General features: G+C 52.2%; 106 protein-coding genes, 2 tRNA genes and 1 pseudogene (2 of these 109 only partly in view). 23 read left to right on the plus strand and 86 right to left on the minus strand.

Annotation, left to right across the window (positions count from 1 at the left end; genetic code table 11):
- Both AAC086_RS11840 and AAC086_RS11845 read right to left on the minus strand, forming a co-directional pair.
- Positions 1-990: the 5' portion of a malonyl-CoA synthase gene (locus AAC086_RS11840; protein ID WP_339778879.1), read on the minus strand. 522 nt of this gene lie to the left of the window's left edge; the window shows 990 of its 1,512 coding nt (coding positions 1-990); the start codon lies at positions 988-990; its stop codon lies beyond the left edge, outside the window.
- A 153-nt stretch (positions 991-1,143) separates the two neighbouring features.
- Entirely contained in the window at positions 1,144-2,310 is a 1,167-nt protein-coding gene (locus tag AAC086_RS11845) for a type III PLP-dependent enzyme (RefSeq protein ID WP_339778880.1), read from the minus strand.
- Positions 2,311-2,555: 245 nt separating this feature from the next.
- On the opposite strand from AAC086_RS11845, the gene AAC086_RS11850 reads away from it, so the two are divergent.
- Together AAC086_RS11850 and AAC086_RS11855 are read left to right on the plus strand one after the other, a co-directional pair.
- A complete protein-coding gene (locus AAC086_RS11850; RefSeq protein ID WP_339778881.1) occupies positions 2,556-4,043 on the plus strand; it encodes an aldehyde dehydrogenase family protein in 1,488 nt (495 codons plus the stop codon).
- 356 nt (positions 4,044-4,399) lie between these two features.
- Positions 4,400-5,623: pseudogene (locus AAC086_RS11855) on the plus strand (threonine ammonia-lyase); the annotation flags it as partial.
- A 95-nt stretch (positions 5,624-5,718) separates the two neighbouring features.
- Here AAC086_RS11855 and AAC086_RS11860 read toward each other — a convergent pair.
- Complete coding sequence (locus tag AAC086_RS11860; protein ID WP_339778882.1) at positions 5,719-6,204, minus strand: flavin reductase family protein; 486 nt, start codon at positions 6,202-6,204, stop codon at positions 5,719-5,721.
- Between the two features lie 248 nt (positions 6,205-6,452).
- Between AAC086_RS11860 and motA the strand changes: the two genes are divergently transcribed.
- The 4 genes from motA (at position 6,453) to AAC086_RS11880 (ending at position 10,672) form a co-directional block, all read left to right on the plus strand.
- Positions 6,453-7,307, plus strand: coding sequence for a flagellar motor stator protein MotA (gene motA / locus AAC086_RS11865; protein ID WP_339778883.1), 855 nt, complete (start codon positions 6,453-6,455; stop codon positions 7,305-7,307).
- 71 nt (positions 7,308-7,378) lie between these two features.
- On the plus strand, positions 7,379-8,398 hold the full coding sequence (locus tag AAC086_RS11870; RefSeq protein WP_339778884.1) for a flagellar motor protein MotB: 1,020 nt from the start codon (positions 7,379-7,381) through the stop codon (positions 8,396-8,398).
- Positions 8,399-8,591: 193 nt separating this feature from the next.
- Positions 8,592-9,326 (plus strand): arginyltransferase, encoded by a 735-nt coding sequence (locus AAC086_RS11875; RefSeq protein WP_339778885.1) that lies wholly within the window; start codon positions 8,592-8,594, stop codon positions 9,324-9,326.
- A 251-nt stretch (positions 9,327-9,577) separates the two neighbouring features.
- Complete coding sequence (locus tag AAC086_RS11880; RefSeq protein WP_339778886.1) at positions 9,578-10,672, plus strand: TRAP transporter substrate-binding protein; 1,095 nt, start codon at positions 9,578-9,580, stop codon at positions 10,670-10,672.
- Between the two features lie 149 nt (positions 10,673-10,821).
- Here AAC086_RS11880 and AAC086_RS11885 read toward each other — a convergent pair whose 3' ends face one another.
- The 15 genes from AAC086_RS11885 to folK form a co-directional block, all read right to left on the minus strand.
- Entirely contained in the window at positions 10,822-12,198 is a 1,377-nt protein-coding gene (locus AAC086_RS11885) for a TRAP transporter large permease subunit (protein WP_339778887.1), read from the minus strand.
- Positions 12,198-12,743, minus strand: a complete 546-nt coding sequence (locus tag AAC086_RS11890; RefSeq protein WP_339778888.1) for a TRAP transporter small permease subunit — start codon at positions 12,741-12,743, stop codon at positions 12,198-12,200. The genes AAC086_RS11885 and AAC086_RS11890 overlap by 1 nt, the downstream gene beginning before the upstream one ends.
- 338 nt (positions 12,744-13,081) lie before the next feature.
- Positions 13,082-15,328: a DNA topoisomerase IV subunit A gene (gene parC / locus AAC086_RS11895; protein ID WP_339778889.1), complete on the minus strand. Its 2,247-nt coding sequence runs from the start codon at positions 15,326-15,328 to the stop codon at positions 13,082-13,084.
- A gap of 233 nt (positions 15,329-15,561) precedes the next feature.
- Positions 15,562-16,314, minus strand: coding sequence for a DNA repair protein RecO (gene recO, locus AAC086_RS11900; RefSeq protein WP_339778890.1), 753 nt, complete (start codon positions 16,312-16,314; stop codon positions 15,562-15,564).
- Between the two features lie 15 nt (positions 16,315-16,329).
- Positions 16,330-16,500: a hypothetical protein gene (locus tag AAC086_RS11905; protein WP_339778891.1), complete on the minus strand. Its 171-nt coding sequence runs from the start codon at positions 16,498-16,500 to the stop codon at positions 16,330-16,332.
- 1 nt (position 16,501) lies between these two features.
- Positions 16,502-16,732, minus strand: a complete 231-nt coding sequence (locus AAC086_RS11910) for a hypothetical protein (protein ID WP_339778892.1) — start codon at positions 16,730-16,732, stop codon at positions 16,502-16,504.
- Between the two features lie 30 nt (positions 16,733-16,762).
- On the minus strand, positions 16,763-17,698 hold the full coding sequence (gene era / locus AAC086_RS11915; protein WP_339778893.1) for a GTPase Era: 936 nt from the start codon (positions 17,696-17,698) through the stop codon (positions 16,763-16,765).
- A complete protein-coding gene (gene rnc / locus AAC086_RS11920) occupies positions 17,691-18,374 on the minus strand; it encodes a ribonuclease III (RefSeq protein WP_339778894.1) in 684 nt (227 codons plus the stop codon). The genes era and rnc overlap by 8 nt, the downstream gene beginning before the upstream one ends.
- Positions 18,374-19,120, minus strand: coding sequence for a signal peptidase I (gene lepB / locus AAC086_RS11925; protein ID WP_339778895.1), 747 nt, complete (start codon positions 19,118-19,120; stop codon positions 18,374-18,376). Before lepB ends, rnc begins: the two co-directional genes overlap by 1 nt.
- 30 nt (positions 19,121-19,150) lie before the next feature.
- On the minus strand, positions 19,151-19,546 hold the full coding sequence (acpS, locus tag AAC086_RS11930; protein ID WP_339778896.1) for a holo-ACP synthase: 396 nt from the start codon (positions 19,544-19,546) through the stop codon (positions 19,151-19,153).
- The gene (locus tag AAC086_RS11935) at positions 19,543-20,292 is read right to left on the minus strand and encodes a pyridoxine 5'-phosphate synthase (protein WP_339778897.1); all 750 of its coding nucleotides are present in this window, start codon (positions 20,290-20,292) and stop codon (positions 19,543-19,545) included. Before AAC086_RS11935 ends, acpS begins: the two co-directional genes overlap by 4 nt.
- The gene (locus AAC086_RS11940; protein WP_339778898.1) at positions 20,289-20,990 is read right to left on the minus strand and encodes a DUF2062 domain-containing protein; all 702 of its coding nucleotides are present in this window, start codon (positions 20,988-20,990) and stop codon (positions 20,289-20,291) included. Before AAC086_RS11940 ends, AAC086_RS11935 begins: the two co-directional genes overlap by 4 nt.
- Before the next feature lie 115 nt (positions 20,991-21,105).
- A complete protein-coding gene (locus AAC086_RS11945; RefSeq protein ID WP_339778899.1) occupies positions 21,106-23,244 on the minus strand; it encodes a bifunctional (p)ppGpp synthetase/guanosine-3',5'-bis(diphosphate) 3'-pyrophosphohydrolase in 2,139 nt (712 codons plus the stop codon).
- 142 nt (positions 23,245-23,386) lie between these two features.
- Positions 23,387-23,725 (minus strand): DNA-directed RNA polymerase subunit omega, encoded by a 339-nt coding sequence (gene rpoZ / locus AAC086_RS11950; RefSeq protein WP_339778900.1) that lies wholly within the window; start codon positions 23,723-23,725, stop codon positions 23,387-23,389.
- Between the two features lie 152 nt (positions 23,726-23,877).
- Positions 23,878-24,426 (minus strand): 2-amino-4-hydroxy-6-hydroxymethyldihydropteridine diphosphokinase, encoded by a 549-nt coding sequence (folK, locus tag AAC086_RS11955; protein WP_339778901.1) that lies wholly within the window; start codon positions 24,424-24,426, stop codon positions 23,878-23,880.
- Positions 24,427-24,601: 175 nt separating this feature from the next.
- Between folK and AAC086_RS11960 the strand changes: the two genes are divergently transcribed.
- The 3 genes from AAC086_RS11960 (at position 24,602) to recQ (ending at position 27,770) form a co-directional block, all read left to right on the plus strand.
- The gene (locus AAC086_RS11960; RefSeq protein WP_339778902.1) at positions 24,602-25,219 is read left to right on the plus strand and encodes an NYN domain-containing protein; all 618 of its coding nucleotides are present in this window, start codon (positions 24,602-24,604) and stop codon (positions 25,217-25,219) included.
- 41 nt (positions 25,220-25,260) lie between these two features.
- Positions 25,261-25,902: a uracil-DNA glycosylase gene (locus tag AAC086_RS11965; RefSeq protein ID WP_339778903.1), complete on the plus strand. Its 642-nt coding sequence runs from the start codon at positions 25,261-25,263 to the stop codon at positions 25,900-25,902.
- A gap of 62 nt (positions 25,903-25,964) precedes the next feature.
- Complete coding sequence (gene recQ, locus AAC086_RS11970; RefSeq protein WP_339779112.1) at positions 25,965-27,770, plus strand: DNA helicase RecQ; 1,806 nt, start codon at positions 25,965-25,967, stop codon at positions 27,768-27,770.
- A gap of 40 nt (positions 27,771-27,810) precedes the next feature.
- On the opposite strand, the gene AAC086_RS11975 is transcribed toward recQ, so the two are convergent.
- The 4 genes from AAC086_RS11975 to dapA all read right to left on the minus strand — a co-directional run bounded on the left by AAC086_RS11975 (position 27,811) and on the right by dapA (position 30,594).
- Positions 27,811-28,293, minus strand: a complete 483-nt coding sequence (locus tag AAC086_RS11975; RefSeq protein ID WP_339778904.1) for a glutathione peroxidase — start codon at positions 28,291-28,293, stop codon at positions 27,811-27,813.
- A 108-nt stretch (positions 28,294-28,401) separates the two neighbouring features.
- Positions 28,402-29,061 carry a sulfite oxidase-like oxidoreductase gene (locus AAC086_RS11980; protein ID WP_339778905.1) on the minus strand — a complete coding sequence of 220 codons (660 nt, stop codon included), beginning with the start codon at positions 29,059-29,061 and terminating at the stop codon, positions 28,402-28,404.
- Positions 29,062-29,210: 149 nt separating this feature from the next.
- A complete protein-coding gene (gene smpB / locus AAC086_RS11985) occupies positions 29,211-29,684 on the minus strand; it encodes an SsrA-binding protein SmpB (RefSeq protein WP_339778906.1) in 474 nt (157 codons plus the stop codon).
- A gap of 31 nt (positions 29,685-29,715) precedes the next feature.
- Positions 29,716-30,594: a 4-hydroxy-tetrahydrodipicolinate synthase gene (gene dapA, locus AAC086_RS11990; protein WP_339778907.1), complete on the minus strand. Its 879-nt coding sequence runs from the start codon at positions 30,592-30,594 to the stop codon at positions 29,716-29,718.
- Between the two features lie 177 nt (positions 30,595-30,771).
- Between dapA and AAC086_RS11995 the strand changes: the two genes are divergently transcribed.
- Positions 30,772-32,838: a transglycosylase SLT domain-containing protein gene (locus AAC086_RS11995; protein WP_339778908.1), complete on the plus strand. Its 2,067-nt coding sequence runs from the start codon at positions 30,772-30,774 to the stop codon at positions 32,836-32,838.
- Positions 32,839-32,938: 100 nt separating this feature from the next.
- Positions 32,939-33,637, plus strand: a complete 699-nt coding sequence (locus AAC086_RS12000) for a haloacid dehalogenase type II (RefSeq protein WP_339778909.1) — start codon at positions 32,939-32,941, stop codon at positions 33,635-33,637.
- Between the two features lie 144 nt (positions 33,638-33,781).
- Here AAC086_RS12000 and AAC086_RS12005 read toward each other — a convergent pair whose 3' ends face one another.
- On the minus strand, positions 33,782-34,234 hold the full coding sequence (locus tag AAC086_RS12005) for a polymer-forming cytoskeletal protein (protein WP_339778910.1): 453 nt from the start codon (positions 34,232-34,234) through the stop codon (positions 33,782-33,784).
- Positions 34,194-35,567, minus strand: coding sequence for a peptidoglycan DD-metalloendopeptidase family protein (locus tag AAC086_RS12010; protein WP_339778911.1), 1,374 nt, complete (start codon positions 35,565-35,567; stop codon positions 34,194-34,196). The genes AAC086_RS12005 and AAC086_RS12010 overlap by 41 nt, the downstream gene beginning before the upstream one ends.
- Before the next feature lie 195 nt (positions 35,568-35,762).
- Here AAC086_RS12010 and AAC086_RS12015 point away from each other — a divergent pair, with 195 nt between their 5' ends.
- Positions 35,763-36,254: a phosphatidylglycerophosphatase A gene (locus tag AAC086_RS12015; RefSeq protein WP_339778912.1), complete on the plus strand. Its 492-nt coding sequence runs from the start codon at positions 35,763-35,765 to the stop codon at positions 36,252-36,254.
- On the plus strand, positions 36,251-36,760 hold the full coding sequence (locus AAC086_RS12020) for a CinA family protein (RefSeq protein ID WP_339778913.1): 510 nt from the start codon (positions 36,251-36,253) through the stop codon (positions 36,758-36,760). The genes AAC086_RS12015 and AAC086_RS12020 overlap by 4 nt, the downstream gene beginning before the upstream one ends.
- 138 nt (positions 36,761-36,898) lie before the next feature.
- Here AAC086_RS12020 and AAC086_RS12025 read toward each other — a convergent pair whose 3' ends face one another.
- The 12 genes from AAC086_RS12025 to tpiA form a co-directional block, all read right to left on the minus strand.
- Positions 36,899-37,357, minus strand: a complete 459-nt coding sequence (locus tag AAC086_RS12025; RefSeq protein WP_339778914.1) for a type II toxin-antitoxin system RatA family toxin — start codon at positions 37,355-37,357, stop codon at positions 36,899-36,901.
- Positions 37,358-37,407: 50 nt separating this feature from the next.
- Positions 37,408-38,382, minus strand: coding sequence for a lipoyl synthase (gene lipA, locus AAC086_RS12030; RefSeq protein WP_339778915.1), 975 nt, complete (start codon positions 38,380-38,382; stop codon positions 37,408-37,410).
- Positions 38,383-38,507: 125 nt separating this feature from the next.
- Positions 38,508-39,905, minus strand: a complete 1,398-nt coding sequence (gene lpdA, locus AAC086_RS12035) for a dihydrolipoyl dehydrogenase (RefSeq protein WP_339778916.1) — start codon at positions 39,903-39,905, stop codon at positions 38,508-38,510.
- Positions 39,906-39,996: 91 nt separating this feature from the next.
- Positions 39,997-41,307, minus strand: coding sequence for a pyruvate dehydrogenase complex dihydrolipoamide acetyltransferase (locus AAC086_RS12040; RefSeq protein WP_339778917.1), 1,311 nt, complete (start codon positions 41,305-41,307; stop codon positions 39,997-39,999).
- 65 nt (positions 41,308-41,372) lie between these two features.
- The gene (locus AAC086_RS12045) at positions 41,373-42,803 is read right to left on the minus strand and encodes a pyruvate dehydrogenase complex E1 component subunit beta (protein ID WP_339778918.1); all 1,431 of its coding nucleotides are present in this window, start codon (positions 42,801-42,803) and stop codon (positions 41,373-41,375) included.
- Positions 42,804-42,860: 57 nt separating this feature from the next.
- Positions 42,861-43,871, minus strand: coding sequence for a pyruvate dehydrogenase (acetyl-transferring) E1 component subunit alpha (gene pdhA / locus AAC086_RS12050; protein WP_339778919.1), 1,011 nt, complete (start codon positions 43,869-43,871; stop codon positions 42,861-42,863).
- A 390-nt stretch (positions 43,872-44,261) separates the two neighbouring features.
- Positions 44,262-44,591, minus strand: coding sequence for a septum formation initiator family protein (locus tag AAC086_RS12055; RefSeq protein ID WP_339778920.1), 330 nt, complete (start codon positions 44,589-44,591; stop codon positions 44,262-44,264).
- A gap of 289 nt (positions 44,592-44,880) precedes the next feature.
- The gene (gene eno, locus AAC086_RS12060; protein WP_339778921.1) at positions 44,881-46,155 is read right to left on the minus strand and encodes a phosphopyruvate hydratase; all 1,275 of its coding nucleotides are present in this window, start codon (positions 46,153-46,155) and stop codon (positions 44,881-44,883) included.
- Between the two features lie 105 nt (positions 46,156-46,260).
- Positions 46,261-47,118, minus strand: coding sequence for a 3-deoxy-8-phosphooctulonate synthase (gene kdsA / locus AAC086_RS12065; protein ID WP_339778922.1), 858 nt, complete (start codon positions 47,116-47,118; stop codon positions 46,261-46,263).
- Positions 47,119-47,147: 29 nt separating this feature from the next.
- Positions 47,148-48,776 (minus strand): CTP synthase, encoded by a 1,629-nt coding sequence (locus AAC086_RS12070; RefSeq protein WP_339778923.1) that lies wholly within the window; start codon positions 48,774-48,776, stop codon positions 47,148-47,150.
- 113 nt (positions 48,777-48,889) lie between these two features.
- The gene (gene secG / locus AAC086_RS12075) at positions 48,890-49,234 is read right to left on the minus strand and encodes a preprotein translocase subunit SecG (protein ID WP_339778924.1); all 345 of its coding nucleotides are present in this window, start codon (positions 49,232-49,234) and stop codon (positions 48,890-48,892) included.
- 436 nt (positions 49,235-49,670) lie between these two features.
- On the minus strand, positions 49,671-50,429 hold the full coding sequence (gene tpiA, locus AAC086_RS12080; protein WP_339778925.1) for a triose-phosphate isomerase: 759 nt from the start codon (positions 50,427-50,429) through the stop codon (positions 49,671-49,673).
- 326 nt (positions 50,430-50,755) lie between these two features.
- On the opposite strand from tpiA, the gene AAC086_RS12085 reads away from it, so the two are divergent.
- Entirely contained in the window at positions 50,756-52,651 is a 1,896-nt protein-coding gene (locus AAC086_RS12085; protein ID WP_339778926.1) for a SurA N-terminal domain-containing protein, read from the plus strand.
- A 91-nt stretch (positions 52,652-52,742) separates the two neighbouring features.
- On the plus strand, positions 52,743-54,239 hold the full coding sequence (gene trpE, locus AAC086_RS12090; protein WP_339778927.1) for an anthranilate synthase component I: 1,497 nt from the start codon (positions 52,743-52,745) through the stop codon (positions 54,237-54,239).
- Between the two features lie 94 nt (positions 54,240-54,333).
- Here the strand turns inward: trpE and AAC086_RS12095 are convergent, their stop codons facing one another.
- Positions 54,334-55,509, minus strand: a complete 1,176-nt coding sequence (locus AAC086_RS12095) for a divergent polysaccharide deacetylase family protein (protein WP_339778928.1) — start codon at positions 55,507-55,509, stop codon at positions 54,334-54,336.
- Positions 55,510-55,740: 231 nt separating this feature from the next.
- On the opposite strand from AAC086_RS12095, the gene AAC086_RS12100 reads away from it, so the two are divergent.
- The 5 genes from AAC086_RS12100 (at position 55,741) to lexA (ending at position 59,578) form a co-directional block, all read left to right on the plus strand.
- A complete protein-coding gene (locus tag AAC086_RS12100) occupies positions 55,741-56,313 on the plus strand; it encodes an aminodeoxychorismate/anthranilate synthase component II (protein WP_339778929.1) in 573 nt (190 codons plus the stop codon).
- A 34-nt stretch (positions 56,314-56,347) separates the two neighbouring features.
- Positions 56,348-57,382, plus strand: a complete 1,035-nt coding sequence (gene trpD, locus AAC086_RS12105) for an anthranilate phosphoribosyltransferase (protein ID WP_339778930.1) — start codon at positions 56,348-56,350, stop codon at positions 57,380-57,382.
- Positions 57,379-58,176, plus strand: coding sequence for an indole-3-glycerol phosphate synthase TrpC (gene trpC, locus AAC086_RS12110; protein WP_339778931.1), 798 nt, complete (start codon positions 57,379-57,381; stop codon positions 58,174-58,176). The genes trpD and trpC overlap by 4 nt, the downstream gene beginning before the upstream one ends.
- Positions 58,173-58,652, plus strand: coding sequence for a cyclic pyranopterin monophosphate synthase MoaC (moaC, locus tag AAC086_RS12115; protein WP_339778932.1), 480 nt, complete (start codon positions 58,173-58,175; stop codon positions 58,650-58,652). The genes trpC and moaC overlap by 4 nt, the downstream gene beginning before the upstream one ends.
- 212 nt (positions 58,653-58,864) lie before the next feature.
- On the plus strand, positions 58,865-59,578 hold the full coding sequence (gene lexA, locus AAC086_RS12120) for a transcriptional repressor LexA (protein WP_339778933.1): 714 nt from the start codon (positions 58,865-58,867) through the stop codon (positions 59,576-59,578).
- A 46-nt stretch (positions 59,579-59,624) separates the two neighbouring features.
- Here lexA and AAC086_RS12125 read toward each other — a convergent pair whose 3' ends face one another.
- A complete protein-coding gene (locus tag AAC086_RS12125; protein WP_339778934.1) occupies positions 59,625-61,622 on the minus strand; it encodes a ComEC/Rec2 family competence protein in 1,998 nt (665 codons plus the stop codon).
- A 247-nt stretch (positions 61,623-61,869) separates the two neighbouring features.
- Here AAC086_RS12125 and gltX point away from each other — a divergent pair, with 247 nt between their 5' ends.
- Both gltX and AAC086_RS12135 read left to right on the plus strand, forming a co-directional pair.
- Positions 61,870-63,279: a glutamate--tRNA ligase gene (gltX, locus tag AAC086_RS12130; protein WP_339778935.1), complete on the plus strand. Its 1,410-nt coding sequence runs from the start codon at positions 61,870-61,872 to the stop codon at positions 63,277-63,279.
- 111 nt (positions 63,280-63,390) lie between these two features.
- Positions 63,391-64,698: a citrate synthase gene (locus AAC086_RS12135; RefSeq protein ID WP_339778936.1), complete on the plus strand. Its 1,308-nt coding sequence runs from the start codon at positions 63,391-63,393 to the stop codon at positions 64,696-64,698.
- Between the two features lie 71 nt (positions 64,699-64,769).
- Here AAC086_RS12135 and AAC086_RS12140 read toward each other — a convergent pair whose 3' ends face one another.
- The 41 genes from AAC086_RS12140 to AAC086_RS12340 form a co-directional block, all read right to left on the minus strand.
- Positions 64,770-65,210 carry a VOC family protein gene (locus tag AAC086_RS12140; RefSeq protein WP_339778937.1) on the minus strand — a complete coding sequence of 147 codons (441 nt, stop codon included), beginning with the start codon at positions 65,208-65,210 and terminating at the stop codon, positions 64,770-64,772.
- Between the two features lie 118 nt (positions 65,211-65,328).
- Entirely contained in the window at positions 65,329-66,546 is a 1,218-nt protein-coding gene (lpxB, locus tag AAC086_RS12145) for a lipid-A-disaccharide synthase (protein WP_339778938.1), read from the minus strand.
- A complete protein-coding gene (gene lpxI, locus AAC086_RS12150) occupies positions 66,536-67,384 on the minus strand; it encodes a UDP-2,3-diacylglucosamine diphosphatase LpxI (protein WP_339778939.1) in 849 nt (282 codons plus the stop codon). Before lpxI ends, lpxB begins: the two co-directional genes overlap by 11 nt.
- Positions 67,365-68,168: an acyl-ACP--UDP-N-acetylglucosamine O-acyltransferase gene (gene lpxA, locus AAC086_RS12155; RefSeq protein WP_339779114.1), complete on the minus strand. Its 804-nt coding sequence runs from the start codon at positions 68,166-68,168 to the stop codon at positions 67,365-67,367. Before lpxA ends, lpxI begins: the two co-directional genes overlap by 20 nt.
- Positions 68,169-68,170: 2 nt before the next feature.
- The gene (fabZ, locus tag AAC086_RS12160) at positions 68,171-68,620 is read right to left on the minus strand and encodes a 3-hydroxyacyl-ACP dehydratase FabZ (RefSeq protein ID WP_339778940.1); all 450 of its coding nucleotides are present in this window, start codon (positions 68,618-68,620) and stop codon (positions 68,171-68,173) included.
- A gap of 13 nt (positions 68,621-68,633) precedes the next feature.
- On the minus strand, positions 68,634-69,653 hold the full coding sequence (lpxD, locus tag AAC086_RS12165; RefSeq protein ID WP_339778941.1) for a UDP-3-O-(3-hydroxymyristoyl)glucosamine N-acyltransferase: 1,020 nt from the start codon (positions 69,651-69,653) through the stop codon (positions 68,634-68,636).
- Positions 69,653-70,237 (minus strand): OmpH family outer membrane protein, encoded by a 585-nt coding sequence (locus AAC086_RS12170; protein ID WP_339778942.1) that lies wholly within the window; start codon positions 70,235-70,237, stop codon positions 69,653-69,655. The genes lpxD and AAC086_RS12170 overlap by 1 nt, the downstream gene beginning before the upstream one ends.
- Positions 70,237-72,531: an outer membrane protein assembly factor BamA gene (bamA, locus tag AAC086_RS12175; protein ID WP_339778943.1), complete on the minus strand. Its 2,295-nt coding sequence runs from the start codon at positions 72,529-72,531 to the stop codon at positions 70,237-70,239. Before bamA ends, AAC086_RS12170 begins: the two co-directional genes overlap by 1 nt.
- A gap of 23 nt (positions 72,532-72,554) precedes the next feature.
- Positions 72,555-73,661 carry an RIP metalloprotease RseP gene (rseP, locus tag AAC086_RS12180; protein WP_339778944.1) on the minus strand — a complete coding sequence of 369 codons (1,107 nt, stop codon included), beginning with the start codon at positions 73,659-73,661 and terminating at the stop codon, positions 72,555-72,557.
- 31 nt (positions 73,662-73,692) lie between these two features.
- Positions 73,693-74,859, minus strand: a complete 1,167-nt coding sequence (locus AAC086_RS12185) for a 1-deoxy-D-xylulose-5-phosphate reductoisomerase (protein WP_339778945.1) — start codon at positions 74,857-74,859, stop codon at positions 73,693-73,695.
- 37 nt (positions 74,860-74,896) lie between these two features.
- A complete protein-coding gene (locus AAC086_RS12190; protein ID WP_339778946.1) occupies positions 74,897-75,712 on the minus strand; it encodes a phosphatidate cytidylyltransferase in 816 nt (271 codons plus the stop codon).
- Entirely contained in the window at positions 75,696-76,436 is a 741-nt protein-coding gene (locus AAC086_RS12195; protein WP_339778947.1) for an isoprenyl transferase, read from the minus strand. Before AAC086_RS12195 ends, AAC086_RS12190 begins: the two co-directional genes overlap by 17 nt.
- Before the next feature lie 2 nt (positions 76,437-76,438).
- Complete coding sequence (frr, locus tag AAC086_RS12200; RefSeq protein ID WP_339779115.1) at positions 76,439-76,960, minus strand: ribosome recycling factor; 522 nt, start codon at positions 76,958-76,960, stop codon at positions 76,439-76,441.
- A 44-nt stretch (positions 76,961-77,004) separates the two neighbouring features.
- On the minus strand, positions 77,005-77,736 hold the full coding sequence (pyrH, locus tag AAC086_RS12205; protein WP_339778948.1) for a UMP kinase: 732 nt from the start codon (positions 77,734-77,736) through the stop codon (positions 77,005-77,007).
- A 161-nt stretch (positions 77,737-77,897) separates the two neighbouring features.
- Entirely contained in the window at positions 77,898-78,821 is a 924-nt protein-coding gene (gene tsf, locus AAC086_RS12210) for a translation elongation factor Ts (RefSeq protein WP_339778949.1), read from the minus strand.
- A gap of 89 nt (positions 78,822-78,910) precedes the next feature.
- Positions 78,911-79,693, minus strand: coding sequence for a 30S ribosomal protein S2 (gene rpsB / locus AAC086_RS12215; protein ID WP_339778950.1), 783 nt, complete (start codon positions 79,691-79,693; stop codon positions 78,911-78,913).
- Positions 79,694-79,891: 198 nt separating this feature from the next.
- Positions 79,892-83,377: a DNA polymerase III subunit alpha gene (dnaE, locus tag AAC086_RS12220; protein WP_339778951.1), complete on the minus strand. Its 3,486-nt coding sequence runs from the start codon at positions 83,375-83,377 to the stop codon at positions 79,892-79,894.
- 97 nt (positions 83,378-83,474) lie between these two features.
- Positions 83,475-84,209, minus strand: coding sequence for an ABC transporter ATP-binding protein (locus tag AAC086_RS12225; protein WP_339778952.1), 735 nt, complete (start codon positions 84,207-84,209; stop codon positions 83,475-83,477).
- Entirely contained in the window at positions 84,202-85,452 is a 1,251-nt protein-coding gene (locus AAC086_RS12230) for a lipoprotein-releasing ABC transporter permease subunit (RefSeq protein WP_339778953.1), read from the minus strand. The genes AAC086_RS12225 and AAC086_RS12230 overlap by 8 nt, the downstream gene beginning before the upstream one ends.
- A gap of 98 nt (positions 85,453-85,550) precedes the next feature.
- Entirely contained in the window at positions 85,551-86,870 is a 1,320-nt protein-coding gene (gene proS / locus AAC086_RS12235) for a proline--tRNA ligase (RefSeq protein ID WP_339778954.1), read from the minus strand.
- Positions 86,871-87,053: 183 nt separating this feature from the next.
- A complete protein-coding gene (locus tag AAC086_RS12240) occupies positions 87,054-87,542 on the minus strand; it encodes a hypothetical protein (RefSeq protein WP_339778955.1) in 489 nt (162 codons plus the stop codon).
- A gap of 413 nt (positions 87,543-87,955) precedes the next feature.
- Positions 87,956-88,207, minus strand: a complete 252-nt coding sequence (locus AAC086_RS12245) for a DUF1467 family protein (RefSeq protein ID WP_339778956.1) — start codon at positions 88,205-88,207, stop codon at positions 87,956-87,958.
- 93 nt (positions 88,208-88,300) lie between these two features.
- Entirely contained in the window at positions 88,301-88,705 is a 405-nt protein-coding gene (gene mce / locus AAC086_RS12250; RefSeq protein WP_339778957.1) for a methylmalonyl-CoA epimerase, read from the minus strand.
- A gap of 70 nt (positions 88,706-88,775) precedes the next feature.
- Entirely contained in the window at positions 88,776-90,449 is a 1,674-nt protein-coding gene (locus tag AAC086_RS12255; RefSeq protein ID WP_339778958.1) for a ribonuclease J, read from the minus strand.
- Between the two features lie 74 nt (positions 90,450-90,523).
- Entirely contained in the window at positions 90,524-91,321 is a 798-nt protein-coding gene (locus AAC086_RS12260; RefSeq protein WP_339778959.1) for a type III pantothenate kinase, read from the minus strand.
- A 78-nt stretch (positions 91,322-91,399) separates the two neighbouring features.
- Positions 91,400-92,158 carry a biotin--[acetyl-CoA-carboxylase] ligase gene (locus tag AAC086_RS12265; RefSeq protein WP_339778960.1) on the minus strand — a complete coding sequence of 253 codons (759 nt, stop codon included), beginning with the start codon at positions 92,156-92,158 and terminating at the stop codon, positions 91,400-91,402.
- Position 92,159: 1 nt separating this feature from the next.
- Positions 92,160-93,587, minus strand: a complete 1,428-nt coding sequence (gene nuoN, locus AAC086_RS12270; protein ID WP_339779116.1) for an NADH-quinone oxidoreductase subunit NuoN — start codon at positions 93,585-93,587, stop codon at positions 92,160-92,162.
- 23 nt (positions 93,588-93,610) lie between these two features.
- Positions 93,611-95,128 carry an NADH-quinone oxidoreductase subunit M gene (locus AAC086_RS12275; RefSeq protein ID WP_339778961.1) on the minus strand — a complete coding sequence of 506 codons (1,518 nt, stop codon included), beginning with the start codon at positions 95,126-95,128 and terminating at the stop codon, positions 93,611-93,613.
- Positions 95,129-95,134: 6 nt separating this feature from the next.
- Complete coding sequence (gene nuoL / locus AAC086_RS12280; RefSeq protein ID WP_339778962.1) at positions 95,135-97,129, minus strand: NADH-quinone oxidoreductase subunit L; 1,995 nt, start codon at positions 97,127-97,129, stop codon at positions 95,135-95,137.
- Positions 97,130-97,138: 9 nt separating this feature from the next.
- Positions 97,139-97,447: an NADH-quinone oxidoreductase subunit NuoK gene (gene nuoK, locus AAC086_RS12285; protein WP_022732390.1), complete on the minus strand. Its 309-nt coding sequence runs from the start codon at positions 97,445-97,447 to the stop codon at positions 97,139-97,141.
- Positions 97,447-98,055 carry an NADH-quinone oxidoreductase subunit J gene (locus AAC086_RS12290; protein ID WP_339778963.1) on the minus strand — a complete coding sequence of 203 codons (609 nt, stop codon included), beginning with the start codon at positions 98,053-98,055 and terminating at the stop codon, positions 97,447-97,449. Before AAC086_RS12290 ends, nuoK begins: the two co-directional genes overlap by 1 nt.
- Positions 98,056-98,135: 80 nt before the next feature.
- A complete protein-coding gene (nuoI, locus tag AAC086_RS12295; RefSeq protein WP_339778964.1) occupies positions 98,136-98,624 on the minus strand; it encodes an NADH-quinone oxidoreductase subunit NuoI in 489 nt (162 codons plus the stop codon).
- 31 nt (positions 98,625-98,655) lie between these two features.
- Entirely contained in the window at positions 98,656-99,669 is a 1,014-nt protein-coding gene (gene nuoH / locus AAC086_RS12300; RefSeq protein WP_339778965.1) for an NADH-quinone oxidoreductase subunit NuoH, read from the minus strand.
- A 90-nt stretch (positions 99,670-99,759) separates the two neighbouring features.
- Complete coding sequence (nuoG, locus tag AAC086_RS12305; protein ID WP_339778966.1) at positions 99,760-101,820, minus strand: NADH-quinone oxidoreductase subunit NuoG; 2,061 nt, start codon at positions 101,818-101,820, stop codon at positions 99,760-99,762.
- 27 nt (positions 101,821-101,847) lie between these two features.
- Positions 101,848-103,128 carry an NADH-quinone oxidoreductase subunit NuoF gene (gene nuoF, locus AAC086_RS12310; protein ID WP_339778967.1) on the minus strand — a complete coding sequence of 427 codons (1,281 nt, stop codon included), beginning with the start codon at positions 103,126-103,128 and terminating at the stop codon, positions 101,848-101,850.
- A 1-nt stretch (position 103,129) separates the two neighbouring features.
- Positions 103,130-103,792, minus strand: a complete 663-nt coding sequence (gene nuoE, locus AAC086_RS12315) for an NADH-quinone oxidoreductase subunit NuoE (RefSeq protein ID WP_339778968.1) — start codon at positions 103,790-103,792, stop codon at positions 103,130-103,132.
- Positions 103,789-104,967, minus strand: coding sequence for an NADH-quinone oxidoreductase subunit D (locus AAC086_RS12320; protein ID WP_339778969.1), 1,179 nt, complete (start codon positions 104,965-104,967; stop codon positions 103,789-103,791). Before AAC086_RS12320 ends, nuoE begins: the two co-directional genes overlap by 4 nt.
- The gene (locus AAC086_RS12325) at positions 104,967-105,596 is read right to left on the minus strand and encodes an NADH-quinone oxidoreductase subunit C (protein ID WP_339778970.1); all 630 of its coding nucleotides are present in this window, start codon (positions 105,594-105,596) and stop codon (positions 104,967-104,969) included. Before AAC086_RS12325 ends, AAC086_RS12320 begins: the two co-directional genes overlap by 1 nt.
- A 20-nt stretch (positions 105,597-105,616) precedes the next feature.
- Entirely contained in the window at positions 105,617-106,159 is a 543-nt protein-coding gene (locus tag AAC086_RS12330; protein WP_339778971.1) for an NADH-quinone oxidoreductase subunit B family protein, read from the minus strand.
- Positions 106,150-106,515 (minus strand): NADH-quinone oxidoreductase subunit A, encoded by a 366-nt coding sequence (locus AAC086_RS12335; protein ID WP_339778972.1) that lies wholly within the window; start codon positions 106,513-106,515, stop codon positions 106,150-106,152. The genes AAC086_RS12330 and AAC086_RS12335 overlap by 10 nt, the downstream gene beginning before the upstream one ends.
- A 277-nt stretch (positions 106,516-106,792) precedes the next feature.
- Positions 106,793-106,869: transfer RNA gene (locus AAC086_RS12340), tRNA-Asp, on the minus strand.
- 298 nt (positions 106,870-107,167) lie between these two features.
- On the opposite strand from AAC086_RS12340, the gene fliG reads away from it, so the two are divergent.
- On the plus strand, positions 107,168-108,187 hold the full coding sequence (fliG, locus tag AAC086_RS12345; protein ID WP_339778973.1) for a flagellar motor switch protein FliG: 1,020 nt from the start codon (positions 107,168-107,170) through the stop codon (positions 108,185-108,187).
- A gap of 186 nt (positions 108,188-108,373) precedes the next feature.
- Here fliG and AAC086_RS12350 read toward each other — a convergent pair whose 3' ends face one another.
- From AAC086_RS12350 to tig, 7 genes are all read right to left on the minus strand, one after another.
- On the minus strand, positions 108,374-109,111 hold the full coding sequence (locus AAC086_RS12350) for a hypothetical protein (RefSeq protein ID WP_339778974.1): 738 nt from the start codon (positions 109,109-109,111) through the stop codon (positions 108,374-108,376).
- Between the two features lie 135 nt (positions 109,112-109,246).
- Positions 109,247-109,323, minus strand: a tRNA-Val gene (locus AAC086_RS12355).
- Between the two features lie 108 nt (positions 109,324-109,431).
- A complete protein-coding gene (locus AAC086_RS12360) occupies positions 109,432-109,704 on the minus strand; it encodes an HU family DNA-binding protein (protein ID WP_230233664.1) in 273 nt (90 codons plus the stop codon).
- A 263-nt stretch (positions 109,705-109,967) separates the two neighbouring features.
- Positions 109,968-112,379, minus strand: coding sequence for an endopeptidase La (gene lon / locus AAC086_RS12365; RefSeq protein WP_339778975.1), 2,412 nt, complete (start codon positions 112,377-112,379; stop codon positions 109,968-109,970).
- 129 nt (positions 112,380-112,508) lie between these two features.
- Entirely contained in the window at positions 112,509-113,774 is a 1,266-nt protein-coding gene (gene clpX, locus AAC086_RS12370) for an ATP-dependent Clp protease ATP-binding subunit ClpX (RefSeq protein WP_339778976.1), read from the minus strand.
- Between the two features lie 303 nt (positions 113,775-114,077).
- Complete coding sequence (gene clpP, locus AAC086_RS12375) at positions 114,078-114,704, minus strand: ATP-dependent Clp endopeptidase proteolytic subunit ClpP (protein ID WP_339778977.1); 627 nt, start codon at positions 114,702-114,704, stop codon at positions 114,078-114,080.
- 44 nt (positions 114,705-114,748) lie between these two features.
- A protein-coding gene (tig, locus tag AAC086_RS12380; protein ID WP_339778978.1) for a trigger factor crosses the window boundary here: on the minus strand, positions 114,749-115,343 show its 3' portion. 830 nt of this gene lie beyond the right edge of the window; the window shows 595 of its 1,425 coding nt (coding positions 831-1,425); the start codon falls outside the window, past its right edge — the gene reads right to left on this strand; it ends in the stop codon at positions 114,749-114,751.

Genomic DNA, 115,343 nt, shown 5'->3' on the forward strand with positions numbered 1-115,343 from the left:
ATCGGGCAGTGCCGGGCCGACGGTGTGAATAATGCGTTCGCCATCCAGCGGGTTTGACGTGGCCATGCCCATTTCTGTCATGCCGTAACGTTCCAGCAAATAATGCCCGGTGCGCGCATGAAAGTTCGCAAAAGTTTCGGGCAGCAAGGGGGCGGACCCTGAAATAAACAGGCGCATATTCGAAACCAGGGCAGCATCAAAATCCTTGCCCGCCAGCAGACGGACATAAAAGGTGGGAACGCCCATCATGACGGTGGCGCGCGGCAAGGCTGCAATCACCTGCTCACGATCAAATTTGGGCAGAAAAATCATGCTCGCCCCGGAGATCATGACGCAATGGCACGCAATGAACAGGCCATGGGTATGAAAAATCGGCAAGGCATGCAGCAAGGTATCACCCGATGTGAAGCCCCATAAATCAACCAGGGTGCGCCCGTTTGACCACAGGTTCATCTGGGTCATCATGGCACCCTTGGGTTTGCCTGTGGTTCCTGATGTATAAAGAATGGCGGCCAGATCATCATCGGCGCACGGGACCGGCGCAAAATCGGTGCCATCTCTACTGGCGGCATCCTTTATGGTGCCCTGCCCGTCAGCCCCCAGCGAAAAGACCGTTGCCGCCACTGTGACACGGGCGATTTCGTCCATCTCGGCCTTTCGCTCCGGCTGGCAAACAATTACCACCGGCGATGCGTCTTCCAGGAAATAGGCAAGTTCTTGTGCCTGATAGGCCGTATTTAACGGCAAATAGACCAGCCCGGCACGAATGCAGCCCAAATATAAGAACAAGGCCGACGGGGATTTGTCGACCTGAACCGCCACCCGGTCTCCCTTGCGGGCACCTGCCGCATATAAGGCCGCCGCATAACGCGATGACCATTCATTGGCATCACGATAGCTAAACCGCACCCCGTCAGGCGTCTCAAGCAATGTCTTGTTCATATCGGCGGGAAAACAATCCCGGATGCGCATAAAAAGGCTGGTTGTCACTTTATTTCCCCCTGCATAACAGTGTTACGGACCACACCAAAGGTGCAGCCCGTTTTCACCAACTTAATACAGAGAAATTTTATTTGCAATTTGGTACCGCTTTACCACGTTTGACAAAGCACGATAAAACAACCCCTCGATCACCTGCTCAGACTAACCGACCTGGGGAAACTCCCCATCGATAAACGGAAATGTTTCGCCGACCGTTACCATCAATTCAGGGAAAAACCCGTTAAAATGCGTTGCCAGCGCATTGCTATACGCCCCGATGTGACCGAACTCAATCCAGTCGCCTTCCCGAATATCGGCAGGCAGGTTCACCGTTGCCGGTAGCACATCCATGTTATCGCAGGTTGGCCCATAGATGGTGAATTCCAGCGTTTCTTCCGGGTCAAAATCACCATCAATACGCATGGGTCGCACCGGAAAGCGCAAATTACCGGTCACAGCTTCTGAAAGACTGCCATACACACCATCATTGATAAAAAGCTGGTCTTCCTTACGCAACTGAATTTGCGTAACCAGCGACACACCACTTGAAACCAGGGCCCGGCCCGGCTCGCACATAAAGGTAAGATCGGGCATATCAAGCCAGCGAATACAGTCCTTGATTTCGTCCATAAACACATCAAGGCCCGGTCCACGCTGGTTCATATACTGGCCGGGAAAACCACCACCAACGTCAATGGAATGCACCTTAACCCCGGAAAAATCAATAACCTGTCGAATCAGTTCGATGGCAATACGATAGCCGTTCGGGCTGGTGCATTGCGACCCGACATGGAAGCACAAACCAGCCTTGTAGCCATAGCTGTCGACCTTTTTAATCAGCTCGGCGGCTGTCATTGGCCGGGCGCCGAACTTGGCCGATAAATTATAAGCCGCCCCCGCAGGCGGTGTTGCCAAACGTACATGGATCACCAGATCCGGGTCTTCGTCAGTTTCGGCGCGTATTTTATGAAGTTCGTCTTCGGTATCGATCACAAAATGGCGAATACCAAATACCCGGTGGGCACTGCGAATGGCATCGCGGCTTTTGACCGGGTGCATAAAATAGGCATCCATGCCTGGAAACTGCCGACGGACCAGAGAAATTTCGTCAAGCGATGCGGTATCAAAATACCGAACACCACCTTCATGCAAATAACGCATAATTTCGGGATGCGGATTACATTTCACCGCATACAGAACTTTGCCGGGAAACATGTCGACAAACCGTTTTGCGGCATCCCGCAAAATGTCCGGCCGCAAACAATAAACCGGATAAGACGGCTTAAGTTCCTTGACGACGTCATGGGTGGTATCAAAATGGCGTGGCATTGCAGGCTCCGAACATTCCAGAAAGTGAACATCTCATAAACGCCCCCACGGGCGGGCTGTTCCGGAAAAGGTTCCAGCGCACCCAACCCTAACAAGCAACGTTTTAAATGTCATGAACGATCACGCGCAAAGGGCTTGCAAAAGAACAGACGTCTCGTTAATTTGGTAAATCAATACCGAATAACCACTTAACCCGCTGCGCGGCGACTGCGCGCACAAGACGGGTAAAAATCCGGGAGGTTTCTGTGCCTGTTGAAATGGAACTTGATCCGTTCGTTCTGGCCAAATCATTGTCTGGCGTTCATTTGATTGATGGTGAATTTGTTGCCCCGATCAATGGTAAAACATTTGACGTTTTAAACCCGGCAACCAACAAATCCATTGGGCGCGCCGCCGAAGGTGATGCCGATGATGTTGAACATGCCGTTAAGGTTGCCAAAGCCGCCCAGAAAGACTGGGCCGAACGCCCGGCCCGCGAACGGGGCAAACTGGTTGCCGAATGTGGCCGTATTCTTAACCAGCATGTCGATGAACTGGGCAAACTGATTGCCCTTGAATCGGGCAAGGCCCTGCGCACCGAAAGCCGGGTTGAGGCGTCGGTTCTGGCCGACATGTTTGTATTTTTTGGGGGCCTGGCATCAGAACTTAAAGGCGAGACCATCCCCTTTAACCCCAACATGATGACCATGACCACGCGCGAACCAGTTGGTGTCGTTGGTGCGATCATTCCCTGGAACGTGCCATTACTGTTAATGGCGATCAAGGTGGCACCGGCCCTTGTTGCCGGTAACAGTGTCGTTGTGAAATCGGCCGAGGATACGCCGTTTACCGTCCTGCGCGTCTGCCAGATCATGCAGCAGATTTTGCCCAAAGGGGTTTTAAACATTCTTTCGGGTTTTGGTCCGGGTTGTGGTGGGCCGCTGGTTGCACATAAGGATGTGAAAAAAGTATCTTTTACCGGATCTGTTGAAACCGGGCGCATCGTTTATCGTGCTGCGGCCGAGAAACTGATCCCGGTCACGCTGGAACTGGGTGGCAAGTCCCCCATGATTGTGATGGGCGATGCCGATATTGAAAAGGCCGTTGCCGGTGCCATTGGTGGCATGCGCTTTACCCGCCAGGGACAAAGTTGCACGGCATCGTCGCGCATTCTGGTGCATGAAGACCTGCATGACGATTTTGTCGCGCGCCTGAAAGACAAGGTCAATAGCCTGAAAATGGGTAATCCGCTTGATGAGGCGACCGATATTGGCACCATCATCAACGCCAAACAACGCGCCAAAGTTTGCAATTATATTGAAATTGGCAGCAACGAAGGCGCGCAAAAACACGAATTAAGTGCGCTGCCCGACGACCCGGAACTGGCCGACGGGCAATTCGTTCGCCCGGTTATTTTTACCGATGTCAAACCCGACGCGCGCATTGCCCGCGAAGAAATTTTTGGTCCTGTCGCCTGCGTGTTCAAGTTTAAAACATTTGACGAAGCCATTGAACTTGCAAACGATAGTGATTTTGGCTTGGCGGCAACGGTCTGGACGACGGATCTGAAAACGGCCCTGGTTGCCACCAAACGCCTGGAAGCCGGGTTTGTGCAGGTGAACCAGAATTTGGTGGTTCAGCCCAACCTGTCTTATGGCGGGGTTAAACTTTCGGGGCTGGGACGTGAAGCATCGCTTGAAAGCATGCTGGAACATTTCACCCACAAAAAAACAATCATATTGAATATGGAATAAGGGAAGAACCGCCCGTTATTTTCCCACCGGGTTGCATTGCAAGATATGCAACCCGGCTTTTTCCTATGTTTGCTTGACCTCGACTGCCTGATCCGTAAAAGTGCCTGTGTCATCGGTTAAAGTTTCTGAAAGTATCTGGCACATGTCTGACGACACCGACACCTTTCTGTCGCCCTGTTTCCACTCCTGTTTTACAGGGGCGGCTGCCATGATGCGTATTATTACATGCCCCGTCTCTGTGCGGCGAATGTGAACCCTGTCATCTGCGGGTGACAGGCCTGTTTTATCCCCGATGAAATCCCCACATTCACACACGCGGTTCCTGCCTTGTCTGAAGGCAGAGCGCACAGGAGTCCGAGATGGCTGTTTCCTATCATGATATTGTTCGTGCATCCCGCCTGCTTGAGGGCATTGTCAGCAAAACACCCCTGGTAAAATCTCAAACCTTGTCAAAGATTTGCCAGGCCGATGTTTATCTGAAACTTGAAAACCTGCAATATACGGCATCGTTCAAGGAACGTGGTGCCTATATCAAACTGGCCAGTCTGACACCCGAAGAACGTGCTTGTGGTGTCATCGCCGTATCGGCGGGTAATCATGCCCAGGGCGTTGCCTATAACGCCAAACGTCTGGGTATTCCGGCAACTATTGTTATGCCCGAAAACACCCCCTACACCAAGGTTCGCCATACCCGCTCGCACGGCGCGGAAGTGGTGTTAAAGGGCTCTGTTCTTGCCGAATCCATGCAGGCCGCCCACGAATTGCAACAGGAACGCGGATTAACCTTTGTTCACCCGTTTGACGATGATCACATCATTGCCGGTCAGGGCACCGTCGGGTTGGAAATATTAAACGAAGGTGTCGATTTTGATACCATGATTGTGCCCATTGGTGGTGGTGGCCTGGCATCGGGTATCGCAACCGCCATCAAGGCGCGCCGCCCCGATATTGATGTTATCGGTGTTGAAACCAAACTTTATCCGTCAATGTATGAAGGCATTCATCAAAAGGAATTTACGGGCGGTGGTGTCACCATTGCGGAAGGTATTGCCGTTAAGCAGCCCGGTGGCAGAACACTCGATATCTGCAAGAAACTTCTCGATGATGTGGTGCTGGTTGAGGAATCGGCAATTGAACGTGCGATCCAGATGCTGATTGAAATCGAAAAAACGGTCGTCGAAGGGGCTGGTGCCGCCCCATTGGCTGCCTTGCTTGATCACCCGGAGCGCTTTGTCGGCAAAAAAGTTTGCCTGATCATTAGCGGTGGTAACATTGACAGCCGGTTATTGGCGCAGGTTTTGATGCGCGGCATGGCCCGCGAAGGGCGCCTGGTGCGTATTCGTATCGAAATCCCTGACATACCCGGCGCACTTGCCCGGATCAGCACCCTGATCGGCAACGCCGAAGCCAACATTATTGAAGTCTATCATCAACGCTATTTTTACGACATTCCGGCCAAACAAACCGATGTCGATATGGTACTTGAGGTGCGCGACACATCACACGCCCAGCAAGTAACCCAATATCTGAAAGAAAACGGATATGGTGGAAGATTACTTGGCAATACGTCGCTCGATTAACCCTGCCCCCAAAGAACAAGGCTGTCTGCAATCACGATAGGTTATTGCAGACAGCAACGGAGGGACCGAACCTGTTTTATGCGTCAGTCGCCTGATCACGCGCGAACCAGCCGTGCATATGCCCCCCCGTAATACAACAAGGGATCGCCCGTTTCGCCCGTTTCAACAGCAGTAACCTGACCGACAATAATACTGTGATCGCCGCCATCATGAACCGCATGCCGCACACAGGAAAATGTCGAAATATTGCCGATCAACACTGGCATGCTGTGGCCGTTATCTTTAAACCCGGTTTCTTCCCAACGATCTTCGATCGGAGAGGAAAACCGTTCCGCCAGGTATTTTTGGGAACTGCGCAGAACATTAATGCAAAAATGCGAAACATCGCCGACAAAAACATCGTGAGTCGCGGCATTTCGCGCAACCGAAAACAACACCAATGGCGGCTCAAGCGACACTGACGAAAACGAATTAATTGTAATCCCGACCTTCCGACCTTCCGTATCACGAGAGGTAACAACGGCCACACCAGTTGCAAACTGGCCTAGGCAATCCCGGAAATGACGTGACGAGAAGGACATGTTCAAATTACAGCTTTCATTGTTCTAAATGATCGGCGAAACCCACTCTGAGCCACAGGAACATGGCGATAAATTCAAAAACTGTCAAATCATGACATAAAATGATTTGTAAACATGATTTTAACAACAATTTGAACTAATTGTATCATCGCGAGTGGGACTTTTGTAAAAGAGCACCACATGACACATGGATGACAACTGCATCCATATCGACAAGTTGGCGCGTTTGCCAGCACAAGGGGTAATAAATGTTTCTGATCATTGGGTATGTTGTTGTGATCGGTGCGGTCCTGGGGGGCTATTTGCCACATGGTAAATTCAGCGTTCTGGTCCAGCCCTTTGAAGTCGTGATTATTTTTGGTGCAGCATTCGGTACGTTCCTGATCGCCAACCCGATCAGTGTCCTTAAGCGCAGCATTTCATTCACGATACGTGCCATGAAAGGTGCCAAAAAAAAATCTGCTTATCTGGAATTGCTTGTCTGTTTATACGCTGTTTTCCGGCTCGCGAAATCCAAAGGCGATCTTGCGCTTGAAAGCCACGTCGAAAATCCTGAGAGTTCGGCGCTGTTTAACAATTTCCCCGGTGTTACGGCCGATCATCATGCGCTGGAATTTTTATGCGACTATTTGCGCCTGCTGACTCTGGGCACAACAAACGCGTATGAACTTGAAGCAGTGATTGACCAGGAACTTGAAGCCCATCACGAAGAAGATGGTGCTGTTTCCGATGCCATTCAGACTGTTGGTGACGCCCTGCCTGGTCTTGGCATTGTGGCCGCCGTGCTCGGCATTATCAACACCATGGGGTCCGTCACAGAACCCCCTGAAATTCTTGGCGAAATGATCGGCGCGGCCCTTGTTGGTACGTTTTTGGGTATTCTGGCCTCCTATGGTTTTGTTGGCCCGACATCGGCCATCATCAAACGAACCGTTGAACTGGATTCGAAATTCTACGTCTGTATGAAGGCAGCCCTGATCGGCCATATGCAGGGTTATGCACCGCAGGTGTCAGTCGAGTTTGCCCGCAAGATTTTACCGCCAGAGATTCGTCCCAGTTTCAAGGAACTCGACGAAGCCATCCAAAACGCCCCGACGGTTTAAGAGACAGCAAATTGGAACAGTCGAGCGACGTTTTGACAGATGCGGTTTTTGCCAGGATATGACAGTCTGAAATGCCCGATATCATCATAAAAAAGGTCAAAAAAGGCGGACATGGCGGCCATCATGGCGGTTCATGGAAAGTAGCCTATGCCGACTTTGTGACCGCCATGATGGCATTTTTCCTGCTCTTGTGGCTTTTAAGCAGTTCAACAGATGAACAACTGCACGGCATTTCAAACTATTTTGCCCCAGAATCGATCTCGCAAAGCAACTCCGGTGCCGGTGGAATGTTGGCAGGCACAAAACTCGCCGATGCCGGCGCCATGCGCTCTGAAAACGGCGCGCCTGTCATCCAGATGGACATTCCCCCCAGCCCGGACGCAACCACGGTAGAAACGCAAAACAAAGCCCAAACCGCCGAACAAAAGGCTGAACAGGCCGCGAAAGCCCAGGAAAAGAAAGAGTTCGACAAAGTCGCAGAAGACCTGAAAGAAGCGATGGGGAAATCACCGGAACTGAAAGAACTGTCCAAGAACCTGCTGGTAGAACAGACAGATGAGGGATTACGTATTCAGATTATCGACAAGGATGACACATCCATGTTCCCCAGTGGCAGCGCGGATTTGCGTGATCAAACCAAATTGCTTCTAAAACAGGTCGCAATGGCAATAAAGAATATGCCGCAGAAAATAGCCATTGAAGGGCATACGGACTCAATCCCCTATTCCCATTCCAACGGAACCTACACCAACTGGGAGCTATCCGCTGACCGTGCCCTGGCGACACGTCGTGAATTGCAAGTTGATTCCTTGTCTTCTGATCGTTTTGGCAAGGTTTCCGGTGTTGCCGATACGGACCCCTTCATCAAAGACAATCCGAAGGACGAGCGCAACCGCCGTATCAGCATCACCTTGCTGCGCGGCACAGGTAAACAAGCACCTGCTGCGGACACCCCCAAGACAAATGACAGCACGGAACTAACCCCCAACCTGTTCGCGCCGCCATCCCGTCCGGATACAGATCCGAACGACAGGGTTAATCCCGACGCTCCCATTAGTCGTCCGACATTTTCTGTGCCATCGCGCAACTAAAGTAGCCTTTGAACCCACTGCCGGATGTTACGCGTACCTGACTGGCCTTATGCAGCTTTGGTCCTTCGATATGCTACCAAAGAAATTTGGGCTGCAAACAATGTGATCAAGCAACAGCCACTTTAAAGTTTGCGTCCCGATGCCTACACTAGTTAAATAAGATGAACTCCTCAGGCACGGATAACCATTAAACATGACGGTCAACCAACGTCGCCAGACACAGCACTACTTTCTCACCGCCCCCATGCCGTGCCCCTACTTGCCCGGCCGGTTCGAGCGTAAGCTGGTGACAGAACTGCGAGGGCCGGAAGCCAACAATATCCATGACCTTTTGTCACGAGCCGGATTTCGCCGTAGCCATTCAATCGCGTATCTTCCGGCCTGCGGAGAATGTGATGCATGTGTTCCAGTCAGGGTCTGCACGGCTGACTTCCAGGATAACCGGTCATTTCGCCGTAACCGTACCGCCAATGCCGATCTGCAACGCCAGATTTTTGCCCCGTCTGCAACCCAGGAACAATTCCGCCTGTTTTCCGACTATCAGGATGCCCGCCACGGCGATGGCGACATGGCACGGATGGATTCGCGCGACTATCGCGCCATGATGGAAGACACCACAGTTGAAACATCGATATTTGAATATCGGACAGCGGATGGCAAACTGATCGCGGTTGCGCTTGTTGATGCTCTTTCTGATGGTCTGTCAGCTGTTTACAGCTTCTTTGATCCCAAAGAAGATCGCCGGAGCCTTGGCACCTATATTGTCCTTGATCTGATTGCCGAGGCCGCCCGCATGAATCTTCCCTTCGTCTATCTGGGATACTGGGTGCGGGATTGCAGAAAAATGTCCTATAAAACGCGTTTTAAACCCATCGAAGCATTTCTTAAGGGCCAATGGACACGGTATGAGGCCGATGGTCAGGACTGATCTGCATCGAAAATAAAATCCCCGAGACTATTAAAGCACTATTCCTTTAATATATGCAATGCCCCAGGCATTGACAGGAACGCTGTTTGCACCTGCATAAACATACACACCAGAATTAGACAGAAGTTTAACCCTGGGTGTTCATAACCTGTTGCCACTTATCCTCAACGATTATAGTCTTTTTTCACGAAGCCGAGACAAGGCTTTGTCGAAAAATAATTTATCGACTGTTTGCTGGGAGGCTACAAACAATGAAACGTCGTCAATTCCTGAGTGGTGCTGCTTTGGCTGGTACCACTGCTGCCGTTGCATCCACATTTCCCAAACCCGCACTTGCCCAGAATGTTCGCGAATGGCGCATGGTAACAACCTGGCCAAAAAACTTTCCCGGCTTGGGCACCGGTGCCAACCTGCTGGCCGAATATATCAATAAGGCATCTGATGGCCGCATGAAAGTGTCGGTCTATGGTGCTGGCGAAATTGTTCCGGCATTTGAAGCAATTGATGCCGTGGGTAATGGCACCGTCGAAATGGGCCACGGCGCGCCTTATTACTGGAAAGGCAAGGTTGCTGCGGCCCAGTATCTTGCGGCTATGCCCTTTGGGCTAACCGCGCAGGAACAAAACGCCTGGTTCCAATATGGCGGCGGACAGGAAATTGCCGATAAGATTTATGCCAAGCTAAATTGCAAATTCTTCCCGTCTGGCAATACCGGTACCCAGATGGGCGGGTGGTTCAACAAGGAAATGAATAGCATTGATGATTTTAAAGGTCTGAAAATGCGCATTCCGGGCCTTGGTGGTGAAGTTATCCAGGCTGCTGGCGGCAATGTTGTCAACCTGCCTGGCGGCGAAATTCCGCCTGCGCTGCAATCTGGCGCCATTGATGCGACAGAATGGGTTGGCCCTTACAACGATCTGGCCTTTGGTCTCTATAAATCGGCAAAATATTACTATTATCCGGGCTGGCATGAACCGGCAACAACGCTGGAAAACTTCATCAATCTAAGCGCCTGGAACGACCTTCCCGACGACCTCAAAGCGATTGTCGAACAGGCAAACCGTGCAACCAACCAGATGGTGCTGTCTGAGTTTGTTGCACGTAACAATCAGGCACTGAAAACCCTGCGCGAAAAACACAATGTTGATGTTCGTCCGTTCTCCGACGAGATCCTGACCAATCTTGGTGCACTTTCCGGCAAGGTTCTGCGCGATCTTGTCGCGGCAGATCCGCTGTCCCAGGAAGTTTTCGATAGCCTGGTTTCTTTCCGGGAACAGTCCATCACCTGGGCGAAATATTCGGAAAGTGCCTTTATGCAAGCCCGTGTTCTGCCGTTTAAATACTGATCGGCAATCTGGCTTACCGACCCCATTCAATACCGAAGGGCTGGCATTTTTGCTGGCCCTTTTTTGTTACGAAATCTCTGGCCAGTCCAGCAAAAAGGGCCGGAAAAAACCGACCCTTTTCGTATCAATATACACTGCCGTGCCACGAATTAATTTAGCAGAACCGACGGCAACCATGTTGCCAGTTCCGGGAAAGCGGCCAGAAGAATCAGGGCAAATATCTGGATCAGAACAAACGGAATGATACCACGATAAATATCCCAGGTTTTCATCGAGGGCGGCGCAACCCCGCGCAGATAGAACAGCGCAAAACCAAAAGGTGGCGTCAGGAAGCTGGTCTGAAGATTGATCGCAATCATAATGCCGAGCCAGATCGGGCTGATATCCATTTTCAACAGGATCGGCCCCACAATCGGCACCACAACAAAGACGATTTCGATGAAATCCAGAAAGAACCCCATCACGAACATCAATGTCATGACAACCAGCATGGCCCCAAACAGACCACCGGGCATGTTATGCAGCAATTCTTCGACCAAGTGATCACCGCCAAGACCGCGGAACACCAGCGAAAAGATCGACGCCCCCAGCAGAATGATAAACACCATCGAGCTGATCTGAACCGTTTGGCTGGTAACATGGCGCAAAACAGCCAGATCCAAACGGCGATAACAAGCCGCAAGAACGGTGGCACCAACACTGCCAAATGCAGCAGATTCCGTCGGCGTCGCAATGCCGGTCAGGATCGAGCCCAGAACCGCAACGATCAGCAATGCAGGCGGTACAAGGGCGCGTAAAACATCGCCTAACAGACCTTCCGGGCGCTTGTCTTCAACCAGAGCCGGGGCGGATTTGGGATCGATGAAAGACTGAATGATCACCCAACCGATATAGAGCGCAACCAGCAACATGCCGGGAATAAAGGCCCCGACAAACAGATCAATGACCGAAACCGGTTCAGGTGCCCAGTTCCCCAAGGACCGTTGCGCTTCGGCATAGGCCCCTTGAAGGATGTCCCCCAACAGCACCAGAACAATTGACGGCGGAATGATCTGGCCCAACGTCCCGGATGCACAAATAACACCGGCGGAAAGGCGCGGGCTGTAACCGGCCTTTTGCATGGCTGGCAGGCTCAATAAACCCATGGTAACAACAGTTGCCCCGACAATGCCGGTTGAAGCCGCCAGCAACATACCAACGATCACGACCGAAATGCCAAGGCCGGCGCGATGCTTGCCAAACAGCATGCCCATGGTCATGAGCAATTTTTCGGCAATCCGTGCCCGTTCCAGCATCACGCCCATAAAAACGAACAATGGAATGGCGACATATAATTCGTTGCTCATCACGCCGAAATAACGTGACGGCAGCGAGCCGAGCAACGGCATGTCGAACACGCCCATCGAATGCCCCAAAAGGGCAAAAGCCAGACCGGTCCCCCCCAGTGAAAAGGCAACCGGAAACCCAAAAAGCAGCACCACACAGGCCACTGCAAACATGAGTAGACTTAATACTTCCCCCGACATCAGACGCCCTCGTGCTCTTCTTCATTGGTTTCGAATTCACGATGGCCTGCCAGTACCAGAATACTGCGTGCCGCCAGCGAAAGCCCCTGTAACCCCATCAGGACACAGAACACCAGAATTACTGATTTAAGCAGGAAAAGCCCGGGTAAACCGCCCGTTTCCTGCGATCCTTCAAGGCGCTTCCAACTGGTGATGACGTAAGGATAGCTGTAAATAAAAACCAGCGTCAGGACAGGCAGCAACAAAAACAAGGTGCCAAGCAGATCAACCCACGCCTTGTAGCGCGCCGATGCTGGACGATAAAAAACGTCAACCCGGACATGGCCGCCATGAAGCAGCGTATAGCCAGCCCCAACCATGAAAATAATGCCGTAAAGCCACATATAGCTTTCCTGCATTGATACCCAGCCAACCGAAAATCCGTATCGCAATATTGCCACCAAAAAGGTTACCAACACCAACGGAATGGTCAGCCACGCCACGCCACGTCCGATCGCGTCATTAAGACTGTCAATCAGCCGTACAAAACGTGCCAAAAAAAGCATTTTTCCTCCCACACCCGGAATTTTTGCCAGCTTCCAGTCTTGTTTGATCGCCAGCGGTGCAAAGTTACAAATATATGATCCAAAACACCATGTTTTTTGCGCTTTTGGCCGGTGCTATCTTTTTTAACGTGACGCCAAGAAAAACGCACAAAAAGCCAGCCCCCTCCTGAACACTAAAAACCAAGGCAATTTTCTGCCGTTTCAATTTGATGTTTATCTATCAAATACTCTGACAAGACATTGTTATTAAAATAAAACTATTCCATCCATTAAACAAAAAACCTGAAGCACCGCTCACCGGCGCTTCAGGTTTCAAGTCTCAGGCGATAAGGGTCACATTATTCGAAACGGTTTGAACGGGGAAAACCATTCGGGGGCAATCGCCCTGAACCGGCACGTTTCCCGATCCATTCGCCCAGTTCGGTGACGGTGCGTTTGCGCCCTTCACTGCCGCCCATGGTCCAGGTCAAACCATCTTCGATGTTAAACAAGGTTAAATCCGCAAGACCACCCTGTTTGTATTTCTGCAAAATCACACCCCGGCCGCGCGTCATTTCCGGAATTTCTTCCACCGGAAAAATCAGCAATTTGCGATTATCCCCCAAAACAGCCACATGGTTTTTATCAACCTGTTCAAAAATCAGGGCTGTTTCGCCTTTGCCCAAATTCAGAATTTGCTTGCCGTTTTTAGTTTGTGCAACCACATCACTTTCCGCAACCTGAAAGCCGCGCCCGGCAGACGATGCCACCAGCAACCGGCCATTTGGACGATGAATGGTCATGGAAACAATGTCATGTTCCTGGGGTAGGTCAATCGACAGACGAATAGGCTCGCCGTGCCCACGCCCGCCCGGCAGTTTGTCACAGCCCATTGTATAGCAACGCCCGGCGGAGCTCATAATAAGCAATTTATCCGTCGTGAAGGCCTTGATCGCAAAGCGGCTTTCATCACCGTCCTTGAATTTAAGGTCGGCGATTTCAGTGGTGTGCCCCTTGAGCGCGCGGATCCAGCCCATACGCGAGCAAATGACCATGATCGGTTCACGTTCAATCAAGGCCTCAAGCGGGACCTCAATTTCCTGCGGTGCATCGCCAATTTCAGTGCGACGTTTGCCAAGTTCGGTGTTTTTGCCAAACTTCTCGCGCGTTTGCTCAATCTCTTCACGAATACGGGTCCAACGCATTTCTTCGCTGGCCAGCAACGCTTCAAGTCCGGCTTTTTCTTCGCTGAGTTTGGAATGCTCGTTTTTGATTTCCATTTCTTCGAGTTTGCGCAAAGACCGCAAACGCATATTCAAAATGGCATCGGCCTGCACTTCGGTCAGATCGAAAACGCGCATCATCTCTTTGCGTGGTTCGTCTTCAAACCGGATAATGCGGATGACTTCGTCAAGGTTAAGATAGGCTATCAGGTAGCCTTCCAGCACTTCCAGCCGGTGGTTGATTTTTTCCAGCCGGTGCTGCGACCGCCGAACCAGAACAACCTGCCGGTGCGCCAAAAATGCACGCAGAACTTCGCGCAAATTCATGACGCGCGGGGTATTGTCGCCATCCAGAACGTTCATGTTCAACCCAAACCGGGTTTCAAGCTCGGTATTCTTGAACAGCATTTCCATCAGATGCTCGGGTTCAACCGCACGCGAACGAGGCTCAAACACCAAACGGATCAAATCCGTTGATTCATCTCGTACATCAGCAAGAAGCGGTAACTTCTTGGCAAACATCAAATCTGCGATGCGTTCAACCAGTTTGGCTTTCTGCACCTGATAGGGAATTTCGGTAATCACGATCTGATACAGACCGTGGGTCATCTTTTCGACTTCCCATTTTGCCCGCAGCCGGAACGACCCGCGACCGGTGGCATAGGATTCGAGAATATTCTCGCGCGGCTCAACCAGAACTCCGCCTGTCGGGAAATCCGGGCCAGGCACGCACCGGACCAGTTCGGCAATCGACGTTTCAGGATTATCGATCAGTTTGATCAGGCCCGTGCAAAGTTCGTCGGCATTGTGCGGCGGAATATTGGTCGCCATGCCCACGGCAATACCGGCAGCGCCATTTGCCAGCAAATTTGGAAATCCGGCAGGCATAACGATCGGCTCGTGGTCTTCGCCGTCATAGGTCGGGCGAAAATCAATGGCGTCTTCGTCCAACCCCTCCATCAACGAAGCGCCAACGGCGGTCATGCGGGCTTCGGTATAACGCATGGCAGCGGCATTATCGCCGTCGATATTGCCAAAGTTCCCCTGCCCGTCCACCAATGGATAGCGAACGGCAAAATCCTGTGCCAGCCGCACCAGGGCATCGTAAACCGACTGGTCGCCGTGCGGGTGATATTTACCAATCACGTCACCGACAACACGGGCGCACTTTTTAAAACCCTGTTCAGGATTTAGTTTCAATTGTCGCATTGCATAGAGCAACCGGCGATGAACCGGTTTAAGGCCGTCACGAACGTCAGGCAGCGAACGCGACATGATGGTCGACATTGCATAAGCCAGATACCGTTCACTCAGCGCGTCAGCAAGGCGGGTTTCCCGGATCTGCCCGGCGGCGGTACCCGGGTCGGAGGATTTCGTGCTCATGAACTGTTTTTCTTAATCCGGAACAGGTTGCATTAATAAAAAAGACGGTTGCCGGTCACCCCGACATCGTACCGTGCGGCACCATACTACTTTCAGGGCGGGTGCGGTCAACAGATGACAACAGCAAAATTGTGCATTTAATTTTTATCTTTCCCCCATCACGCCGTAATCTCTCCCAAAAATGGCGATACGGCACACCGATTGCGTGCATGAATATCCAACATTGCATCACTTCAGGCTCCCCCCTTGGCGTCCTGCCAAATCATCGAGGCCAGCCGGTCGCGTGCTGCAACAGGGCGAATGCCTTTGGAAACAAACAGGTCACGGTGAATAAAAAAACCTGCCAGTTTAACGGCCTGATTATACTGATTTTCCATCGGGGCTTCACGCGCCGCAGCCGAGGCTGCCGCCCCACTTAAAAACGCCGGTAACGGCAACAGCCGGTCAGCATAGGGTGTGCCTTCCGCCAGAGAAACCGCCCGCCCGCTTTTGGGCGATACAAAATGCAAATCCTGAGATTTACCCGTCACAGCGCAGCAAGATAAATCAAGACCATAGCCCAGTTCTTCCAGAAGGCCGATTTCCCAGCGCAGATATGCCGGTTTCCAAAACTCGGATTTCAATGCCTCAATCAGGCCCAGCGTACCCGTATAAAGCATTTTTTGCGGCACCCGTTCAGGCAAAGATACCTCAAGCAACGCGCAGGCAGAACTCAGTGCCAATAAAGGCCCAGGCAGCAATAAAAGATCAACCACATGGGAGCGCAACAATTCGCATTTAAACTGGCCCAAATGTTCCGATAACCGCGCGGACCAGCTTGTACGGATCAAGTTACCACATTCAAGCGTTCCACGAAGGGTTTTACCCGATGCACTGCGAACCATGCCGACATAACGACCATAATCACGCGTCAATACCGTCAGGCGGACGGAATTTTCACCCAGTTTCCGGGTAGACAGCACAATTGCATCATCTCGCCAATCCATGGCTGTCCCTGCTTTTTAGTAGCCAGAAGCCGTAAGAAGACGCATGACATGAACCGCCAAACCAAAAACCGTTGATCCCAAAACAATCACCGCCACCGTTAGCAGCAAATAGCGTCGCCAGCCCGTCAGTTCAGACAGGCTTTTTATCGGTTCGTCTTTGTCTGTATCGTGATTGGAATGCATCATGTCAGAATGGCCGTGTTGCGGGGTTGCGCCACAACAACCCCAAAATTAAGATCACAACGGCAATCACCAGCATCAACATGTTGAGCGGCTTTCTCAAAAACCGCTCTTCACGTTTCAGATCACTGCCATCATGGCGATAACGAAATGGTCGACGAGAGATCATAGCGACAATCAATGCCGTGGCGGCACCAACAACGATCAAGACCATGCCCCAGAACTGCCTGGTTTCCATATCGCGTTCCTATCTGGCCAGTTTCACAGATCAGGCGTTGTGGTCCAACCCCCAGATTGCCAGGCGATTGGGGTCGTCTCCCCAGTTTTCGCGCACTTTGACAAACAGGTACAAATGGACCCGACGTTCAAAAATCGCCTCAAGATCTTTACGGGCATCCGTACCCAGTGTTTTGATCCGCTTGCCACTTTTACCCAGAATGATTGCCTTTTGGCCTTCGCGCTCGACAAAAATGGTTTGTTCGAGCTTGACCGAACCATCCTTGCGTTCTTCCCACAATTCTGTTTCGACCGTTGCGGAATATGGCAATTCCTGCTGCAACTGATAATACAGCTTTTCGCGGGTAATTTCCGCCGCCAGCAGACGCAAGGGCATATCCGAAACGTCATCTTCGGGGAACATCCACGGTCCGTTTGGCATTTTCGCAGCCAGGAAATTGACAAAGTCCTGGGTTCCCGCACCTTTTCTGGCCGAAATCATAAAGACATCAGTGAAAATATCTTCGCCAAACAATTCCCCGGAAAGATGCAGCAATTTTTCCTTGTCGCGCACCTTGTCGATCTTGTTGAGCAAAAGGATCGCCTTACGTTGTTGCCTTTTGAGGTTGGCAACAATCATGCGAACATCATCGGTAATGCCCTGTAGCGCATCAATCACCAATACGATCAGATCGGCATCATCAGCGCCCCCCCAGGCGGCCTTGACCATTGCCCGGTCAAGACGGCGTTTGGGCTGAAAAATACCCGGGGTGTCAATAAAGACAATCTGTGCATCTTCGGCCATGACAATGCCACGAACACGCGCCCGCGTTGTTTGCACCTTGGGCGAAACAATCGATACTTTGGTGCCGACCAACTGATTAAGCAGCGTGGATTTACCCGCATTCGGGGCGCCGACAAGGGCGACAAATCCACAACGATGCTGCGGTTCAGACTGTTCAGGGATCGCGGCAGGAACCTCATTCATGGTTCAACTCATCCAACATTCGTTTTGCGGCAATCTGTTCGGCTTCGCGTTTGGATTTACCATCGGCGCGAACACAATGACCGTCGCTGGTTGTCAGCTCAATTGTAAAAACAGGCGCATGGGCAGGGCCTTCGCGGCCAACCATTTCATAAACAGGTAATGGCTTACCCTGCCCTTGCAAGGCTTCCTGCAACTGTGTCTTGGCATCCTGTGGTGGTTTGGGTGCTTCATCAAGCAACGGGCGCCATAATCTTTCGATAAAAATACGCGCTGGTTCCAACCCGCCATCAAGATAGAGTGCGGCAATCACCGCCTCTACGCAATCGGATAAAATAGCCGGGTTTGTATCGGCACCGGCCGCACGTTCCCCCTTGGCCATCGCAATATGGTTTCCAAGGTCAATATCAACGGCAATGCGGGCCAGAGTTTCGCGCCGGACCAGGGCAACAAACCGTTTCGCCATCGCCCCTTCGCGCTCACGACCGAACCGGGTATATAGCATTTCTGCAATAACCAGGCCCAAAACCCGGTCTCCCAGAAATTCCAGTCGTTCATTACCGCCACTTAGGGCGTCTTTGCCTTTGGCTGCACTGCGGTGCGTCAACGCAACCCGCAGCAGGTCCGGATTGGCAAATTCATGATCGATATGTCGCAACAATGGCGCCATGTCGGTCATCAGTTAACTCCCTTAAACAGTCTGTCGAAACGAATGCTGCCAAAATCATAAATCGGCTGGCTGCTGTCTTTCGAATAGAACAGGAATTCAGCCCGACCCACCAGGTTTTCAAACGGAACAAAGCGGAACCTTGGCGGAAAAGCCCGACTGTCAGCCGAATTATCGCGATTGTCGCCCATCATAAAATAATGGCCTGCTGGCACGGTAAAGGGATCCGTATTATCAGCCGGTCCCTGATCACCAAAGATTTCCAGGATACGATGAACTTTTCCGCCCGGCAATGTTTCAAGATATTGCGGCACGGCAATCGCCTGCCCCGTTCCGTCGGTCAAAATGTAATCTTCGATCCGCTCGCGTTCGACCATCTTGTTATTAATATAAAGACGACCCTGTTTGACTTGCACAGTATCGCCGGGCAAACCAATCACACGCTTGATGTAATCCTGGGTCGTATCTGCGGGCAGTTTGAACACAATAACATCGCCACGCTTGGGTTCGCTAGACAAAATACGCCCTGGAATTAACGGCAGGCTAAACGGCAGGCTGTGCTTGGAATATCCATAGGAATATTTGGAAACAAACAGGTAATCACCAACCAGCAAGGTCGGAATCATGGACCCGGACGGAATATTAAAAGGCTCATACGCAAAGGTTCGCACCAAAAGAGCAATCACAATCGCCCAGAAAACGGTTTTCAGGGTATCAAAAAGGCCACCCGGTTTCTTTTTTTGCACTAACTTTTCCATCCAGGGTTCAACCCTTTTTCAAATCAAAATTTAATCGGCAGAAATAACAACAACGGCATTTGCCATCGGATATTCATCTGTCAGGGTGACATGCACCGAGGCAAGTTTCCCTGCGGGTGTCAATTCATCAAGGCGACGTTTAGCCCCCTCAATCAGCATCATGTCCGGTTTGCCACTTGGCTGATGGGCCACCCCCATCGTCCTGTGGTACACGCCGCGCCGAAACCCCGTTCCCAATGCTTTGGAACAGGCTTCTTTCGCAGCAAAGGCCATTGCCAATGAAGACGCCATTCTTTCTGGCCGCCGCGCCGCCCGTGCTATCTCAATGTCTGTAAAGACACGGCGCACAAACCGGTCACCAAAACGGCCCAGAGTTTTCTCAATCCGCCGGATATCGCATAAATCCGTGCCGATGCCAATAATCATTGGCCTGCCCCGGAAATTGACCGTGCGACATTCATCAATCGCCGCATCTCGCGGATGCTGGCATCAAGGCCAATAAAAATGGCCTCGCCAATCAAAAAATGGCCGATATTAAGTTCGCGAATTTCGGGTAATTGTGCGATGGGCGACACCGTATCAAATGCCAGCCCATGCCCTGCGTGAATTTCAAGACCAAGTTCCGCCCCGTATTTAACCGCCTCGGTAATACGGGCCAGTTCATATGCACGCTGTTCACCAACTGCGTCGCAATAGGCCCCCGTGTGAATTTCAACAACCGGCGCGCCCAGCGATGCCGCAGCATCAAGCTGTTTTTTCGATGCTTCTATAAACAGGGAAACACGAATACCGGCATTGCCCAATTCTGAAACAAAGCGTTTTAAATGATTATGGCCCCCCGCGGCATCCAGCCCGCCTTCGGTGGTCCGTTCTTCGCGTTTTTCGGGCACAATACAGGCGGCGTGCGGTTTGGCATTTATGGCAATTGCCAGCATTTCGTCGGTCGCGGCCATTTCGAAATTCAACGGCAAATCAATTTCGGCACGCAACTGCGCAATATCGCGATCCGATATGTGCCGGCGATCTTCACGTAAATGAGCAGTAATGCCATCAGCCCCGGCAGCTGCGGCAATTTGTGCGGCGCGCAGCGGATCAGGATGCGCCCCACCCCGGGCATTACGGATGGTGGCAACATGATCAATATTCACACCCAAACGTAAATCAATGCTCATTTCAAATTATCCTGCTGCTGCGCATTATCGCTGCGCAAAGTACGTTTTGCCGTTTCTAAAACCGGCGTTAAAGCCCGTTTTTCATGAACTTTCATGCGACGTAGAATACGTTTATGACGATACATAACAACCGCACGATAGACAGGAAAGTAAAACAGCAACCAGACTGCAACGAATGTCGGGATGCAGCCAACAATCATCGGCCAGATAATATCAACGATGCTGGCCCATAGATGCGAAAGGTCGGCTTGCTTGGTCCCGTCCCAGATACCAAAAATCAAACCGCGACCGATATAGCTAATGCCTTCGACGGTGAAATCCCAAAGCACGGCCATATTGAAATGAACGCCCTGTATCGAGGGATCGCTGCCCAGAATCCACAGACCGCTATGATAAAGCCACAGCCATATAAACGGGAACGTCCAGGGATTGCCAACAATCGTGCCAAGCAGCGACGCCACAAGGTTGGCGCGCAGAATGAAACTGAGCAATGCCGACAGAACAAAGTGAAACCCGATAAACGGGGTAAACGACACAGCAGCCCCGATCGCGAAACCGGCAGCAATGCTGTAAGGCGTACCGGGCAGCCGGGCGACTCGATGGGCAAAATAGCGTGATGAACGGCGCCATCCGGCCCGCGGCCACAAAAAGCTGCGAATGCGTTCAAAAGAGCTTGGTTTTATGCGACGCTGGAACATACGGTGTCAGACAAACGACATGATAGGAGGGAACGGGAAAAATCCCGCGCCGCTATGGGTAAGTGCTGAAAGCCGCCTTGGCAAGAAAATAGCGTATTCACTCCATCATTTCTCATTATCCCCGTGCCCGCTCAACGGTATTGACCACAGGGGTTGCCCGCAAGGCGGCAATAATATTGGTCAGATGTTTGACATCCACCACATCAATATCAATCAGCATTTCGAAAAAATCCTGGGTTCGGCTGACAAAACGCAGATTGGTGATATTGCCATGATTCTTGGCAATAACACTGGTAATGGCCGAAAGTGCGCCCGATTCATGGGCAACCGTCAGGCCCAGACGGCCAACGAAATGTTCCGGTTCCCCGTCATTATCCCAGCCCACATCCAGCCAGCGTTCGGGCTGATCGGCAAACGTTTCCAGGGTATCGCAGTCAATCGTATGAATGGTCACCCCTTTGCCCGTGGTGACAATACCCACAATACGGTCGCCCGGTAACGGATGGCAACACCCGGCATAATGCACAGCCATGCCGGGAATAAGCCCTTTAAGCGGAATGGCATGGTCGCGCTTGCGATTGCTTTTGGCATCTGCAGGCACAAATTTGCGGGTCGTTTGATCGTCTTTGCTGCCCGGGAAGACCGCATTGGTTACCTCGCGCCCGGTAATGTGCCCGGCCCCGACCGCAGTAACCAGAGCCACTACCGTGGGCTGCTTGAATATCTTTAAGACCCCTTCCAGACCCTTTTCCGAATATTCATACCCGGCCTGACGGAAGGCCTTTTGCACGATGGCCTTGCCAAGGTCGCGATACTGGTCTTCCTGCTGCTGGCGAATGAAACGACGGATACGGGCCCGCGCCTTACCAGTAACAACAAACCGTTCCCATGTCGGGTTTGGGGTTTGTGCCTTGGAGGTCACAATCTCCACCTGGTCGCCATTGTTAAGCTGGGTCCGCAAGGGCACCATCGCCCCGTTGACCTTCGCCCCAACGCAGGTATCGCCAATGTGGGTATGGATCATATAAGCAAAATCGACCGGTGTTCCCCCCGCAGGAAGTGCAATCACGTCCCCCTTGGGCGAAAAGCAAAACACTTGGTCCTGGAACATGGCCAGCTTGGTATGCTCCAGGAATTCTTCAGGTTCTGTTGCATGTTCCATAATATCAAGAAGATCACGCAGCCAGCGATACTGCGTCCCTTCTTTTTCGCGTCCGCCACCCTGTTTGTAAGCCCAGTGCGCCGCAACACCGTTTTCGTTCACCTCGTGCATTTCGTGGGTCCGAATTTGCACTTCAATACGGTGGTTTTCCGGGCCGATTACTGTGGTATGGATAGACCGATAACCGTTGGGTTTTGGCGTGGAAATATAGTCCTTGAAGCGCCCCGGCACGACCTTGTATGCGGCATGCAGATAACCTAGCACCTCATAGCATTGCGGCATCGTATCAACCATGGCCCGAAACGCCATAATGTCAGACAGCTCGCCAAAGGTGATGTTTTTACGCTGCATTTTCTGCCAGATCGAATAAGGCCGCTTTTCACGACCATATATTTCAACGGCAGGGCCTTCCGTGCTGATAACTTTTTCAAGTTCCTTAACAATGCGCTCGACGACATTGTCGTCCTTTTTACGCAAAAATTCGAGCCGGGCGGTAATCGAATTGCGCGCATCCGGGTTAAGGTGTTGAAATGCCAGATCCTGCAATTCTTCCTTGATATCATGCATCCCGATGCGTTCTGCCAAAGGTGCATATATTTCAAGGGTTTCTGCTGCAATTCTTACCCGTTTTTCCGGCTTGGAAATATAATGCAGCGTGCGCATATTGTGCAAACGGTCGGCAAGCTTGACCAACAGAACACGGATATCTTCCGACATTGCCAACAGCAACTTGCGGAAGTTTTCGGCCTGCTTTGAATCTGCCGATTTAAGTTCAATCTGGGTTAACTTGGTAACGCCGTCCACCAGCTTTAAAATTTTGGGCCCGAACAACTTGTTGATTTCTTCGGGTGTGGCGTCGGTGTCTTCGATCGTGTCGTGCAACAGCGCGGTAATAATGGTGTCGCAATCGAGCTTATAGTTGGTCAGGATACCGGCAACTTCGATGGGATGCGAAAAATACGGGTCACCATTGGCCCGTTTTTGTGAACCATGTTTCTGGGTAGCATACACATAAGCCTTGTTGAGCAGTGCCTCGCGGGCATCTGCATCATAGGCCTTAACCCGTTCCACAAGTTCATATTGACGCATCATTCAGGAGCGGCTCCCATTCCAGCTTGCGATCTTTAAAAAGTACATAGATAGAAGATAGTACAAACGACACAAAAAAAAGCCACGGAATAAAAATCCGCAGCCCTTTTTTATTAATTCATTTTTATCAACACACTAGAGAAGATTATTCGTCTTCTTCAACAGGTGCAGTTGCCATAATCGGGGCAAATTCTTCAATTGCCTCTGCCATCAGCTTGGGACCGAATTCGTCTTCGATGTCATCGGGCTCTTCGGTTTCAACATGGCGTTGCAGGCCCTGAATCATACCGTTCCGAAGATCATCAAAATTAACGGTTACTTCGGCAATCTCACGCAGGGCAACGACGGGGTTTTTGTCATTGTCGCGGTCGATGGTCAATTCGGCCCCGGACGAAATGTTGCGTGCACGCTGAGCTGCCAGCATCACAAGCTCAAAGCGATTGGGAATCTTGTCAACGCAATCTTCGACGGTAACGCGCGCCATAAATTTCTCCAGCAAAAGAAGTAAGTATCCAGACCGATCACTATAAGGCTGTCATCGTTGCGTTGCAACACTTAACCGCGCGAATTTCGACGAAACTGCCGCAACTGCGGCTGTTGCAGCAAAAAAGCATTCCATCGCGGCGACCACCCGGATCAGGATGGCATTTGCCGAATCTCCTGCCCCTCTGGCAACGCGCCGACCAGGCTTGCAATCGATTGCTGCAGGACGGGATGAACCCAGTCACCTGCCACATCACGCACAGGCAGCAAGACAAATGCGCGTTCGTGCAAACGGGGATGTGGCACGATCAAGCCACTATCATCACCAAGGACTTGGCGGCCATAGGCAATAAGATCCAGGTCAAGAACCCGGGCTTCATTTCGCATCACCCGGACCCGGCCAAAATCGGCTTCAATTTCGTGAAGCCGCACCAGCAGGTCATGGGGTGAAAGCACTGTTTCCACCCGGATGACTGCATTCACATACCAGGGCTGGTCAGAAACAGGCACCGGGGCCGTTTCGTAAAAGGATGATATTTTTTCAACACAGATACCATCCGTGCCTGCCAAAACATCAATGGCGGCGCGCACCGTATCAGCGGGTGCGCCAAACCGCTCGGTCGGCAAATTCGCCCCAAGCGCAATCAAGATAGCATCATCGGATGCGGAACGATTATTTTCCAGGACAGATTGACACGTCACAGAGGGCAAACCTTCATATGCAAAACACAGCCACAAAGCAGGTGATATGTAAGGAAGGCTGTTCTGCCTGTCCATGACAATTTGGTTCTTTCTTTGCTGCCCCTTGCGATGTAAAACAGGCGATAGCATTTTTGCAAAGTACTAATTTTTAAACGCTATTTAAGGACATTTAAGAATGATTTTTTACCCGCAAGAACGTATCGGGTTGTTTATTGATGGCTCAAATCTGTACGCTGCGGCACGTGCTCTTGGTTTTGATATAGATTACAAACGGCTACTTGATCTTTTTGCACAAAAAGGTCAACTGATCCGGGCGTTTTATTACACAGCCCTGATTGAAGATCAGGAATACTCGCCTATACGCCCGCTTGTGGATTGGCTTGACTATAATGGCTATACCATGGTCACCAAACCGACCAAGGAATTTACCGACGCCGCCGGTCGCCGCAAAATTAAGGGCAACATGGATATCGAGCTGGCCATTGATGTCATGGAGATGGCCCAGCATCTTGATCATGTTGTGATTTTTTCCGGTGATGGCGATTTCCGCCGCCTGGTTGATGCCGTTCAGCGTAAAGGTGTGCGCGTTACTGTCGTCTCGACGGTAAAATCCAACCCGCCAATGGTCGCCGACGAATTGCGCCGCCAGGCAGATAATTTTATTGAACTCACCGAGCTTGAAGGCACCATTGCCCGCCGCGTCCAGCCACGCCGTGACGATGATCATCCCGATCTTGGTGATATCGACGATCACCCGGTTCACCCCAATCTCGACGAAATCGATTTCGATTAAGTTCCGCTGCGGCACAATCTTGATCCAATGTCAGGCCTGTTATGACCGAACTGATTGAACCGGCAAAAGATTGCCCGTTATGCCCCCGCCTTATGGAATTTCGCCAGGCAAACCAGGCGAAATTCCCCGCGTTTTACAATGGCCCTGTTCGCCCTTTTGGCCCGTTATCGGCCCGGCTTCTTATTGTTGGCCTGGCACCGGGGCTTAAGGGGGCGAATGCCACCGGTCGCCCCTTTACCGGTGATTATGCCGGTGATCTTCTTTACGCCACGCTGAAAAAATTCGGGTTGACAACCGGTACATATGATAAACGGCCTGATGACGGGCTGGAACTGGTTGATTGCCGCATTACCAACGCGGTCAAATGTGTTCCGCCCGAAAACAAGCCAACCGGGCCCGAAGCCAATACATGCCGCCCCTTCCTGATCAGTGAAATTGCCGCCATGAAAAACCTTAAGGGTATTTTGTGTCTTGGGCAGATCGCCCATCAGGCAATGCTGAAAACATTTGGCATGAAGCTGTCTGCCTATAAATTCGGGCATGGAGCACAACATCACCTGGAAAATGGTCTAACGCTGTTTGATAGTTATCACTGTTCGCGTTACAACACCCAGACTTACCGCCTGACGCCAGAGATGTTTGAAAACGTCTTTGCCGATATCTGCACATACCTGGAACGTTAAAATTGTCTGACCCTGTATTCTTTGCCGATAACGATCTTCTGACATCCTCCACGCCGCCTGCCATGCGCCCGCCGCTGGAGGTGCTAAAGGATGTGTTTGGCTATGACAGTTTCCGGGGGCCACAGGCAGAAATTATCGACCATGTCATTGCAGGCAAAGATGCCCTGGTATTGATGCCCACAGGGGGTGGCAAGTCGCTATGCTATCAAATTCCGGCGTTATGCCGGCCGGGAACGGCCATTGTTGTTTCGCCGCTGATTGCGCTTATGAAAGACCAGGTCGATGCTTTAACGCAACTTGGCATCAAGGCCGCCTTTATCAATTCCACACTCGCGCCGGATCATGCCCGCGAAATTGAAATGCGTGCCATTGAAGGGGACATCGATCTTCTGTATGTCGCCCCTGAGCGCTTTGCCACCGATCGTTTCTTAAACCTGCTTGACCGTATCCACCTGTCGCTTTTTGCCATTGACGAAGCCCATTGCGTATCACAATGGGGACATGATTTTCGGCCTGAATACCGGCGTCTGGACCTGCTGCCAACCCGGTTTCCACATGTGCCGCGCATCGCGCTGACCGCGACTGCCGACAGCCCGACCCGCAAAGACATCGCCGAAAACCTTCATCTGACCGATGCCCACTGTTTTCTAACCGGGTTTGACCGCCCCAACATCACCTATCGCATTGAGACCAAAGGCAACAGCAAACAACGCCTGCTGACATTTTTAAACCGTGAACACGCCGAAGATGCCGGTATTGTTTATTGCCTGTCGCGGCGCAAAACCGAAGACATCGCCCAGTGGCTAACCGATAACGGCCGACCTGCCCTGCCCTATCATGCAGGATTGCCGCAAGAAACACGGCAACTGCATCAAGACCGTTTTCTGCGTGAAGAAGGGTTGATCATTTGCGCAACCGTCGCCTTTGGCATGGGTATTGATAAACCAAATGTGCGTTTTGTGGCCCATTTGAACCTGCCCAAAAGCATGGAAGCCTATTATCAGGAAACCGGACGGGCCGGGCGCGATGGTTTACCGGCCAATGCGTGGATGAATTACGATTTATCCGACATCGTGTCCATTCGCGGCATGCTGGCATCGTCCGATGCACCCGACACACAAAAACGGATCGAACAGCGCAAACTTGATGCCCTGATTGGCCTTGCCGAAACCACGAAATGCCGCCGACAGGTTATTTTGTCGTATTTTGGCGAAGCCGACACCAAACCCTGCGGCAATTGCGATACCTGCCTTGAACCGGTCGACACATGGGATGCCACAGATGCATCGCGCAAGGCCCTTTCGGCGGTCTATCGCACCGGGCAGCGTTTCGGCCCAGCCCATGTCATCGAAGTGCTTATGGGCCGAAATACCGAGAAAATCCGCCAGACCGGGCACGATAAAACAACCGTTTATGCCCTTGGCAAGGACATAGCCCAACCACAGTGGCGCTCGGTATTTCGGCAATTGCTAGCGATGGGGTATTTGCAGGTTGACGAAGAAGGCCATGGTGGCGTTTATCTGACAGAATCCTCGCGCCCGGTGTTGCGCGGGGAAAAGGTCGTCGAAATGCGGCTTGACACCAGCGAGCGCAAACGCGCCACAACCCAGCGGCTGCGCGATTTTGATACCTTTTTTGAAAATGAAGACGACCGCAAAATGTGGGAAGCCCTGCGCGCCCTGCGTCGGGAGCTTGCCACCAGCCAGAATGTCCCGCCCTACGTCATTTTTAATGACCGGACATTGTCGGAAATGGTCCGCTTCAAACCGCGCAGTTTAAACGATATGGCAGAAATAAACGGTGTCGGCGCTAAAAAACTCGACCAATACGGGTTGGCCTTTCTTGATATTACCGATGGACGCACATAAGAACCCGCACATCCCGGCCCAGGCCAGGTCTTGGCGATAACTAGCGCGCCAACGCGTCAGTAATTGCCTTTTGCAATTTTTCATCATCGGGTTTGACGGCACTGGGGAAACTGGCCAAAAGCTGCCCGTCCGGACCGATCAGATATTTATGAAAGTTCCATTTCGGCGCCTGATCCGGCCCCAATTCATCCCGTGCCCATTTATAAAACGGGTGGGCTTTTTCGCCCCGCACCGATTGCCGGGTTGTCAGCGGGAAGTCGATGTTGAAACTGGTGGTGCAGAAATCACGAATTTCATTATTTTTTGCATATTCCTGATCGCCAAAATCGCCGGACGGCACCCCCAGAACAACCACACCCTCATCACGCCGCTGCTGCCATAATGCTTCCAGCCCATCATATTGTGGGGTAAATCCACAAAAGGATGCCGTATTAACAATCAGGACGGCTTTGCCTGCAAACGATTGTAACGGCAATGCCTTGCCATCGATCGTTTCAAATTCAAAATCATATGCGCTTGTCATTTCGCCTCCTGCGGCGGGTAAAAGGCCCAAAACCGTTACACCTGCTGCAACAATCATAATTCTTGCAAATGGCCACATTCGGGTTGCTCCTGTTCATGACCGGCAACGTTAATCGTATCGCTGCTCGGTCCATGGGTCTGCATTATTGTGATAGCCGCGTGTTTCCCAAAAGCCGGGTTTATCGGTTTTTGAAAAGGTAATCTCGCGAACCCATTTGGCACTTTTCCAAAAATACAGCTTTGGGATCACCACACGCACAGGCCCCCCATGTTCGTCTGTAATCGGTTGGTCCTGCCAATGGTGGGCAAGTAAAACATCGTCATCGAGAAACTGTTCGATCGTGACATTGGTGGTATAGCCATCATGTGCGGTAAACAGCACATGCCTGGCCGCGTCCGTCGGCTGCACCAAACGGGCCAGTTCCCGTGCCGAAACACCCTGCCAGTAATTTTCGTATCTGGACCAGGACGTTACACAATGAATATCGCTGCAATCATAAAAGGCAGGCAGGTCTAGCAGTTGGGTCATTGAAAGCGAAACCGGATTTGCCACCTCGCCCTTCACTGCCAATTGCCAGTCTGCTTCGTTTAAATGCGGCGTGATGCCCAGGTCCAGCACCGGCCAGTCTTTTACCTCGCGCTGCCCGGGCGGCAGCCTGTTTTCGTGATTTTCGTCATGAACGCCCGTTAACAGGCGGCCTTTTTCTGCCCATTGCTGCTTGGCTGCAATCAGTTTGTCACGAATATTGCCGGTAAAAGCACGGGTCACGTCTGCCTCCTTCTTCACACCCTGTATACGAAAAATGGCACAGACACGTTCACCATGTCTGTACCATTTTTCTCGACGATATGATTGTGCAATCAAACAACACGTGATGGCGACAACCAGTTTCCACTGTCGCCAAAACCGTGATTTGCTTAATGCTCGCGTAAAATACGGGCTTTATCGCGTTGCCAGTCACGGGCCTTGATGGCATCGCGCTTGTCCGATTTTCGCTTGCCTTCACCGATTGCCAGTTCAAGTTTCGCAATTCCGCGGTCATTAAAATAGACCTTAACCGGCACCAGCGTGGTGCCCTTCTTGTTTACGGCATCGGACATTTTGGCAATTTCACGCTTATGCAGCAGCAGTTTGCGTGGTCGGCGTTCTTCGTGCCCAAAGGGCATCTTGCTTTGATATTCGGGAATATAGGCGTTGATCAGCCAAATTTCCCCGTTCTTCGGTTCGGCATAGGATTCCTGAATGTTTCCTTTGCCTTCTCGAAGTGATTTCACCTCGGTGCCGCGCAAAGCCAGCCCCGCCTCGAATGTTTCCGTCAGGAAATAGTCAAAACGGGCCCGGCGATTTTGCGCCACCAACTTGCTATTGCTGTGTTCTTTTTTTGCAGCCATCTCAAAAACTTGTTGGCCGGTTCCTGAAGAATCAGGAAAGAAGACCGGCGGATTTCAGCGCTGCTTCAACACGCTGTTTGGAGTCGTCGGCAATTTCGACCATCGGCAGGCGCATATGCGCCGTGCACAGGCCCAGAAGCGATGCCGCATATTTAACGGGACCAGGGTTTGCTTCGCAGAACATGGCCTTATGAACCGGCATCAGACGATAGTTCAACTCCTGAACCTTGGCGATGTTCCCGTCACGCCATGCAGTTTGCAAATCGGCACACAGGCGCGGTGCAATATTTGCCGTCACAGAAATGCACCCATGCCCGCCCTGCGCCAGGAAAGGAACAATTGTGCCATCTTCACCAGAAAGCTGGCAAAAATCTGGTCCGGCAGCAATGCGCATCAAAGCCGGACGTTCCAGATCGCTGGTCGCATCCTTGACGCCGACAATACGCGGCAATTTTGCCAGTTCGGCCATTGTTGCAACGGTCATGTCAATCACGGAACGACCGGGAATGTTATAGATAACAATCGGAATATCGGTCGAATCGTGAATGGCCTTGTAATGTGCGAACAAACCGGCCTGGGTTGGCTTATTGTAATACGGTGTCACCACCAGAGCGGCGTCTGCACCGGCATTCTGCGCATGACGCGTCAGTGAAACGGCCTCGACCGTTGAATTTGAACCGGTTCCGGCAATAACAGGTACGCGCCCCTTGGCCACTTCCAGGGCCAATTCAACCACACGATGATGTTCTGCATGGCTAAGTGTCGGGGATTCGCCGGTGGTTCCGACCGGCACCACACCGGTCGTGCCCTGTTTTATCTGCCAATCCACAAAAGACTGGAACGCTTTTTCGTCGATCACCCCATTTGTGGTGAACGGCGTAATCAAAGCGGTAATCGAACCCTTAAACATCGATATCTCCAAATCATAATGCGGATTAAAAAGCGTCGCGAAAATAGCCTCAGTTCACGCCTACCGCAAGCACCAGAACGAATTGTTTCGGGACTGTTTGGCTTTTGTTCGTTTCGCTGCCATAATAGCAACTGTCTTTAGTGCAATTTTCGCCCTGAGGCATAAGGGGTTTTTCCGATGGCGAACGTTAATATCCGCCGGTTTTCTGCGTATGCAGCGACAATGGGCACAGCATGTTTTATTGCCACAGCCTGCTATTCAAACGCGGCGAATGCGGCCATGCCCGATCCGTCACCACTTGTTATGTCACCTCCCTCGCCGGCATTTTCGGCCATCAGCAGGGCGCGATTGAATGTTTTTCTTGATGCGCTTGAAAAAGGCGACACCAAAAACGTTTCGGAATTGCTGCCCGCTTTTGATGATCCGCTGCTTCAAAAAGCGGTTGAATGGATGTGGCTGACCAGCCCGAATTCCAATCGATCCTTTGCTGAAATCACGCAATTTATTGACGCCAACCCAAATTGGCCAAGTCAGGCATTGCTGCGTCAGCGCGCCGAAGAAGCCATGACCGACGCCGTGCCGGATTTTGAAATTCTGGCCTGGTTCAAGCGGTCCGCGCCGGTTACTGCCGATGGCGCAACCCGGCAAATTTCGGCCCTGCTGTCCGTTGGTGAAAAAGATGCCGCCATTGCCCTGATTCGCAACAGCTGGATCAACGCAAATTTCGGCACAGGCCAAGCAAACCGTTTTATCGACCGTTACGGCAAATATATCGACGAGGCCACCCACGAAGCGCGGCTGGACCGCCTGTTGTGGGAAGGGCGCACCCACCCCGCCAGCCGAATGATGAAGCATGTCAGTGCCGATTATCAAAAGCTGGCAGAAGCACGTCTTGCCCTGCGCGAACGCAAAGGCAATGTTGATGCCGCAATCAAAAATGTGCCTGCAAAATACCAGAAAAACCCGGGGCTGATGTATGAACGTGTCCGCTGGCGGCGCATCAATGATCAGGACAAGGACGCCCGCGACCTTTTGCTGCACCAGGCAAATGATCTGGCTTATATATCGATTCGCCCCGAATACTGGTGGACGGAAAAAGCCATTCTGGCACGTCGCGCCCTGCAAGAAGGGTATATCACCGACGCCTACCGCCTGGTTGCCAATCACGGGCAAACCGAACCTGCCGATATTGCTGGCGCCGAATGGCTGGCAGGCTGGATCGCACTTGAATTTCTGGGCGATTCGCAAATCGCCCTGCAACATTTCCAAAATCTGTATGATGTTGTTCAGTACCCCATCAGTCAGTCACGCGGGGCTTATTGGGCGGGGCGCGCCTGCAAGGCAATGGGCGACAAGGCCCGGGCCAGGAAGTGGTTCCTTCTGGCGGCTGACCATGCCCACACCTTTTACGGCCAGCTTGCCAATGACGAGCTCGGCGGCACAGTCCATTACCAGGTCGAGCAGGCCCACCCCACAAATGAACAAAGAAAACGTTTTGAAAACAATGAACTAACAAAAGTTTCTCGTGAACTGGGTGACATGGGACTGGGCAATATCATCCGCCCCTTTATCATGGCACTTGTCGATCAATCTGACAGCCCCGAAATGCTGGCCATGGCAACCGGGCTGGCGACGGAATACGGGCGTACGGACCTGGCCGTGATTGCCGCCAAGCGCGGGATTCGTTCAGGTGGTGGTTACCTTGATGCCGCCTACCCGGTCTATGATCTGGTCCCTGGCGGACAGAACCCGGATCCAGGGTTGGTCCATGCGATTATGCGTCAGGAAAGCCTGTTTAACCCGGCAGCGGTTTCTTATGCGGGTGCGCGTGGATTGATGCAATTAATGCCTGCGACGGCAGAACGCATGGCACATAACCTGGATTTGCCTTTTAACGTTCAACGCCTGACCGAGGATCCCGGCTTCAACATCCAGTTGGGGCGCCAATATTTGTCAAAACTGTTAAATCGCTGGAATGGTGCTGAAATTTTGACCATCGCGTCCTATAATGCCGGTCCGTCGCGGGTGAAGGAATGGATTTCCGAATATGGCGACCCGCGTGAACCCGATGTTGATCCCATCGACTGGATCGAAATGATTCCCTACAAGGAAACCCGGAACTATGTTCAGCGGGTGATGGAGGGAACCTATGTTTATCGACGGCGCTTTGCCCGTGATGAAATTGCGATGAGCCAGGAAAGCCCGGACGCAACCGAACCCGATAAAAAAACCACGCCCAAATAATCCGCACGCCTATCGCGCTAATTGCCAAATTGCGAGTCGCACGAGACCGGCACCAACGCCGTGTTTTCGGTGACAGAGACAGAAAACGAGGCTTGACCCAATGACCGAAATTTCCATTTCATCCTGCCGCGCATTTGTTTTTGACGCTTATGGAACGTTGTTTGACGTTGGATCGGTAAGCAAGCGGCTTCAGGAAAGCCTGGGGGATGACGCCGATAAACTGTCTGATTTGTGGCGCAGGAAGCAGCTTGAATATAGCTGGTTGCGCAGCTTGATGAACGATTTTACCGATTTCTGGAATGTGACCGGCGACGCCCTTGACTATGCGATGGCCGCCATCGGCAAAGACGACCCTGTTTTACGGTCGCGTCTGATGGAAGCCTATCTGTCGCTCGACACCTTCCCCGATGTTGTCGAGACACTTAAAACCCTGAAAAAAAGCGGCCACAAATTGGCAATCCTGTCAAACGGCGCCCGGCACATGCTGATTGCGACAGCAAAGTCATCCGGCATCCTGTCACTTTTCGACGAGATCCTGTGCGTGGACGATGTGCGCACCTACAAACCGCATCCGAGCGTGTACCAGCTGGCCTGCGACAAACTTGAACTTGAGCCCGGTGAAATTTCGTTTCAGTCGTCAAACGGCTGGGATGTAGCGGGTGCAGGGCAATTCGGCTTTAAAACCGTATGGATCAATCGCACCGCCCAACCGGCCGAGCGCCTGTCGCATAAGGCCGACATTGTTGTTGCCCGGCTAAATGAAATTTTACCTTTGGCCGGAATACCAAAAGCAGCGTAGTCGCTTATTGTAGAATTATTTTCAGTATTTTGACAAACAAACAGCCAGGTTGCGAAGCTACCTGGCTGTTTTAATAATGCATCTTTAACATGTAACTTCCGTCTTGTGCTCACCCATAAAGCTGAATGGCATTCAAGAAAAACCTTACTGTTCTTTCTTCACGTTTGACGCAACGATTTTGCCAGCCTGAATAACCGTCAGACCACCTTCCTCGACACTTTCGATACGCCGACAATGCCCCTCAAGATGGGCACCAGGCTCGATTGCCAGGGTTTGGTGCAAAATGTCGCCAATCATTTTGGCAGAATCAGCCAGGGAAACATCCTTGGCCCGGATCTGACCGGTGACTTTTCCGCAAACGCGGACGCGATCTGCGATAATTTCCCCACGCACTTCACCGTTCTGACCAATCGTCAGATTGCGTGTCCGTATGTCACCATCGACAAAACCGTCAACCTGGACGTCTGACTCAGAAATCAGGTCACCGGAAATACGAAGATCCGAATTAATAACCGATAGTCCACCCGCCTTGTTAGGTGAATGGTTAGTCTGGGTGTTATTTGTGCTCGCTTGTGTTTTGTGTGATCTTGAAAACATAATGTCCCGCCTTTATGAACTTGATGGGATCGACCTGTTTGCCATTTACCAGAACTTCATAGTGAACATGACTTCCTGTGCTACGGCCCGTGCTACCCATCAGTGCAACGATATCTTGATATTTCACCTTTTGACCCTTCTTTACGAGGACCTTCATCAGATGGCCATAGCGGGTTTTAAGGCCGTCTCCATGGTCAATCTCGACCATTTTGCCGTATCCGCCAGTCCATCCTGCATGCGACACCACACCAGGTGCAGTGGCATAGATTGGTGTTTTCATCGGGGCTGCCAAGTCGGCGCCGGAATGAAAAGACCATTTTCCATTAAAAGGATCCTTACGTTTGCCAAACTTGCTGGAAACGTAATAATTTTCAGTCGGCTCGCCAAAGGGCAAGCGATTAATCACCTTTTGCAGATTGGCCAACTGGTCCATCCGGTTGCCAACCGCCAAAGCAGCATTCATAAAAAGTTCGTCTTCAGGCGTTTCAGGTTCAAACTGTACAAATGGCCCGCCAACACCGGCATCAAGGACACGTTTAACATTGCTGGTCGTGCCCTCCTCGGTCAATTCATTGATCGGAACACCCGTCATTTTCAGGACCGATTTCAAATCGGAAATCGACGAGCCCGCATGTTCGGCAACCCGTTCAAGTGCTTGTTTTTGAACCGTATGCAAATCGGCTATCCGCTGATTTGCCATCACCAGTTCACCCTGCAACGACTTTGATCGTGAAATGGCCTGATCGCGTTCTCGCATCACGCGCGTCATCACTGTTTCAACGGTTTCCAGTTCGTCGCGAAGCGCAATATTGCGGTTGGTGATACCGTCTATCTGCTGCCCCAAAGCGTTCATCTGGTTATCCATCGAGGACCGCAACGATGATATCCTCGATTTTTCCTTCTCACTGTCGGCAAGTTTCAGGCTGAAATCCTGTACCCTCGCCTGCAATTTCAGATTCTTCTCGGCCATACTCAACAGATTATGATGGGTATCTTCCATCTGCGAGGTAATCTCGCTGAATTTTTTCTGGCTGTCTGTAACCCTGTTGATCAGTTCACTATAGGCCAGTTCGCTGCGAAAAAGCTGTTCTTCGCGCAAATTCAGCCGATGGCTAAAATAATAGCCAACCCCGGTTGAACCAACAGTCCAGACAATCAAAAAAATACCGGCAACACCAACTATTAACTGACGTCGACGTCCAAGATGAACCTGTGTGACAGAATCATTGGAGCGAACAAGAACTTCCCGATCCGGAAACCACTTTTCAATTATATTATTAATGCGCCCCACCAAAGACATCTGTCCGGCTATGTCCTTTTTATCCATGTTCATTTTTTAGCATCAAAGCCGGGCCCCCCGATTGATGCCAACGTTTGTCCCATTACTGTTTCGATAGTCACGCTACCTGCAAGAGAGCAGCGTGGCAAGCGCGTTAACACTACATTAACCTCAAAAAAACCTCGCGCCACAGCCTATTGGCTATGATAAGTCAGATATCTATACCCATTAGACATATGCGAAAGTGTTATGCGCCTTAACCAAATCATCATTACCGCATCTGCCACCTGGTTTTACAGTGGCAAGGTGCCCAAAGCACCGGGAACGGCTGGTTCATTGGCTGCGTTGCCGCTCGGATGGATTCTTGTCATAGCAGGGAGTAACACAACTCTGCTGCTTGCAACCGCCATTGTCTTTATTTATGGGGTTTTTGTTTCCGATTCCTATAGCAAAATGATCGGAATTCATGATCCAGGCGAAATTGTTATCGATGAAGTTGCCGGACAATGGCTCTGCCTGCTGGCCGTCCCTCTCTCGGGATCATGGATGGACATCGCATGGATGTTGCTGGCCTTTGTTGTTTTCAGGTTTTTTGATATCCTCAAACCTTGGCCGATCAGCTGGGTGGACCGCCGCGTCGGGGGTGGTTTTGGCATTATGTTTGATGATATTTTAGCGGGTGGATTCGGTATGATTTTATTAGCACTGGTTTCCCATTTCGCCGAAGGTTTCCTTAAATGATCCCCGATCCCGAGATGCTGGCAGCAGCCCGTGCCATCGTTGATCTCTGTCGTCAGAACGGAGAGCTGGTCGCCACAGCAGAAAGCTGCACTGGCGGGCTGATTGGCGGCTGCCTGACCGCTATTGACGGAAGTTCCAGCGTGGTCGATGGCGGCTTCATCACCTATTCAAACGAAGCCAAAATGGCAATGCTGGACGTTTCGGGAAATTTGCTGGAACAATATGGTGCCGTATCAAAACCGGTTGCCTGTGCCATGGCTGAAGGCGCTTTGCGCCATAGCCCTCTGGCAACGATAAGTGTTGCTGTAACCGGCATTGCCGGACCGGGGGGGGGCAGCCCGGAAAAACCGGTTGGGCTGGTTCATTTTGGCTGTGCAGGGGCGCACCGCCCTACCCTGCATCAATCCCGTGTTTTTAAGGGTGACCGGCATCAGGTGCGACGCCAAACCATTCTAACGGCGTTTGCCATGATCCGAGAAATGGTGGCAACAGCAAAACTGCCCTGACGTAAAAGGTCGCACAACAAAATCAAAAACGCCGACGCATTCCAAAAGTAACATTCCGGCGTTTTTAAATTCTTCTCGCCACGCTGCGCCGTCGCGCCCAACCAGTTCTCAATGAGTTGTTCTCATAGACAACTGGTCTTACAGGCGCACAGATGCAATTCCATTGTCGCCATAAACCTGACGCGCGCGATTTTCAAATGATCCCACCATCAACTTCACAGCTTCGTTAAAAACCATGCCAATCATTTTCTGCAAAATCGCGGATTTAAATTCGAAATCGACATAAAAATCCAGAAACGTTCCACCATCATCGGAAGGTTGAAATTCCCAGTGATTGTTGAGGTATTTAAACGGACCTTGCAAATATTCGACATCAACCCGATTCGGACGATCCAGCGTGACCTTGGATGTGTATTTTTCCCGAAACATCTTAAAACCGATCACCAGATCAGCATGAAGTTCGTTTCCGTCACGTTTCCGTACCCGTGATGCCACGCACCAGGGCAGAAATTCCGAATAGGCATCGATATCCGCAACGAGATCGAATAACTGTTCCGGCGTATAGGGTAGCTTTCTGCGCTCCGCATGCGTCGGCAAAGTGATCTCCTACTCGTCTTTTCAAAAATACTGTGACAAATGGTTGCGGGTTATTCCGCCGCACTCGGCTTTGCACTTGCCGCCAGCTTCTTCTCGCGCGCTTCGCGCATTTCAGCAAAGTCACGGTCAGCATGATAGCTTGAACGCGTTAGCGGCGTTGATGCAACCATCAAAAAGCCCTTGGCACGCGCCATCGACGCATATTCCTTAAACTCGTCCGGTGTCACAAACCGATCAACCGGCGCATGTTTAAGGGTTGGCTGCAAATACTGGCCGATGGTCAGAAAATCGACATCGGCAACACGAAGATCATCCATCACCTGGCTCAGCTCATGGCGCTGTTCGCCAAACCCCACCATCAAACCCGACTTGGTAAAAATTGTGGGATCGATCTGTTTGACACGATCAAGAATGCGCAACGACTGATAAAAGCGAGCCCCCGGGCGAATGGACGGATACAGACGCGGAACTGTTTCCAGATTGTGATTAAACACATCCGGGCGGGCCTTCGCTACGATCTCGACTGCGCCAGGCTTGTCGCGGAAATCGGGCGTTAGAATTTCAATGGTGGTTTCCGGCGATTTATGGCGAATGGCTTCAATCACGCGGGCAAAATGCATGGCACCACCATCGGCAAGGTCATCCCGGTCCACCGAGGTAATCACAACATGCTTAAGGTCCATGTCGGCAACCGCCATTGCCAGATTTTCCGGCTCGAACGGGTCAAGCGGGTTTGGCATCCCGGTTTTAACATTACAAAACGCACAGGCACGGGTGCAGGTATCGCCCATAATCATGAAGGAGGCATGCTTTTTTTGCCAGCATTCGCCAATATTGGGGCATGCGGCTTCTTCGCACACGGTATGGAGATTCAGGCCACGGGCCAGATCGCGCGTTTCCTGATAGCCCTTGGAAGTGGGTGCCTTAACGCGAATCCATTCCGGTTTGCGACCAGAAGGACGGTCCGGGTTCTTTTGCTTTTCCGGGTGACGAAGAGCTCGTACCTCGTTGCGCGTCGTGGACATTTAAACCTCCGAAGGATGGAATGGCAGGCAATGTGCCGTCCTGCTGTCATATTGTCAAACTGACATTCGACATGGCCGATACGACAGATACACAAAGGAACCTGCCGTATCGCACATATAATGACTTAGAAATGAATCGCACGCCCATAGGCGTCAAGAACCGATTCATGCATCATTTCAGAAAGGGTCGGATGCGGAAACACCGTGTGCATCAGGTCTTCCTCGGTGGTTTCCAGCCCCATCGCGATCACAAAGCCCTGGATCAGTTCGGTTACCTCGGTGCCAACCATATGTGCGCCCAGCAATTCGCCGGTTTTGGCATCAAATACGGTTTTGACCAAACCTTCGGCCTCGCCAAGGGCTACGGCCTTGCCATTGCCAATAAACGGAAACTTGCCAACCTTGACATCATAGCCTGCATCTTTGGCTTTGGCTTCGGTCAGGCCAACACTTGCAACCTGGGGATGACAATAGGTGCAACCAGGAATTTTGCGCGGATCAAGCGGGTGAACATTCTTTTCACCGGCAATTTTCTCAATGCAAATAACGCCTTCGTGCTCCGCCTTATGGGCCAGCATCGGCGGACCTGCCACGTCACCAATGGCATAAATACCCGGCTCGGCCGTCCGTGAAAATTCGTCAGTATCAATCACGTTTCGTTCGACTTTAACCTTGGTGCTTTCAAGGCCAAGATTTTCGGTATTACCAATCACACCCACAGCCGAAATCACACGATCAACCGTCAGGTCCTGCTTTTTACCATCTTTGGTTTCGATCGTAACAACAACGTTGTCGGCATTGCGCTTCAGATTGGCAACCTTGGCTTCGGTCAGAATTTTCATCCCGTCCCTTGTCATCATTTTCTGCGCCAGCGCCGCGACTTCCTTGTCTTCAACCGGCATGATCTGCGGCATAATTTCAACCACGGTCACTTCAGCGCCCATGGTGTGATAAAAGCTGGCAAATTCAATACCAATCGCACCCGACCCGACAACCAGGAGGCTCTTGGGCATTTTATCAGGCGTCATCGCCTTTTTGTAATCCCAGACAACCTTGCCATCGGCCTCAAGTCCCGGCAGCGCACGCGCGCGCGCGCCAGTGGAAATGATATAATGTTTGGCTGTGTAGGTGCCTTTATCCTTACCTTCGACATTGATCTTTTTCGGACCGTCGAATTTGGCTTCACCGTTAATCACGGTAACCTTGTTCTTTTTAAGCAACATGCCGACACCGCCTGCCAGTTGCTTTGAAACGCCACGCGACCGCTGAATAACGGCTTCAAAATCAAAGGACGGGTTATCGCACGACAAGCCATAATTTTTGGCGTGTTTCATGTTGCGATAAACTTCGGCTGAGCGCAGCAGAGCCTTGGTCGGGATACAGCCCCAGTTCAGGCAGATACCGCCCAGATGTTCGCGTTCGACAACGGCCGTTTTCAGCCCCAGCTGGGCCGCACGAATGGCAGTAACATAACCACCAGGACCGGCACCAATCACGATAACGTCGAAATTGTTTTCCGCCATTTTGCATCTCCTTAACCTGCACGGTTTTTGCATACAGGTATATCATTCAAAAGCTTGCGGGGACTTGTTAAAGCCCCCGCGCAACCAGACCTTAAAGCAGCATGCTTATTGGATCTTCGATCAGCTTTTTGAATTCAGCCATAAACTGGGCACCAACCGCACCATCAACCACCCGATGATCAACAGACAGGGTGCAGCTCATGACGGTTGCAATTGCCAGGGCACCATCCTTAACCACCGGGCGCTGTTCCCCGGCACCTACGGCCAGGATACAACCTTGCGGCGGATTGATAATGGCGGCAAAGTCCTTGATGCCAAACATGCCAAGGTTGGAAACCGAAAAGGTCCCGCCCTGGAATTCCTGAGGCTGCAATTTGCCATCACGGGCCTTGGCGGCCAGTGCTTTCATCTCGGTCGAGATTTCGGCAAGGCCCTTGCCACCCGCATTCCGAATGACCGGCGTGATCAGGCCACCATCAATCGCGACGGCAACGGAAATATCCTGCTGCTTGCATTGTAAAATGGCCGCATCGGTCCAAACCGCATTGGCGGACGGAACACGCTTGAGCGCAATCGAGGATGCCCGGATAACCATGTCGTTGACCGACACCTTGACACCGTCTGCGGCTTTTTCGTTCAGCTGCTTGCGAACCGACAGAAGGTTGTCGATCTGGCAATCAATGGTCAGATAAAAATGCGGAACCTGTTGTTTGGATTCCGTCAGGCGGCGCGCAATAACCTTACGCATCGTCGTGTTCGGAATTTCTTCGTATTCGGGCAGGCCGGTAAGATCCGGGTTCCATCCCGAAACAGCAGGTGCCTTGGCCGCAGGTGTTTCGGATTTTGCGGCGGCAGGTGCTTCGGCCCTGGCTGCCGGTTTGTTGCTGAGGGCGGCCTCGATATCACGCTTGACGATACGTCCCCGCGGCCCGGAGCCATCAACGCCGGACAGTTCAACACCTTCCTGCGACGCGATACGACGCGCAAGCGGGCTTGCCGTGATCCGCTCCCCGTCTTTGCTGGCAGCAGGTGCGCTCGAAGCGGCCGGGGCAACATCCTTGCCTTCGGGCGTCTCATCTTTGGTCGGGGTTGACGCTTGGGCATCTGCCCCGACATTCGGACCTGACGTATCGGCCCCTTCAAGGGCCTTCTCGTCTTCGCCTTCTTCCAAAAGCAAGGCAATTACCGCATTCACGGCCACACCTTCGGTACCTGCTTCAACAAGAATTTTACCGATTTTTCCTTCATCGACAGCTTCGACTTCCATCGTCGCCTTGTCGGTTTCGATTTCGGCCAGGACATCGCCCGATTCAACGGTGTCCCCTTCCTTGACGAGCCATTTCGCCAAGGTGCCTTCTGTCATGGTCGGCGAAAGCGCCGGCATCAGAATTTTAACTGGCATGGATGCAATCTCCCGGTAACGGGGTGGCAGCACCAATGGTGCGCCAACCCCTTGTCCGTTTTTGTTTAACGATAGCAAACGGCCTTGGCCGCATCGACGATATGTTGCTCCTGCGGCAATGCGAGAACTTCCAGATTGGCCGCATAAGGCATCGGAACATCTTCGCCGGCAACACGGGCAACCGGTGCATCAAGATAGTCAAACGCATGTTCCATGATCACCGAAGCGATTTCCGCACCGATACCGGCAAAATGCCAGCCTTCTTCACATGTCACCAAACGATTGGTTTTCATCACCGAACGCACGATGGTGTTCACATCAAGCGGACGAATGGTGCGAAGATTGATGACCTCGGCCGAAATGCCTTCTTCCGCCAGCTTTGCAGCGGCCTTCAGGGCTTTGCCAACCATGATCGAGAACGCAACGATGGTAACATCGGTGCCTTCGCGTTCAATCTTGGCCTGGCCAATCGGCAGGACAAAATTGTCATCATCAGGAACTTCAAAGCTTTGCCCGTACAGGATTTCGTTTTCCAGAAACACAACCGGGTTCGGATCACGAATAGCAGCCTTCAACAGGCCCTTGGCATCGGCGGCAGAATAAGGTGCAACCACCTTAAGCCCCGGGCAATGCGCATACCAGGATGCATAGCACTGTGAATGCTGGGCACCCACGCGGGCTGCCGCACCGTTCGGACCCCGAAACACAATCGGGCAGCCTAGCTGGCCACCGGACATATAAAGCGTTTTCGCAGCCGAGTTGATGATATGGTCAATGGCCTGCATGGCGAAGTTGAATGTCATGAATTCAACAATCGGACGCAGCCCCATGAATGCAGCCCCGGTACCAAGACCGGTAAAGCCATATTCCGTGATCGGCGTATCAACGACGCGACGATCGCCAAATTCGTCAAGCAGACCCTGGGTAACTTTATAAGCCCCCTGATACTGCGCAACTTCTTCCCCCATGACGAAAACATTTTCGTCAGACCGCATTTCTTCGGCCATCGCATCGCGCAAGGCTTCACGAACGGTCTGGGTTTTGAATTTGGTATAGGTTTTTTCGTCGCGCGTTTCGTTCATTTCACTCATGGCGCGGGGTTCTTTGTCGGTGCGCTCAATCGCGCCCGACGCCTTCACCGGTGCAGAAGCCGTGGCAGGGGCACTTTCCGAGGAAGAAGATTTTTCTTCGCTGGGCGCCGGTGCAGCCTGGGCCTTGCCAGGATTAACATTCTCAAGCGCAGAGGCGTCTTCGTCTTCTTCAAGGATATAGGCAATAACGGCATTGACGGCGACGTTTTCCGTCCCGGCATCAACAACGATCTTGCCAATTTTACCTTCGTCAACGGCTTCGACTTCCATCGTCGCCTTGTCGGTTTCAATTTCGGCAAGGACATCACCGGACTGAACGGTGTCGCCTTCTTTGACATTCCATTTGGCAAGGGTGCCTTCTGTCATTGTCGGAGACAATGCGGGCATCAAAACTTCAATCGGCATGGTTCCCCCTTTTTGCGGGAAAATTTCTGGTCAAAAGCGGATTTTGCAAAATCTGAATCAGACTTCGATCAAAATATCGGTAAACAGTTCCGACGGATTGGGTTCGGGGCTGTTCTGTGCAAATTCCGCAGATTTGGCGACCTCTGCCTTCACTTCCTTGTCAATCTCTTTGAGACCGTCTTCGTCAAGGATGCTTGCATCGATCAACAGCTTTTTGACCATGTCGATCGGGTCATGTTCCTTGCGCATCTTGTCCAGCTCGTCCTTGGTCCGGTATTTTGCCGGATCGGACATCGAGTGGCCACGATAACGATAGGTTTTAAGCTCGAGAATGTAGGGTCCATTGCCTTCACGGCAATGTTTGACAGCACGTTCACCGGCTTCTTTCACCGCCAGCACGTCCATGCCGTCAACCTGTTCACCCGGAATGCCATAGGCTTCGCCGCGCAAATACAGATCCGGACTGGCCGAGTGACGCTGGGTCGATGTGCCCATCGCATACTGGTTGTTTTCGATACAGTAAATGACCGGCAACTTCCAAAGGGCGGCCATGTTGAAAGATTCATAAACCTGCCCCTGGTTGACAGCACCGTCACCAAGGTAGGTCAGACAAACCTTGTCTTCGCCGCGATATTTGTAATTAAAGGCAATACCGGTGCCAAGCGGAACCTGTCCGCCGACAATACCGTGACCGCCGTAAAAGTTCTTTTCCTTGGAGAACATATGCATCGAACCGCCCTTGCCATGAGAGTAACCACCCTCACGACCTGTCAATTCGGCCATGACGCCTGCGGAATCCATCCCGCACGCCAACATATGTCCATGATCACGGTAGCTGGTAACCACACCATCTTCGCCCGATGTTGCAGCCTGCATACCAACAACAACAGCTTCCTGACCGATATAAAGGTGGCAAAAACCACCGATCAGGCCCATGCCATAAAGCTGGCCGGCCTTTTCTTCAAAACGGCGGATCAGAAGCATATCGCGGTAATATTTGAGGAGCTCGTCACTGCTCGCCTGATTGTCGGCGCGCGTCGTGGCGCGTTTGCGTTTTAGGGTCGCCATGGTTCCTCCCGGTGGATGGCTCGCTTAAGCTTCTTTGAAAAGCAGCTTAATTCGGTATTGGACCACCGAAATAACTACCCAAAACAACGCACATAAGCAAGCTATCTTGGGGGCGTTAAAGCATTGTTTTGCAATGCACAATCACAAATAAACCGATTATTGGTTAATTGTAGTTTTAACGGTTAAAATTATATTTTGTGAATTATCAGATATTTGAGCAAAGCCGATCCAATGCGTTCATTCCTCAGCGTCACAAATGCTATGCTTTTACGAAAACAATTTAGATGAATGAAAATCGGTGTTCGCAGATGCCAGATAAATCTTGAAAAACGGTACTCATCCTAGGGTGCACCGCACCCTGCCCCACCACATGCCAACAAACAGCATATTTTACGGTTGATCATACCCGTTGTGGTGAAAGATAATAACGTCATCCCGATTGGCCATATCAAGCATGGTACGGGCACGTTCATCCAGCAAATCAGGATCAAGGCTGCCAGGGCGCAATGCCTTCACGCGCTGCTCTAATAATTCGCGCCGCGCTTTTATATCATCGCGCAATTTGACAATTTCGCCCACCCGGTCCTGCATCGACCAATAGGCCAGAAGCCCCCTGTCACCTTCCACGCTGTGGAAGATAAAATAGACCATAACGGTAAAGGCAAAAACAGGTGCAATGGCCTGTCGAAATCGACGGATTACCGGTGCAGATGACGACATTTGAACGAAGGTCCCAAAGCGGAAGACGCATTTTAAAGCAAAATATTTCAAAACCGGAACGATAAAACAACGGACGTTATTTTACCTGAAGATCAGCATGTTATAGCCTCAGACCGGCACAAAGTCCTATTCTGAACGGTAAGTAGACCACAACAAGGTAAAAAGAGTTTTAAAAACAAGCGTCTTTTTTTGGCGACCTTACGATTAATTAACAAATCGTAAATACAAAAAGCCGCCTCATTTAAAGGCGGCTTTTCATCATTTCGTTATGAAAACGAAACTGGAGGCATTATTTTTTCAGGATGGCGCGACCCGGAAAACGGGCAGCCAGACCAAGCTGCTCTTCAATACGGATCAACTGGTTGTATTTTGCCAAACGGTCAGACCGTGACAACGAACCGGTTTTGATCTGACCACAATTGATGGCAACAGCCAGGTCGGCAATGGTCGAATCTTCAGTTTCACCCGAACGATGCGATATCACAGCAGTATAACCCGCGCGGTGTGCCATTTCGACGGCTTCAAGGGTTTCGCTCAGCGTACCGATCTGGTTAACCTTGACCAGGATCGAGTTGGCAACGCCCTTGGAAATACCGTCAGCCAAACGCACCGGATTGGTCACAAACAGATCATCGCCGACCAGTTGGATCTTGTCGCCAATTTCGCGCGTCAAGGCAGCCCAGCCATCCCAGTCATCTTCAGACATGCCGTCTTCGATCGAGAAGATCGGATATTTGCTGGCAAGTTCGGCCCAGTATTTGACCATGCCGTCCGAATCAAACGTCTTACCTTCGCCAGCAAGAACATATTTGCCGTCTTTGTAGAATTCGGTCGAAGCCGCATCAAGCGCAAGCATGATGTCTTCGCCCGGGCGGTACCCGGCAGCTTCGATTGATTTCATCACATAGCTGATGGCCGCTTCGGTCGAAGCGATATTCGGGGCAAAGCCACCTTCATCCCCAACCGAGGTGCTGAGGCCATCGGCAGCAAGTGATTTTTTCAGATTGTGAAAAATCTCGGCGCCCATGCGGATCGCGTCGGTGCAGGTTTCTGCCGAAACAGGAACAATCATGAATTCCTGAACGTCAATGGCATTATCCGCGTGTTCACCACCATTGATGATGTTCATCATCGGCACCGGCAGGGTCCGGGCATAGGAACCGCCAATATAACGATATAACGGCAAACCGGATTCCTGGGCTGCGGCTTTGGCAACAGCAAGGGAAACACCCAGAATGGCATTTGCGCCAAGGCGGCTTTTGTTAGCAGTCCCATCGAGATCAATCATCGCGGTATCGATTTCGATCTGCTCTTCCGCATCCATACCGGCCAGGGCTTCAAAGATTTCGCCATTTACGGCTGAAACGGCTTTGGTAACGCCCTTACCCAGATAACGTTCTTCCTTGTCTCGCAGTTCGACGGCTTCGTGTGCGCCCGTCGATGCACCAGAGGGAACGGCGGCCCGACCAAAGGCGCCACTTTCCAGGGTAACATCTACCTCGACTGTCGGGTTACCCCGGCTGTCCAGAATTTCGCGCCCGCGGATATCAATGATAGCGGTCATGACGAAACAATTCTCCTTACTGACATATGGAACGACCAACATGTTTGGCCGCGTCGGTTACAGCATAAAAGAAATGCCGCCACAAAATATGGCGGCACCTTAATATCAAGCGTCGAACATATCCAGACGAACCGGATTGGCCTTCGCTATCGCGTCAAGCTCCTTTAAGACCGAAAGAACTTCAGGAAGCTTGCCAAGGGGGATTTGATTGGGTCCATCGCTGATCGCAGCATCAGGATTATCGTGGGTTTCGATAAATAATGCCGCAACACCAACAGAAACGGCGGCACGGGCCAGAACAGGCGCAAATTCGCGCTGGCCGCCCGATGTACCACCCTGCCCGCCCGGTTGCTGGACGGAATGGGTCGCATCAAACACAATCGGATAGCCCTGACGGGCCATGATGGGAAGTCCGCGAAAATCGGTTACCAGTGTATTATACCCAAAACTGGTCCCACGATCACACAGCATAATATTGCCATTGCCAGCTTCGGCAATTTTGTCGGCAACATTTGCCATATCCCAAGGGGCAAGGAACTGCCCCTTTTTAACATTGATTGCCTTGCCGGTCGCAGCCGCCGCCATCAGCAAATCTGTTTGGCGACACAGGAAAGCCGGAATTTGCAAAATATCGGCGACCTTGGCAACCGCTGCACACTGGTCTGGCAAATGAACATCGGTGACAATCGGCAAGCCGGTGACGTCCTTGACTTCACCCAGAATATCAATTCCTTCGTTTAACCCCACACCACGCTTTGATTTATTACTGGTGCGGTTGGCTTTGTCGAACGAACTTTTATAGACCAGACCAATGCCCATCGCACTGGCCAGTTCTTTCAGGGCGGTTGCCATTTCCAATGCGTGCTGACGGCTTTCGATGGCACAAGGGCCTGCCAGCAATGCAAAAGGCTTGTCATTGGCAAATTCAATATTGCCGACTTTAACGGTTTTAACGACGGTCATTTCAACATCCTTGCACGTTCCAGGCAGTGTTAAACCAGACGGCTACGTTCTTTGGCAGCCTTGATATAAGACACAAACAGCGGATGCGGCTCCAATGGCCGTGACCGCAATTCCGGATGGAACTGTACACCGATGAACCACGGATGATCCGGATATTCGATAATTTCCGGCAAACGACCGTCGGGCGAAAGACCCGAAAATTTAAGGCCCTTCTGCTCAAGCTGTTCGAGAAAGTTGATATTAACTTCATAACGATGGCGATGACGTTCAAGAACGGTTTCACTACCATAAATTTCGCGGGCACGCGTACCAGCTACCAGCTTGCATTCATAATTGCCCAAACGCATGGTGCCGCCCAGATCATCTTCACCGCTGCGACGTTCAACACGCCCGCCATCCTTGGACCATTCGGTCATCAAGCCGACCAATGGTATTTCGGTCGGACCAAATTCGGACGACGACGCGTTGGTAATGCCCGCAAGATTACGGGCCGCTTCAAGAACGGCCATCTGCATACCAAAACAGATCCCGAAATAAGGTACCTTGTTTTCGCGGGCATAACGGGCAGCGGCAATTTTGCCTTCGGCACCGCGTTCACCAAAACCACCCGGCACCAGAATGGCATCAAGCTTGCTCAGACGTTCGCTGACATTTTCGGTTTTTTCAAGATCGTCAGACGCGATCCAGTCAATTTTGACCCGGACCTTGTTGGCAATACCGCCGTGAACCAGGGCCTCGGTCAAGGACTTATAAGCATCGGGCAACTGGATATATTTACCAACAATCCCGACGGTGACTTCACCTTCCGGGTTGCGAACGATATCACAAATATCTTCCCACGGCCCCATATCCGGGTCCTGGGCCTGCAGGCCGAAATGATGCAGAACTTCGTTATCAAGGCCGTATTTATGATAGCTGATCGGCACCTGATAAATATTGTCGACGTCATAGGCCGGAATAACCGATGCTTCGCGCACGTTGCAGAAACGCGCAATTTTGCGGCGTTCATTCACCGGAATTTCGCGATCACATCGGCACAGCAAAATATCAGGCTGAATACCAAGCGACTGTAATTCCTTAACCGAATGCTGGGTCGGTTTGGTTTTCAATTCGCCCGCAGACGAGATATAGGGAACAAGGGTAAGATGCAGGAACATTGTCCGGCCATCGCCCAGTTCGTTGCCCATCTGCCGAATGGATTCAAGAAATGGCAGACTTTCAATATCGCCAACCGTGCCGCCAATTTCGACCAGAACGAAATCTTCGGTCGCGTCGCTTTGGACGAATTCCTTGATGGCATCGGTGATATGGGGAATGACCTGAACGGTTCCGCCCAGGTAATCGCCACGGCGTTCCCGCGCAATCACGGATGAATAGATGCGTCCGGTGGTAACGTTATCGGACCGGCGCGAGGATACCCCGGTGAAACGTTCATAATGACCAAGGTCAAGGTCGGTTTCGGCACCATCTTCGGTAACGTAAACTTCCCCATGCTGATAGGGGCTCATGGTGCCCGGATCAACGTTGATATAAGGATCAAGCTTGCGCAAGCGAACGGTAAAACCACGCGCCTGAAGCGAGGCACCCAATGCAGCTGACGCCAAGCCTTTGCCTAGCGAAGAAACCACGCCACCAGTAATGAAAATATAACGGGTCATGTCTATGCCTCATCTCAAAGCACAAAGCCACGGTTACGCAGATTGCGAACCGGGGGAGCAATAATTCAAAAATTGAGGCGGCAATTTTGCCGCCTCTGATATCGGTATATGTCTTAGCGGGTCGGCGCCGCCGGACCGCTATCCTGCGCCGGGGCTGTTTTTTCCATATTGGAAGTCGCAGCGGGTGCAGGCACCTGATCAAGGATCGATGTTGGTGCGGTACGGTTATTGCTCATCAGGGCCAGACCGAGGCTCGTGATCATAAAGGCCGCAGCAAGGATTGCTGTCGTCCGGGTCAGAAGGTTCGCGGCACTGCGCGAACTCATGACACCAAAATTACCGCCGCCGCTATTGCCGCCGCCAATACCAAGCCCGCCGCCTTCACTGCGCTGAACCAGAATTACGGCAATCAAGCCGATCGCAAGAAGCAGGTGGATAACCAGAATGACAGTCTGCATGGCCTCAAAACTCTTGACTTGTAAATCCGGCGGCAACGATTTTGCTGCCTTACCGGGCAAAATTTGATGCGTGTTTAACGCGTTTTGAAACGGTTGGCTAGTCCGTATTTCGCAGGTTTATAACCATAAATTGCCAATCGCCCACAATAACACGCTCCCTGCAACCTGCAGGAAAACACCATTGTTCATTTGTACGGGAAAAATCCCGGCTTCAGGCAAGATCCAACATCTTGCGCCGGGAACCCATTTTCGCCGATCGCCCGCCAAATTGCAACATCGCTGCCTGATATTTATCGAAATTCCGAAAATACCGGTACCGGCCAAATATTATATTGCAATGCCAGCATGCCCCGAAACACCCCGGAACGGATATCCGCGATCATGCTGTCATCGACTTTTATCAAGCGCGCGGGATGCGGCCGCCCTCGCCCCGCGACTAATCGCAACTATCAATAATCCCCCAAAAGTCGTCGACCTTGAGGCTGGCACCACCGACAAGCGCGCCATCAACATTATCAACCGCCAGCAGCTCCGCCGCGTTCGAAGGCTTAACCGAACCACCATAAAGAATACGAAATTCATCGGCATCGCCGAACCGTTCCTTGAGCTTGCGACGAATGGCTGCATGCATTTCGGCAACATCTTCGACCGCGGCGGTACGCCCGGTGCCAATGGCCCAAACCGGCTCATAGGCAATCACGGTGTTTTCCGCATTGGCTCCTTGGGGCAACGAAATGTCCATTTGGCCACAAACCACAGAAATGGCCGCCCCCAGATCACGTTCCTGTTCGGTTTCCCCCACACAGACAACCGCAATCAGCCCTGAATCATGGGCAGCAATGGTTTTCTGGCGGATAACCGTTGAACTTTCACCATGATCCGCACGGCGTTCCGAATGGCCAACAATGACATGGCTGGCACCAATATCAGCCAGCATCGACGCCGCAATATCACCAGTATGCGCGCCATTTTTGTCAAAATGGCAATCCTGTCCCCCGGCATGGATGGCACAATGCCCAAGAACCCCCACCACGTCGGCCAGCAAGGTGGCCGGCGGGCACAACAAGATATCGCATGCCGGTTTGCTTGCCGCAGATGACAATTTTGCCGCGAGGCCACTGGCCAGTGCCAAACCATCGGCGCGCAAGCAGTTCATTTTCCAGTTACCGGCAATTAAGGGGCGACGACCTGACATTGAATGTTTCCTTTTTTTGATGGGAGATGCCACATAGCCCGATTTTGACAGAATGGGCATTTTTCACAGCATCAGGGCCAACGACTTATAAAACGTTTGCTGGCCGCTTTTTAACATGTGAGCCTCCCCGGGCCAAGTCCGGTTGGAGGCCCTTGCATCAGCAATTGAAACGGCTTATGCAATCGGGTGTTGCCGCCCTATGGTCTCCCCATTAAGATGCGCCACCGATCCGCACGGTTTTTCCCGGTTTCCGGAACCGTTTTGGCATGAAAAGTTGCCGGCCAACTGGCGCCGGTCCGACGCAACGAATTGTTAGGCTACTGAATATGCTATCTGGCATTCGCACATTTTCAAAATCCATCTTTGCCAAAATCCTGTTTGGCATCATCGCGATCAGCTTTGTCGCATGGGGGCTGAATGCCTCGATGCTAAGCCTTGGCAATTCCCGCGAAGTCGCCGAAGTCGGCAGCCAGTCTATCAGTCCTGCCGAACTGGACCGCGCCTTCAAGCGCAACATCGACAAGATGCGCCGGGTCTTTGGCCCCAGCTTTGATCAGCAGCAAGCCATTCAGATGGGCCTTCTGAACAACACGGTTCAGGGCCTGATCTCGCAAAAGTTGCTGGAAGAAAATGCACAAGACACGGGCATCGGCATTAGCGATGAAAAAGTCCGTGACAACATTTTCAACAACAAAAGCTTCGAGGACGAAACGACCGGGCAGTTTGACCGTCAAAAGTTCCTGCAGATCCTGTATCAAAACGGATATAGCGAACAGGAATTCATTGACGGCATGCGCAGCGATCTGATGAGCCAGCAGGTTGTCGGCAGCCTGAGTGCCGCCAGCACCCCGCCCGCACCGCTGGTCAAAGCAATTGCCGCCTATCGCAATGAAGATCGCAGCGGACGTTTCATCATGCTTGGCGACGACGACATCGCCCCGATCGAAACCCCGTCCGATGATGTGCTCAAGAAATTCTATGATGATCATGGTGCACAGTTCACCGCACCGGAAACCCGAAACGCGACCCTGGCCTTGCTGACCGTTGATCACCTTGCACAGTCAATGGACGTTACCGACGACGAATTGCTCGATGCCTATAACCAGCGCATCGCTGAATTTCAAACGCCGGAAAAACGTGCGGTAGAACAGATCCTGTTTGCACCGAACGAAAAAGAAAGTGCCTCGGAAGCTTATAAAGCCCTTCAGGGTGGCGAAGACTTTATGAAGGTCGCGACCGAACAGGCCGGCATGAAAGAATCGGTGGTCAAACTTGGTGAATTCACCAAGGAAAACATGCTGCCCGATTTGCGCGACACTGTATTTGGCCTGCCCGAAGGTGGTTATTCCGAACCGGTTGAAACCTCGCTTGGCTGGCACATCATGCGCGTTACCGCAATCACCCCGGCCCATGAACAAAGTCTGGATGAAGTGCGCAAACAGGTTGAAGACGGCGTTAAACGTCAAAAAGCAGAAGATCAGATTTTTGACATCGCCGCCCAGCTTGACGATGAACTGGGTGCCGGGACGTCCCTTAAGGACGCCGCAGCAAAAGTAAATGCACAGCTTTTCACCCTGAGCGACATTAAAAAGGGCCAGGATCTGGGCAATGGCATTGTCGACAGCAAGGAAATCAACGCCAAGATTTACGAACTGAACGAGGGTGATGAAAGCTTTCTGGAAGAAACCCAGAGCGGCAATCGCTATGTTGTCAGCGTCACCAAGGTTACCCCGTCTGCTGTGCGCCCCTTCGACGATGTTCGTGATGCTGTTGAAACCGCATGGAAAGCCGATGAGAAACAGCGCCTGCTGGGTGAAAAAGCCGATGCCCTTGCCGCCCGTATCAATGATCAGGGTGCGAAAATTGATGCCATCGCCGCAGAGCTTGATAACAGCATTAACGATACCGGCATGACCAAACGTGATGGTCGTGGCCTGTCGGCTGATGCCAACCCGGCCATTGCCGGTGCCCTGTTTGACCTTGCCCAAGGCAAAGCCAAGTCGGTTATCGGTGAAAACGGTGTTTCGGTTGTCGTGCTCGATGACATCAAACCGGCAGGTAACACAACGGGCAAAGACGACCCGATTGTTTCCGAACTGCAAGACAGCCTCAATCAGGATATCGTTTCGCAATATCTCGATTATTTGCGTAACAACATTTCTATCAGCCTCAATAATAGTGTTGTAAACGGGCTTTATGCCCAAAGCGCCCCCGCCAACTAGGCAGGTTTGGCCATGCGGGGCGATCCGGTTACCGGATCGCCCTTTTTTTCATTCCAGTTACCTTCATGTTTGGTTTTGATCGGATTGCATCATGGACATCAAACCGGATTTCGAAAACTTTGTCCGCAACCATGAAAATGGCATTGCGCAGGTTGTTTACACATCCCTCACCGCTGATCTTGACACACCAGTGTCAGCGTTTCTGAAACTGGCCGAAGGCCTTCCCAATACCTATTTGCTGGAATCGGTTGAAGGGGGTGCCAGCCGGGGACGGTATTCATTTATCGGCTTTAAGCCCGATCTGATCTGGCGGTGCTTTGGCGACAAGGCCGAGATCAACCGTCGCGTCATGGCCGATGCGGAGGCGTTTATTGATCAGGACGAAAAACCGCTTGATGCCTTAAAATCGCTGATCGCCGAAAGCCACATTGACCTGCCCGACCATTTGCCGCCCATGAGCGCAGGGCTGGTAGGGTATATGGGCTATGATACCGTGCGGCTGATGGAAAAACTGCCTGACGATAACCCCGACAACCTTGATGTGCCTGACGGAATATTCATTCGTCCGACGGTTACCGCCAGCTTTGATACCATTGCCGATACCGTGACCGTGGTAACGCCGGTGCGGCCGGAACCCGGCATTGATGCGGCGGCCGCCTACGACCTGGCCCGTGCACGCCTGAACGATGTGGTGCAACACTTTCAACGCAATCTGTTTATTGATCGCAGGTCCCGTACCGTGCCCGAAACCCTGCCTGAACCGCAGGTCAGCGTAGACGAAGCCGGGTATTATGACATGGTCGAAAAGGCCAAGGAATATATTCGGGCTGGCGATATTTTTCAGGTGGTTTTGTCGCAACGCTATTCCCTGCCCTATCAGTTGCCACCCTTTGCCTTTTATCGCGCGTTACGCCGCATCAACCCGTCGCCTTTCATGTTTTATCTTGATATTGGCGGGTTTCAGGTGGTCGGGGCCAGCCCCGAAATTCTGGTGCGCCTGCGCGATGGCGAAGTCACCATTCGCCCCATCGCCGGAACCCGTAAACGCGGTAAGAATTCCGAAGAAGACAAAGCGCTTGCCAAAGATCTGCTCGACGATCCCAAGGAACGCTCCGAACATCTGATGTTGCTGGATCTGGGCCGCAACGATGTGGGCCGGGTATCACAGCCGGGCACTGTGCGCGTGACCGACCGCGAAACCATCGAATATTATTCGCATGTCATGCATATTGTTTCAAACGTAGTGGGCCAGATAGACCCGCAATATGATGCGATGGACGCCTTAAAAGCAGGCTTCCCGGCCGGAACAGTTTCCGGTGCGCCCAAAGTGCGGGCGATGGAAATCATTGATGAACTTGAACCGGTGCGACGCGGCATTTATGCCGGATGTATCGGCTATATCTCGGCAGACGGATCAATGGATACCTGCATTGCGCTTCGTACAGCCGTGATCAAGGACGAAATGATCCATATTCAGGCCGGTGCAGGGATTGTTGTCGATAGCAAACCCGACATGGAACATCAGGAATGCCGAAACAAGGCCGGTGCCTTGATGGCTGCCTGTCGCGAAGCTTATCGTTTTGCCTGATACAGCTAACATAAGCACCAATTAACCAAAACGGGAGCCGATCATGGGCTCCCGTTTTTTTATCCAGCACCGCTTTGCCCACCAACCGGCTTTGTCACCCGGTTACCTTCACACTGTTTCGTCGCACAATGTCGGTCGCGGGCACAAATATAAAACCAGCCGCCTGCATTTTGGGGATCCACTTGTTTAACGCTTCCAGCGTCAAATCACGAGGATGGCCAATGGCAACGGCATAGCCACGCTTGTTTGCGACATGTTCAACACGGTCCAGCATCTGGTTGATTTTATCGGCCTCGTCGGCGTCATCAATAAACACATCGCGTTCAATGGCGGGCACGCTATATTTTTGGGCTTCCTGATAGCCGACAGATTTTGCGCTGGTGCGCGAGTCTAAAAACATCAACCCGCGAGACTTCATCACCTGCATGACAACGGCCATCCGTTCCGGGTCCGATGTGAATTTGCTGCCCATATGATTATTAACCCCGACATAACCGGAAAAACGGTCCAGCATCCAGGTCATTTCGTTTAAAATGGCAACCTTATCGTAACTGGTCAAAAGCGCATGTGGCCCCGGATCAACCGTGTGTGATGTTGGTTCCATCGGCATATGCAGCATAATTTCATGCCCCCGCTTACGCGCGGTCGCCACCTGCTCAGGCAGATGTGTGGCATAGGGCAAATATGAAATCGTTATTGGACCGGGCAATTCTGCGGCCCGTTCTGTTCTGGCTTTGTCGATTCCCGCGTCGTCGATAATAATCGCAATGACCGGCGCCCTTCCGGTATCGGGAACATGGGTGGCGAATTTCTGCCATGCCAATTGCACTTGCGGGGTTGCGGGCGCATCTGTTCGGGGCAAGGGCGACGGGTTAACGTTCGGCACCGGGGTGATGCGGGGTTGGGACAAAGCATCGGGTTGTGTTTTATCGATGTCTTCCGGGGTTCGTTCCACCATATATCCCGGCCTGTTTGGCGATTCATATCCCTTGGAAAAATCCAGTTTGGGCGACTTTGATGTTTCACGCTCGGCCCGGGTTTGGATTTGCGGGGACCCTGCCGACGAATTGCTGACAGCCTTTTGCGCGGCGCGGTCAAGTTCAAGCATGCTGCCAGCGGCAATCATCGCTGAAACAGCGCCTGCCACCATCGCTGCCCCTAACATCAGCCGCCGAAAACCACCTGGCTTTTTGCCCGGTTTTTTACGCACGTTTGCTTTGCCCCGTGTCGCTGGCTTTTTCTTTTTTGCCGGTGTTGAGCGCCGTGCCACGCCGTATCTCCAATCCATGAAATTTCAGGTCTTGATGCCCATAAAAACGCAAAGCAAGCCTGCCCTGCGACGGAACAAGCACGCTACCAGATCAATCCTGGCGGGGTATTCTTAGCCGATCTGTGGTTAGCAGCTTGTTAAAGCCCAAAAATCACATCTGCTATCGCTTGACGTAGCGGCAAGGCGGTTTATTCTCGCCCCGTCTGAAACACAGGAAGTCCCGGGATCACGATGTATCTGCTCATCGACAATTATGACAGCTTCACATTTAATTTGTGGCATTTTTTACGTGAACTAGGGCCCGAGGTCAAAGTTGTCCGCAATGACGAGATCACCGTTGCCGATGTTCTTGCCATGCGCCCGAAGGGGATTGTTATTTCTCCCGGCCCGTGCGACCCGCAACAGGCTGGCATCTGTGTGGATCTGATTAAACAGGCCGCCGGGCAGATAAAAATTTTGGGGGTATGCCTGGGGCATCAGGCGATTGGCGCCGCATTTGGTGGCGACGTTGTTCGGGCGCCTCAATGCATGCATGGTAAAACCGACGGCATGATCCATACAGGAAACAGTGTTTTCAAAGGCTTGCCATCACCTGTTATTGCAACACGTTACCATTCACTGGTAGTTGACCGGGCAACATTACCTGTTTGCCTGGAAGTTACGGCCGAAAGTGCCGATGGGTTGATCATGGGGATGCGCCATCGCGAACATGAAATTCACGGTGTGCAGTTTCACCCCGAAAGCATCGCGTCCGAACATGGCCACGAACTTTTGAAAAATTTTATTGATTTCTCCGCCGCCTGAAGTGACCGGAGCCACCAAAAAAAGGGAACATTCCATGTCCACGGAACATGATCTCAAACCAACACTGGCCAAAGTTGCCAATGGCACCACGTTAAACGAACAGGAAGCAGAGCAAGCCTTTGACGTTTTAATGTCCGGTCAGGCAACCCCGTCGCAGATGGGGGCGTTTTTAATGGCCTTACGACTGCGCGGCGAAACCATTGATGAAATTACCGGGGCGGCCCGGGCCATGCGCGCCAAGGCGACCGGCCTGAGCCCAGCCCCCGATGCGGTTGATACCTGTGGCACCGGCGGCGATGGCAGCGGTACTTATAATATCTCGACCGCAGCGGCGATCGTGGCCGCAGCCTGCGGGGCGAAGGTTGCCAAGCATGGCAACCGGGCGGCATCGTCCAAGTCCGGCTCGGCCGATGTGCTGGCCGCATTGGGCGTTAATCTTGATGCCGATATGAGCCTGCTGGAAAAATCGCTTAAACAGATCAATCTGTGTTTCATGATGGCACCGCGTCATCACTCTGCCGTGCGCCATGTGATGCCAACCCGCGTTGAAATGGGCACACGTACCATTTTCAACCTGCTCGGCCCCTTGGCCAACCCGGCCAAAACCAAACATCAGGTAATTGGCGTTTTCGCCCGTGACTGGGTAGAACCGATTGCCCATGTGCTGAACCGTTTGGGATCAGAACGCGCATGGGTCGTTCACGGTGATAGCGGGCTGGACGAAATTTCCGTCACCGGCCCGACCTTTGTTGCCGAAGTGAAGGATGGCAAGGTCACGACCTTTAACATTAATCCGGCCGATTATGGCATCACCCTTGCCGCGCTCGACGATATCAAAGGTGGCGATGCCGAAACAAACGCCACGGCCATTCGCAATTTGCTGGCCGGGCAAAAAAGTGCCTATCGCGACATTGTCCTGTTAAATGCAGCAGCGGCCCTGATTGTGACCAACAAAGCCCGCGATCTTGCCGATGGCATTGCCCAGGCCAAAGACGCAATCGATAGCGGCAAGGCTGCACAAACGCTGGATCAGCTTGTGAAGATTTCAAACGAAGGAAATGCAGCATGAGCGACGTTCTTGAACGTATCTGTAATGACAAACGCGATCATATTGCCGCCTGCAAAGCCAAAACAGCCTTATCAGAGCTTGAAGCCGCCGCCGCAGGGCAATCGGCCCCGCGCGGCTTTATTGCATCGCTTGAAACCTCAATCGCGGCCGGTCGCTACGGGTTGATTGCCGAAATTAAAAAAGCATCACCGTCAAAAGGTTTGATCCGCGAAGATTTTAATCCCCCCGCGCTGGCACAGGCCTATCAGGCCGGTGGGGCCAGTTGCCTGTCTGTCCTCACCGACATTCCCTATTTTCAGGGGAATGACGCTTATCTGGAAGCAGCACGCGCCGCTGTCAGCCTGCCGGTCCTGCGCAAGGATTTCATGGTTGATCCCTATCAGGTAACAGAGGCCCGTGCGCTGGGGGCCGATTGCATTTTATTGATCATGGCAGCACTGGATAATGTCCTGGCCGCAGAGCTTGAATCCCTTGCCCATAACCTGGGCATGGATGTTCTGATCGAGGTCCACAACGCCCCCGAACTCGAACGCGCCCTTAAACTTAAATCTAAACTTATCGGTATAAACAACCGTAATTTAAAAACTTTGGAAGTATCTTTGACCACAACTGAACAATTGGCAGCGATGGTTGATGACGACCGGTTACTGGTTGCCGAAAGTGGTATTTTTACGCCGGATGATTTGGCTCGCATGGGCAAAGTCGGGGCAAAATGCTTTTTGATTGGGGAAAGCCTGATGCGCCAAGAAGACGTAAAACTGGCGACACAAACCCTGCTGGCAAAACCGGCATGAGCCACAAGCTGACCCATTTTGACGATAGCGGAAATGCCGTGATGGTAGATGTTTCGGCAAAAGCCGTTACAACCCGCACGGCAACCGCCAAAGGGCGCGTTACCATGCAACAGGCAACTGCCGACCTGATTGCAAACCATGGTCATAAAAAGGGCGATGTCCTGGCCATTTCCCAACTGGCTGGTATCATGGGCGCCAAACGCACGGCAGATTTGATTCCGCTGTGCCATCCCCTGCCCCTGGACTCGGTTTCTGTCACCTTGCAACTGGCCGAAGGTGAAAGTGCCGTTGACATCACCGCAACGTGCAAAACATCTGGCCGAACCGGTGTTGAAATGGAGGCGCTAACGGCGGTTTCGATCACCGCCCTGACGGTTTTTGATATGTGCAAAGCTGTTGATAAAACCATGCACCTGACCAATATTCGTGTCGTTCACAAGGAAGGCGGAAAATCAGGCACTTTTATTGCAAAATGACCTGTGCTGTGCGTAACGGTAACATCGCATTGAGCCCGCAAAAAAGAACAGAATGCGACCCGCGAATTTACCAGATTTAGGGTATTTGCGCGTTAAAATCGGCAAAATGCGCGGAAAACGTGAAGTTTGACGTTACGTGCTTGACCACAAACCGGAACCAAAGTAGAACATAACGTATTCGATTTGTTCTTATTTGGGTTCGGGAAAACGCCATGCTGACGCGCAAGCAATATGAATTGCTGGTCTATATCGACAATCATCTTCGCGATCATGGTATTTCGCCATCATTTGACGAGATGAAAGAAGCGCTAAGCCTCAAATCCAAATCCGGTATCCACCGTTTGATCACCGGCCTAGAAGAACGCGGCTTTATCCGCCGTCTGGCACATCGGGCACGCGCCCTTGAAGTTTTGCGCCTGCCCGACAATAACAGCGACGAAACCCCAAGCACATCGACGACGGCACGCGTAACCCCGATCACAGCGGCACGTAAAACCACCCATCGCCCGGCCATGGTGCCATCTGCTTTTTCCGAAATTCACGAAAGTGTATCGCTCCCCTTGTTCGGGCGTATTGCCGCAGGGACACCAATTGAAGCATTGCGCGACCAAAGCACTCACGTCCAGGTGCCTGCGGCCCTCTTGGGGACTGGCGAACATTATGCGCTTGAAGTTTCGGGCGATTCGATGATCGAAGCCGGTATTCTTGATGGCGATACCGTTCTGATTCAACGTTGCGAACAGGCACATGATGGAACCATCGTTGTCGCACTAGTTGATGATAACGAAGCGACCCTGAAACGGTTTAAACGGGGCCTGGGGCAAATTTTGCTCGAACCGGCCAATGCCCGTTATGAAACCCGTTCGCTATCACCAGACCGTGTTCAAATTCAGGGGCGCCTGGTTGGCCTTTTGCGCCAATATTAACCCTGCCACAGACGGGCAAACGGGGCGCGAATGACGAAATAGCAGTTTAACGCCCGCCGATCTTAATCCACGGCCAATGACCACTGGTGCCCCGAACCGTGGCAAAATGGGCCGGCGCGCCGTTCCTGGCAAAGCGAATGGCAACACCACCCTGCCACCATAAAACATCATCATCAATGATCAGGGGTGGTTTTTCGCAGGCGTCTTCGGGAAAGTCCTGTTTGAGAACCACCACAATATCGGCATGTCGGCAAATGTAAAAAGGATCATCGATTGTTTCGGCGATGACAATCGTTTGGCCTTGCCGTTCAAACCAGCAAATTTCGTCCTTGCAGCTCTGTGTTTGCGCCGCCCGTGACGGGCGAATGCCAAAGCGTGACATCCAGATACTGCGATGGAAATTGCTGATATTACCGTTAAAAACAAGAGACCGTTGTGCGGTATCGCGAACAACCCAGCCCTTTTGCCCGCCACCAACCAGCATATCTGGCTGATGGACAAAAAAAGCCGCCAGGATGGCCCCTGAAACCGGGATGACCGCCCACAGCCGAATCGCCCATTTGCGCCAGATAACAGTCCATAAAAGGGCTAGCAACACAGGTGCCACCACCATTGCCGATGGTTGCGCCACATACCAAAGCCCCCAATCCTGCCGGGCCACCAGGCGTGCCAGCCAGATCAGAATCTCAAGCCCGGGCGATAACATCGTCAACGGCACAATTTCCAGCCCAAACGGCATCAAAACCAGAATAGCCACGATGCAGGGCATAATCCAGAACGCCATCAGCGGTATCGCCACCAGATTTGCCAGAATGCCAAGCAACGACACACGACCAAAATGAAACCCGATAATCGGGGCCGTAATTGCCGTTACCATTACCCCTGTAATCAGCAACAAAAAAAAATACCGCCCTGCCCGTTCCCAAATTGGCATATCCTTGCCGCTTGCCATCCATTTGGTACCAGGACCCTGATAAAACGCAACAAGCCCTGTAACGGCCGCAAACGACAACTGAAAACTGGCTCCCAAAACAGCGTCGGGTCGCACAGCCATAACCACCAGTGCCGCAATCGCCACCAGCCGCAGCGAAATTGCGCGCCGGTCGACCAGCACAGCAAACAAAACAATCGCCGTCATGACGAAGGCCCGCTGGGTTGGCACTGTTGCACCCGATAACAGCAAATAAAGCGCACCAACCATAAAGCCCGCAATGGCCGACCATTTTTTAATCGGATACCGCAATGCCAGTTTCGGGATCATCGCCAGCCCCAACCGGGTGACAAAAAAAACGACCCCGCATAACAACCCCATATGCAAACCCGAAATTGCCAGCAAATGCGCCAGCCCCGACTTGCGTAAATCTTCTGCCAGATCCGGGGGCACGCCACCCCGTTCCCCAACCAGAATGGCATTGGTCAAACCCGCTTTCAAATCGGGCAGGACATGGTCAATTCGTGCCATAATGGCCAGGCGTAATCGTCCTGTTTGTTTAAACAGGCTGGTTTCGGCATTATTTCCCGGTTCAATTTGATAATTTCGCCCCAAAGCAAAACCGGTACCACCGATGCCGTCAAAATAAAGGGCACGTGCGAAATCCGGGTCGCCGGGGGTTTCCGGGACGCTAAGTGGAAATAGTTTTGCCTTACCAGAGAAAACGTCGCCCGGTACAGCCGCGATGGCCCCTTGCACTGAAATACGTATTTTCGCCGGGATTTTTCGGGGCTCCACCCCGTCAAGGGTGGATGGCGCGATTACAAGCCTGGTACGGCCATCGCGCGGTTCCACCGACAGAATTTCACCAACCAGTGCCGCCGTATAAACCGATTTTTTAAGGACCGGTGCTTGCACCACATAAAGATGCAATTGCGTTAAAGCAGCCCCCAGGCAGGCCGCGAACAGCATCAAAAAAAGAAAAAATGGGATAATCCGCTGCCGACTCAGCCGCAATCCAATTGCCGCGATGATCAGGCTGCCAATCACAAACACGTCCGATGGTTGCGCCAGAAGCGAAAGAAATATCGCCTGACCCAACCCAAGGAGCATGGCAAATGACAAAATCCATTTTTCGCGATCTTCGGCCAACGCTGTTGCGACATGGTCAAAAACGACGTTAACGCCTTGAAAAAAAGTAATTTGTCGCCATCTAATTCGACGAATGTTTAATAGTATAACGTGCCTCGGGCTTTTATCTATCATCCGCTGTGGTGCAACAGCATTCCGAATATGATATAGCGTGCACGCCAAAAGACTTAACGACAAGCGACAACATCTTGAAAAACGGATAAAGCGAATGACGGTTGTTACCCGTTTTGCCCCGTCTCCGACCGGGTTCCTTCATATTGGCGGCGCACGTACCGCCCTTTATAACTGGCTTTATGCCAAACATACCGGCGGCAAATTTTTGCTGCGGATCGAAGATACCGACCGCGAACGTTCGACGCCTGAAGCCGTCGAAGCGATTTTCGCCGGTCTTAACTGGCTTGGGCTGAACGCTGACGAAGAACCGGTCATGCAGTTTGCCCGCCGTGACCGTCACGCCGAAGTCGCCCACAGCCTGGTTGCGGCTGGCAAAGCCTATTTTTGCTATAGCTCGCCAGCTGAACTGACCGAAATGCGAGAAAAGGCCCGCGCCGAAGGCCGACCGATGAAATATGATGGCCGCTGGCGTGATCGCGATACGAGCGAAGCCCCCGATGGCATTAAACCTGTCGTACGCCTGAAGTCACCGCTGGAAGGTGATTCGATCATTATCGACCAGGTTCAAGGTGAAGTAAGAGTAGCGAACGACCAACTCGACGACTATATCATCCTGCGTGCCGATGGCACCCCCACCTATATGCTTTCTGTTGTGGTCGATGACCATGACATGGGCATTACTCATGTTATCCGCGGTGATGATCACTTGACCAATGCCTTTCGCCAAAAAGCGCTGTATGACGCTATGGGCTGGACTGTTCCGACATTCGCCCATATTCCGCTGATTCATGGCCCCGACGGTGCCAAACTGTCCAAGCGCCATGGTGCTCTGGGTATCGAGGCGTACCGCGATGAAATGGGCTTTCTGCCCGAAGCCATCAACAATTATCTGCTGCGTCTGGGGTGGGGACATGGCGATGACGAGGTCATTTCCACCCAGCAAGCCATTGACTGGTTTGACATTGCCGATGTCGGCAAGGGCGCTTCGCGCTTTGACTTCGCAAAACTGACCAATCTGAACGGCATTTATATACGTCAGGCTGATGATGCTCGACTTGTTGATCTGATCGAACCTGCCATTGCGGCTGAGCTTGGTGTTCGCAATTTAGATGCAGTGCAGAAAGAAACCTTGATCAAGGGCATGTCAGGCCTTAAAGAAAGAGCCAAGATCCTTACCGAGTTGGCTCAATCAGCCACTTTCTATGTCACAGACGGCGTATTGTCCTTCAATGACAAGGCACAGTCATTGATCGACGAGGCTCCCCCCGGATTGTTTGCTGCATTGGCAAACGACCTGGCCGGGCTCGATACATGGCAGGAAGAAGCCATCGAGACTGTTGTCAAGCAGATCGCACAAAACAAGGACTTGAAACTGGGCAAAGTTGCCCAGCCCTTGCGCGCTGCTCTGACGGGCTCCAATTCTTCACCGGGCATTTTTGAAGTAATGCAGGTGCTCGGAAAACCCGAAACGCTGAACCGCCTTAAAAAATTCGAGGCGGCATAACAGCACCAAAAAAAGCATCGGGAAACTTTAGTCTGTTTGCGCTTTGTGCGCTGCGGCATTATGCTGCACCCCATCGAAAACCATGTTCGTTAACAGGGAAGGAAAAAAGTCATGGCTCAAAATCCCAAGACTTCCCATACCGTGACGCTAACCGACAATTCCAACGGCAAGTCGTATGAGCTTCCGGTTCTTGAGGGAAATATTGGACCGTCGGTCATTGATATCCGCAAACTGTATGCTGATACGGGTTACTTCACCTATGACCCCGGCTTCACCTCGACGGGCAGCTGTGAATCGACCATCACCTATATTGACGGTGACAAGGGCATTCTACGCCATCGCGGTTATGCCATTGACGATCTGGCTGAAAAAGCTGACTTCCTCGAAGTTTGCTACCTGCTGATCTATGGCGACCTGCCCAACAAGGCAGCACGTGAAAAATTCAGTGCTGACATTACCATGCACACCATGGTGCATGAGCAAATGCGCAACTTCTATAACGGTTTTCGCCGCGATGCCCACCCGATGGCCATCATGTGCGGTTCTGTTGGCGCAATGTCTGCTTTTTATCATGACAGCACCGATATTAATGATCCGAATCAGCGTTTGATTTCGGCTTACCGTCTGATTGCCAAAATGCCGACCATTGCGGCAATGGCATATAAATACTCGATCGGTCAGCCGTTCCAGTATCCGAACAACGCGCTGTCATATTCAGAAAACTTTCTGGCAATGATGTTTGGCGTTCCGTGCGAAAAGTACAACGTCAATCCGGTTCTCGCCAAAGCAATGGATCGCATCCTGATCCTGCATGCTGACCACGAACAGAATGCGTCTACCTCGACGGTTCGTCTCGCCGGGTCATCCGGGGCAAACCCGTTTGCATGTATTGCTGCCGGTATTGCCTCGCTGTGGGGACCTGCTCATGGTGGTGCGAACGAAGCCGTTCTGAAAATGCTCAACCAGATCGGTGATGTGAAAAACATCCCTGATTTCGTCAACAAAGCCAAAGACAAGAACGATCCGTTCCGTCTGATGGGCTTTGGTCACCGCGTTTATAAAAACTATGACCCGCGCGCCAAAGTCATGCAGCAAACCTGCCACGAAGTTCTTAAGGAACTCAACGTTCAAGACCCGCTTCTTGATGTTGCGCAGGAACTTGAACGCATTGCACGTGAAGACGATTATTTCGTTGAAAAGAAACTGTACCCGAACGTCGATTTCTATTCGGGCATCATTTTCAAGGCAATGGGTATTCCAGAAAGCATGTTCACGGTGCTGTTCGCAGTTGCCCGTACGGTTGGCTGGATTGCCCAGTGGAAGGAAATGATCGAAGATCCTTCACAGAAAATCGGCCGTCCGCGTCAGCTGTTCACCGGCGATGTCGAACGCGCATTCAAAGAAGTCCAAGACCGCTAATAACGGCGCTTAAACACGAAAAGGCCCGGATTTTTCCGGGCCTTTTTACGTTCTTCAGTCTGGGTCTATTATTACCAGCTACCGGTATTTTCCATGCTGGCCCAAGGCTCCGCCGGTGTCAGGGCTTCGCCCTGTTGCAGAAATTCAATTGAAATACCGTCAGGTGAGCGAACAAACGCCATGCGCCCGTCGCGCGGCGGGCGATTGATAACAACGCCCGCATCCATCAGCTTTTGGCACAGCGCATAAATATCTTCGACCTCATAGGCAAGATGGCCAAAGTTACGACCGCCGGCATATTCTTCCAGGTCCCAATTATAAGTCAGTTCCAGTTCCGGCATCCTGGTGGCCTTGGCACTGGGAACATCATGCGGCGGGGCAAGATAAATCAGGGTGAAACGCCCCTTTTCGCTCTCGATACGGCGTGTTTCTTCCATGCCAAGCAAATTGCAATAAAAGTTCATCGACGCATCAATATCTGTGACACGCACCATTGTGTGCAAATAACGCATAAAATCAGTCTCCGGTTTGGTCCTGCAGGATGAAGGAAAGCTAAAACAATTACGCCAGCTTGAGAACCGTGAAGTTTTAAAACTTTTTACACCAGGCCCCGTCCCCCGTGGTCGCCGCTCAGCCCGACCGACGAGCAACCTGCAAAACAACCGTTGCCGCCTTTTCACTGGGCGGGGTCTGGCCGAAACCAAGCAAGGTTGTTGCCTGGTCAAAGCCCGCCTGTTGGGTCGCGCGGTGCGATCCTTCGTCAATCAAGGCCGTCATTGCGGTATAAAGCTTATCTGCGGTGCAATCTTCCTGAAGATATTCCGGAACCAGTTTGCGCCCCAGCACAAGGTTGATAATCGTCACCGTATCAACCTTTAACAACCGGCGTGCAATCCATGCGCTGGTTGCACTCACACGGTAGCCAATAATGTGCGGCACACCAACGATACCCAGTTCCAGCGAGACCGTACCAGATGCCGCCAAAGCCGCATGGGCGCAACTAAAAGCATCGCGCCGCTCCTGATCAGTTGAAACCACAATCGCTTTGCCTGGCCATTGAGAAACGGCCTGGCGAACCGCATCCTCCACCTTGCTCACCGTGGGGACCACAAATGCATGATCCGGGTAATCGTGATGGAGCCTGACGACAACGTCCCTGAAAACCGGCAACAACCGGCCAACTTCGGAATGACGGCTGCCGGGCAATATGACAATCACCTTCTGATCCGCCTCAAGCCCATATGCGGCCCGAAAACGATTACCATCACCGCCATGCCGTTCTTCGACTGCGGAATGACCGATAAAGGTGGTTGCAAGCCCCTCTTTTTCAAAATAGGGCGGCTCGAACGGAAGCAGGGCCAGTAAATGATCCAGGAAGCCTGCAATTTTACGCGCCCGCCCCGGTCGCCATGCCCACACAGACGGCGCGACATAATGCACAAGCGGGATGCCCTTGTTTGCCAATCGCTTGCCAACGCGAAAGCTAAAATCGGGTGCATCAATGGTCACAACAATATCGGGGCGTTCTGACAGGGCAAAATCAGCCGTTTCACGAATCCGGCGTAGCAACCTGGGGATATGCGGTATGACTTCGGCCAGCCCCATCACCGACATTTCATTCATCGAAAACAGGCTGATCATGCCCTCGCCCATCATGCGCGGGCCGCCCACGCCAATGAATTTAACATTGGGGTTTTGACGTTTGATGGCCGCCATCAATCGACCGCCCAACTGGTCCCCCGATGCTTCACCAGCGACCAACATGATTTTCAAGGGTGCGCCATAGCGATGGTCCAAAGGTGATTTGTTCGCGCTGCGATCAGCAGGCGTTACCACGTTACTTGTCATGTCCGGTTCCACTTGGCAGCGCCACACCGACAATAAACATGCCGCATTGGTTCGCATATGCAATAACAGCCTGACGATCAATAATCAGGGTCGCACCGGCCTGCAAGGCAATGCCGGAAAGACCAGCCAACTGCGCCTGTTCGACTGTGGTGACGCCAATCGCCGGTAAATCCAGACGTTTATCTTGTTGCGGCTTGCTGGTTTTAACCAGAACGCCGCCCCTGCCCGGTCGCGCATAACCAGCCGAACGACGGATCATTTCGTCCGTACCTTCAATCGCCTCGACAGCCAGCACCAGACCTTGCTGCACAATGCAGCCCTGCCCGACGTCGGCCTCACCTAACAGGCGCGCAATTTCCAGCCCGCGCCGGGTATCCGCCCATGCCTGGTCATCGGGCGCCACGGCCCCCAAAACACCTTCAGGGGTTACCAGATCCTGCATGATTTCATGCGCACCAATCAACCGAAACCCGTCGCGCTCCAGTTCTTGCCCAATAATGCGCAACAAGCCGTCATCACCCAGTGATTTTAATCCGATCCGCGCCAAAATTTTTGCCGCCCGCAAATCAGGTCGGATCGAGGCAAATGAAGGTCGCCGGACCGTGCCAGCCAGCACCACATCAACGCATCCTTGCGCCTTTAATTGCCGCAGAATTTTGGACGCTGCCCCCAACCGAATAACATCGTATGGAACGCCAAGTGTTTCGGGTGCATCACAGTGACCTTCAAGGGCAACAACGAACACCGCCCGCCCCGATGCTTTGGCAGCATCGACAAGGCGGGCGGGAAGATCACCACCACCAGCAATCAGGCCAATTTTACCCAGCTGAACTGTCATATTTCGGTGTACAGACCGAGCGCGTGCTCTCGGCTTTCAAAAAGTTGATGATTTCTATAACCGGCCCGACATCGGCAAAGTCCTTTGCCACTTCCTCGACCCGTTCGGCAAGGGTGCCTTCATGGGCAAAGACCAGCCGGTAAGCCTTGCGCAGCGAATGAATGGTTTCGCGATCAAACCCGCGCCGTTTCAGCCCAACAAGGTTCAGGCCGGAAAGATAGGCACGGTTCCCGATGACGGAACCATAGGGGATCACGTCGCTTTCAACTCCCGTCATGCCACCAATCATCGCGTGACGGCCAATCCGGACAAACTGGTGAACAGCCGATAAACCGCCGACAATCGCAAAATCATCAACATGGACATGCCCGGCCAGGGTCGCATTATTCACCAAAATACAACTATTGCCGATCATGCAATCGTGCCCGACATGGGCCCCTGCCATCAGCAAACAGTCGTCTCCAACCGCTGTCAGCATGCCGCCGCCTTCCGTTCCAGGGTTCATGGTAACCCCTTCGCGAATTTTGGCGCGGCTGCCAATAACCAGGCGCGATGCTTCGCCCTTGAATTTCAGATCTTGCGGCGCATGGCCGACCGAGGCGAACGGAAAAACAACGCTGTCATCGCCAATTGTCGTGTATCCGGCGACGACAACATGCGAATGCAGTTTAACCCTGTCGCCCAGGATGACCGACGCACCAACCATGCAATAAGGGCCGATTTCGACATCCTGGCCGATCTGCGCACCGTCTTCGACAATTGCTGTCGGATGCACGTTTGCCATCATCAATTATCCCGGATCATCGCAGCAATCGTTGCATCGGCAACAACTACGCCGTCTACACGAACTTCACTTTCGAATTTCCAAACCGGGCCACGGCTTTGTTTCTTGCGCACATGAATATGCATCACGTCACCTGGCACAACCGGTTTCCGAAAACGCGCGCTATCGATGCTCATGAAATAAACCAGTTTACCTTCGGCACCTTCACCCAATGTATGAACCACCAGGATCGCCGCAGTCTGCGCCATGCTTTCAATGATCAAAACACCCGGCATAATCGGCTGTTGCGGAAAATGACCGGTAAATTGCGGTTCATTCATCGTCACATTTTTAATACCAACAGCCGATTCACCAGCCGCAATATCAATGACCTTGTCGATCAGCAAAAACGGATAACGATGCGGAATCATTTCCAAAATGCGCTGGATATCAACATTCACCAATTCGGTCATAAACAGTGCCCTTTTATTTCTTTTTTCGTATCAACCGCGATAAAGCGACGGTCTGTTTGTGGTATTCCATCATGGGAACAGCCGGGCTGCCTCCAACGACGTCACCGGGTTTCATGTCTTTCATGACCCCCGACTGTGCAGCAATTTTAGCACCATCCCCCACGGTCAGGTGACCCGTAATCCCTGCCTGACCGCCGACAACGACAAAATGCCCCAATTTGGTTGACCCGGAAATACCAACCTGGGCGACAATAACGCAGCCCATACCCATTTCGACGTTATGGCCGATTTGAACCAGATTGTCGATACGACAACCATTGCCAATTACGGTATCCGGGCCTGCACCCCGATCAATTGTGGCATTGGCACCAATTTCAACATCATTACCGATGACCACACGACCAAGTTGCGGAACTTTTAAATGCCCCTGCGCCCCCATGGCAAAGCCAAATCCATCCTGGCCGATACGCACACCGGAATGAATAACGCACAGATTGCCAATCAGAGTATGTGTCAAGGCCGCGCCGGGGCCAATATAACACCCCGCACCAATCACCACACCGCGGCCAATAACCGCATTTGCAGAAATACGGGTTCCAGCCCCGATTTCGGCGTTTTCTTCAATTACGGCACCGGGGTCAATCTGAACATTATCGGCAAGACGCGCCGATGGATGAACAAATGCCGCCTCGGAAATGTCACCCGTCGAAGATTCCGGCGGGTAAAACGCCGTTGCCGCCTTTGCATAGGCACGGTAAGGGTCATCACTGGTGAAAACCAGCATACCTTCAGGGGCGCGATCCGCAAATTCAGGACGAGAAAAACATGCCCCAGCCTTGCTGGCAGCAAACGCGTCAATGTATTTACGATTGTCAAAAAAGCTCAGGCAGGTTTCATCTGCAACCTGTAAAGGTGCCACATCAACAAAAGACCGGCTTGCGCCGGCCGTCTGTAAAAGAGTCGCACCGGAAATACGGGCGATTTCCGCTGCATCAAATGGCCCTTGGCGTTTAAAAAAACGCGGATCTGCCATCAGGATGCTTCCTTAAATTCAACAGTCAAAGACGGAATGGCAGCATTGACCTTCTCAAAGACCTCTTTGGTCGCATCCATCGCATTGGCGTGCAAAATGACCTGGCTTTTATGAAGAACCAGCGTTGCTTTCCGTTCCTCGGCAACATCGGCGATAACTTCGATCAGTTTCTTTTGAAACTTGATCCGTCCTTCATTTACCGCTTCATCAAGAACCTTGTTACGGCCTTGGGCAAATTTCTGAAACTCGGCAACTTTCTTTTGAAACTCGGCTCGTTTCTGCTGCAAAACATCAGCACTGAGCAGGGTGCGCTGCTGAGCCAGTTTCTGGTCTTCATCACGTAACGCCTGCTGACGCTTTTCGATTTCAGACTGATAGGAATCACGGCGCTTTTCCACCTGCTTGCGCATATCCTGCATGGCAGAGGCTTCGCGCATGATCCCTTCAAAATCAACGATCATGACAATCGCTGCAGTTTCCGGCCTGGCATTTGCGGACTGGGCCTGGGCCTGCGTATGCAGCCCCAGCCCCGTCATCACAAGGGCAATCAAGAGAAATCGTTGGGCAGTTTTCATCATATACATCAGAATCTGGTTCCGAAGTTCAATCGGAACACTTCCTCTTTGTCATAATCTTCTTTGAGCACAGCCTTCGAAAGGTCGACACCAATCGGGCCAAACGGAGATTCCCAGCCTACCCCAACGCCAACAGACCCACGAAGTGATCCTGTATCAAAAATTTCGCCGGATCGCGCACCGTCTACCCCCGATGCTGAGCCAATATCCGAGAAAATACGTCCCTTAAGGGCAAATTCAGACGGCAGCCCCAACGGGAAGTCCATCTGCACCGTGCCAGAATAATAGAATTTACCACCGACGGCATCGTCACTTGCCCGGTCACGCGGGCCAACACCCCCGGCTGCGAAACCACGCAAGCTGGAACCACCAAGCAGGAACCGCTGGGAAATACGCGTATCCTCGCCAATCCCGAAAATATAACCAGACGATCCCTTGGCGCTAACAACCCACTCTTTCTGACGATCCAGCGGGAAATAATACCCTGAGGAAATGCGGGATTTCAAATAACGTTCCGAACCACCAAACCCGGCCAAATCGTTGGAAATCTGAGCAAAATAACCGTCTTTAGGAGACACCGAACTATCGCGCTGATCATAGGTCAGTGTCTGACCAATGGTTGATTCGCTAAAATCAGGATCTTCGTCGCGCAACAAACGCGACGCATCCGATTTGACATCCGAATATTTGTCAATTTCAAACCCGTAGCGGACCTGCTGACTCAAATGTTCGGTGAAATTATAACCTGCCCGCAACCCAAAACCGGTCTGTTCTTCATCGTACGAGCTCTCATCCTGATTATCATCTTCACGACGGAAAATATCAAACCCGGCACTCACATCCCGATCAAGAAAATACGGCTCGGTAAAGGAAAGGTCCACCTGACGACTGCTGCCACCAACGGTGAAGCCAAGCCGCAAGTCCTGTCCACGCCCCAAAAGGTTGCGTTCGCGAATACCAGCCTGGCCAAACGGCCCCTGATCTGTTCCGTAACCGGCACCGATTGAAAATTCGCCTGTCGATTTTTCATCAACATCAACTTCAACAATCGACTTGTCAGGTTCGCTGCCCGGCAGGGTTTTGACATCGACAGTTTTAAAGAAGTTCAGGTTTTCAATACGCTGGCGGGAACGGTTCAATTTCGAGCTGCTAAACGCATCGCCCTCGACAAAACGGAATTCGCGACGAACCACTTCGTCAAGTGTACGCACGTTGCCAACGATATCAATGCGTTCAACATAAACCTTCGGGCCTTTGGTGATGTTGAAGGTGACATTGATCGTGTTGGTTTCACGGTCCCGTTTGATTTCGGGTTTGATATCAACAAAGGCATAGCCGCGATCCCCGACATAGTCCGTCAAGGATTTAATCATGTCATCGACGACTTCGGAATTGTACCAATCGCCTTTTTCCACCTTGATTAAAGGGGTCAGTTCATTGACGTCAAGTTTATCGATTTCCGAGTTAATCTTGATGTCGCCAAACTTGTATCGCTCGCCTTCGCTGACGGTATAGGTGACGAAAAAGTCAGAGCGGTCGGGCGTCAACTCGGCAACCGACGACAACACCTGAAAATCGGCATACCCGGCAGCCAGATAGAAACGACGCAACAATTCGCGATCAAACGTAACCCGGTCCGGATCATAATTGTCGTCTGACGTCAGAATTTTCCACCAGGCACTGGTGGTTGTACGAATCACACCCGAAAGCTCGCTATCATCAAACGCCGAGTTGCCGACAAAATTGATACGCCGAACGCCGGTTGCTTCGCCTTCCTTGATTTCAAAAACCAGGTCGACGCGATTCTGGTCGCGCTGAATAACCTTCGGATTAACGGTCGCGGCAAAACGTCCTGAACGGCGATACAGATCAAGAATGCGCTGTACGTCCGCCTGAACCTTGGTGCGGGTATAAACCACGCGCGGTTTAAGCTGGACTTCCGATGTCAGCGCTTCGTCCTTAAGGTGATTGTTCCCTTCAAACGCAATTCGGTTAATGATCGGGTTTTCAACAACCTTAACCTGCATCACGCCGTCATTGTACGAAATGGAAACGTCTGCAAACAGATCCGTCGCAAACAGCGCCTTAAGCGACTCGTTGATCTTTTGTGGGTCATACGGATCGCCCGCACGCACCTTGAGATAAGCATCCACCGTACCGGTTTCGATACGGTTATTACCCTCTACGCGGATCTGCGAGATGGTGGGATAGCTCTGGGCCTGTGCTTCCACAGACAAGAATGCCGGACTTGTGGCGCCCGCAAGGGCCACCATCATCGCAGCAGTTCGCATTTTACGCAGCAAAACCAACCCCCTGATATATGCAGTCATCCGCCAGCCAGGCCTTTAAAAAAATTCCATACGCCAAGGTGCGACAGATCATTCCATGTTGCAAAAATGATTAAGCTGAATACCAAACCCGCGCCCAGACGGAAACCATATTCTTGCGCTTTCGCACTCATTGGTTTGCCACGCAGGGCTTCAATCAGATAAAACACCAGATGTCCGCCATCTAATAGCGGTACCGGCATCAAATTGATCAACCCAAGGCTAACAGACAGATACCCCATAAACGACAAAAGCGGTGCGATTCCCCCCTCGGCAACCTGCCCTGACATTTGTGCGATCCGGATTGGCCCACCAAGTTCGGAGCTATCACGTTCACCCGCGATCATTTCGCCGATGGCACTAAATGTTTGGGTCACAATCCCGAACGTGGTCGACACACCATGACCAACGGCATCAAAAATGCCATCGCGATGCGAAACAAATTTACCTGCCGACACCCCAAGGCGACCATAGGCCGGTGCATTTGGCCCCTCGCCTTCGGTAACTGATTGCGGTGTCACGGTAACATCGATCGTTGTACCATCCCGCTGCACGGTTAAATCAACAACTTGGCCGGGTTTTTGTCTGATCTGTGTTGCGAGTTCGTCAAACCATTCGACCTGTTCCCCGTCAACGGCAACAATTCGGTCCTCGGGCAACAAACCCGCCGCCGCGGCAGCACTGTTTTCGGTAACCGTTCCAACAACCGGCAAGGCACGTTGCTGGCCGACAGCGGCGAACAAAACGGTAAAGATGACTATCGCAAAAATAAAATTGGCAAATGGACCGGCAAAAACAATTGCAGCGCGCGCCAAAAGCCCTTTGTGATGAAAGGCGTATTGCTGATCTTTTACAGGCAGGTCATCACGGATCCCTGCACTGGCCGGGTTCATGTCGCCATACATTTTGACGTAACCGCCAAGTGGCAAGGCGCTAATTTTCCAGCGTGTGCCGCTTTTATCGTTCCAGCCGACGATTTCCGGCCCAAAGCCAATGGAAAAAGATTCAACTTTTACCCCGGCCTTGATCGCGACCCAATAATGCCCGAATTCATGGACGAAAACCAGAACGGACAACACAAAAAGAAACGCTAGAATAGTGACCATCAGGCAGGGTTCCTCGAATTTTTCGGGGCCTTTAAAGGCATAATTGCGCGACCATGTCTTCGGTCCGGCGACGTGCCAGATCATCGGTCGCAAACACATGATCAATATCTGTCAGTCTTTCGCCTGTATGGGCGACCATAACCGCTTCAACCAGTTTTGCAATGTCAAGAAAACCAATACGACCAGCAAGAAACGCGGCCACAGCAACCTCGTTGGCAGCGTTAAGAACAATAGGCAGGGTACCGCCTGCGCGCAAGGCTTCACGGGCCAATCTTAAAGCTGGAAAGCGGTGTTCGTCAGGGCTTTCAAAACTGAATTGCCCGATCGCGGCAAAATCCAGTCGCGGCAGCACCAAAGGCAGGCGCTCAGGCCAGGCCAGGGCATAGGCAATCGGTGTACGCATGTCGGGCGTTCCAAGCTGGGCCAACACCGAGCCATCGACATATTCAACCATGCTGTGAATAACCGACTGCGGATGCACCAGGATTTCCACCTTGCTTTCAGGCACCGGAAAAAGTCGGCAGGCTTCAATCAGTTCAAGGCCCTTGTTCATCATAGTGGCCGAATCGATTGAAATCTTGGCCCCCATGCTCCAGTTCGGATGGGCAAGCGCCTGTGCACGGCTGACACTTGCCATCTCGTCAAGGCTCCAGGTGCGGAACGGTCCACCCGAAGCAGTCAGCAATATCCGCTCAATCCGCTCAGGGGCATGATCATCAAGCACCTGAAAAATGGCGCTATGTTCGGAATCAACGGGAATGATGGTGGCGTTATACCGGCGGACTTCATCAATCATCAGTTCACCGGCACAAACAAGAGTTTCCTTGTTGGCCAGGCCAATGATAGCACCCCGGCGAATCGCGGCCAATGTTGCCCGCAATCCTGCGGCCCCGACAATACCGGCGATCACAATGTCCGAGGGGCGCTCTGCGGCTTCGATCAAAGCACTTTCCCCTGCCCCGGCCTCGATACCAGACCCCGCCAGTGCCGATTTCAATTCACCCAACAGGGTTTCATCGGCAATAACGGCGAAGCGTGCGCCCAATTTAACCGCCGCTGCCGCTAGTTCAGCAACATTACGATGCGCTGTCACCGCATCGACACGGTAACGATCGGGATGGGACAGGATAACATCGGCGGTACTTTTACCGATGGAGCCCGTGACGCCCATAATACACACAGATTTCGTAACCGACATCCGGCACCAATATAACAAAGCCGGTCAGGTTCCTGCGTTAGCGCAGCCCCAGACCGAAAAAATAAACAAGCACAAAGGCAACAGGTAAAACAGAAAGCATTCCATCTGCCCTGTCCAAAAATCCGCCGTGGCCAGGTATCAAGTGACTGCTATCTTTAACACCGAAACGCCGTTTAAGGGCTGATTCAGCAAGATCACCGATCTGAGCGACAATTGCCAACCCGGCACTGGCAAGTGAAATCGCCCAAATAGCACGACCGCCACTAAAATAAACAATCAGACCACCAATAATGGCGGCACAAATCATCCCCCCAAACAGGCCTGCCCACGTTTTTTTGGGGCTAAACCGGGGGGCCAGTTTTGGGCCGCCAATGGCCCGACCAAATGCATATGCGCCCGTATCCGTTGCCCACACAACTAAAAACAGCCACATGATCAGCAACAGGCCATCAGGATGCCAAACCCGCAGCCATTGCACCGCCAATGCTGTGACCGGGATAAACACAGCCCCGATCAATACAAGCGGTCGTTCCCGGGCCGATAAACCAACCACAACAAGTGCCGTCAGCAAAATTGGCACAAGCACCATTAGTTGCGGTGCTGCCGACTGGAAATACATCGCAATTGCCAGGCCGACACTGGAAACAGCGGCCAGCGGCAATGCCCGAGCTGGTGCGCACATGCGCAACCATTCCCAGATCATGGCAGCACTGAAAACGAATATCAGCATGCCAAACCATGGTGAACCAAACCACACCGCAGCCACAGCCACAGGCGCCATCACCAGGGCCGATACTATGCGCAAACCCAGTCCTGATTTCGGGGGAACAGATACTTCAGAGGACTGCGCCAAAACGCCGCTCCCGTCCGGCAAAATTTTCGATTGCCCGTTCTAAATGTTGCCGCTCAAAATCGGGCCAAAGCACGTCGTCAAAAACAAATTCGGTATAGGCCGATTGCCAAAGTAAAAAATTGCTTATCCGCTGCTCGCCACTTGTCCTGATTAACAGATCCGGGTCGGGCATACCTGCTGTCGCCAAATTTTGTTCAATCAAATCCTCGGAAACATCGGTTACGGATAATTCCCCGCTGGCAATGCGCCGGGCAATCTGGCGAACCGCGTCAACCAGTTCCGACCTTGCGCCATAGCTCAGCGCAATTGTCAGCTTCAGGCTTGAATTGGTGGCAGTCCGCTTTTCCGCATTATTAAGCAATTCACGAATATCAGGGGCGAAACGATCACGATCGCCGATGATTTTGATCTGAACGCCGTTTTTATCAAGAGCCGCCAATTCGCGCTTGATAAAAAGCCGCAACAATCCCATCAAATCACTGACTTCACCTTCCGGACGCTTCCAGTTTTCAGTCGAAAAGCCATACAGGGTCAGATATTCGATGCCAATTTCGGCAGCGGCCTGCACTGTACGCCTTACGGCATCCACTCCGGCGCGATGACCGGCGGTTCTGGGTTTGCCGCGTGCACGTGCCCAGCGTCCGTTGCCATCCATAATGATGGCAACATGACGCGGCACTAAATCACTGCCAGCAGATTTGAGGTTCGATGCCAGAACAGTCATGATCAGACTTGCATGATTTCCTGTTCTTTATGGGCCAGCGCCTCGTCAATATCAGAAATAATCTTATCGGTAAGCTTCTGGATTTCTTTTTCCTCAGAACGCAAGACGTCTTCGGAAATGACGCTGTCTTTTTCCCACTTTTTCAACTGGTCCATACCATCGCGGCGCACGTTGCGAACGGAGATACGCGCCTGTTCGGAATATTTACCCGCAACTTTGGTAAGATCAGCACGGCGTTCTTCGTTGAGGGCCGGAATCGGCACGCGAACAAGGGTTCCGTCAGCAGCAGGATTCAAACCCAGACCTGCATTCCGAATAGCCTTTTCAACCGACTTGACCATCGTCTTGTCCCAGACCTGAACCGACAGCATCCGCGATTCAGGAACACTGACCGACCCAACCTGGTTGAGCGGCGTCATCGTACCGTAGGCTTCAACCATAACCGGGTCCAGAAGACTTACACTGGCGCGTCCGGTACGCAGCCCGGTAAATTCCTTGTGCAAAACTTCAAGAGCCCCTTCCATACGGCGGTTAAGGTCTTTTTTTAGGCCAGCAACGTCAGACACCTTCAGTCTCCATTCGAAATAATCGTAAATGTACCTTTTGCACACACAACATCGGCAAAGGCGCCAGGATTATGCAAAGAAAATACAATTACGGGAATATCATTTTCGCGTGCCAAAGAAATAGCGGAAGCATCCATAACACGCAAATCTTTCGCAAGTACATCCATATATGTCAGAGAATCATAGCGAACTGCATCCGGATGAGTTTTGGGGTCGGCTGTATAAACACCGTCAACCTGCGTTCCCTTTAACAGGGCGTCGCATCCCATTTCGACCGCGCGCAACGCAGCAGCTGTATCGGTGGTAAAAAACGGGTTTCCAGTACCGGCTGCAAAAATAACCACCCGGCCCTTCTCCATATGCCGCACAGCACGGCGGCGAATGTAGGGCTCACACACCGATGACATCGGAATGGCAGACTGCACACGGGTCGGTACGCCATGGCGCTCCAGCGCGTTCTGAACGGCAAGAGCGTTCATGATCGTGGCCAGCATTCCCATATAATCGGCAGTGGCACGTTCCATGCCCTGTGACGCACCTTTCACACCGCGAAAGATATTCCCGCCACCAATAACCATGCAGACTTCAGCCCCCATGTCATGGACGATCTTGATCTCGCTGGCGATACGATCAACAGTATCAGGGTCAAGACCATATTGTTGTTTGCCCAGCAAGCCTTCGCCAGACAATTTCAACAGCACACGACGAAACTTCAACGGGCCGTTTTCTGCCATATCCAGATGCCTCTCAACGCTGATTTGTGCCACCATTCAAGCAGGTAGCAAACTTCAGATATAAAAAGACCGGCGAGCAACAGGGTGTTATCACTCTGAGGACCCCGCCGGCCTGGATCATACACGAAATGGGACTGTGCGCACCACTTCGATAAGAGATCTTATTTCTTCAACTGCTCGGCAACTTCCGCAGCAAAGTCTTTTTCTTCTTTTTCGATGCCGTCGCCAAGTTCATAGCGCACGAAGCCCTTAAGGGTGATCGCGGTGCCAGCGTCTTTTGCGACTTTTTCGATCACGGCCTTAACCTGGCTTTCACCATCGATCACGAAGGTCTGCTCAAGCAGAACGACCTGTTCGTAATATTTACGAATACGGCCTTCGATCATTTTGGCAATGATTTCGTCCGGACGGCCAGATTCTTTGGCCTGATCGGTCAAAACAGCTTTTTCGCGTTCAACCAGTTCCGGATCGAGATCAGCAACGGTTGCCGATGCCGGGTTGGTCGCGGCAATGTGCATGGCGATCTGCTTGCCAAGACCTTCAAGAACAGCAGCGTCGGCGTCGGATTCCAAAGCTACCAGAACGCCGATCTTGCCAAGATCCGGGGCAATCGATGCATGAACGTAAGAGGCAACAACGCCTTTTTCGACCGAAATCGAAGCAACGCGACGCAGGTTCATGTTTTCGCCGATTTTGGCGATCATGTGGGTAACCTGCTCTTCGACATTACGTGACGTGCCGGGGAACGGAGTTGCTTTCAAGGTTTCGATGTCGCCATTGGCAACAACACCCAGCTTGGCAATTTCAGAAACGAATGTCTGAAAGTCATCGTTGCGCGACACAAAGTCGGTTTCGGAGTTCAGCTCGACAACAGCACCGGAAGTACCGTTAACAGCAACACCAACCAGACCTTCGGCGGCAACGCGGCCTGCTTTCTTGGCAGCAGCAGCAAGACCCTTGGTGCGCAACCAGTCAACAGCAGCATCAATGTTGCCGTCAGTTTCGGAAAGCGCTTTCTTGCAGTCCATCATGCCTGCGCCGGTAGTTTCGCGAAGCTCTTTCACGAGAGCAGCGGTAATAGCCATTTTTAAAGCCCCTATTACGCGATCAAGTGGATAACACCTAAAGAAACGGCGGCATGATAGCCGCCGGATCCTCAGGTATAAAATGAAATTTAAGCGGAAGCGGCCTGATCGGCAGCTTCAGTAGCAGCAACTTCCTGCACCGGGAGTTCTTCGGCTTCACCGAGATCTGCACCCGAAGCGGTCATTTCGGCCTGGATACCGTCAAGAACGGCACCAACAAACAGGTCGGAATAAAGCTGAATTGCGCGGATCGCATCGTCGTTGCCCGGGATCGGGTACTGAACGTCTTGCGGGTCCGAATTGGAGTCCAAAACGGCAACAACCGGAATATGCAGGTTGCGTGCTTCATGGATCGCCAGGGCTTCTTTATTGGTGTCAACCACGACGATAATGTCGGGCAGCCCCCCCATATCCTTAATACCGCCAAGTGCGCGTTCCAGCTTGTCGCGCGAACGGGTCAGGTTCAGGATTTCTTTTTTGGTCAGGCCTTCAGCGCCGGAATTCAGGATTTCGTCCTGTTCTTTCAGGCGTTTGATCGAACCCGAAACAGTGTTCCAGTTGGTCAGCATACCGCCGAGCCAGCGATGGTTCACATAATACTGGCCGCAACGCTTTGCAGCTTCAGCAATAACCGGCGAAGCCTGGCGTTTGGTGCCGACGAACAGAACACGGCCACCGGCAGCAGTCACGTCGCGAACAGCCTGCATCGCACGATGCAGCATCGGAACGGTTTCCTGAAGGTTCAGGATATGAATGTCGTTACGTGCACCAAAGATGTAAGGCTTCATCTTCGGGTTCCAGCGACGGGTGTGGTGACCAAAATGCACACCAGCTTCCATCAGCTGACGCATGGTAAATGTTGGCAAAGCCATGATAATTTCCTACCGTTTTCCGGTTAATACCTCCGTGGGAAGGAATTTTGCCGAATGGCAAAACACCGGATGGACGAATACGCAAATATCCGCCACGCTCCCACGTGCGATGTTCGAGGCGGGTTTTAGCGCCGCGCCCCCGATATTGCAAGCGTTAAGTAGATAACAAGTCCCACAAAAACCTGCAAAACCTGACATTCAGATCTCTTCGGCAAATTCCACACCGGGAATAGCCCCGACAGCCCCGATCAGAGACGGCCCAACCTTGAAGTTGTCAGTTAATTCAATTTCTGCAATGCGTCCGTCCTGGCAGACTGACGAAATATTGACAAGGCCCCGTCCCCGCCCTGCTTTTTCAAGCAGTTCACGAATTTCCAAAATCGGATCGGGGCGTGTCAAACGAATGCGAATACCTTCGGCTGCTCCCGCGACCGCCTGTTCAAGATCCTCGACGCGCTGGCCTTGAATACGCAACTGGCCTTCACGGAATTCAGCTGAAACAATCAGTAATAACGGTTTGCCGGAATTGATCACTTCCTTATAGGCCGCCCAGGCCTCGGCCCAAAACGCCACTTCAAAACTGCCCGTGGCATCCGACAGCATAACAAAGGCAAATTTAGAGCCATTTTTCTTCGAAATCATCTCACGTGCATTAATCAGCGTCCCCGCGAGCTTGATCGCCCCCTTGTTCTGGGCGCGTATACGGGCTTCAAGTTCGGAATAAGGGGCGACACCAATCCGCTGCAGACTTTTGCCAAAGGTATCAAGCGGATGGGCAGATAAATAAAACCCGATTGCCGAAAATTCTTCGGTCAGTTTCTCCATCGGAACCCAGTCGCGACCATCGGGCATACGAATGGTGTCTTTGCCAAACCCGCTATCATCGCCAAACATGCTGATCTGGTCGTTGTTGCGCGCCTGCATTTCACGCTGCGACACAGCCAATATCTTATCGACATTCTCATACATGACCCGGCGATTACCATGCAGGCAATCCAATGCCCCGGCACGCACCAGGTTTTCCAAAAGTCGTTTGTTCAAGGCCTTGCTATCAATCCGAGAGGCGAAATCGGTAAGATCTTTAAACGCGCCGTTGCTGTCGCGCGATGCCACAAGGCTTTCCATTGCCGCATCGCCCACATTACGCACGGCGGCCAGTGCATACCGAATTTTGCGCACCCCATCGTAATTTTCAACCGTGAAGGCAACGCCCGAATTGTTAACGCAAGGAGGCAAGATCTCGATGCCAAGTCGTTCAATTTCCTGTTTAAAAATTGCCAGCTTGTCTGTGTTATGCATATCAAGCGTCATCAGCGCGGCCATAAATTCGACCGGGTAATTCGCCTTCAGATAGGCTGTCTGATACGCCACCAGGGCATAGGCCGCCGCATGCGATTTGTTAAAGCCGTAAGACGCAAACTTGGCAACCTGATCAAAAATGTCAGAAGCCTGCTGGCGATCCACGTTGTTTTTTTCAGCACCTTCCACAAACAGCGACCGCTGCTTTTCCATTTCCTCGGCAATTTTCTTGCCCATGGCACGGCGCAGCAAGTCTGCACCCCCCAGTGAATAGCCCGACATCAGCTGGGCCAACTGCATGACCTGTTCCTGATAGATCATGATACCATAGGTTTCTTCGAGGATCGGCTTTAGCATCGGATGCATATAGTCGGGTTCTTCACGACCATGCTTACGGGCGATATAATAGGGGATATTGTCCATCGGGCCCGGGCGATACAACGCCACCACAGCAATAATGTCTTCCAGTGTATCTGGCTTTAGCCCGCGAAGAACATCCTGCATACCCTGGGATTCAAGCTGGAACACACCCACCGTTTCGGCCGCCGACAACAACTTGAACGAGGGGCGGTCATCAAGCGGAATTGCGCTAATATCAAAATCTTGCGGAACGTCCTTGCGCTGACGCATCAGGTTAACGGCTTCAATAATCACCGTTAAAGTCTTTAAACCCAGAAAGTCGAATTTCACCAGCCCGGCATTTTCAACATATTTCATGTTGAACTGCGTCACCGGCATGTCTGAGCGCGGATCGCGGTAAAGCGGAACCAGTTCATCAAGATCGCGGTCGCCAATCACCACACCAGCCGCATGGGTAGATGAGTTGCGATACAAACCTTCGATTTGCATGGCGATGTTCAAAAGGCGGTCAATATCCGGGTCTTCCCGGGCAATCCGGCGCAGGTCCGGCTCCATACCGATCGCTTCTTTCAGCGGGATCGGTTTGGCCGGGTCACCGGGGATCATTTTACAAATTTTATCGACATAGCCATAAGGAATACTCAGCACACGGCCAACATCGCGCACGGCTGCCTTGGCCTGCAATTTACCAAAGGTAATAATCTGGGCAACACGATCATAGCCATATTTGTGTTGCACATATTCAATAACTTCGCCGCGACGATCCTGACAAAAGTCGACGTCAAAATCCGGCATCGACACACGTTCGGGGTTCAGGAAACGTTCGAACAGCAACGAAAACCGCAGCGGGTCCAGATCGGTAATCAGCAAAGCATAAGCCACAAGCGACCCTGCCCCGGACCCACGGCCCGGACCCACGGGAATTTCATGTTCCTTGGCCCACTGGATAAAATCGGCAACGATCAGGAAGTAACCGGGAAAGCCCATTTGGTTAATAATGCCCAATTCGTATTCAAGGCGGGCATTATAGGGTTCAGCCACTTTCTGTCTTTCGGCATCGGTCATCTCCGGGGTGTAAACATATTTTTCCAGCCGCGCCTTTAGCCCGTCAAAGGATTTATGGCGCAGTTCATCAACCTCGGTCCGGCCTTCGCCACAGTCAAAAGGCGGCAAGATCGGGTCGATTTTCTCGACATGCCAGGCGCAACGATGGGCGATAACCAGCGTATTGTCGCAGGCTTCGGGAATATCGGCAAAAAGTTCGCGCATTTCTGCGGCGGTTTTAAAACGATGATTAGGCGTCAAGCGCCACCGGTCATCCTGGCCAACAACAGCGCCCTGCCCGATGCAAATAAACACATCGTGGGCTTCATACATGTCGGCACGGGGGAAATAACAATCATTGGTCGCAACCAAGGGCACATCATAATCATACGCCAGGGCGACAAGCCCCGGCTCAACCCGTTCTTCCGATGCCAGCCCGTGGCGCTGAATTTCGATATAAAGCCGGTCATCATAAATGGCCTTCAGGCGCTTGAGGCAATCGACCGCCTTGCTGTCCTGTTCTTCGCTTAACAAACGCGCCAACGGCCCGGAAGGACCGCCGGTAAGGCAGATAACACCGTCGCAATGCTCTGCCAAATGATCCAGCAGCACCTTTGGTGTGCTGCCCGCTTCGGTCGTCATATGGGCGCGCGACACAATTTTCAGCAGATTGAAATAACCCGCTTTGTTTTGTGCCAGCAAAACAAGTTCATCCGGGTCCGGTTCGCGCCCGGCCTTGCCCAGAACAACCTCGGTGCCGAAACGTTCAATGCCGACCTGAACCCCCAGAATCGGCTGAATACCGGCCCCACTGGCCGCACCGGCGAAATCCAACGCGCCGAACATATTGTTGGTGTCGGTCATGGCCGCTGCGGGTTGATTATCCGCCGCGCATAATTTTGCCAGTTCCTTTGTCGTGATCGCCCCTTCGGCCAACGAATAGTTGGTATGAACGCGCAGATGGATGAAACCGTTTTCCATTGCTGGGTACCTCGACAAAACAAAAGCAAAAACCACAAAGACCACGGGCGCCACAAGGGCGCCCGCCGATCATATATTTATAGAAACCCAAACCCGATTATGAAAGTGTTTCCGGATCAATTTCGACAAGATGACCGTCTCGTAACGTAATAATACGATCCATCTGACGGGCCAGTTCCGGATTATGCGTCGCGATCAGCGATGCAAGCCCCGTCTGACGCACAAGCGACACCAGCATTGCAAAGACATTCGCAGCTGTTTGCGGGTCCAGGTTACCGGTGGGTTCATCAGCAAACAACACATCGGGAACATTGGCCAGAGCACGGGCAATCGCAACACGTTGCTGTTCGCCCCCTGATAAACGGGCCGGGCGATGCTGGGCACGGGCCTCAATGCCAAGACATTGCAGCAATTCCATTGCCCGAACGCCAGCATCCTTGCGTTTCAGTCCGGCAATCATTTGCGGGATGATAACATTTTCGATTGCCGAAAATTCCGGCAACAAATGATGATACTGATAGACAAATCCGATGTGATTGCGGCGCATCAGCGTCCGCCCCATATCCGAAAGATCGGTGCTGCGCTTTCCGCCAACCGAAACCGTTCCGCTATCAGGGCGTTCAAGCAAACCCGCGATTTGCAACAGCGTTGATTTGCCCGCCCCCGAAGGTCCGACCAAAGCAACGATCTCGCCTTCGTTAATTGTCAAATCAACAGCCTTGAGGACTTCAAGTTTTTCTGCCCCCTGCGAAAAGGAGCGAACAACCTTTTCCAGTTTCAGCATCGGCTTTGCCTGACGCTGAGCAACAGATTGTTTCTGCTGATCATTCATAGCGCAGCGCCTCCACCGGGTCGAGACGCGATGCGCGCCAGGCAGGATAGATGGTTGCCAGGAACGACAGCAGCAGTGACATCAGGCAAACCAGCACCACTTCATTAACATCCAGGTCAGCAGGCAATTGCGACAGGAAATATATTTCAGCATTAAACAGGTCAGCACCAGTCAGGCTTTGGATGAACTGGCGAATGCTTTCGATATTTTCACAAAACAGAACCCCCAGCAACAAACCACTGAGCGTGCCCAGAACACCAATAGAGGCCCCGGCTAAAAAGAAAATCCGTAAAACCGAGCCGCGTGTGGCCCCCATTGTACGCAAGATCGCAATGTCGCGCCCCTTGTCTTTCACCAGCATCACCATACCGGAGATAATATTAAAGGCCGCAACCACAATGATCAGCGTCAGGATCAGGAACATCACATTACGTTCAACCTGCAACGCATTAAAGAAATTGGCGTTAGACTGTTGCCAGTTTACAAGACGCAAACTTTCACCGCGCAGGTTTTGCAGCAAGTCATTCATCGTTCCGGAAAGACGCGACGGATCTTTGAGCACGATTTCAAAATTTGAAATCTTGTCCTTCATCTGAAAATAGGTCTGCGCGGCCTGCAAGGGCATGAAGATGAACCCGGAATCATATTCATACATGCCGATGTCAAACAGGGCGACCACATGATATGACCGCATGCGCGGAACCGACCCAAACGCCGTAACCTTGCCTTTGGGTGAAATCAGATTAACCGTATCGCCAACGCCAATCCCGAGCTTCATGGCAAGACGTGCGCCCATAATGATCGCGTCATCGCCTTTGAAATCTTTCAGGCTGCCAAAAACGATATTCTTGGCCAGCGTATCGCGCTTGACGATATCGTCGGGCAGCATGCCGCGTACAATCGCGCCGGTGGCCCTCCCGCTTTTCGAGGCCATAACCTGGCCTTCAACAATCGGATTCACCAGCGTGATATTACCGGTTTCAACAATTTTTTTTTCGATTTCATCGTAATTTGGCAACCCATCGGGGTCTTGCGCGTAGACCGATATATGCCCGTTCAGTCCAAGAATGCGGGAAAGCAGTTCGGCACGAAAACCGTTCATCACGGACATCACGATAATCAACGTCGCGACACCAAGCATAATGCCCAGCAGCGAAAAAATCGCGATTACAGAGACAAAGCCTTCCTGCCGACGGGGACGCAGATAGCGAAACGCCACCATGCGTTCGAACGGACTGAACATAGGCACATCATCCTTGTGGAGAAGGGTTTCAGACGAAACCCGTATGGGTCAGATCAAAACTTCGTACGGGGCAGCAGTTACCGCCCCGTATATGGCATTCAGACACCGATCTGGTTAAAGGCGGCCTCAAGGGTAACTTCAGAACGTTCACCGGATTTACGGTTTTTAAGTTCCACCACACCATTGGCCAAACCTTTGGGGCCAATCACGATCTGCCAGGGCAAACCGATCAGGTCCATGTCGGCAAACTTGCCGCCAGCACGAATATCACGGTCATCATACAGCACATCAATTTTGGCATTTTTGAGTTTGCCATAAATATCTTCGCAGGCTGCATCACAAGCATCATCGCCAGTGCGCAAATTAATCAGGCCAACACGGAAAGGGGCAACTTCTTCGGGCCAGATAATACCGTTATCATCGTGCGATGCTTCAATCAGCGCACCGACAAGACGCGACACACCAATACCATAGGACCCCATCATGACGGGCACTTCCCTGCCATCCGGGCCCAAAACAGTCGCGCCCATCGGTTCGGAATATTTGGTGCCGAAATGGAAGATATGGCCGACTTCAATGCCGCGTGTGGCAATCAGGTCATCCCCACCCACCGGGCAATCTTCGGCGACGTGTTTTTCATCGGTCGCGGCATAATCTTGCAAGATTGTCTGAACCCAGCCTTCAAGGTTGGTGCGATCATTCAAATCAACACCCTGCCCGGTCAGATCTTTTTCCAGCCATTTTTTATCGCAGAAAACTTCGCTTTCACCAGTATCGGCAAGAATGATGAATTCGTGGCTCAGATCACCGCCAATCGGGCCGGTATCGGCTACCATCGGAATAGCCTTTACACCCAGTCGCGAAAATGTCCGGCAATAGGCCAGAAACATTTTGTTATAGGCATGACGCGAGCTTTCATAATCGATATCGAAAGAATAAGCATCCTTCATCAAAAATTCGCGGCCACGCATCACGCCAAAACGCGGGCGGATCTCGTCGCGGAATTTCCACTGAATATGATACAACATCTGCGGTACCTGCTTATAGGACCGGATGTCTTTGCGGAAAATGTCAGTGATAACTTCTTCGTTGGTCGGACCAAACAGCATGTTGCGGTCATGACGGTCAGTAATGCGCAGCATTTCCAGACCATAATCTTCGTAACGACCACTTTCCTGCCACAGCTCGGCGGGCTGAATGGTCGGCATCAGCAATTCGTTGCAACCGATCGCATCCTGTTCTTCACGAACGATTTGTTCGATTTTTTTCAAAACCCGATATCCCAGCGGCAACCAGGAATAAATGCCGGCCGAAAGCTGCCGCACCATCCCGGCGCGCAGCATCAAACGATGAGAAACGATCTGGGCTTCTGACGGGGTTTCTTTAAGGGTGGGCAGGAAGAACTGGGAAAGACGCATCAATGCCTCGTGATCAAGCAATCTGAAAAGGTAACAACTACCATAAATCTTGCCCGGAACATGCGACAGCCACAGCGGAAAGGCAAGACGGAACTTGTGAATTGGCGGAATCCGCCTGCAACCAAAACGCTGAAATCAGCACCCTGCGACGGTATAATTTCCCACCAGCATCCTGATGGAACCTTAACGATACCCTGCCGCCCGGCATGCTGCAATCAAATCGGCATTGTGCGCAGCATTTCCGATCGGTTTTCCGTTAAAATAAACCTGTCCGTTGCGATAGGTGATTTGGCCAAGGTTGCCCTTGCCGCTAATCCCGGTGGGGGTCGAAATACCCGCGAACTCGAAAAAGTCGATTGTGACGGGAAATTCAATCACATCGGGCAATGTCATCGGGTTGACCTCGGCCCCCGGCCCTTCGGCAGGCGTTACGGCCTGCCCGTTCACATCAACACCGGGTTGATATTCCACACCAGGTTCGGGCTGAAAGGCCACTACGGCCTCGCAGGCGTCTTTGGTCATCGTCACGGTTGGCAGGGGTGTTGCTTCCGATTCTTTTTGCGCAGAATCCGCAGCAAAAACAGGGCCTGACAGGGCTGCGCTCCCTATGAAAACAGGCACAAGCACCTGTAAACAAGCCTTTTTAAGACGACGGAAAACAAACAGCTTCATGGCAAAAAAACCTCTAACTATTTGACGTAACATGATTTTGTTACACAACGTTACATCCACTTGTGAAGTTTCGTCAAAACATCTTGCATAAAAATGAAATATATGGCTTTTTAACCGTCCGGAAACGACGCAAGATCGTGAAGGAAAGACGAACCGCAGCCGCTCATAAAATGCGGGAGGCTTTTTTGCCAATAAGCACAAAAGAAGCAGGCGCGACGTCGAATAAAAACCTGTGCCAATGAGCCCAGGTCTAGGAGGAAGCAATAAAGATAACGGGAAAACAGCTATAAAATAGCGCTAAAGCAAGATCTTAGGATCTTGCTTTTTTTTTGTTCCCGAAACGTAATTTTACCAAAAAAGGGGGAACCTGAAAAGATTTCCCCTTTTGTTTCCGTGATCAATCAAACGGCGCGTTATTTAAAGGCGTCTGCCGCCGGGCGAATGTCGATCAGGCCACTGGTGATGACAAAATAGGCCACCCCCCACAGGATTGCCGATATCAAAGATGTCGCCAGGACTTTTTTCCACATATGGGCTTTTTGTGGCGCCCCACTATCGTGGCCCTTTTCGACAACTTCCTGCTGACGCACGCCTACAGGCAGTACCGTAAACAATACCAGCCACCAAATAATCAGATAGGTGACAAACCCGGAAAACAAACCCATGGGACATCCTTGCAAAAACAGTTCATCGCAGCCTTGAACCAACCTTAGCCACCTTGACGCACGGCCTGTAAACACAGCCCGGACACTGTCGGATCAGATTTGTTCAAGTTCAACCAGCGTGCCATTAAAATCCTTGGGATGCAAAAAAAGAACCGGCTTGCCATGTGCGCCCTTTTTCGGCTCGCCAGTTCCAAGAATTCTTGCCCCCTGTGCGATCAGACGGTCGCGTGCTGCCAGAATATCCTCGACCTCGTAACACACGTGATGAATGCCTCCCGCCGTGTTCTTTTCCAGAAACGACCGGATCGGCGAATTTTCGCCCAGCGGATATAAAAGTTCGATCTTGGTATTGGGCAATTCAACAAAAACAACCCGCACCCCATGATCGGGTTCGTCCTGTGGTTCGGAAACATGTGCGCCCAGAACATCGCGATAAAGGCGTATGCCTTCATCCAGATCGGGAACAGCAATGGCAACATGATTTAATCGACCAATCATGGTGGGCTCCTTGTTTCGTGCGCGACAAACCCAACCTCGCCCTGCATATACAAGGCAAGGGCGAACAATTTTATTCTTCCTTGACCCGCACCAGATGAACCTCAATCAACGGACGCTTACCTTGCTTCTGACGAATGGGCCGACGAACAGCCTGGCGAATTGCCAAAATAACCGCAGCATCATTCAGCACTTCATCGTCATCAAGCTGATCCACCCGATTTCCAATTTCGGCGGCAAAACGATCCAGTTGAATGTCATCGTTGGCTTCGTCAAACAGGCTGGGTGCCGTAATCATCGGTTCGCCAACCATTTCGCCAAACTGGTTCAGCACCACGGTCACAAACATCACACCATTCCACATGATGCGATTGCGGTTTCGAATGGTGTTTGAATCCCGTTTGATCAACCGTCCGCCATCAAGGCACAGAATGCCGGTTGGGACTTCCTCCACCACGCTGGCAAAGCCCGGAGACAACCGAATGACCGTGCCATCATGCGGAACCACAGTTTCGGGGATCTGGCATTCCTTGCCCAGATTGGCCTGTTCACGCAAATGGCGGGGTTCACCATGCACCGGCACCAGAATTTTAGGCCGGGTTAGCTGGTACATGCGCGCCAAATCAGCCCGCCCCGGGTGCCCGGACACGTGGATCGGCTCGTCGCGGGCCGTTATGACGTTAACACCGCGTTTGATCAGCGCGTTTTGAATAAAACCAATCGATTTTTCATTGCCAGGAATTTCACGGGCCGAAAAAACAACCGTATCGCCCGCATCAAGCTGAATGGTCGGATGCTCGCCGCGTGCGATGCGCGCCATTGCTGCGCGCGGCTCCCCCTGGGACCCCGTGCAAATCAGCAACACCTGGTCCTTGGGCACTTCCATCGCATCGTCATCGGATAAAAGGTTAGGATATCCGGTTAGATAGCCTACTTTCTTCGCCGCTTCAGTAACCCGGCGCATGGATCGTCCTGCCAAGGCAACACAGCGGCCGTTTTCGTGCGCAGCCTCGATAATCGACTGAATGCGCGCCACATTGGTGGCAAAACAGGCAATGGCAATACGACCGGTAGGTATCTTGGCAAACAAATCTGTAAGGTTTCGTGCCACCTGCCCTTCTGACCCGGTTGCCCCGTGGGAAAACACGTTAGTCGAGTCACAAATCAGGGCATTAACACCCTCGTCACCCAGGGCTTCGAGCTTCGCCAGGTCGGCGGCATTGCCGATTTGCGGGTCGGGGTCAAATTTCCAGTCGCCGGTATGCACCACCAGCCCCTTCGGGGTCCGAATGGCAAGGGCATTCGGCTCCAGGATCGAATGGGTCATAGTGACCATTTCGATGTCAAAGTCGCCCAGCTTAAAGCGCCCACCCAGTTCAATTTCATGAATGGGAACCTGGTCGGCAAAATCGGTTTCGGCCAGTTTGGCGCGCAAAAATTCGGCCGCAAACGGGGTTGCATAAATCGGACAGCGCAAACGCGGCCACATATAGGGCACCGCGCCAAGATGGTCTTCATGAGCATGGGTTAGAACCAGCCCCAGAAGTTTGTCTTTGCGTTCCTCGATAAAAGACGGGTCCGGCATGACAACATCCACACCGGGTAAACCTTCCTCACCAAAGGAAACCCCCATATCGACCATCAACCACCGGTCATTATAGCCATACAGATTAAGGTTCATCCCGATCTCGCCAGAACCACCCAGCGGGACAAACAGCAACTCATCCTTTGGCAAAAACAAATCCACGAAACCTCACTTTTCCGATCAAACCGATTGCGACGCGCATGAAAAATCATACATCGTCAATAACATAAATTCTTTTACGCCAATTGTCCGGCTTTGTCGTTTTCCAAATTCTGACGATATATCATCAAAAGCCCCATCATCGTCAAATCACCGTGCGAATGACCAATTTCATCAATCGCCCTGGCAAATAAGGGTGCAAGGCCACCTGTGGCAACAACCTTCATCGCCGGTTCATTCTGCTGGCTGCGAATACGCGCCAAAAGCCCTTCGATCATGGAAATATAGCCCCAATATACACCGGACTGCATCGCCTCGATCGTATTTTTACCAACCACACTGCCGGGCGCCTCAACAGCGACCATTGGCAGTTGTGCCGCCGCCATATGTAGAGCCTTGATCGACAGGTTTACCCCCGGCGCAATAATGCCACCCAGATAATTCCCCTGCCCATCAACAACATCAAATGTGGTGGCGGTGCCAAAATCCAGCACCACCAGCGGTCCGCCAAACAAACGATGCGCGGCCACAGCATTTACCAGCCGGTCTGCGCCCACTTCACTGGGGCGATCCATGATGACTTTCATTTTCAGGTCAATATTGGGCGCACCAACAATCATGGGATCAACGTTAAAATACTGCCTGCATAATGTTTTTAAACTGAACTCGGCAGCCGGCACCACGGTTGCAATGATCGCTCCCTTAATTGCATCACGGGGCACGCCGGAAAGTTCAAAAAGATGATGCAGCCACACCCCCAGTTCGTCGGCTGTGCGTTCAACCGTTGTCGAGCAGCGCCATTGCCCCTTGATGGTTTCCCCATCAAAAACAGCAAAAACAATATTGGTATTTCCCGCATCTATTGCCAGCAGCATATTCGGTAACGGTTTCCCTGGTTAAGACGCCGAAAACAGCCCCCCGGTCGGTACACTTTTAGGCAAAAGTGCAATGGGTCAGCTTTTGAAAAACACTTCACCTGCGCCAATAACATGTTCGACACCGGTATCGTCTTTTAAAATCAATGATCCGCCATGATCAAGCCCGACGAAAGTGCCGTTAAAGGTGCGTTCGCTTAATCTGGCAACAATGGGCGCGCCAAAACCATAAGCGCGCGCCAGCCAGCTTTCGCGCACGGCATCAAACCCGCGGACCTGCCATTGCGCCAACAAATCATCAATCCGGAAACTATAAGCAGAAATCAGGTCTTCGACCCGGATCATCGCGCCCTGATCAGCAAGCGAGGTCGAAGGGCGCTCAACATCTTCGGGATGAAATGCAATATTCACCCCCGTGCCGATCACCAGATAATCCGTATCGCGGCCAGAGACCGACGCACTTTCAAGCAAAATGCCGCACAATTTACAGTCATTGACCATCAGGTCATTCGGCCATTTACATTTGGGCGCAACCTGACCTTGGGTCACAATATCTATCGCCTCGGCCATCGCCAGCGCGCTTAAAAATGTTAAACGGGCTGCTTCCTGGAGCGGGCAATCAGGCCGCAACAAAAGTGACAAAAACAAATTGCCAACCGACGATTTCCATTCCCGCCCGCGGCGCCCGCGTCCGGATTGTTGACGCCGGGCCCAAATAAGGGCGCCACTTGGGGCGCCCTTATCTCCGAGGCGTTTGGCCTCTTCATTGGTACTGTCGATGACTTCATGGAAATGCAAAACATATCCAGCAGGAAGACATACGACAGGATCCATCATATCACTGTCCGAACAAGGCAGATGCCGCAACGGCAGCACTATCGGTCAACGGGTTCGGAAAGAACACGAAAATCAGGATAATGATGGTGGCAACCGCCATGATAACATTAAGTTCGGTCCCGTTACGATCAAACCCTTCGACCGGTTCATCGAAATACATGACCTTGATCACGCGCAAATAATAATATGCACTGACAACAGAGGTCACAAGCCCGATCACCGCCAGGGAAATCAAACCGGAATCAACGGCTGCCTTGAACACATAGAACTTCCCAAAGAACCCGGCGAGCGGCGGAATACCGGCCATCGAGAACATCAAAATTGCGGCAACAGCAGCCATCAGGGGTTTGGTCCGCGACAAGCCCGACAGGTCGGCAATTTCTTCGACCATCCGGTCATGACGACGCATCGACAGGATCACGGCGAAGGTACCGATATTCATCACCAGATAGATGCCAAGATACACCAGCACGGCCTGCACACCCGCTTCGGTCCCTGCGGCCAGACCAACAAGAGCGAAACCAACATGGCCGATAGATGAATAAGCCATCAGACGTTTGATATTGTTCTGGCGCAGAGCAGCAAACGAGCCCCAAACCATCGACAGGATGGAAACCAGAATAATGATCTGCTGCCAGTCGGCCACGACATTGGCAAACGGGCCAAGGGCAACGCGCATGAACAAGGCCAGACCGGCAATTTTCGGGGCAACGGCAAAAAACGCCGTGACCGGAGTCGGTGCGCCTTCGTAAACGTCCGGCGTCCACATATGGAACGGTGCGGCCGACACCTTGAAGCACAAACCGGCGAAAATAAATGCCAGACCAACCAGAGTTCCGACCGACAGGCCACCATTGCTGACCGCATCGCTGATGACAGCAAAATTGGTCGATCCGGTAAAGCCATAAACCATTGACATGCCATAAAGCAGCATGCCCGATGCGATGGAACCCAGAACAAAGTATTTCAAACCCGATTCAGTAGCGCGTACGGTATCACGACGAATGGCCGCAACAACATAAAGCGCCAGGCTTTGAAGTTCGAGACCGACATAAAGCGACATCATGTCGGAAGCCGACACCATCGCCATCATGCCAAGGGTCGCGAGCATCAGCAGGATCGGGAATTCAAAACGTGCCATCCGTTCGCGTTCCGCGAACTTCATCGACATGATCACGCCAAGAGCGGCCCCGACAAGGATCAGAACCTTACAGAAACGCGCAAACGGATCAGCCACAAACTGACCGGAAAATGCAGCACCACCCTCGCCCGTGATCACAAGGATCAGGGCGATGACCATTGCACCGACAGCCGCCCAGGAGACCGTCCGGAACGAACGGTCCTTACCGGTAAAAACACCCAGCATCAGCAACGCAAGCGAAGCTACCGCCATAAAAATTTCGGGCAATGCTACCCCGAGGTTGAGCATAGAATCTCCCATGTTCATTCCCCTTAATTCGCCGCAAGCTGCGCGGCATTTGCCGCAGCGGCCTGCGCCGTTTCAACTTGGTTGACCAAATGCAGAACCGATACATGCATGATGTCGAGGAACGAGCTTGGATAGATGCCCATCCACAAAACCACAACAATCAGCGGTGCAAACAACAGCCACTCGCGCGGGCTCATATCGAGGATGTTTTTGAGGTTTTCCTTGGTCAGGGCCCCGAAAACAATCCGGCGATAGAGATAAAGCGCATATGCTGCACCAAGGATCAGGCCGGTGGAAGCAAAGAAAGCAACCCAGGTATTGGCTTCAAAGGCACCAAGAAGTGTCAGCACTTCGCCCACAAAACCACCCGTCCCCGGCAAACCAACCGACGCCATGGTAAAGAACATGAACGTTACGGCATATCCCGGCATGCGGTGAACAAGGCCACCATAGGCATCAATTTCGCGGGTATGCATGCGGTCATAAACCACACCAACACACAGGAACAATGCGCCCGATACAACACCGTGGCTCAGCATTTGAAAGATCGAACCTTCAAGGCCATGCTGGTTGAACGTAAAGGCACCCACCGTGACAATACCCATATGCGCGACAGAGGAATAAGCGATCAGCTTTTTCATGTCTTCCTGCGCCAAAGCCACAAGGGATGTATAGATAATGGCAATGATCGACAGGGTGAAAATCAGCGGCGCAAAAGTTTCCGAGGCCAGCGGCAACATCGGCAGTGAGAACCGCAGGAAACCATACCCCCCCATTTTCAACAGCACGCCAGCCAGAATAACCGAACCTGCTGTCGGCGCTTCCACATGCGCGTCAGGCAACCATGTGTGGACAGGCCACATCGGCACCTTGACGGCAAAGGACGCAAAGAAAGCAAGCCACATCCAAAGCTGGGCCTGATAGCTGAAGGTATGTGTCATCAAAGTCGGAATGTCGCTGGTGCCGGCGTCGAAATACATCGCCATCAATGCGACCAGCATCAGAACAGAACCCAGCAACGTATAAAGGAACAGCTTGAATGCTGCATATACACGGCGCGGTCCGCCCCAGACACCAATGATGATAAACATCGGGATCAGCACACCTTCAAAGAAGATGTAGAACAGCATGGCATCAAGTGAACTGAACATGCCGACCATCATGGTTTCAAGAACCAGGAACGCGATCATGTATTCCTTGACCCGTTTCTGAACAGATTCCCATGCGGAAAGGATGCAGATCGGGGTCAGGAACGTTGCGAGGATGACAAACAGAACCGAAATACCGTCAACACCCATGTGATAGGACACATTAAGGCCCGGCATCCACTCCGCCTTTTCGACGAACTGGAAGTTTGCGGTTGTTGTATCAAAGTTGATCCACAGCATCAGTGATGCCAGGAAAGTAAATCCAGACGTCCACAGCGCGACCCAGCGCGAATTGCGGGCGACATTCGCTTCTTCACCGCGGATCAGGAGGATAAAGAATGCCCCCAGCAGCGGTAAAAAAGTGATGATCGAAAGAATTGGCCAATCACTCATCGCCCGTTAACCCATCTTCCAGATTGTGTAAGACACCAAGGCCGCAATGCCGATTAGCATGGCAAAGGCATAGTGATAGACGAAGCCGCTCTGCAAAGCGCTGACACGCCGTGCAATATTGCGACATGCTGCGGCAACACCGTCCGGACCAACACCGTCGATCAGGGCGCCATCGCCCGCCTTCCAAAAGCCACGGCCCAAAGCAAAGGCAGGCTTGACGAAGATCGCGTTATACAGCTCGTCGAAATACCATTTGTTCAACAAGAAGCGGTAAATACCGTTAAAGGTATTCGCAACAGTCCGCGGCAGCGACGGCACCAGACGATACATCAGCACTGCCAAAGCCAGGCCAAGCATCATGGCAACAAACGGTGCCATTTTGACCCACTCGGGAACATGGTGTGACTGTTCAAGAGCCTGGTGGTTTTCAGCAACAAAGATCGCACCGTTCCAGAACGACAGCATTTCTTCGTAATTGCCACCAAACCAGTTAACCGCAAACCAGCCTGCGAAAATCGCACCCACAGCCAGGAACAGCAACGGAACCGTCATAACTGCCGGGCTTTCATGAACATGTGCCATGGTGCGTTCATCCGCACGCGGGGCACCAAAAAAGGTCATGAAAATCAAACGCCAGCTATAGAACGACGTCATGAAGGCCGCAATGATACCCATCCAGAAAGCGTAGGTCCCGACACTGGTATGTGCCGCAAAGGCGCTTTCAATGATCATATCCTTGGAATAATAACCCGCCAGGCCCGGAACACCGGTAATGGCCAGCGTGCCGATCACCATCACGCCAAAGGTCAGCGGAACCATTTTCCAGATGCCGCCCATCTTGCGCATATCCTGTTCATCGGACATGGCATGAATGACCGAACCGGCACTGAGGAACAACAAAGCCTTGAAAAAACCGTGCGTCATCAGGTGGAACACGCCCGCGCTATAGGCCGAAACGCCGCACGCAAAGAACATATAGCCAAGTTGCGAACAGGTTGAATAGGCAATCACGCGTTTGATGTCGTTCTGGACGCAACCGATGGTCGCGGCAAAGAACGCCGTGGTCGCACCGACAACTGTAACAATGGCCAGGGTCGTTTCGGCATATTCAAAGATCGGCGACAAACGCGCGACCATGAAGACACCGGCCGTCACCATCGTTGCCGCGTGGATAAGGGCTGAAACCGGGGTCGGACCTTCCATCGCATCGGGCAACCAGGTATGCAGGCCAAGCTGGGCCGATTTACCCATCGCACCGATAAACAGCAGGAAGGTTGCAATGTTCAGGGCCGAGAAGTCATGCCCCAGGAACATCAGCGTCGCACCGGAAACATCTTCAGCATTGGCAAAGATTGTATCGAACTGCACCGTGCCAAACAGCACATAGACAGCAAAGATACCCAGGGCAAAGCCAAAGTCACCAACACGGTTAACCAGGAACGCCTTGATCGCCGCTGAGGATGCCGACGGTTTTGAATACCAGAAACCAATCAGCAAATAGGATGCAAGACCAACGCCTTCCCAACCGAAAAACAGCTGGATCAGATTGTCTGCCGTTACCAGCATCAGCATGGCAAAGGTAAACAGGCTGAGATAAGCCATAAAACGGGGTTTGTCGGGGTCATGCGACATATAGCCGATGGAATAGATATGAACCATCGACGACACACCGGTGACAACAATCAGCATCACGCAGGTCAGCGTATCAAACCGCAACGACCAGTTCGCCGTGAAGTCACCTGAACTGATCCAGGTGAACAGATCAAGCGTTACCGGGTTGCCGTTCAGGGCGACATCAATAAAGGCCGAGACCGACAAGGCCGCCGCGATTACCACGCCCGCCACAGTTACAAGCTGCGACAAACGATCGGAGGTCGAGACACCGTGATGATGATCATCATGGGCAGCAGGTGCATTGGCCGTTTTCATCGCCCCGACAAGGGTGATCAAACCAGCAATGATAGCTGCGATAAGGGGTAGGAAAACGATCAGAGCGTACATATCTGTGCCTTACCCCTTCATCATGTTGATGTCTTCAACCGCGATCGTGCCACGGTTACGGAAATAAACCACCAGGATCGCAAGGCCAATCGCAGCTTCTGCTGCCGCGACCGTCAAGACAAAGATGGTGAAAACCTGGCCGACCAGATCGCCCAGAAAGGACGAAAAAGCGACAAAGTTAATATTGACTGCCAGCAGCATCAGTTCGATCGACATCATGATGATGATGACGTTCTTCCGGTTCATAAAGATACCGAAAATCCCAAGGGTAAACAGGATGGCGGCGACAGTCAGGTAATGAGCAAGTCCGATTTCCATCAGATCCCCCTACCGACCGGTACTTTTTTGATTTCAAGGGTCTCGGCGCGCTGGCGCTGGACCTGCTGGGAAATATTCTGGCGACGGACACCTTCACGATGACGCAGGGTCAGAACGATTGCGCCGATCATTGCTGTCAACAACACCAGACCGGCAGCCTGGAAGATATAGGCGTAGTCGGTATAAAGCAGCAAACCGAGCGCATTGACATTGTTGACCCCGACCGGAACCGGCTGGGCAATGGCCGCCATTTTGGCATCCGTCATAACCCAACCGCCACCAACAAAGGCCAGTTCAACAAACAACACGGCAGCAACCAGAACACCAATCGGCAGATAGCTCAGAAAGCCTTCACGCATTTCGACAAAGTTAATGTCGAGCATCATGACGACGAACATGAACAGAACTGCGATTGCGCCGACATAGACAACAACCAGAAGCATGGCGAGAAATTCAGCGCCCAACAGGACAAACAGCCCGGCAGCGTTGAAAAACGTCAGAATAAGAAACAACACCGAATGAACCGGGTTGCGAACAGTTACCACCATGGCGGCAGAGATAACTGCGATAATGGCAAACAGATAAAAAGCCAAAGCCTGTACGACCATAAGGTACCCCCTTGGCGAAACGCATCCGCAAGCGGCGGAAGGCGATCCATGAACTTTTTCCAAACGATCAGACGCGACACTTACCGATAAGGTGCGTCTGCCTCCAATCGTGCAGCAAGCTCGGCTTCCCAACGCTCGCCATTTTCAAGAAGCTTGTCTTTATCATAGAGAAGCTCCTCGCGGTTTTCGGTTGCGAACTCAAAGTTCGGACCTTCAACGATTGCATCCACCGGGCAGGCTTCCTCGCAGAAACCGCAATAGATGCATTTCGTCATATCAATGTCGTAACGCGTTGTACGACGAGACCCGTCCACGCGGGGCTCCACCTCGATGGTGATCGCCTGTGCCGGACAGATGGCTTCGCACAACTTGCATGCGATGCAGCGCTCTTCTCCATTCGGATAACGGCGCAAGGCATGTTCGCCACGGAAACGCGGGCTTAGCGGACCTTTTTCATACGGATAATTCAGCGTCACCTTCGGCTTGAACATATATTTGAAGGTGAGCGCCATACCGGAAAGTAGTTCCACCAGCAGGAAACTCCGGGCCGTCCGATCTATAAATGACATCGTTTACCTCTCTCTTGCCGATGCGCGGCGATCAGGCCGGGATTTTGTCGAAAACGACCAGGAACGTGGCAACCAGCATGACCCATGCAAATGACAGCGGCAGGAAAATCTTCCAGCCCAGACGCATCAGCTGGTCATAGCGATAACGCGGGAAAGTCGCACGTACCCAGAGGAAAATGAACAGAACCATACAGATCTTGATGATGAGCCACAACGGACCGGGAATGAAATCCAGGAATGGCAACGGCGCCTGCCACCCGCCCAGGAACAGGGTTGCGCAAAGCGCGCTCATCAAAATCATGTTGGCGTATTCGCCGAGGAAAAACAGCGCAAAGGTCATCGCCGAATAATCAACGTTATAACCCGACACCAGTTCGGCTTCCGCTTCAGGAAGGTCAAACGGGGCGCGGTTTGTTTCCGCAAGGATCGACACAATGAAAATCACGAACATCGGCAGATGATAGATGAAGTTCCAGTGCCAGATACCGCCAGACTGCGCATGAACAATGTCGGAAAGGTTCAGCGACCCGGTGGTCAACAGAACCGAAATAATGATCAAGCCGATCGAAATTTCATACGACACCATCTGCGCAGCTGAGCGCAACGCACCCAGAAAAGCGTATTTGGAGTTTGAAGCCCACCCGGCCATCACGATGCCATAGACACCCAGTGACGAAATAGCGAACAGGTAAAGAATGCCAACATTAAGGTTGGAAACCACCAGTCCTTCGCCAAACGGGATCACGGCCCAGGCAATAAGGGCGAGAATGAAGGTCAACATCGGTGCAATAAGAAACACCGCCTTGTTGGCACTGGTCGGAATGACCGTTTCCTTCAAAAACAGCTTCAGGCCGTCCGCCAGTGGCTGCAACAGGCCGAAAGGCCCAACAACGTTCGGGCCTTTGCGCATTTGCATCGCGCCAATCACCTTGCGTTCTGCATAGGTGAGATAGGCAACAGCAATCAGCAAGGGAAGCACGATCACCAAGATTTTAGCGACGATCCAAATTCCTGGCTGAATATATCCGTCCCAAAGAAGTTCCATCGGTCAAACCGTATCTTTTGCGTTTGGTCCCGTCATCGGGACACCCCCTAGCGAGAGAAGGCGACGGTTCCCCGCCGCCCGTTCCCGAACTCAGGCAACCTTTCCGGCAGCCGCATCCTTGACGAAGGCTTCAGTACATTTTGCCATCGTCACCGATGCCCGGCTGATCGGGTCGGTCATGTAAAAATTGCGAACCGGCGAAGCAAAGCCTTCCGACTTCATCACACCCGCCTTCCCGAAATCGCCCCATGCCGCTTTACGCGGAACATTAACAGCGCCGAAGACATCGTTGATTTCAACCATGCGGGTCCGAACTGCTTCAATGTTATCATAAGGCAAGGTCAGGCCAAGGCTGGCTGACAGCGCACGAACGATCTTCCAGTCTTCGCGGGCATCCCCAACCGGGAATACTGCGCGCCAACCATATTGCACACGACCTTCGGTATTAACGTAGGTCCCGTTCTTTTCAGTGTAGGCCGCACCGGGAAGAATAACATCGGCGACCTGGGCACCGGCATCACCAAGGCACCCCTGATAAACCACGAAAGCCTTGGAAAGCTTGGACATGTCGAGTTCATCGGCACCAAGCAGATAAACGAATTCAACATCACCCTTGGCCGCACCATCGAGAATCTCGGTGGTCGACAGGCCGCCCTCGCCCGGCACAAAGCCAAGATCAAGGCCGCCAACCCGGGCCGCTGCGGTATGCAAAACGTTAAAGCCGTTCCACTCGCCACTCACCATGCCGTATTTATCGGCAATCGCACGGGCGGTTGCCAAAACAGCATCGCCATCTTCGCGACTCAACGCCCCCATACCCAGAATAATCATGGGTTTGGCGGCCGATTCGAGAACTTTGGCAAAGTCATTTTTACCATCCAGGATTTCGGTCAGCGTTTCCGGACCGGCACCAAGATAATCATGTTTGAAGGTCGGGTCCCAATTCTCGCCAATTAGGGCAAGACGGAAATCACCCGCCGTCATGCGCCAGCGTTTGCGTAAGCGAGAATTGATAATCGGCGCTTCGGCCCGAAGATTGGCCCCCACGATCAGGCAGGCATCCGCTTCTTCGATCCCGGCAATGGTCGAATTAAAGATATAGGACGCGCGAGGCCCGCCAATCTTCGCGCCATCCTGACGGCAATCAAGGTTTGATGTGCCAAGTTTGCCCATCAAGTCCTTCAATGCGGTCATGGATTCGCAATCGACGGTATCCCCGGCAAGCGCCGCAATCTTTTTACCATCAAGCCCGGAAACCGTCGCCTTGATCGCAGCAAAAGCTTCGTCCCAGCTGGCAGCTGCCAGTTTGCCGTTCACACGAACATAAGGACGGTCAAGGCGTTGACGTTTCAGACCATCAATGGCGTAGCGCGTTTTATCCGAAATCCACTCTTCGTTCACGTCTTCGTTCAGGCGCGGCAGAACACGCAGAACTTCGGACCCACGGCTATCAATGCGAATATTTGAACCGACCGCGTCCATCACATCGACGCTATCGGTTTTCTTCAATTCCCAAGGACGCGCCGTAAACGCATAGGGTTTCGAGGTCAAAGCACCCACCGGGCACAAATCAATCAGGTTTCCCGAAAGCTCCGAATTGATCGACGCTTCAATGTAAGGTCCGACCTCGGTATCTTCGCCACGGTAAACCGCCCCCATGGTGCCTACACCGGCGACTTCTTCAGAGAAACGAACACAACGGGTGCAATGGATACAACGGGTCATGACCGTTTTCACGATCGGCCCCAGTTCCTTGTCCTTAACCGCACGTTTCTTTTCCGTGTAACGCGAAGAATCAAAACCATAGGCCATTGCCTGGTCCTGAAGGTCACATTCGCCGCCCTGGTCGCAAATCGGGCAATCTAACGGATGGTTAATCAGCAGAAATTCCATCACGCCATTGCGTGCCTTTTTAACAAGGTCGGAATCCGTTTTAATGACCATTCCATCAGCCGCAGGCATGGCACAGGACGCAACCGGCTTCGGCGCACGTTCCATTTCCACCAGGCACATGCGGCAGTTACCGGCAATCGACAGGCGCTCGTGATAACAGAAACGGGGAATTTCCTTTCCCGCTTCTTCACAAGCCTGAAGAACTGTCGCTCCGGCTTCTACTTCGACTTCGATACCGTCAACTGTCAGTTTCGGCATGTCTCAATCCCTCTCAACAGGCCTCTCTCAGGCCGCGATCCGTGCGCGATATTCCTTGATCCGCCGTTCCATTTCGGGACGGAAATTGCGGATCAAACCCTGGATCGGCCATGCGGCGGCATCCCCAAGCGCACAAATGGTGTGGCCTTCGACCTGTTTGGTCACGTCCCACAAAAGGTCGATTTCATCGAGTGTGGCCTCGCCGCGAACCATGCGCTGCATCATGCGCATCATCCAGCCCGTACCTTCACGGCACGGGGTACACTGACCACAACTTTCATGTTTGTAAAATTCGGAAAGGCGCGCGATCGCGTAAACAATGTCCGTTGACTTGTCCATCACGATAACAGCCGCAGTGCCAAGCCCCGACCCAACTTCACGCAGTGCGTCGAAATCCATCAGGACATCATCGCAGACATCCTTGGTCAGAACCGGAACAGATGAGCCGCCAGGAATAACCGCCAGCAAATTGTCCCAACCGCCACGAACACCACCACAATGACGCTCAATCAGTTCGCGCAGCGGAATGCCCATGGCTTCTTCAACGGTGCAGGGCTTTTCGACATGGCCGGAAATGGCAAACAGTTTCGTACCGTGGTTCTTTTCACGGCCAAAACTGGAAAACCATGCGCCGCCACGCCGCAAAATTTCGGGAACAGCCGCGATCGATTCGACATTGTTCACCGTGGTCGGGCACCCATACAGACCGGCATTGGCCGGAAATGGCGGCTTCAGACGGGGCTGACCTTTTTTGCCTTCAAGGCTTTCGATCAGGGCCGTTTCTTCACCGCAAATATAAGCACCCGCACCAAGATGCAAATACAGGTCAAAGTCCCAACCCGAACCGCAGGCATTTTTGCCAATCAGGCCCGCGTCATAGGCTTCGTCAATGGCGCGCTGCAGGTTGGATGCTTCGTGGTAAAACTCACCGCGAATATAAATATAAGCCGCATGGGCCCGCATCGCAAAACTGGCCAACAGGCACCCTTCTACCAGGGTGTGCGGGTCGTTACGCATAATTTCGCGGTCTTTGCAGGTGCCCGGCTCGCCTTCGTCGGCATTCACAACCAGGTAATGCGGGCGACCGTCCGACTCCTTGGGCATAAACGACCATTTCAGACCGGTCGGGAAGCCTGCGCCGCCACGGCCGCGCATACCCGATGCCTTCATTTCGTCGATAATCCAGTCCTGCCCCTTGTCGAGCAGTCCCTTCGTACCGTCCCAATTTCCACGCCCTTGCGCCGCTTTCAGACCAAAATCCTGGAAACCATAGAGATTGGTAAAAATGCGATCCTTGTCTTGCAACATATCAGGCCTCCCCGTCTTTGGGTTCAGCAGCCTGATCTGCGGCACCGCAGCCACAGAATGCTTTCAGAACCTTGGGACCATCAATCGGCTCACACCCGCGACGACCGCTTTGCGGCCCCACTTTGGGTTTTTCACCACGTTTGAGCGTATCAAGGATGCTCTTGGTGGTTTCACCGGTCAGATCTTCGTAATAGTCGTCGTTAATCTGCATCATCGGGGCATTGACACAGGCGCCAAGGCATTCGACTTCGATCAGGGTAAACTTGCCGTCTGCGGTGGTTTCACCGATACCGATCCCAAGTTCATCCTTGCACATCTTAACAACGTCCGACGATCCACGCAGCCAGCACGGCGTTGTGGTACACACCTGAATAAAGTTCTGCCCGACAGGCGCGAGATTATACATGGTGTAGAAGGTTGCAACTTCATAGACCCGGATTGCCGGCATATCGAGCATGTCGGCAATATAATCCATGGCAACGGTCGGCACCCAGTTGCCTTCGGTCTGACGCTGGGCCAGATCGAGAAGCGGCATGGTTGCGCTTTGTTGGCGACCTTCCGGATATTTGGCGATGATCTTTTTCGCCTTTTCCATGTTTTCGGGTGTAAACGCGAAACTGGTCGGCTGAAGCTCGCGGGGAGCTGGTCTTCTTAAATGGCTCATCGGTCAATCTCACCGAAAACAATGTCAAGCGAACCGATATTGGCGACAACGTCCGCCAACATATGACCCTTCGACATGAAATCCATGCCTTGCAGGTGGGCAAATCCCGGGGCGCGAATTTTGCAGCGATACGGACGGTTTGATCCGTCCGACACCAGGAACACGCCAAATTCGCCTTTGGGCGCTTCAACCGCGGCATAGCATTCGCCAGCCGGAACGTGGAAGCCTTCGGTAAACAGCTTGAAGTGATGAATAAGGGCTTCCATCGAACGCTTCATATCGGCGCGTGCAGGCGGGGCCACTTTGTTATTTTGAACAATCACCGGCCCGTCAGGCATCTTGTCGATAACCTGGCGCATGATCCGCAAGGACTGGTTCATTTCTTCGAAACGGACCAGGTAACGGTCATAGACGTCGCCGTGTTTGCCAACCGGAATGTCGAAATCAAAATCTTCGTACGAATCGTAAGGCTGGGATTTACGTAAATCCCAGGCAATACCCGATGCACGAATGTTCGGCCCGGTAAAGCCCCAGTCAAATGCTTCTTCCGCGCTCACCGCACCAATACCCACAGCACGCTGCTTGAAGATACGGTTGCCCGTCAGAACCCGGTCAAAGTCTTTGACGAATTTCGGGAACTGATCAACCCAGGCTGAAATATCCTCGAGCAGGCCTGCTGGCAAATCTGCCGCAACGCCACCCGGGCGGAAATAGTTTGCGTGAAGACGCGCGCCGCAAACCCGCTCATAGAATTCCATGAGTTTTTCACGTTCTTCGAATCCCCACAGCAGCGGCGTCATGGCCCCGACGTCAAGAGCGAACGTGGTCAGGTTCAGAATGTGGTTCAAAATACGCCCGATTTCCGCGTAAAGAACACGGATATACTGTGCGCGTTTCGGAACCTCGACCCCCATCAGCTTTTCAATTGCCAGACAGAAGGCGTGCTCCTGATTCATCGGCGCAACATAGTCAAGGCGATCAAAGTATGGTGTTGCCTGCATGTAGGTCTTATATTCGATCAGCTTTTCGGTGCCGCGATGCAGCAGCCCGATATGCGGATCGGCACGCTCGATAACTTCGCCGTCCATTTCAAGAACAAGTCGCAAAACCCCGTGCGCCGCAGGGTGCTGCGGGCCGAAATTAAGGGTCATGTTTTTAATTTTTTGTTCGGACATCAGGCGTTGCCCTCCGCCTTTTCGTCGCCCGGAAGAATGCTTTGCATCCCTTCCCATGGGCTTTCGAAATCAAAGTTACGGAAATCCTGCACCAGTTTCACCGGCTCGTAGACGACGCGTTTCTGCTCGTCGTCATAACGAACTTCAACATAGCCTGTCAGCGGGAAATCTTTGCGCAGCGGATGGCCTTCGAAACCGTAATCGGTCAGGATGCGGCGCGGATCAGGGTGACCGGCGAAAAACACGCCATACATATCCCAGGTTTCGCGCTCGAACCAGTTGGCGGCATTAAACACGCCAACCGCAGTCGGAACCGGTGTTTCTTCGTCCGTGGTAACCTTGACGCGGATGCGCAGGTTATGCTTGAGCGACAACAGGTGGTAGACAACCTCAAAACGCTCGGTGCGTTCCGGGTAATCAACCCCGCAGATATCGATAAGCTGCTTGAAAAGACAACCCGCGTCATCACGCAGGAATGTCAGAACATTCGTAATTGATTCGCGTTTAACGACGACGGTTAACTCGCCATAGCGGTACGCCGTATCAATAACATCTGCGCCAAAATGCGCCTTTAAAAGATCTTTCAGATCTTTCAGCGCGACGCTGTTATCGCTGAGCAATTCGCTCATGCTAGCCCCCTACTCTCGGATCAGCGTGACAGGACACCGGTACGGCGGATTTTCTTTTGCAACTGCAAAATACCGTAAATCAGCGCCTCGGCTGTCGGCGGACAACCGGGGACATAAATGTCAACCGGAACAACACGGTCACAACCGCGCACCACCGAATAGGAATAGTGATAATACCCGCCGCCATTGGCGCACGAGCCCATCGAGATAACCCAGCGCGGTTCGGCCATCTGGTCGTAAACCTTGCGCAATGCCGGTGCCATCTTGTTGGTCAACGTACCGGCAACAATCATGACGTCTGACTGACGCGGGCTGGGGCGAAACACAACACCGTAACGGTCCATGTCATAACGCGCCGCAGCCGCATGCATCATTTCAACAGCACAACAGGCCAAACCAAAGGTCATTGGCCACATCGACCCGGTGCTGGCCCAGGTTGCGAGTTTATCGAGACTGGCAAGGACAAAGCCCTTGTCATTCATCTCGTCAAACACGCCCTTAAGCAACGCATCCTGATCGTGACCAGGGGCCAAAGGGGCGCCTGTATTGGTGCTCACTCCCATTCCAGAGCTCCCTTCTTCCATTCATAGACAAAGCCGACTGTCAGCACTGCCAGGAAAACAACCATCGACAGGAAGCCGAATGTTCCGATTTCGCCAAGCGTCACCGCCCACGGAAACAGGAAGGCAACTTCCAGATCGAAAATGATGAACAAGATTGCGACCAGGTAGAAGCGAACATCAAACTTGATGCGAGCATCTTCGAATGGAGAAAAGCCGCACTCATAGGCAGACAGCTTTTCAGCATCCGGGGCCTGCTTGGCCAGAACCAGCGAAGCGATGATGATAACCGCCGACAGGCCGACGGCAATCCCGATGAAAATCAGGATCGGAAGATATTCCGAAAGAAGCTCTTGCATCTCTCTGACCTCTCAAGAACAGGTCTAACCAGAACCCGACCAGGTCCCCACCTAGCCCGTAAGTGCACACAGTAACGTATGCACCACACAAGTACCAGCCCCGGAAATGTGTTGCCACCTCGCCAAGCCTGACACTTTTCTAAACTTTTTTGCCATCTGCAGTCAATTTCAGGTCAGCCGAACGTCGCGAACGCAGTCCAGATTGTTGCGGAGCAGCAAAAGGAGCACGGGCAGGAAAGACGCAGCGCCCAAGAAAGAAAACAGACGATAATCGGATTGGCGGGAGCGACGGGACTTGAACCCGCGACCTCCGGCGTGACAGGCCGGCGCTCTAACCAACTGAGCTACGCCCCCAAACGACCATCCATTGGCGTGCTCTTGTTAGACCAGCCCCCAAGCGAAGTCAAGCTGATAGCAACGCTTTCAACTGTGTCGTGATTTTGGCGCAAGCTGATCGCCTTTAACGAAAAACTTCAGCGTTTTTTTGCGCAGGACGCCCTGTTATGTCAATTTGTCTGGCAGTGCGGCATGCTAGAGGTCTTTCCATACACGCACTTAGGCCTTATAGAATTAATCACTGGTCGTAACGTATCCTTCACGTGGATAGGTTATTTTGAACCGGATCTGGAATTGCTGACGGAGTGGGCTTTACGTGGGGCGCGTTAAAGAAGAATACCGGTCGCTTTCTGGACAGGAAAAAGCGGCGATCCTGATGCTGGCACTGGGGGAAGAACACGCCTCCAAGATGTTCGCATTGATGGATGACGAAGAAATCAAGGAAATCTCGCAAACGATGTCCAGTCTTGGAACCATCAGTTCCAACATCGTAGAGCGTCTTTTTGTCGAATTTGCAGACCAACTGTCCTCGACCGGGTCGCTTGTCGGCTCGTTCGATACGACGGAACGGTTGCTGACAAAAGTTCTGCCGGAAGACCGCGTTAACAATATCATGGAAGAAATCCGCGGCCCGGCCGGTCGCACCATGTGGGACAAGCTCAACAACGTGAACGAGGCCGTCCTCGCAAATTACCTGAAAAACGAATACCCGCAGACAGTTGGCGTTGTTCTCTCAAAACTGAAATCAACGCACTCGGCGGCTGTATTGTCGCTGTTGCCAGAAAATTTCTCGATGGAAGTCATCATGCGAATGCTGCGCATGGAAGCCGTCCAGAAAGAGGTTCTTGATAATATCGAAAAAACGCTGCGCACCGAATTTATGTCGAACCTGGCGCGCGGATCTCGTGGGGACAATCACGAGCTGATGGCCGATATTTTCAACAGCCTTGATCGCCAAAGTCAGGATCGCTTCCTGACCGCCCTTGAAGAACGTAACCGCGACTCTGCCGAAAAGATCAAGGCTCTGATGTTCACCTTTGAAGATCTCGCCCGTCTTGACAATAACGGCGTTCAGTCCCTGCTCCGCCAGGTGGAAAAAGACAAGCTCGCCCTTGCGCTCAAGGGATCGACCGATGCCATGCGGGACCTGTTCTTCAAAAATATGTCCGAACGTGCTGGCAAGATGATGCGCGAAGATATGGATGCGCTGGGTCCGGTTCGCCTTGCCGACGTCGAAGAATGCCAGATGATGATTGTGCAACTGGCAAAGGAACTGGCATCGCAAGGCCAGATCGTGATCTCGGAAGGCGGCGGCGAAGACGAAATGGTTTATTAACCAAACAGCGCTGTATAACGATGACAAAACCCGCCAACCATGGGGTCTGGCGGGTTTTTTATGCGCCGAAATTGCATAAAAGGTGTTTAAGGGCTGGTCGTGCCGCCTGCCCCGCCGCCCCTACCCGGAATTTTCCGGCGTTAATGCCATGCGCATCAACAGCATGATATGCGATCCGGCGCGGTATCAGCCAAGGATCAAAATAAGCGCAGGTTCGCCAAGTTTGTTAATGACCCATTCTAGAGTCGTTTCATCATCAACCGTGTTGCGGGTGCCGGCATTGTCGCGTCGAACATGAACATTGGTTCGGACAGTGATCGTTCCGTTAGGCACATATCCCATCGCCGATAAAGTATCGAGATATTGCACAGGCACCGAACCGCCGCGCACTTCAACTGTCTGACTTCTCTCGTGATAGAGCATTTGCAGGATTCGGGAGTTTCGGCGCACAAAGTTAAATGTTCTTTCCTGCATAATATTACCACGGCGATCATAACTGACATTAAACACGCCCCGCCCGGCGTAACTCGACGGCCCAAAAGCGGTATCACGTTCAAGATCGTCTAAAATCTGCGCTGCGCGCTGTTTTTCATCTGCCGGGCTAACTTTGCCTTCCAGCAGGTCCTTGGCCAGCATGGCATGGCGCAACTGCCCCTTATAGGTAAAATGATAGTCGCCATTGCGCGACAGCTCCAAATCCGCCACGAATTGCTCTGGCAAATAACAGCTCTGTAGCACCGCAAGAGACGTCAGAAGCAGCCCAGCCGTAAAATATCGCCGCCAAACAGCGAATACATGGAACCCGAAGGCTCGAAACATGTTTGTGGCAGATGATAAGAACGACAGAAGCAGCGACATTAACAAACCCAATTTGACAGCAGGAACAACGATGGTCTGAAAGATGATTGCAGACTGCCAATACATGCACCAGCCCCTATTATGCGAAACAGTGACAAGAACATGGAAATCGTGATTGCGGATTTTGGCCCGGGAAAAATCTGTGTCGCAATTCGTTGATTGCGCAAAAGATAAAGGCGCCCTGCTCGGGCGCCTTTATCATGGTGGGTGATGAGAGATTCGAACTCCCGACCCTCTCGGTGTAAACGAGATGCTCTAACCAGCTGAGCTAATCACCCTTTTTTGTGTGCCCCGTTTTGCGGAAGCGAGCGGAACATAGCATGCTTTTTTTAAATTGCAATGCCGGTGACGCTGTCACCGGCACTTTTTTTCAAAGACAGTCAAAATTAATTGACGGAGTCCTTAAGGCCTTTGCCAGCCTTGAATTTCGGCTGCTTAGAAGCCGGAATATCGATTTCTTCGCCGGTACGCGGATTGCGACCTTTGGAAGCTGCACGCGCAGCAACGGCGAATGTTCCGAAACCAACCAGACGAACTTCATCGCCTGATTTCAAAGAATCGGTAATGGAATCGAATACAGCATCAACGGCTTTGGCAGCGTCTGCTTTTGACAGATCAGCTTTTGCAGCGACACTTCCAACGAGATCGTTTTTATTCACTTCCTGGCCCCCTTATTGGACGTTCGGAGTTATAAGGAAATTTGGTTTGCCCCAAACCTGTTACAGGCGCAATGTAAGCAGGTCGACAACATGCCGTCAATCGGAGAGACGCAGTTTTCTGCCGTTTCAGCAGTTTTTTTGCTGTTTTTTCGGCTTTACAGGCGCAGCCCTTTTGGCCTTGAGCGATTCCGGGCAAAGTTATCCACAAAAAAGCAGGGACAGCCATGCTGTCCCTGCTCAAAAGTCCCGGATTTTGCGGTTGATCAGTGGGTTGTAACGCCACCGATCTCCGATTCCTCGCCCTCTTTAGGCTTCACCGTCACATTGTCAGATTCTTCATCCCACTCAATCGGCACCAGCGGATTGACCAAGGCATGATGCAAAACCTCGTCAACATGAGACACCGGAATGATTCGCATATTGCGCTTCACATTATCGGGAATGTCTTCGAGGTCCTTTTCATTATCTTTGGGAATAAGAACCGTTTTGACACCGCCCCGCATGGCAGCCAGTAATTTTTCCTTCAGGCCACCAATTGCAAGTACACGCCCGCGCAAGGTGATCTCGCCCGTCATTGCAACATCCTTGCGAACCGGATTGCTGGTCAGAATCGACACCACAGAAGTCACCATGCCAACACCGGCTGACGGGCCATCTTTTGGTGTCGCACCTTCGGGCACGTGAACGTGAATATCGCGCTTCTGGAACAAGCTGGGTTTGATGCCAAACTGCGTCGCCCGCGACCGGACAAAAGATGTCGCAGCCTGGATCGATTCTGTCATGACATCGCCGAGCTTGCCTGTCGTCTTCATGTTGCCCTTGCCAGGCACAGTAACGGCTTCGATTTGCAGCAAATCTCCGCCAAATTCCGTATAGGCAAGGCCCGTGACAACACCAACCTGGTCTTCGCCTTCGGTTTCACCGTAATGGAATTTACGAATCCCGGCATATTTAGGCAGGGTCCGCGGTGTCACCCGGACGGTTTTCAACCCTTCGATCAATATCCGCTTGGTTGCCTTACGGGCCAAACGGGCCAGTTCACGTTCAAGGCTACGCACACCGGCTTCGCGGGTGTAATAGCGAATCAGATCGCGAAGGGCCTCATCCGAAATGCTCCATTCGGATTTCTTCAAACCGTTGGCTTCAACCTGCTTGGGGATCAGGTGGCGTTTCGCGATTTCGACCTTTTCATCTTCGGTATAACCCGAAATCCGGATGATCTCCATACGGTCCAGCAATGGCTGCTGCATCCGCAGGCTGTTGGCCGTGGTCACAAACATCACGTCAGATAAATCATAGTCGACTTCAAGATAATGATCATTGAAGGTCGAGTTCTGTTCAGGGTCCAGCACTTCAAGCAGAGCCGACGCCGGATCACCGCGGAAATCGGAGCCCATCTTCTCGATTTCATCAAGCAAGAACAAAGGATTGGAAGACTTTGCTTTCTTCATCCCCTGAATGATCTTGCCTGGCATCGAGCCGATATAGGTCCGACGATGACCCCGAATTTCCGATTCATCGCGCACACCGCCCAGCGACATGCGAATAAAGTTACGACCGGTCGCATTGGCCATAGATTTCCCAAGCGAGGTTTTACCAACACCGGGAGGGCCAACCAGACACAGAATCGGGCCTTTAACTTTTTTGATACGGGCCTGAACAGCAAGATATTCAAGGATATGTTCCTTGACCTTCTCCAGACCGTAATGTTCCTGATCGAGAACTTTTTTGGCCTGTTTCAAGTCATGTGAAACTTTGGTGCGCTTATTCCACGGAATGGAAACCATCCAGTCGAGATAGTTACGCACCACCGTTGCCTCGGCAGACATCGGGCTCATGTTGCGCAGCTTCTTAAGCTCCGCCTGGGCCTTTTCCTTGGCTTCCTTCGGCATTTTAGCTTTATTGAGCTTATCTTCCAGCTCGGATGCCTCATCCTTGCCGTCTTCGCCCTCGCCCAGTTCCTTCTGAATGGCTTTAAGTTGCTCGTTCAGATAATATTCGCGCTGGGTTTTTTCCATCTGACGTTTGACGCGGTTGCGGATTTTCTTTTCAACCTGCAACACGCCAATTTCAGATTCCATAAAGCCAAAAATCCGCTCAAGCCGGGCCGCAATCGAGCCGGTTTCCAACAGTTCCTGTTTTTCTGAAATCTTGAGTGCAAGATGCGATGCAACCGTATCAGCCAGCTTGGCCGGTTCTTCGATCTGGTTGACCGACACCAGCACTTCAGGCGGAATCTTTTTGTTCAGCTTGATATATTGCTCAAACTGCGTGACGACCGACCGTGAAAGGGCCTCAAGCTCGCTTTCATCTTCGTCATCTTCATCGCGAATGCTACCATAAGCCTGGAAAAATTCGGCATTATCGACAAAACCCGAAATCTGGGCGCGTTTGCCGCCTTCAACCAGAACTTTTACCGTGCCGTCTGGCAGCTTCAACAACTGCAATACAGACGCAACGGTGCCAACCCGGTACAGATCATCTACCGAAGGATCATCCAGACCGGCGTCTTTCTGGGTAACAAGAAGAATTTGTTTGTCTTCGCGCATCACATCTTCAAGTGCGCGAACCGATTTTTCACGGCCGACAAACAACGGAACGATCATATGCGGAAACACGACAATGTCGCGCAACGGCAAGACCGGGTAGATATCAGCATGTGCCAGTTCGACCATGTGTTCTATTCCCTATTTTGAGCCAAAACGTTACCTCGGTCCTGCAATAGGCCCCGAAAGCAACGCGAACATACTCAATAGATAAGACGTTATTGCCGCGCTGCAATAGTGCCCGCGCGGCAATAACAATCAGGCACTGTTTTCAACGTCCGTCCGGCGATGCGCATGGATCAAAAGCGGCTTGGCCTTGCCTTCAACCACATCGCGACTGATGACGATTTCCTCGACACTGTCCATCGATGGCAGATCGAACATGGTATCAAGCAGAATGCCTTCCATGATCGAACGCAGGCCACGGGCACCGGTTTTGCGTTCAATTGCCTTGCCGGCAATTGCCACCAGCGCATCGTCCTGGAAGGTCAATTTGACATCTTCCATGTCGAACAAACGCTGATACTGCTTGCTGAGCGCGTTTTTCGGCTCGGTCAGGATCTTGACAAGGGCTTCCTCGTCGAGATCTTCAAGTGTCGCCAGAACCGGCAACCGACCAATGAATTCGGGGATAAGGCCGAATTTCAAAAGATCTTCCGGCTCAACCGCGCGCAGCACATCACCTGTACGGCGCTCATCAGGGCTTCGCACATCGGCGCCAAAGCCGATACCAGCCCCTTTGCCACGCTGCGAGATCACCTTGTCCAGCCCGGCAAAGGCACCGCCAACGATAAACAGGATGTTGGTGGTGTCGACCTGCAGGAATTCCTGCTGCGGGTGCTTGCGACCGCCCTGCGGCGGCACAGAGGCAACAGTACCTTCCATGATTTTCAGCAAGGCCTGCTGTACACCCTCGCCCGAAACGTCACGGGTGATCGACGGGTTATCGGATTTACGCGAAATCTTGTCGACTTCGTCAATGTAAACGATGCCGCGCTGGGCCCGTTCAACATTATAATCTGCTGACTGAAGAAGCTTCAGGATGATGTTTTCAACATCTTCACCCACATAACCAGCTTCGGTCAGGGTTGTGGCATCTGCCATTGTGAAGGGAACATCCAAAATCCGCGCGAGCGTCTGGGCGAGCAAAGTCTTGCCACAACCGGTCGGTCCAACCAGCATGATGTTTGACTTTGCCAATTCGATGTCTTCGTTCTTGCTGGCATGGTTCAGGCGTTTGTAGTGGTTGTGAACAGCCACCGACAATACCTTCTTTGCATGGCTCTGACCGATGACGTAATCATCGAGAACCTTGCAAATCTCTTGCGGAGAAGGCACCCCATCGGCGGATTTTACAAGATGGGTTTTGTGCTCTTCGCGGATGATGTCCATGCACAGTTCGACGCATTCATCGCAGATGAAGACAGTCGGCCCGGCGATGAGCTTACGCACCTCATGCTGGCTCTTTCCACAGAAAGAGCAGTACAAAGTGTTCTTGGAGTCTCCGCTATTCGATTTGCTCATACAAACCCCAATGATGTTTGACGTTATCTGTTATCGCCATGTTAGCCGGGAAAGCATACCAATCTCAACGATTAATCAGCCCCTTCCGGCTTGCGGCCATGTCTTTGATATAGGATCGACAGGCTAAAAGTGAAGCCTGTCTGGTTAACAAAACGTTCATCAAGTGTCAGATGTTCCGTCTAACCCCTGTTTCATCGTCCTGTAACTTACATGTCTAGGACTTTCGGGCGAAACGACGCAAGCCATAAAAAACGCCCCGGCCATAAAACCGGGGCGTTTTCAAATTACACCGATACAGCGATATTAGTCTTTTTTATCGCTTTCCGCTTTGGGGCGCGACGTAACCACCTCATCAATCAGGCCAAATTCCTTGGCTTGATCAGGGGTTAGAAAGTTATCGCGCTCCATCGAATCTTCGATGGTTTTAAGATCACGCCCGGTATGCTGGACGTAAATTTCGTTCAAGCGATGGCGCAGAGCCAGAATTTCGCGGGCATGGATTTCGATATCCGACGCCTGCCCCTGGAAACCACCCGACGGTTGATGGATCATGATCCGCGCATTGGGCAGGCTGTAACGCTTGCCCTTCGCACCGGCCATCAACAGAAGCGATCCCATCGAGGCAGCCTGTCCCATACATACGGTCGATACATCACAACGAATATATTGCATTGTATCGTAAATCGCGAGACCCGATGTCACCACCCCGCCCGGCGAGTTGATGTAGAGCGAAATATCCTTGTCCGGATTTTCCGATTCGAGATGCAGTAGCTGGGCACAAATCAATGACGACATGCCGTCATGGACCTGGCCATTGATGAACACGATCCGCTCTTTGAGCAGGCGGGAAAAGATGTCATATGCCCGTTCCCCGCGGCTGGTCTGTTCAACCACCATCGGTACAAGCGAGTTCATCTGCTCTTCAATCATCAACCGCAATCTCCTTGCTGCAACTTGGTCTGCCTATTGGCAGATTACTCTTCGCCTTCGTCAGCAGCCTTTTTCTTGGCAGCCGGCTTTTTCGCCGCAGCTTTTTTGGCCGGTGCCTTTTCTTTGGCGTCAGCTTTCTGGGCTTCGTCTTCTTCTTCAGGCTTCAGAAGTTCTTCAACCGTAACGGTCTTTTCTTCAACCTTGGCAAGTTCGACGATGTAATCCACCACCTTGTCTTCATATACAGGGCCCTGAAGCGCCTGCAAGGCCTGCGGGTTATTTTTGTAGAATTCAATAACCTGCTGTTCCTGGCCCGGATATTTCTGAGCTTCGGCAACCAGCACCTTGTTGATGTCGTCCTGGGTGATCTGAATGTTGTTGTTACGGCCAACTTCAGCCAGCAACAGACCGAGCAACACGCGACGTTCCGCGATTTCACGGAATTCGGTGGTCAACTCTTCTTCAGACTTGCCCTTGGTTTCGTCATCTTCCTGGCCAGCTTCACGGGCCTGTTTGATCTGGCCGATAATACCGGTCAATTCATTTTCAACCAGGCTGGACGGCAGATCAAACGTGTGATTGTCAGCCAGCTGATCAAGAAGGTCGCGCTTGAGTTTCTGACGGGCAACCGACTGGTAT

The sequence above is a fragment of the uncultured Thalassospira sp. genome (assembly GCF_963976115.1).
In the GTDB taxonomy this organism is placed as follows: Bacteria; Pseudomonadota; Alphaproteobacteria; order Rhodospirillales; family Thalassospiraceae; genus Thalassospira.

What these genes read in the sequence shown, in the direction of transcription:
- AAC086_RS11845 (WP_339778880.1), bottom strand. Translation starts at nt 2,310, where the DNA reads ATGCCACGCCATTTTGATACCACCCATGACGTCGTCAAGGAACTTAAG.
- AAC086_RS11860 (WP_339778882.1), bottom strand. Translation starts at nt 6,204, where the DNA reads ATGTCCTTCTCGTCACGTCATTTCCGGGATTGCCTAGGCCAGTTTGCA.
- motA (WP_339778883.1), top strand. Translation starts at nt 6,453, where the DNA reads ATGTTTCTGATCATTGGGTATGTTGTTGTGATCGGTGCGGTCCTGGGG.
- AAC086_RS11870 (WP_339778884.1), top strand. Translation starts at nt 7,379, where the DNA reads ATGCCCGATATCATCATAAAAAAGGTCAAAAAAGGCGGACATGGCGGC.
- AAC086_RS11875 (WP_339778885.1), top strand. Translation starts at nt 8,592, where the DNA reads ATGACGGTCAACCAACGTCGCCAGACACAGCACTACTTTCTCACCGCC.
- AAC086_RS11880 (WP_339778886.1), top strand. Translation starts at nt 9,578, where the DNA reads ATGAAACGTCGTCAATTCCTGAGTGGTGCTGCTTTGGCTGGTACCACT.
- AAC086_RS11885 (WP_339778887.1), bottom strand. Translation starts at nt 12,198, where the DNA reads ATGTCGGGGGAAGTATTAAGTCTACTCATGTTTGCAGTGGCCTGTGTG.
- AAC086_RS11890 (WP_339778888.1), bottom strand. Translation starts at nt 12,743, where the DNA reads ATGCTTTTTTTGGCACGTTTTGTACGGCTGATTGACAGTCTTAATGAC.
- parC (WP_339778889.1), bottom strand. Translation starts at nt 15,328, where the DNA reads ATGAGCACGAAATCCTCCGACCCGGGTACCGCCGCCGGGCAGATCCGG.
- recO (WP_339778890.1), bottom strand. Translation starts at nt 16,314, where the DNA reads ATGGATTGGCGAGATGATGCAATTGTGCTGTCTACCCGGAAACTGGGT.
- AAC086_RS11905 (WP_339778891.1), bottom strand. Translation starts at nt 16,500, where the DNA reads ATGATGCATTCCAATCACGATACAGACAAAGACGAACCGATAAAAAGC.
- AAC086_RS11910 (WP_339778892.1), bottom strand. Translation starts at nt 16,732, where the DNA reads ATGGAAACCAGGCAGTTCTGGGGCATGGTCTTGATCGTTGTTGGTGCC.
- era (WP_339778893.1), bottom strand. Translation starts at nt 17,698, where the DNA reads ATGAATGAGGTTCCTGCCGCGATCCCTGAACAGTCTGAACCGCAGCAT.
- rnc (WP_339778894.1), bottom strand. Translation starts at nt 18,374, where the DNA reads ATGACCGACATGGCGCCATTGTTGCGACATATCGATCATGAATTTGCC.
- lepB (WP_339778895.1), bottom strand. Translation starts at nt 19,120, where the DNA reads ATGGAAAAGTTAGTGCAAAAAAAGAAACCGGGTGGCCTTTTTGATACC.
- acpS (WP_339778896.1), bottom strand. Translation starts at nt 19,546, where the DNA reads ATGATTATTGGCATCGGCACGGATTTATGCGATATCCGGCGGATTGAG.
- AAC086_RS11935 (WP_339778897.1), bottom strand. Translation starts at nt 20,292, where the DNA reads ATGAGCATTGATTTACGTTTGGGTGTGAATATTGATCATGTTGCCACC.
- AAC086_RS11940 (WP_339778898.1), bottom strand. Translation starts at nt 20,990, where the DNA reads ATGTTCCAGCGTCGCATAAAACCAAGCTCTTTTGAACGCATTCGCAGC.
- AAC086_RS11945 (WP_339778899.1), bottom strand. Translation starts at nt 23,244, where the DNA reads ATGATGCGTCAATATGAACTTGTGGAACGGGTTAAGGCCTATGATGCA.
- rpoZ (WP_339778900.1), bottom strand. Translation starts at nt 23,725, where the DNA reads ATGGCGCGCGTTACCGTCGAAGATTGCGTTGACAAGATTCCCAATCGC.
- AAC086_RS11960 (WP_339778902.1), top strand. Translation starts at nt 24,602, where the DNA reads ATGATTTTTTACCCGCAAGAACGTATCGGGTTGTTTATTGATGGCTCA.
- AAC086_RS11965 (WP_339778903.1), top strand. Translation starts at nt 25,261, where the DNA reads ATGACCGAACTGATTGAACCGGCAAAAGATTGCCCGTTATGCCCCCGC.
- recQ (WP_339779112.1), top strand. Translation starts at nt 25,965, where the DNA reads ATGCGCCCGCCGCTGGAGGTGCTAAAGGATGTGTTTGGCTATGACAGT.
- AAC086_RS11975 (WP_339778904.1), bottom strand. Translation starts at nt 28,293, where the DNA reads ATGACAAGCGCATATGATTTTGAATTTGAAACGATCGATGGCAAGGCA.
- smpB (WP_339778906.1), bottom strand. Translation starts at nt 29,684, where the DNA reads ATGGCTGCAAAAAAAGAACACAGCAATAGCAAGTTGGTGGCGCAAAAT.
- dapA (WP_339778907.1), bottom strand. Translation starts at nt 30,594, where the DNA reads ATGTTTAAGGGTTCGATTACCGCTTTGATTACGCCGTTCACCACAAAT.
- AAC086_RS11995 (WP_339778908.1), top strand. Translation starts at nt 30,772, where the DNA reads ATGGCGAACGTTAATATCCGCCGGTTTTCTGCGTATGCAGCGACAATG.
- AAC086_RS12000 (WP_339778909.1), top strand. Translation starts at nt 32,939, where the DNA reads ATGACCGAAATTTCCATTTCATCCTGCCGCGCATTTGTTTTTGACGCT.
- AAC086_RS12005 (WP_339778910.1), bottom strand. Translation starts at nt 34,234, where the DNA reads ATGTTTTCAAGATCACACAAAACACAAGCGAGCACAAATAACACCCAG.
- AAC086_RS12010 (WP_339778911.1), bottom strand. Translation starts at nt 35,567, where the DNA reads ATGAACATGGATAAAAAGGACATAGCCGGACAGATGTCTTTGGTGGGG.
- AAC086_RS12015 (WP_339778912.1), top strand. Translation starts at nt 35,763, where the DNA reads ATGCGCCTTAACCAAATCATCATTACCGCATCTGCCACCTGGTTTTAC.
- AAC086_RS12020 (WP_339778913.1), top strand. Translation starts at nt 36,251, where the DNA reads ATGATCCCCGATCCCGAGATGCTGGCAGCAGCCCGTGCCATCGTTGAT.
- lipA (WP_339778915.1), bottom strand. Translation starts at nt 38,382, where the DNA reads ATGTCCACGACGCGCAACGAGGTACGAGCTCTTCGTCACCCGGAAAAG.
- lpdA (WP_339778916.1), bottom strand. Translation starts at nt 39,905, where the DNA reads ATGGCGGAAAACAATTTCGACGTTATCGTGATTGGTGCCGGTCCTGGT.
- AAC086_RS12040 (WP_339778917.1), bottom strand. Translation starts at nt 41,307, where the DNA reads ATGCCAGTTAAAATTCTGATGCCGGCGCTTTCGCCGACCATGACAGAA.
- AAC086_RS12045 (WP_339778918.1), bottom strand. Translation starts at nt 42,803, where the DNA reads ATGCCGATTGAAGTTTTGATGCCCGCATTGTCTCCGACAATGACAGAA.
- pdhA (WP_339778919.1), bottom strand. Translation starts at nt 43,871, where the DNA reads ATGGCGACCCTAAAACGCAAACGCGCCACGACGCGCGCCGACAATCAG.
- AAC086_RS12055 (WP_339778920.1), bottom strand. Translation starts at nt 44,591, where the DNA reads ATGTCGTCATCTGCACCGGTAATCCGTCGATTTCGACAGGCCATTGCA.
- eno (WP_339778921.1), bottom strand. Translation starts at nt 46,155, where the DNA reads ATGACCGCTATCATTGATATCCGCGGGCGCGAAATTCTGGACAGCCGG.
- kdsA (WP_339778922.1), bottom strand. Translation starts at nt 47,118, where the DNA reads ATGACCGTCGTTAAAACCGTTAAAGTCGGCAATATTGAATTTGCCAAT.
- AAC086_RS12070 (WP_339778923.1), bottom strand. Translation starts at nt 48,776, where the DNA reads ATGACCCGTTATATTTTCATTACTGGTGGCGTGGTTTCTTCGCTAGGC.
- secG (WP_339778924.1), bottom strand. Translation starts at nt 49,234, where the DNA reads ATGCAGACTGTCATTCTGGTTATCCACCTGCTTCTTGCGATCGGCTTG.
- tpiA (WP_339778925.1), bottom strand. Translation starts at nt 50,429, where the DNA reads ATGTCAGGTCGTCGCCCCTTAATTGCCGGTAACTGGAAAATGAACTGC.
- AAC086_RS12085 (WP_339778926.1), top strand. Translation starts at nt 50,756, where the DNA reads ATGCTATCTGGCATTCGCACATTTTCAAAATCCATCTTTGCCAAAATC.
- trpE (WP_339778927.1), top strand. Translation starts at nt 52,743, where the DNA reads ATGGACATCAAACCGGATTTCGAAAACTTTGTCCGCAACCATGAAAAT.
- AAC086_RS12100 (WP_339778929.1), top strand. Translation starts at nt 55,741, where the DNA reads ATGTATCTGCTCATCGACAATTATGACAGCTTCACATTTAATTTGTGG.
- trpD (WP_339778930.1), top strand. Translation starts at nt 56,348, where the DNA reads ATGTCCACGGAACATGATCTCAAACCAACACTGGCCAAAGTTGCCAAT.
- trpC (WP_339778931.1), top strand. Translation starts at nt 57,379, where the DNA reads ATGAGCGACGTTCTTGAACGTATCTGTAATGACAAACGCGATCATATT.
- moaC (WP_339778932.1), top strand. Translation starts at nt 58,173, where the DNA reads ATGAGCCACAAGCTGACCCATTTTGACGATAGCGGAAATGCCGTGATG.
- lexA (WP_339778933.1), top strand. Translation starts at nt 58,865, where the DNA reads ATGCTGACGCGCAAGCAATATGAATTGCTGGTCTATATCGACAATCAT.
- AAC086_RS12125 (WP_339778934.1), bottom strand. Translation starts at nt 61,622, where the DNA reads ATGCTCCTTGGGTTGGGTCAGGCGATATTTCTTTCGCTTCTGGCGCAA.
- gltX (WP_339778935.1), top strand. Translation starts at nt 61,870, where the DNA reads ATGACGGTTGTTACCCGTTTTGCCCCGTCTCCGACCGGGTTCCTTCAT.
- AAC086_RS12135 (WP_339778936.1), top strand. Translation starts at nt 63,391, where the DNA reads ATGGCTCAAAATCCCAAGACTTCCCATACCGTGACGCTAACCGACAAT.
- AAC086_RS12140 (WP_339778937.1), bottom strand. Translation starts at nt 65,210, where the DNA reads ATGCGTTATTTGCACACAATGGTGCGTGTCACAGATATTGATGCGTCG.
- lpxB (WP_339778938.1), bottom strand. Translation starts at nt 66,546, where the DNA reads ATGACAAGTAACGTGGTAACGCCTGCTGATCGCAGCGCGAACAAATCA.
- lpxI (WP_339778939.1), bottom strand. Translation starts at nt 67,384, where the DNA reads ATGACAGTTCAGCTGGGTAAAATTGGCCTGATTGCTGGTGGTGGTGAT.
- lpxA (WP_339779114.1), bottom strand. Translation starts at nt 68,168, where the DNA reads ATGGCAAACGTGCATCCGACAGCAATTGTCGAAGACGGTGCGCAGATC.
- fabZ (WP_339778940.1), bottom strand. Translation starts at nt 68,620, where the DNA reads ATGACCGAATTGGTGAATGTTGATATCCAGCGCATTTTGGAAATGATT.
- lpxD (WP_339778941.1), bottom strand. Translation starts at nt 69,653, where the DNA reads ATGGCAGATCCGCGTTTTTTTAAACGCCAAGGGCCATTTGATGCAGCG.
- AAC086_RS12170 (WP_339778942.1), bottom strand. Translation starts at nt 70,237, where the DNA reads ATGTATATGATGAAAACTGCCCAACGATTTCTCTTGATTGCCCTTGTG.
- rseP (WP_339778944.1), bottom strand. Translation starts at nt 73,661, where the DNA reads ATGGTCACTATTCTAGCGTTTCTTTTTGTGTTGTCCGTTCTGGTTTTC.
- AAC086_RS12185 (WP_339778945.1), bottom strand. Translation starts at nt 74,859, where the DNA reads ATGTCGGTTACGAAATCTGTGTGTATTATGGGCGTCACGGGCTCCATC.
- AAC086_RS12195 (WP_339778947.1), bottom strand. Translation starts at nt 76,436, where the DNA reads ATGACTGTTCTGGCATCGAACCTCAAATCTGCTGGCAGTGATTTAGTG.
- frr (WP_339779115.1), bottom strand. Translation starts at nt 76,960, where the DNA reads ATGGAAGGGGCTCTTGAAGTTTTGCACAAGGAATTTACCGGGCTGCGT.
- pyrH (WP_339778948.1), bottom strand. Translation starts at nt 77,736, where the DNA reads ATGGCAGAAAACGGCCCGTTGAAGTTTCGTCGTGTGCTGTTGAAATTG.
- tsf (WP_339778949.1), bottom strand. Translation starts at nt 78,821, where the DNA reads ATGGCTATTACCGCTGCTCTCGTGAAAGAGCTTCGCGAAACTACCGGC.
- rpsB (WP_339778950.1), bottom strand. Translation starts at nt 79,693, where the DNA reads ATGGCTTTGCCAACATTTACCATGCGTCAGCTGATGGAAGCTGGTGTG.
- dnaE (WP_339778951.1), bottom strand. Translation starts at nt 83,377, where the DNA reads ATGGAAAACGGTTTCATCCATCTGCGCGTTCATACCAACTATTCGTTG.
- AAC086_RS12225 (WP_339778952.1), bottom strand. Translation starts at nt 84,209, where the DNA reads ATGAATGATCAGCAGAAACAATCTGTTGCTCAGCGTCAGGCAAAGCCG.
- AAC086_RS12230 (WP_339778953.1), bottom strand. Translation starts at nt 85,452, where the DNA reads ATGTTCAGTCCGTTCGAACGCATGGTGGCGTTTCGCTATCTGCGTCCC.
- proS (WP_339778954.1), bottom strand. Translation starts at nt 86,870, where the DNA reads ATGCGTCTTTCCCAGTTCTTCCTGCCCACCCTTAAAGAAACCCCGTCA.
- AAC086_RS12240 (WP_339778955.1), bottom strand. Translation starts at nt 87,542, where the DNA reads ATGAAGCTGTTTGTTTTCCGTCGTCTTAAAAAGGCTTGTTTACAGGTG.
- AAC086_RS12245 (WP_339778956.1), bottom strand. Translation starts at nt 88,207, where the DNA reads ATGGGTTTGTTTTCCGGGTTTGTCACCTATCTGATTATTTGGTGGCTG.
- mce (WP_339778957.1), bottom strand. Translation starts at nt 88,705, where the DNA reads ATGATTGGTCGATTAAATCATGTTGCCATTGCTGTTCCCGATCTGGAT.
- AAC086_RS12260 (WP_339778959.1), bottom strand. Translation starts at nt 91,321, where the DNA reads ATGCTGCTGGCAATAGATGCGGGAAATACCAATATTGTTTTTGCTGTT.
- AAC086_RS12265 (WP_339778960.1), bottom strand. Translation starts at nt 92,158, where the DNA reads ATGATGGATCCTGTCGTATGTCTTCCTGCTGGATATGTTTTGCATTTC.
- nuoN (WP_339779116.1), bottom strand. Translation starts at nt 93,587, where the DNA reads ATGCTCAACCTCGGGGTAGCATTGCCCGAAATTTTTATGGCGGTAGCT.
- AAC086_RS12275 (WP_339778961.1), bottom strand. Translation starts at nt 95,128, where the DNA reads ATGAGTGATTGGCCAATTCTTTCGATCATCACTTTTTTACCGCTGCTG.
- nuoL (WP_339778962.1), bottom strand. Translation starts at nt 97,129, where the DNA reads ATGTACGCTCTGATCGTTTTCCTACCCCTTATCGCAGCTATCATTGCT.
- nuoK (WP_022732390.1), bottom strand. Translation starts at nt 97,447, where the DNA reads ATGGAAATCGGACTTGCTCATTACCTGACTGTCGCCGCCATCCTGTTT.
- AAC086_RS12290 (WP_339778963.1), bottom strand. Translation starts at nt 98,055, where the DNA reads ATGGTCGTACAGGCTTTGGCTTTTTATCTGTTTGCCATTATCGCAGTT.
- nuoI (WP_339778964.1), bottom strand. Translation starts at nt 98,624, where the DNA reads ATGTCATTTATAGATCGGACGGCCCGGAGTTTCCTGCTGGTGGAACTA.
- nuoH (WP_339778965.1), bottom strand. Translation starts at nt 99,669, where the DNA reads ATGGAACTTCTTTGGGACGGATATATTCAGCCAGGAATTTGGATCGTC.
- nuoG (WP_339778966.1), bottom strand. Translation starts at nt 101,820, where the DNA reads ATGCCGAAACTGACAGTTGACGGTATCGAAGTCGAAGTAGAAGCCGGA.
- nuoF (WP_339778967.1), bottom strand. Translation starts at nt 103,128, where the DNA reads ATGTTGCAAGACAAGGATCGCATTTTTACCAATCTCTATGGTTTCCAG.
- nuoE (WP_339778968.1), bottom strand. Translation starts at nt 103,792, where the DNA reads ATGAGCCATTTAAGAAGACCAGCTCCCCGCGAGCTTCAGCCGACCAGT.
- AAC086_RS12320 (WP_339778969.1), bottom strand. Translation starts at nt 104,967, where the DNA reads ATGTCCGAACAAAAAATTAAAAACATGACCCTTAATTTCGGCCCGCAG.
- AAC086_RS12325 (WP_339778970.1), bottom strand. Translation starts at nt 105,596, where the DNA reads ATGAGCGAATTGCTCAGCGATAACAGCGTCGCGCTGAAAGATCTGAAA.
- AAC086_RS12330 (WP_339778971.1), bottom strand. Translation starts at nt 106,159, where the DNA reads ATGGGAGTGAGCACCAATACAGGCGCCCCTTTGGCCCCTGGTCACGAT.
- AAC086_RS12335 (WP_339778972.1), bottom strand. Translation starts at nt 106,515, where the DNA reads ATGCAAGAGCTTCTTTCGGAATATCTTCCGATCCTGATTTTCATCGGG.
- AAC086_RS12350 (WP_339778974.1), bottom strand. Translation starts at nt 109,111, where the DNA reads ATGTATTGGCAGTCTGCAATCATCTTTCAGACCATCGTTGTTCCTGCT.
- lon (WP_339778975.1), bottom strand. Translation starts at nt 112,379, where the DNA reads ATGGTCGAACTGGCACATGCTGATATCTACCCGGTCTTGCCGTTGCGC.
- clpX (WP_339778976.1), bottom strand. Translation starts at nt 113,774, where the DNA reads ATGAGCAAATCGAATAGCGGAGACTCCAAGAACACTTTGTACTGCTCT.
- clpP (WP_339778977.1), bottom strand. Translation starts at nt 114,704, where the DNA reads ATGATTGAAGAGCAGATGAACTCGCTTGTACCGATGGTGGTTGAACAG.